Here is a 110,179-nt window from a genome sequence, read left to right as displayed (position 1 = left end):
GCGCCGCGCCTTGGCTGTTTGAATATCCACGCCTCGCTTTTGCCGCGCTGGCGCGGGGCGGCCCCCATTCAACGCGCGATCATGGCGGGCGATGCGCAAACCGGCATTTGCATCATGCAGATGGAAGCAGGGCTGGATACCGGCCCGGTTCTGGCCCGCGCCACGTTTGAGATTGCACCGCATCACACTTCGGGCGATTTGCACGCGGCCTTGGCCGCGCTGGGCAGTGAAGAAATCGTCAAGGTCCTGACGCATATAGAAACGCTCACCCCGCAACCGCAACCTGCCAAGGGCGTGACCTATGCCGCCAAAATCGACAAGGCCGAGGCGCGTATCAACTGGAACGCCCCCGCGCCCGAGGTTTTGCACCAAATCCACGGGCTGTCACCCTTTCCCGGCGCCTGGTTCGAACTGCTGGGCGAGCGCATAAAGGTGCTGCGCGCCGAACTGGCAAGCGGGCAGGGCGCGGCGGGCAGGCGGCTGGATGACGGGCTGACGATTGCCTGCGCAACCGGCGCGATCCGCCTGACCGAGCTTCAGCGCGCCGGGCGCGGGGCTATGGCGGCTGATGACTTTCTGCGCGGCTTTCCCGCAGCCCGCCTGTAGTATTTGCCGCAAAGCGCGCCTATCTTGGTGGGAAGGGGGCGCGAATGGTTCTTGTCTATCTTGTGATAATTGGTGCCGGGGTCGGGTTTATGGCCACGCGCCTGCTCGACCTCAAACTCGGCGTGCCGCAGACCATTGCGCTTGGGGTGGTCGGTGCGCTCATTGGCGGCGTTCTTCTGCGCATTCTGCTGGTGGGGCTTGGCATTGCCAGCGGGCTGCTTGGGGCCTTCATCGGTGCGGTGATCGTGGCGCTGATCATCAAGGCGCTGATGCGTTAGCCGCCTCGGGCTTGAACGGGGCCATGCCCTCGCGCGCAAGCTCGTCGGCGCGCTCGTTCTCGGGGTGGCCCGCATGGCCCTTCACCCATTCCCAAAGCACCGTGTGGCGGGACTGGGCCTCATCCAGCGCCTGCCATAAATCGACATTCTTGACCGGCTTTTTCGCGGCGGTTTTCCAGCCGTTCTTCTTCCAGCCGAAAATCCACTTGCTGACCCCGTCCTTCACATAAACGCTGTCGGTGACGATGGTGATTTTGCTGGGTCTTGCCAGTGCGCCAAGCGCCGCAATCGCGGCCTGAAGCTCCATGCGGTTATTGGTTGTATGCGCTTCGCCGCCCGAAAGCGCGCGTTCCTTCAGCAGCCTGGCACCGTCTTTGGCTTGCAGAACCACACCCCAGCCACCGGGGCCGGGGTTGCCCGAACAGGCACCATCGGTATAGGCGACAAGCTCAGACATAGCGCCCGATCAGCAAACAGCTTATGGCGATGAGCGACAGAATCATGTTGCTGCGCGCCCAACCGGCGGGTGCGTTCAGCAAAAGCATGGTGATTGCGCCAACCGCTGTGCCAAGCGCGAGCATCGGCAGCACATCGGGCGAGACCTGCGCACCAATCGCCCAGAAGACCAGCACCAACCCCGCCAGATTGGCCAGCACATTATTGCCACTGCCCGCCAGCATGATGCCCCCCATCGCCGCCAGCCAGGCCGCGCCGGAAAGCGGCAGGATGACCGCCGGGTCAGGCCAGAACTTGGACCCGGACACCAGACCAAGCCGGCCCGCCGCACCATAGAGCAGCGGCACAAGCAGGAAAGTCGTTAACAGACGGCTGAACCTGTTCATGCGCTGGCCTCTCTGAACACGCGCGGAACCTTGAATTCGACGTTTTCGGTGGCGGTTTGCACCTGTTTGACGGTTACATTGTAACGGCAAGCAAAGGCGTCCAGCACCTCGTTAACCAAAACTTCCGGTGCCGATGCGCCTGCGGTAATGCCAATCGCCCGCGCGCCCTGCAGCGCGCGCCAGTCAATATCGGTGGCGCGCTGCACAAGCTGGGCATAGGCGCAGCCAGCCTTTTGGCCGACCTCGACCAGGCGGCGCGAATTGCTGGAATTGGGCGCGCCAATGACCAAAAGCGCATCGATCTCTGGCGCCATCGCCTTTACAGCCGCCTGCCGGTTGGTGGTCGCATAGCAGATATCTTCCTTATGCGGGCCGATGATGGCCGGAAAACGCGCCTGCAAGGCGGCCACGATCCCCGCCGTATCATCCACGGAAAGCGTGGTTTGCGTGATGAAGGCAAGGCGGGATTCATCGCGCGGGGCAAGGGTGGCGACATCGGCTTCGGTTTCCACCAAAAGCACCTCGCCCGGCGGCAACTGCCCCATTGTGCCCACGGTTTCGGGGTGGCCGGCATGGCCGATCATTACCAGTTGCAACCCGGCCTCGAAATGGCGCTCGGCCTCGATATGCACCTTGGAGACAAGCGGGCAGGTGGCGTCGACATAGATCATTTCGCGCGCCCGGGCGGCTTCGGGCACCGATTTAGGCACACCGTGAGCCGAAAAGATGACAGGCCGGTCGGGCGGGCATTCGTCAAGCTCTTCAACGAACACGGCACCTTTGGCGCGCAGGGCATCGACGACGAATTTGTTATGCACGATCTCGTGGCGCACAAAGACAGGCGCGCCCCATTTTTCAAGCGCCATTTCAACGATCCTGATGGCCCGATCCACGCCCGCGCAAAAGCCGCGCGGTGCGGCAAGATACAAGGTAAGATCGGCTGTGTCAGGCATTGCAGGCTCCAATGGTTGGCCCCTTAAAAGCGCGAAAACGCGCCGGGGTCAACGCCTGTAAGCCGACGATGTGCCTACTCTTCCTCGGCCATCGAATCCATGCGCGCCATTTCGGGGCGCGGCGGGCGGCCGATGACATCGCGCAGCTCGTCCAGCTCGATGAAATTATCGCATTGGCGGCGCAGCTCATCGGCGATCATCGGCGGGTTGGAGCGAATGGTCGAAACCACCGAAACCCGCACACCCTGGCGCTGCAGGCTTTCCACCAGCGGGCGAAAATCGCCATCGCCCGAGAAGATCACGATATGGTCAACATGGGGGGCAAGCTCCATCGCGTCGACGGCAAGCTCGATATCCATATTGCCCTTCACCTTGCGCCGGCCCATCGAATCGGTGAATTCCTTGGCGGGTTTGGTGACCATGTTGAAGCCGTTGTAATTCAGCCAGTCGACCAGCGGGCGGATGGGTGAATATTCTTCGTTTTCCAACAGCGCGGTGTAGTAAAAAGCGCGCAAAAGCTTGCCGCGGCGCATGAATTCGCTGCGCAGAAGCTTGTAATCAATGTCAAAACCCAAGGCTTTGGCGGCGGCATAAAGGTTCGAGCCGTCAATGAAAAGGGCAAGGCGTTCATCACGATAAAACATGAGATCTCCTAAAAATTCCTGGTGCCGAGTGGCGGCTAATAAACTATCAGTCTGGCATACGGCGTTCGCCGCATACATATAGGCTTTAAGCGCAGCAACAAGGGCACAAACCCCTCGTGACCCAACGTTATTCTCATATTGCAATTGGTGCAAACATGAATTCGGCACATGGCGGGCGACGCGCGACGCTTGAAACTGCGCTTGCGCTGTTTTCTGCCGAAAATATGAAAATTGTCGCGCAATCTTCCTGGTATGAAACCCCGGCATTTCCAGCGGGCAACGGGCCGGATTATGTGAATGCGGTTGTTGCGGTTGAAACCACGCTTGCGCCTGCCGCGCAGCTGGCGGCCCTGCACCGGATCGAGGCGGAAATGGGCCGCGCGCGGTTGAAACGCTGGGGCGCGCGCCTGTGTGATCTGGACATGCTGGCGGTGGATGATGCGGTTTTGCCCGATGTGGCGACCTGGCGCCGCTGGGCAGACTTGCCGCTGGAGGCGCAATTGCGCTTGGCACCCGAGCAGTTGATTCTTCCGCATCCGCGCCTGCAAGACCGGGCCTTTGTGCTGGTGCCCTTTGCAGAAATTGCGCCCGACTGGCAGCACCCTGTCCTGCACAAAAGCGCAAGCGCGCTGCGCGATGCGCGGCCATTGGCCGAGATTGCGCAAATTCGCGTTATTTTCTAGGGCGGGGCGGTCGCAGCCCTTGCCAATCGGGCAAATACGGGCTAACACGCCTTTTCTTTCATCCAAGACTGCACAGGAGCCCGCGCATGGCCCGCGTTACCGTAGAAGACTGCATCGACAAAGTTCCCAACCGGTTCGAGCTTGTGATGCTTGCCGCCCATCGTGCGCGCAAACTCTCTTCGGGTGCCGCGCCCGAGGTTGACCGCGACAATGACAAGAACCCGGTTGTTGCGCTGCGCGAAATTGCCGACGAGGCGCTTGGCGCCAGCGAATTGCGCGAATCTGCCATTCAGGCGCTGCAACACCAGATTGAGGTGGACGAGCCGGAAGAAGACCAGATGGCGCAACGCATGGGTGCCGAAACCCCGGATGCACCGCAAAGCGATGATATGACCGAGGAAAACCTGCTGCGCGCTTTGATGGATGCGCAACCCCGGAGCTAAGCGCCGGGCTGGGGCGCGTAATGATTGACGTTGAATCGCTTGTCGAACTCGTTCGCCGCTATAATCCGCACTCAAATGCTGATCTGATTCGTGATGCCTATGCCTATGGCGCGGCCTGCCACAAGGGGCAGTTCCGCCGTTCGGGTGAGGCGTATTTCGTGCATCCGGTTGAAGTGGCCGCCGTGCTGACCGAAGTGCGGCTGGATGATGCGACAATCATCACCGCGTTGCTGCATGACACAATCGAAGATACCCGCGCCACCTATGACGATGTTGCCGCACGGTTTGGCGACGAGGTGGCGCAGCTTGTCGATGGTGTCACCAAGCTGACCAATCTTGAGCTTTCATCGGTTGAAACCGAGCAGGCCGAGAATTTCCGCAAACTGCTGATGGCCATGTCAAAAGACCTGCGGGTGCTTTTGGTGAAGCTGGCCGACCGGCTGCACAATATGCGCACGATCAAGGCGCTGGACCCGGCCAAGCAGCAGAAAAAAGCCCGCGAAACGATGGATATCTATGCGCCCTTGGCGGGGCGTATGGGGATGCAATATATCCGCGACGAGCTGGAGGATCTGAGCTTTCAGGTGCTGAACCCGGAAGCCCGCCTGTCGATCTTGCGGCGCTTTGCGCGGTTGCGCAGCGAAAACGGCGACCTGATCCCGCGCATCACCGATGATATCGGCATCGCGCTCGATGCCGCCGGGGTCGATGCCTATGTGAGCGGTCGCGAAAAGCGCCCCTATTCCGTTTGGCGCAAGATGGAAGAGAAAAAGCAGGGCTTCAACCAGCTTTCCGATGTCTATGGCTTTCGCATCATCTGCCGCGACGAGCGCGATGTATATATCGCGCTGGGGGCCGTGCATCAGCGATGGCAGGCCGTGCCGGGGCGGTTCAAGGATTATATCAGCCAGCCAAAATCCAACGGCTATCGGTCTATCCACACAACGGTGTCGGGGCGCGATGGCAAGCGGGTCGAGGTGCAGATTCGCACGCGCGAAATGCATGTTGTGGCCGAAACCGGTGTTGCGGCGCATTGGTCGTATAAAGACGGCGAGAAGGTTACAAACCGCTTTGCGGTTGACCCGTTCCACTGGCTGCGCGGCATTACCGAACGGCTGGAAGGCCCGGAAAACCCCGACGAGTTTCTTGAGAATTTCAAGCTCGAAATGTTTCAGGACAAGGTGTTTTGCTTTTCACCCAAGGGCGAGGTCATCAAACTGCCCAAGGGCGCCACGCCGATCGATTTCGCCTATGCCATCCATACGCGGCTGGGCAATTCCTGTGTGGGTGCGCGCATTGACGGGCGGCGAATGCCGCTTTGGACACGGTTGCGCAACGGCCAGCAGGTTGAAATTTTGCGCAGCGAAGGGCAAACCCCGCAGGCAAGCTGGGAAGATATGGTCGTGACCGGGCGCGCCAAATCGGCCATACGCCGGGCGCTGCGCGACGAGCATCGCGGCTCGCATATCAAGCTGGGGCGCGAAATTGCCCGCGTGGCGCTGGAACGGCTTGGCAAGAAGGCCACCGAAAAGGCGCTTGATACGGCCGCGCGCCAGCTTTTGCTGTCATCCGCCGATGACTTGCTGGTGCGGCTGGGCAATGGTGAAACCAGCTCGACCGACCTTGTTGGCGTGCTTTACCCCGAATTGCTGAAAGACGTGCCAAAGCCCGATGGCAGCGAGGCCAGCGGCCGGCTGATCGGCCTTCAGCCGGGGCAGTCTGCCCATAACGCGCCCTGCTGCGGCCCGGTGCCGGGTGAACGGATTGTCGGCATCATGGTGCCGGGCAAAAGCGTGGTCATCCATGCGATTGACTGCGCCAAGCTGGCCGAGTTTGACGACCTTACCGAAGAATGGCTGGATTTGCGCTGGCCGGCCGACTCACCCAAGCCGATCTATCCAACCCGCCTTGTGCTGACGATGGCCAATGATGCGGGTGTGCTTGGGCGCATCTGCACACTGATAGGTGAACATCACGCCAATATCGTTGACCTTGAATTTTCAGACCGCAAGGCCGACTTCTATCGTATCATGGTCGAGATTATGGTGCGTGACATCGAACATCTGCTGAATATCCAGACAGCGATTGAAGCCGATAGCGATATTGCCGAAGTCACGCGCTATCGCGATTCGACCAGCTGGCGCAGCAATGGCCAGGGCAAGCCCATCGCCAGCCCGCCGAGGCCCTGATGGTCTTCAAGCGCCGCAATCCGCTGTCATTTCTTCGCAAGATGAAGAATATGATCATGCCGCAATCCGGCTGGCGGCGGGCGGCCAACTATCTGGGCCACCGCGTGCGTCGTTTGCCGGATTCACCGCACCGCATTGCGCTGGGCATTGCGTGCGGGGTGTTCGTGTCCTTCAGCCCGCTTTTCGGCCTGCACTTCTTTTATGCCGCATTTTTGGCCTATATCCTGCGCGGCAATGTCATTGCGGCGCTTATCGGCACGGCAATGGGCAACCCGTTCACCTTTCCGGCCATCGCCGGCTCAGCACTTTGGGTGGGGGGGCGCATCGTTGGCGGGCGGGGCGAAGACCTTGGCTTCATGCGAATGCAACATGCGTTTGTCAACGCGTTTTCCGGGCTCTGGAACTCGTTCAAAAGCATTTTCGGCTATGGCCAGAACGAGCTTTACCGCATGGGCGGGTTTTTCCAGGAAGTGTTCTTGCCCTATATCGTGGGCGGCGCAATTGTCGGCGGGTTTGTGGCCACACTCAGCTATTTCATTGCGCTGCCGATCATTCGCAAATACCAATTACGTCGGCGTGAACGGCTGATGGAGCGCGCCCGTGCCCGCCGCGCAGCCCGCCTGAACGAGAGCAAAGCCAAGCAAGACCAGAACTAAGCCCGGAGGCCGAAGGTGATGTCGCAAAAGACTGAAAGCAGATTGCGCCTTGGCGTGAATATCGACCATGTGGCCACAGTGCGTAATGCCCGCGGCGGCGCCTATCCCGACCCGTTGCGCGCCGCACTCATGGCCCAGGAGGCCGGCGCCGACGGCATTACCGCGCATTTGCGCGAAGACCGGCGCCACATAACCGATAGCGACATAGATGCGCTGATGGCCGGTTTGCGCGTGCCGCTGAATTTTGAGATGGCCGCAACGGCAGAAATGCAGGCCATTGCGCTGCGCCACAAGCCCCATGCGGTGTGCCTGGTGCCGGAACGCCGCGAAGAGCGCACAACCGAAGGCGGGCTGGAGGTGGCGCGCGAAGAGAATCGGCTTGCCCATTTCATTGCGCCCTTGCGTGATGCGGGGTGCCGCGTGTCGATCTTCATTGCCGCGGATGCGCGGCAAATCGAGGCAGCGGCACGAATTGGCGCACCGGTTGTGGAGCTTCATACCGGCGCCTATTGCGATTTTCATGCCGAGGGCGATTTTGCGGCGCGCGACGCTGAACTGGCCAGGCTGGTGGATATGGCTGCGCTGGCGCAAAGCCTGGGGCTGGAGGTTCATGCAGGCCACGGCCTGACCTATGACACCGTGGCCCCCATTGCGCAAATTCCACAGGTGATCGAGCTGAATATCGGCCATTTCCTGATGGGCGAAGCAATTTTTGTGGGGCTGACACCGGCAATCGCCGAGATGCGCCAGCGCATGGATGCGGCAAGGGCCGCAGCGCAATGATTTTGGGCATAGGTTCGGATCTTGCAAATATTGAGCGGATTGAAGCCACAATTGCGCGGTTCGGAGATCGTTTTCTGCAAAGAGTCTTTGCCGAGGTCGAGCGCGACAAGGCCGATTCCCGGCGCGAGCGCGTGGCCACCTATGCCAAACGCTGGGCAGCGAAAGAGGCTTGCTCCAAAGCGCTGGGCACGGGCTTGCGGATGGGGATTGCCTGGAATGAAATGGTTGTGCGCAATCTGCGCAGCGGCCAGCCCACAATGCAGGTTTTTGGCGGCGCGGCAGATCGGCTGGCGCGGATGACGCCGGCGGGTCACGAGGCGCTTATCCATGTCACCCTGACCGATGACCACCCCTGGGCGCAGGCTTTTGTGGTGATCGAGGCGCGCTTGAAGGGCGATACGCACGCATCTTGACTAATCGGCGCGCAGTTGCGACACAGCGCCATGAATTTGGGGAAGAATATGGCAGCGACGACAGGCAAGAAACGCGGTTTCATCAGCGAATGGGTCCGCACCATCATTTATGCGCTGGCATTGGCAGGGCTGATCCGCACGCTGATCTTTCAGCCCTTCTACATCCCCTCCGGTTCAATGAAAGACACGTTGCTGATTGGCGACTTTCTGTTCGTGAACAAATTCGCCTATGGGTATTCCTATGCCTCCTGCCCGCGCATGTTTGGCGTGGAATTTTGCGGCTTTGCCCAGGGCAGCAACGAACGCATCTGGGGCGAAGAGCCCAAGCGCGGCGATGTCGTGGTCTTTCGCCACCCGCAAAACGGGGCGGATTTTGTAAAACGTCTAATCGGTATGCCGGGTGACCGTGTGCGCATGGCAAATGGTGTGCTGTTTATCAACGATGTGGCCGCCGAACAGGTGCCGGATGGCGTTTTTGTCGAAGAATACGGGCCGCAAGGCCCGGAAGGCAACCGCCCGATCTGTTCCAACGGTTTGCAGGGCGAAGGCGGCATCTGTGAGAAAGAGCGGTTCATAGAAACCCTGCCGGGCGGTGTTTCGCACCCTGTTCTAAACGTCACCGATAATGGCAGCCTTGACAATACGGCCGAGTTTCTGGTGCCCGAGGGGCAATATTTCTTCATGGGCGACAATCGTGACAACTCCACCGATAGCCGCGTTGCCGCTGCCGCGCGTGGCGTTGGTTTCGTGCCCTATGAAAACATTGTCGGCCGTGCTGATCGTGTGATCTTTTCTTCGGCCGGCCGCTCGCTTCTGGCCTTTTGGACATGGCGTGCCGACCGTTTCCTGACGGCAGTGAATTGAGTGAGGCGGCCGAAACTACGGCATTTGCCGAACGTCTTGGCCATAAATTCGCGCGCCCAGAGCTGCTGATACGCGCGCTGACCCACGGTTCGCGTGCCTCAAACGGGCTGGCCGACTATCAGCGGCTGGAATTTCTCGGTGACCGCGTTCTTGGCCTGGTCATCGCACAGGCGCTGTTTGAGGATGATCGCGGCGCGCGCGAAGGCCAGCTTGCGCCACGGCTCAACGCGCTGGTGCGCAAGGAAACCTGCGCCGAAATTGCCGAACGCATTGGCCTTGGCAGCGCATTGCGCCTGGGCCGGTCGGAAGCACTTTCGGGCGGGCGGCGCAAAACCGCCATTCTTGGCGATGCGATGGAGGCGGTGCTGGCCGCTATTTACCTTGATTCCGGGTTTGATGCCGCGCGCAAGGTGATATTGCAACACTGGGGCGGGCTGATCGCCGAGGTTGACAGCCGCGCCGCCGATGCCAAATCCGACCTGCAGGAATGGGCACAGGGGCGCGGCATGGCCTTGCCGCGCTATATTGATGTTTCCCGCAAGGGCCCCGACCATGCCCCGGTGTTTACCGTGCGCGTCGAGCTTGAAAACAAACAGTTTTCCGAAGCCTCCGCCCCTTCAAAACGCGCCGCACAGCATTTGGCGGCACAACAGCTTCTTGGCGAATTGGACAAGTCATGACCGAAACACGTTGCGGATTTATTGCACTGATCGGCGAGCCGAATGCCGGAAAATCGACCCTGCTCAACCGGATGGTGGGCGCAAAGGTTTCTATCGTAACGCACAAGGTGCAAACGACGCGCGCGCGCATTCGTGGTGTTGCGCTTGAAGGGCCGGCGCAGCTGATATTTGTCGACACGCCGGGCCTGTTCGCACCGCGCCGCCGGCTCGACCGGGCGATGGTCAGCGCGGCCTGGTCCGGGGCCGCCGATGCCGAGATCATCGTGCTGATGATCGAGGCGCATCGCGGGCTGACCGATGGTGTGCAGGTGATCATCGATGCGCTGAAAGAGCGTATGGACCCGGGCCAGAAACTTGTGCTGGCGATCAATAAAATTGACCGAGTGAAAGCCGAAATATTGCTGGCACTATCAGAAAAGTTAAATGCTGAACTGGTTTTCGCCGCGACCTTCATGATCTCGGCCGAGCGCGGGCATGGGGTTGACGATTTGCGCAGCTATCTGGCGGACGAATTGCCAATCGGCCCCTGGCTTTACCCCGAAGACCAGATCGCCGATTTGCCGATGCGGATGATCGCCGCCGAGATGACGCGCGAAAAGCTGACATTGCGGCTGCACGAGGAATTGCCTTACCAGCTGACCGTTGAAACCGAAAGCTGGGAAGAAAAGCCCGATGGTTCGGTGCGGATTGGGCAACTCATTTACGTCATGCGCGACGGGCACAAGGGCATTGTGCTTGGCGCGAAGGGCGCAACAATCAAAGCAATTTCGACAGCAGCGCGCCAGGAAATGGCCACGTTTCTGGGCCGGCCCGTCCATCTGTTTTTGCAAATCAAAGTGCGCCCCAACTGGCTGGACGAGCCGGAGCGTTACACGGAAATGGGGCTCGATTTCAACGAGGGCAATTAGTGGCACGGCTTGCATCCTCGTTTTGGGTGCAGGCCTATCTGGCGCGCCTGGGCTTTGCAAATATCCCCGCCTATGTGGTGGCGCATGGCGATGATACGGCGGGCGCTGTTCTGGTCAAGCTCAACCTGTTGAACGGTGAAGCGCAGTGTTTTCAACGGGTTAACAGGGCCGACGGTGCGCGTATCTGGGCCGAGCTTGCGCGTGGAGACGAGGCCGAGGTTGATGCCGCAATTGCCCGCCAGCGCCGTTTTGACAGCGATATCTGGGTGATCGAGGTGGAAGACCGTGCCGGGCGACATTTGCTGGACGAGCCGGGGCTGGATCATTAGGCGCATTGGCAGTTACGGCGCGCAAGCGTAGACTGCGGCGATGGAATGGCGGGATAGCGGAATTTTACTGACCTCGCGGCGGCATGGTGAAGCGGCGGCCATCATCGAGGTATTCACCCAGGACCACGGCCGCCATGCCGGGGTGGTGCAGGGTGGCGGAGCGCGGCGCATGGCGCCGATCTTGCAGCCGGGCGCGCAGCTCGCTGTCAGCTGGCGCGCGCGGCTGGAAGACCATATTGGAACGTTCAGCGTTGAACCAATACAATCGCGCGCGGCCGGGCTTATGGCAGATGCGCTGACACTCGCCGCCTTTGGCACAGTTACGGCCCTGCTTTCGCAAGGCCTGCCAGAGCGGGAGGCCCATCCGCAGCTTTACGCGCATACAATTACATTGGCAAACAGCCTTGCCCTGGGTAGCGACTGGCTGGCCGAATATGTGCGCTGGGAGCTGCTTTTGCTGCGTGAGCTTGGATATGGTTTAGATCTTGACCAATGCGCCGTCACGGCACAGCGGAATGATCTGGCCTATGTGTCCCCCAAAACCGGCCGCGCGGTCAGCCGCGCGGCGGCGGGTGAATGGGCCGACAAGCTGCTTCCGCTGCCCGATATCATGCTCGGCGGCGTTGTCTCCAGCCCTGAAAATGTGGTTCAGGCCTTAACCACCACCGGATATTTTCTGGAGCATCGGGCCTTTCCCGCGCTTGGCCACAGGCAATTGCCAGCCGCGCGCGCCCGGCTGATCGCGGCGTTACAGCGTCGTTTCAACTAGGCGGCGGGCGATGACCTGCGCCTGAATTTCGGCCGCGCCCTCAAAGATGTTCAGAATCCGCGCATCACACAGAACGCGGCTGATTTCATATTCGGCAGCAAATCCGTTTCCACCGTGAATTTGCAACGCATTGTCCGCCGCCGCCCAGGCAACGCGCGCCCCAAGCAATTTGGCCATGCCTGCTTCAAGATCGCAGCGCGCAGCTTCATCCTTTATGCGCGCGGCATGATAGGTAAGCTGGCGGGTGAGCATGATCTCGACAACCATCATGGCGAGCTTGCCGGAAATGCGCTGGAAATTTGCAAGTGGCACGCCAAATTGCTGGCGCGATTGTGCATAGCCAAGCCCCAGGTCGAGCGCATTTTGCGCCACGCCGATTGCGCGCGCGGCGGTTTGAATGCGGGCAGATTCAAATGTGCGCATAAGCTGGCGAAACCCCTGTCCGGCAACGCCGCCCAGCAGGTTTTCGGCCGGCACTTCAAACCCGTCAAAGCCAAGCTCGTATTCCTTCATCCCGCGATAGCCGATAACCGGAATTTCGCCACCGCTCATCCCCTCAGCAGGAAAATCGCTTTCGGCCGTGCCGCGCGGCTTTGGGGCAAGCAACATGCTCAGCTCCGAATGGTCATCGGTGTCAGGGTCTGTGCGCACGAGCATGGTCATCAGATCGGCACGGGCGGCATGGGTGATCCAGGTTTTATTGCCTGTCACCTTGTAAACGTCACCCTCAGGCACCGCGCGACAGCGCAGCGCACCAAGGTCCGAGCCGGTGTTGGGTTCGGTAAAAACCGCTGTGGGCAGAAGTTCGCCGCTGGCAATGCGGGGCAGGAATTCTGCTTTTTGCGCATCGGTGCCGCTGCCAAGGATCAGTTCCGAGGCAATTTCAGCCCGCGTGCCAAGCGAGCCAACACCGATATAGCCGCGGCTGAGTTCTTCGGACACCACGCACATGGCGGTTTTGCCAAGCCCCGCGCCGCCGAATTCTTCGGGAACCGTGAGTCCAAATACCCCGAGCGCGCCCATATCCGCGATCAATGCAAGCGGGATAAGCGTGTCGTTCAAGTGCCAGCCATGCGCAAAGGGACGGACCTGTTCATCGGCAAAGCGGCGGAACTGGTCGCGGATCATCTCGATCTCGTCATCCAAACCCGTGGCCCCATAGGTGCTGGCACCCTCGGCGCCGATGACCAGTTCAAGCAGGCGCGCGCGTGCCGCCGCTGTATTGCCGTTCTGTATAAGCGCCTGCGCAGCCTCATTCGGCGCGCCCAGCTCGAACCGCGCAAATTCACCTTGCGCCATCGGAATGCCGCCGCGGATTTGCGCCAGATATTCGCCAAAGCCAATTTGCAGGATAAGCTGTTCCAGCGGGCCGAAGCGGCCCGCTTCGGCCAACCCAACCGCCCAGGCATGGGCCTGGTGCAAGGTTTCCACATATGTGGCCAGCCAGGCAAGGCTATGGGCGTCGTGCTGGTGGGTATCAAGCGCGTGTTTGTCGATACGGCCCGCAACAACAATTTGCGCCGCCAGTTTCTGGCGCTGCGCGGCCAGTGCAATGTCGGCCCAGGCGAGCGCCGCGCGGCACTGGTCGCTCAGATTGGCAAGGATCGGGCTGTCGGGCTGGGTCATCTGGTTCATGGCGCTCTGCTGCAATGCGAAAATATTTGTGCGGTTGCGAAGACGTTAGGCGGATTCGCGCGGGGCGTCAATTCATTGCGCAACAATATGTGTGGGAATGTTCACTGAAAGAAATATAATTAGCATTGCGTGCGCCGATTGCGGGTGACATAGGGGCACATGGACCAAATTCTTGCCGATTTCGGGCTTGTGCCTTTGCTTGTTGCCCTTGCCATTATGGTGTTTGCGGGGCTGGTGAAGGGCACGCTTGGCTTTGGCCTGCCAATGATTGCGATCAGCGGGCTTGGCTCCATCTATGCTGCCGAAATTGCCATCGCGGCGCTGATCATTCCGACTTTGGTGACAAATCTGTGGCAGGGGCTGCGCAATGGGCCGGCGGCGGCATTGGGCAGTCTGCGCGATTACTGGCGGCTGAATCTGGTGATGCTGGTCATGATCTGGGCATCGGCACAGCTGGTTACACGAATTCCCGGCAATATGTTGCTGCTGTTGCTGGGTGCCGTTGTAACCATGTTCGGGCTGATTCAGGTGCTTGGCTGGCGGCCTCGGGTTGCCGCGCGCCACAGCAAGTGGATGCAATATTGCGTGGGCCTCGTCTCGGGGTTTTTTGGCGGGCTATCGGGTGTCTGGGGGCCGCCGATTTTGCTGTTCTTGCTTAGCCTGAACACGCCAAAGGTAGAATTGGTGCGCGTGCAAGGCCTGTGCTTTCTCACCGGCTCGGTGGTGCTTGGGGCGGCGCATTTGCAATCGGGTGTGCTGAATGCCAGCACGATCCCGTTCTCGGCACTGCTGCTTTTGCCAACGCTTGGCGGCATGTTGATCGGCTTCAAGGTGCAGGACAGGCTCAACCAGGAACGGTTCCGCAAGATCACGCTGATTGTGCTGGTATTGGCGGGTGCGAACCTGCTGCGCCGGGGCCTGGGCATGTAGGGGCGCCGCAGCGCCCCTGTTCCTAGGCGGCGTTGACCGCGATGGCCATGACATCATCGCCCACATGTTCGGCATATTGCGCGAAGTTTTCGGCGAACATGGCCACAAGCTTGGCGGCCTGCCGGTCATAGGCTTCGGGGTCGGCCCATGTGGCGCGCGGTGTCAGCAGCTTTGCCTCAACCCCCGCAACCTCGCGCGGCACGTCAAAACCGAAATTCGCATCGGTGCGGAATGCGCCCTTGGCCAAATCGCCCGAAAGTGCCGCGCTGAGCAAGGCGCGCGTGGCACGAATGGGCATACGGCTGCCACCCTTGCCTGCGGCCCCGCCTGTCCAGCCGGTATTGACCAGCCAGCATTGAACATCGTTTGCGGCGATCTTGTCGCGCAGCAGTGCGCCATAAACCTCGGGGCGGCGCGGCATGAAGGGCGCACCAAAGCAGGTTGAGAATGTCGGCTGCGGCTCGGTCACGCCACCTTCGGTGCCCGGCACCTTGGAGGTGAAGCCCGACAGGAAATGATACATGGCCTGTGCGGGGGTCAGCCGCGCAATCGGGGGCAGCACGCCGAACGCATCGCAGGTGAGCATGATCACATGGCGCGGCACACCGCCCCGTGCGGTTCTGGAGGCATTGGAAATATAGTGCAGCGGATAGGCGCAGCGCATATTGGGGGTAATGCTGTCATCCTCGAAATCCAGCTCCAGCGTATCGGGGTCATAGACCATATTCTCGATCACGGTGCCGAATTTATGCGTGGTGGCATGAATTTCCGGCTCGGCCTCGGCCGAAAGGTTGATGGTTTTGGCATAGCAGCCACCCTCAAAGTTGAAGGTGCCCGTATCGGCCCAGCCATGCTCGTCATCGCCGATCAGCACGCGCGCCGGGTCGGCTGACAGCGTGGTTTTGCCGGTGCCGGACAGGCCGAAAAACACTGCCGCATCGTCGGGTGCGCCGGGGGCGTGGTTGGCGGAACAGTGCATGGGCATGACGCCCTGTTCGGGCAGCAGGTAGTTCAGCAGGCCAAAAACCGATTTCTTGTTCTCGCCCGCATAGGCCGTGCCACCGATGAGGATGAGCTTTTGCTCGAAACTGACGGCGATCACGGTATCGCTGCGGCAGCCGTGGCGCGCCGGGTCGGCCTTGAAGCTGGGGCAGTTGATGATGGTGAAACCCGGCACAAAGCCCTCAAGCTCGGCGCGTTCAGGGCGGCGCAGCAGGTGGCGAATGAACAGCCCGTGCCAGGCAAGCTCGGTCACAACGCGCACATTCAATCGGTATGCCGGATCGGCGCCGCCAAACAGGTCTTGCACATAAAGCGTGGCGTCATTCGTATGGGCAAGCATATCGTCGCGCAGCCGGTTGAAGGCAGCTTCATCCATCGGCTGGTTGTTTTCCCACCAGATGGCGTGTTCGACCGAAGCCTCGCGCACGACATATTTGTCTTTGGGCGAACGGCCCGTATGCTTGCCGGTGGTGGCCAGAAACGCCCCGCCAAGGCCAAGCTTGCCCTCGCCATTGCGAATGGCCGCCTCGATCAGCGCGGGCTCGTTCAGATTGTAATGAATATGTTTGGCATTGGTAATGCCGGTCTTCGCCAATGTATGTGACGGATTGACCTTGCCAGTTTGCATACTGAGCAGACTCCGATTGTTGAAAGCCGCATTCGGCGGCCTTCTGTCCCCAAGAATGCCGCATTGCCACACCAAAAGGGCCGTTCTGATGGGGAATCACATTCCCGAAAGCAATAGCGACATGCCAAGCCTAGCCGTGCTGCAGTGCAAAATCTACCACCTAAGCGGCGCCAAATCCGCGCAGGGGGGTTGCGCGGCATGGGTTGCAACCTTCGGCAGTTTGCACGAAGCTATATTCGGGCGGCACTACGATAGGAATACACATGGCTACCATCGCGCTGGTTGACGATGATCGCAACATCCTCACCTCGGTTTCAATGGCACTTCGCGCCGAAGGCTTTGAAGTGCGCACCTATAATGACGGGGCTGCGGCCTTGTTCGCGCTGATCGACGAGCCACCCGATCTTGCGGTATTCGATGTGAAAATGCCGCGTATGGACGGGCTGGAACTTTTGCGCCGGCTGCGCGCCAAATCAAAACTGCCGGTGATTTTTCTGACCTCGCGCGATGATGAGCTGGACGAGGTCCTGGGCCTGCAACTTGGTGCCGATGATTATGTGCGCAAGCCGTTTTCACAGCGCCTGTTGATAGAGCGCATCCGCGCGGTTTTGCGGCGCAACAACATCGCCGAAAACGATGCGGCGGAAGCGCCAGAGCTTGAAGTGCTGCAACGCGGCAGCCTGACAATGGACCAGACCCGCCATCAGGTGATGTGGAAGGGCACACCGGTCAGCCTGACGGTGACCGAGTTTATTCTGCTGCTCACGCTCGCCAACCGCCCCGGCGTTGTAAAATCGCGCGACCAGCTCATGGATGCCGCCTATACCGACCAGGTTTATGTCGATGACCGCACAATCGACAGCCACATCAAGCGGTTACGCAAAAAATTCCGGGCGCATGACCCGGATTTCGCCTCAATTGAAACACTATATGGCGTTGGGTATCGGTATAACGAGGTATGAGTATGGCCGAGGGGGTCACGCCGGAACATTCAATGCTCGATCGTCAGCGCGCGCAATCCTGGCGCGGCTGGATGCGGCGCAACCGTTCGCCTTTGGCGCGCAAGATCATTATTTTCAATGTATTCGGGCTGTTGGTGCTGGTGTTTGGCATCCTTTACCTCAACCAGAACGACAATACAGCGGTTGAGCAAAGCCGCAAACTGCTCAATAGCGAGGCGCGGGTCATTGCGCTGGCGCTGGAGCCGTTTGAGGGCGATGCGGTTGCACCGCGTTTTGCCGAGCTTGCCGCAGAATCCGAGGCCAATGCCGTGCTTTATGGCCCCGGTGGCGAAATTATCCGCTATGTCGCCGTGCCGAATGACGCCGATGCCGAGCTGGACCCGACAGGCGGTTCGGCGCTGATGCGCGGGCTGCAATCGGTTTGGGGCGCTTTGGCGGCCATTGGTCTGGAGTCATCCGATAGCGACCGTGGCAACCCGCTGTCCAGGTTTTCAGAACTTGCGACGCGCGCCATGCAAGGCGGCGTGGCGATGCAGGAAACGCTGGTCGATACCGACGGGCAGATTTACGTGGTTGTTGCAGCCCCGGTCGATGGCCGCTTTGCCGTGGTGCTTGCCACGCGGCGCGGCGAGATCGATGCGCGCATTCGTGCGGCGCGCGAACGCATTCTGGAAATGTTCGTGCTGGCCATTCTTTGCTCGATCATCCTGTCGGTGCTGCTGGCCAATTCCATCGCCCGGCCTTTGCGCCAACTGGTCAATGCAACCGATGTCGGCTCGGGCCGGATCAACCCGGCGCGCATTCGCATTCCGGACATGTCCTCACGCCCCGATGAGGTGGGCGATCTGTCGCGCGCCCTGCAATCCATGACCGGCGCGCTGTATCAGCGGATCGAGGAAAACAAGCTTTTTGCCGCCGATGTGGCGCATGAGTTGAAAAACCCGCTTACCTCGCTGCGTTCGGCGGTCGAAACGCTGGATTATGTGAAATCCGATGCCGACCGGTCTGAATTGCTCGACATCATCCGCGTTGATATCGACCGGATGAACCGGCTTGTAACCGATATTTCCAATGCGTCGCGGCTTGAGGCGGAACTGGTGCGCGACACCTGGGCCGAGGTGAAGCTCGATGAGATGCTTGCCAACCTGCTGCGCCATCACGAATTGCAGGCAGAGGCGGCGGGGGTGACGCTGGAAATGCACAGCAAGGGCCAGGATATGGCCATTCGCGGGCTGGAAAGCCGGCTGGCGCAGGTGTTTGCCAATGTCATCGGCAATGCACTGAGCTTCGTGCCGCGCGGCGGGCGGATCGACATTGCCATCAACGGTGAAGGTGAAGACCGCGTCACCGTGCTGATCGCCGATACCGGGCCGGGCATTCCAGTTGAAAACCTCAACGATATTTTCAGCCGCTTCTATTCATCGCGCCCGGATGAAACCTTTGGCGACCATTCCGGCCTTGGTCTGGCCATATCGCGGCAAATCGTCGAGGCGCATGGCGGCACGATCACCGCGTCCAACCGCACCGATGGGCAAACCGGCGCGGTTTTCACCATCGTCCTCAGCCGATGAGCCAGATGCTTCATGCCAGTTGTGCGGCGCGCGCTGGCCGCGGCGTGCTGATCATCGGCAAAAGCGGGTCGGGCAAGTCGAGCCTGCTTTTGCAGCTGATGGCCTTTGGTGCCGACCTGGTGGCCGATGACGGCGTCATGCTCAACCTTCAGGGCGATGTGCTTGTCGCGCAGCCCGCCCCCAGTATTGCGGGCATGGTTGAAGCGCGCGGCGTCGGGCTTCTGGCGGCACCGCATCTGCCATCATGTCGCCTGGATCTGGTGGTAGACCTTGACCAGCCCGAACCCGAGCGTCTGCCGCCGCGCCGTGTGCATCACGGTTTCGGCACAGAACTTGATTTGCTGCTTGGCAAGGGCAATGTAGCATTGGCGCCGGCAATATGGCTTTTGCTTCAAGGCGCGCGCGTGGCATGAATGGGTGAGATGACGGATACTGTGCAACCTCAACATGTTGTTCTTGTGACCGGGCCTTCGGGGGCCGGGCGCTCGACCGCGCTGCATGGTCTTGAAGATCTGGGCTTTGAGATTATCGACAATCTCCCGCTTGGCCTGTTGCCGCGGCTGCTCTCCGGCCCGCCCATGCCGCGCCCGATGGCCATAGGGGTGGATGCGCGCACGCGCGGGTTTTCAGCCGCAGCGTTGCGCAAAGCCGTGAAGGCCGCCGCCGCCCACCCCGAAATGCTGGTGCAACTGCTCTATCTGGATTGCGCGCGCGATGTGCTGTTTCGCCGTTTCAGCGAAACCCGCCGCCGCCATCCGCTTACCGCCAAAGGCTCGCTGCAAAGCGCGATTGACGAGGAATACGGCCTGCTGAGCGGGCTGCGCGAACATGCCGATATTCTGATCGACACGTCAGACCTGAGCCTGCATGATTTGCGCGCCGAACTCGCCCGCTGGTTTGACGAGGCGCGCACCACGGTGCTTTCGGTTTCGGTGCAGTCCTTTTCCTACAAGCGCGGCCTGCCGCATGGGGCGGATATGGTGCTTGACTGCCGTTTCCTGCGCAACCCGCATTGGGACAAGGATTTGCGCGCCGAAGATGGCCGCAACCCCGATGTGGCCGCCTATGTGAAGAAAGACGCCAATTACGAACCCTTCGTTGCCGGGCTGATCCGTATGTGCGATTTGCTGTTGCCCGCCTATCGCGCCGAAGGAAAATCCTATTTCTCAATCGCGCTGGGCTGCACGGGCGGGCAACACCGCTCGGTTGTAATTGCCGAGGATGTGCATAATCGGCTTGCAGAAGCGGGCTGGCATGTGTCAATTCGCCATCGAGAGCTTGATGCAAAGGGATCGTCGGGTTTATGACCATCGCAACCACAGCCCAGATTGGTATTGTCATCGTCGCGCATGGCGGTTTGGCAGTGGAATACCGTGCGGCAATGGAACATGTTGTTGGCCCGCAAAACGGCGTGGCCACCGTGGCCATTGGCCCGCATGATGCCCGCGCCGACAAGCAAGATGAAATTTGCGCCGCAATCGCCACGGTTGATGCGGGGGTTGGGGTGGTGATCGTCACCGATATGTTCGGCGGCACCCCCTCGAACCTTGCGCTGGCCGCCTGTGAAAGCGATGCGCGCCGCGTCATTTATGGCGCCAACCTGCCCTTGCTGGTGAAGCTGGCCAAGGCGCGGCGCAAACCGCTGGCCGTTGCGGTCGATTTCGCGCTGACCGCCGGGCGCAAGTATATCGACTGCTGCACACCCGCCACGAACGCGCCCGCGCTCAAGGCGGTGGCGGGCAAATGATTCTGCATATTCAGAATGAAAAAGGCCTGCACGCGCGCGCCTCGGCCAAGTTTGTGGCCGTGGTCGAAGATTACGATGCCGAGGCGATTGTGCGCCGCGACGGGATGCACGCGGCTGGCGATTCGATTATGGGCCTGCTGATGCTGGCCGCCTCCAAGGGCACGTCGATCGAGGTTGAATGCACAGGGCCAGAGGCTGAACCCCTGGCCGAAGCTCTTGAAAAACTGGTGAATGATCTGTTTGGCGAGGGCCGCTAGCGCGTTGGCACCGGCACATCGCCGCGATAATCATAAAACCCGCGTTTGGTTTTGCGGCCCAGCCAGCCGGCTTCCACATATTTCACCAGCAAGGGGCAGGGGCGATATTTGGTGTCGGCCAGCCCTTCGTGCAGCACGTTCATAATGGCAAGGCAGGTATCCAGCCCAATGAAATCGGCCAGTTCCAGTGGCCCCATCGGGTGGTTCGCCCCGAGCTTGAGCGAGTTATCAATGCTCGACACCGTGCCAACGCCCTCATAAAGCGTATAAACCGCCTCGTTGATCATCGGCATCAGAATGCGGTTCACGATGAAGGCGGGGAAATCTTCGGCGCTGGTTGCGGTTTTGCCGAGCCGTTCCACAACGGCGGCCAGCGTTTCATAGGTTTCCTGATCGGTGGCGATGCCGCGAATAAGCTCGACCAGTTGCATGATCGGCACGGGGTTCATGAAGTGGAACCCCATGAAGCGTTCGGGCCTATCGGTGGCCGCAGCCAGCCGTGTGATGGAAATCGACGAGGTGTTGGAGGTCAGGATCGTATCTTTGCCCAGATGCGGTGCAAGGCTTGCAAAAATCTGCTGCTTGATCGTCTCTTTCTCGGTCGCGGCCTCGATGATCAGATCACAGGCGCCAATCGCGGCAATTTCCGCCGTGGGGTGGATATTGGCCAGGGTCGCGGCCTTTGTCGCCGCATCGGCCTTGCCCTTGGCGATCTGACGGTCGAAATTATCGCCGATCTGCGCAATCGCACGTTCGACCGCGCCGGGGGCGACATCGTGCAGGCGCACCTCGTATCCGGCTTGCGCCATGACATGGGCAATGCCACTGCCCATCTGGCCTGCGCCAATAACCCCAACCGATTTGATGTCCATGCCAGTTTCCTATTCGTTTGGCCAAGAATATGCGCAGCCGCACAGGCGCTGCAACCGCTATTCGCCAAAAGAAAAGCCCCACCAGCGGCGGGGCTTTCCAAGTGCTGTATCTGCGCTTAGCTCAGTGCCGCGTCAAGCTCCGGCACGGCGGTGAACAGGTCGGCCACCAGCCCGTAATCGGCCACCTGAAAGATCGGCGCTTCCTCGTCCTTGTTGATGGCGACGATCACCTTGCTGTCTTTCATACCCGCAAGGTGCTGGATGGCACCGGAAATGCCGATGGCGATGTAAAGCTCGGGCGCGACAACCTTGCCGGTCTGGCCAACCTGCCAGTCATTCGGGGCATAGCCGCTGTCAACCGCAGCACGGCTGGCACCAACGGCGGCACCAAGCTTGTCGGCCAGCTTTTCGATGATCTCGAAGTTTTCCTTGCTGCCAACACCGCGACCGCCCGACACAACCACCTTGGCCGAGGTCAGTTCGGGCCGGTCGGAAGATTGGACGCGGTCTTCAACCCAGGCCGAAAGGCCGGGGTCTGCGGCCGCCGCCGCCGCATCAACCGAAGCAGCACCACCTTCGCCGGCCGCATCAAACCCGGCGGTGCGGATCGACATGACCTTTTTGGCATCGGTGGATTTCACGGTCTGAATGGCGTTGCCCGCATAAATCGGGCGCTCGAACGTGTCGGCATCGACAATGCCGGTCACATCGGAAATGACCATCACATCCAGCAACGCAGCCACGCGGGGCAGCACGTTCTTGCCAATGGCGGTGGCCGGGGCGGCAATATGGCTGAAATCACCCGCAAGCCCAACGATAAGTGCGGCCAGCGGCTCGGCCATGCCGTGGCCATATAGCGCATCATCGGCGCAAAGAACGCGGGCAACACCGGCCAGTGACGCGGCGGATTTTGCAGCATCGCCGCAGCCTTCACCCGCGACCAGCACGGTGACATCCCCCAAACTCTGCACGGCGCTCAGCGCCTTGGCGGTTTGGTCCATCGAAATTTCGGCGCCGTTAACCTCGGCAAGTAGCAAAACAGCCATCAGATCACCCCCGCATCTTTGAGTTTGCCCACAAGTTCCGCAACCGAGGCAACTTTCACACCCGCCGCACGCGCCGCCGGTTCACTGGTTGAAACGATGCTCAGCCGTGCGGTGGTATCCACGCCGTAATCTTCGGGCGTTTTGGTATCCAGCGGCTTTTTCTTGGCTTTCATGATATTGGGCAGCGAGGCATAGCGCGGCTCGTTCAGGCGCAAATCCACGCTCACAATCGCGGGCATGTTCACCTTGATCACCTGCAAACCGCCATCAACCTCGCGGGTTACCGTGGCGCTATCGCCATCAATATCGAGCTTTGAGATGAAGGTCGCCTGCGACCAGCCCAGCAAGGCAGCCAGCATCTGGCCGGTGGCATTCATGTCATTGTCAATCGCCTGCTTGCCGCACAGAACAAGGCCGGGGTTTTCTTCCTTCACCACAGCGGCGAGCAGCTTGGCCACGGCCAGCGGCTCGATATCGGTATGCACATTGTCGGTGGCTTCGATCAGAATGGCGCGATCGGCCCCCATTGCCAAAGCGGTGCGCAGCGTTTCCTGGCTTTGCTTCACGCCGATGGACACCACGACGATTTCTTCTGCCTTGCCCGCTTCGCGCAGACGAATGGCTTCTTCCACAGCGATTTCGTCAAACGGATTCATCGACATTTTGACATTCGCAAGATCGACCCCGCTGCCATCCGCTTTGACACGAACTTTCACGTTATAGTCGATCACGCGTTTAACAGGCACCAGCACCTTCATTGCGTATCTCCAGTATCAACGCCCCTTCGGGGCAAGTTATCGGCCCAAGCTCTAGCGGATTTTCCTGCCCCGCGCCGTGAAAAAACGACACAAAATTTCAGAATCCGCCACATATGGAACCAGCCAAGACTGGCGCAACAAATCATTTGCTGCGCTGCAACGCAAGCAAGACATCGCGGCAACCCGGCTGCGTGGTGCCGCAACGCAGCAATTGAGGATTGTTCCAAATCTGCGTGGCAGGTCAACCATGATCAAAAAACAACGTGGAATTGGCGCCGTTGGCCGCTATCGAAAGGCAAAGGGCAGGGCGCGGTTGATCAAAAAACCACCTGGCCGCTTCAAGCCCACAGTGCAGATGCTTGCCCAAAGCTAACGATTGGCGCCCGGCGCCCAAAGCACATCATCGGCGCCATTGTTATTGGCAATGCGCGCGGCCACAAAAAACCAGTCCGACAGGCGGTTGAGATAGCGCAGCGCGGCGGGGTTGACTGTTTCGGCTATGGCGAGTTCCGTCGCCAGCCGTTCGGCCCGGCGCGACACCGTGCGGCACAGGTGCAAATGTGCTGCAAGCGCCGCGCCGCCGGGCAGGATAAAGCTGCGCAGCGGGGTCAGATCGGCATTCATTGCGTCTATCTCTGCTTCAAGCCGGTCTACCTGTGCATCATTCACGCGCAGCGGCGGGTATTCGGCACTGGCGTCTTTTTCCATATCGGGGCGGCAAAGATCGGCCCCCAGATCGAACAGATCGTTCTGGATACGGGCGAGAGCCTCATCCGCTGCACCGCTGGCATGGAGCCGCGCCAGCCCGACGGTGGCGTTGGTTTCATCAACCGTGCCATAGGCGGCAACGCGGGCATCGTGCTTGGCCACGCGCGCACCATTGCCAAGGGCTGTGTCACCCCTGTCGCCCGTGCGGGTGTAAATGCGGTTCAAGACAACCATCAGCTTGACGAGCGCAGATAGAGAAACAGCATGAACAGCGCCACGGCCACAAATTGCAGCGCAATGCGCAGCCGCATGATCTTGTTGGCATATTTGCGGTTGAATTCGCCGCCCCGGGCAAAGCCGATAACGCCGGTCATCAGCACCACGAACACCGCAAGGCAGGCGAGAATGACCAGTATGAAAAGTGGGTCTTGAAGCATGGCAGTATCCTTTCACACCCAGTATAACGCGGCGCCCTTGTCAGCGCCATTGCCTTACTGGCGGCGAAATATCGCATCTGCCCAGCTATCGGGCAAAAACCGCTTGGCATAGCGGGCAAAATAGGTGGGTGTTGTGACATAGTAGCGCGCGCGCGGTGTGCGGCTTTCCAGCGCATGTATAAGCTTCGCAGTCACCGCGCTTGGTGGCAATTCGAACCTGTCTTTCTTGGTCGCCGGTTCATACAGGCGCGGGCGCAAGGTTTTTTCATACACCCGGCGCAAGGCCGAGGCTTCCCAATCTATCCAGCGTTCAAAATGCGGGATGGCGTTTTCGCGAATCCGCGTGGCAATGGGCCCCGGCGCGATCAGGCTGAAATGCACCGGGCTTTGGTGGTTTTCGTAGCGCAGCGCATCACTCATCCCCTCCATTGCGAATTTCGTGCCAATATAGGCGCCGCGCATTCGCAAGGCCGCAAACCCCAGCACCGAAGAGCAGTTGATGATCCGCCCGCTTCCCTGCGCCTTCATGGCGGGCAGAACCTGGCGGATCAGGTCGAACTGGCCGAAAAGATTGACCTCGAATATCGCGCGCAACGCATCGCGCGGCAAATCTTCCACCGCGCCGGGAATGGCATAGGCGCCATTGTTGAACAGCGCATCGAGCCGCCCGCCGGTGCGCGCAAAAATCTCGGCCAGCGCAGCCTTCATCCCCGCCTCGTTTGCATAATCAAGCGCCAGCGCCTCAAGCCCCTCATTCACCAGCCGGTCGGCGTCTTTCTGCTGGCGGCAGGTGGCAAACACCCGCCAGCCGCGCGCCGCCAGCGTATGCGCCGCATCATAGCCAATGCCCGACGAGCAGCCGGTGATGAGAATGGTTTTCATAGGCCCGTTATCCGAATTTCCGTTGCGCATGGCGACGCTGTCACACCTGCCCATGCGCCGCAACGCAGCTATGGCAGAATTGTGCTGGACCACACAAGCCCCCCGATATAGACGATATCTATGTCTGATTTGCTTGATGACCCCAATATGCGCGATGGCTCGGCCACCTCGAATGAAACCCTGCGCCGGGCGCTTGGCGATCGCTATTTGCAATATGCGCTGACCACCATCATGCACCGCGCCTTGCCCGATGCGCGCGACGGGCTGAAGCCTGTGCATCGGCGGATTCTTTACGCCATGCGCGAATTGAAGCTCGATTCGACCGGCGCGTTTCGCAAATGCGCAAAAATCGTCGGCGATGTGATGGGCAACTTTCATCCGCATGGCGACAGCGCGATTTACGATGCGATGGCGCGGCTTGCGCAAGATTTCAACGTGCGCTACCCGCTGGTCGATGGCCAGGGCAATTTTGGCAATATCGACGGCGACAACCCCGCCGCCCAGCGCTATACCGAGGCCCGCCTGACCCGCGCCGCCGAGGCGATGATGGACGGGCTGGCCGAAGACGCGGTTGATTTTCGTGAAAACTATGATGGCACCGATCGTGAGCCGGTCGTGCTGCCTTCGGCCTTTCCCAACCTGCTGGCCAATGGCTCCAGCGGCATTGCCGTGGGCATGGCCACCAACATTCCGCCGCATAATATTGGCGAGCTGTGCGATGCCTGCCTGCACCTGATCAAGGCGCCGAACGCGCATATCGAAACCCTGCTCGAACATATGCCGGGGCCGGATTTCCCCACAGGTGGCATTCTGGTTGAGCCGCGCGACAATATCCGCACGGCTTACGAGACCGGGCGCGGCTCGTTTAGGCTGCGCGCGCGCTGGGCGGTTGAAGATCTGGGCCGGGGCACATGGCAGATTGTCGTTACCGAAATCCCCTATCAGGTGCAGAAATCCAAGCTGGTCGAGAAAATCGCCGAGCTGATCAACGCCAAGAAAATCCCGATTCTGGGCGATGTGCGCGATGAAAGCGCCGAAGACATTCGCCTTGTGCTGGAACCCAAAAGCCGCACGGTTGACCCGGCCGTGCTGATGGAGACTCTGTTCCGCCAGTCCGACCTTGAAACACGGTTCAGCATGAATATGAACGTGCTGATAGATGGCCGCACGCCCGTTGTGGCCGATTTGCGGCAGGTTCTGCGCGCCTTTCTCGACCACCGTCGCGATGTGCTTTTGCGCCGCAGCCAGCACCGTCTGGCCAAGATCGATGCCCGCCTTGAAGTGCTTGAAGGCTATATCATCGCCTTTCTGAACCTCGACCGGGTGATCGCCATCATCCGCCACGAAGACGAGCCCAGGCCCGTGCTGATGGCCGAATTCGAACTGTCCGACGTGCAGGCCGAGGCGATTTTGAACATGCGCCTGCGCAGCCTGCGCAGGCTTGAAGAAATGGAGCTTCGGCGCGAACATGATGCGCTGCTGATCGAGCGGGCCGAGTTGCAAGACCTGCTGGCCGATGAGGGCCTGCAATGGGCGCGGATCAAGGAGCAGCTTCAGGAAACCCGCAAAAGCTTTGGCCGCGCGGCCAAGGGCGGCGAGCGGCGCACCGAACTGGCCGAAGCGCCCGAAATCGAGGATGTGCCGCTGGAGGCAATGATCGAGCGCGAGCCGATCACGGTGGTCTGCTCGGCTATGGGCTGGATCCGTGCCATGAAGGGCCATATCGCGCCCGATACCGAGTTGAAGTTCAAAGATGGCGACGGCCCGCGCTTCCTGATCCATGCCGAAACCACCGACAAGCTGCTGCTGTTCGGCAGCAACGGGCGGTTTTATACCTTGCCCGGCTCCAGCCTGCCCGGCGGGCGCGGCATGGGCGAGCCTGTGCGCCTGATCGTTGATTTGCCGAACGAGGCGGAAACGCTGGCGCTGTTCATCCACAAACCCGAGGGCAAGCTGCTGGTCGCCTCGACCGCCGGCGATGGCTTTGTTGTGGCCGAGGCAGATTGCCTGGCCCAAACCCGCAGCGGCAAGCAGGTGCTGAACACAAAAGAGGGTGTGAAGGCCGCAATCTGCCGCCCGGTGCAGGGCGACAGCATTGCCGTTGTTGGTGAAAACCGCAAACTTCTGGTCTTTCCGCTGGCCGAACTGCCTGAAATGGCGCGTGGCAAGGGCGTGCGCCTGCAGGCCTATAAAGATGGTGGCCTGTCCGACGCGATCACCTTCACACGTGCAGATGGCTTGAGCTGGAAAGACCCGGCCGGCCGCACCCGCACCGAAACCGACCTGGAGGAATGGAGCGCGCCGCGCGCCAAATCGGGCCGCATGGCACCGCGCGGCTTCCCGCGCAACAATCGCTTTGACGACGCGCATCAGGCATCTTGACAAACCCTTGCGCCGCTGCAAAATCCGCCGCGTTGGGGCCGTAGCTCAGTTGGTAGAGCGCGTCGTTCGCAATGACGAGGTCAGGGGTTCGATTCCCCTCGGCTCCACCAAACCGCCTCAGGCAGGCTGCGCGCCATTTGGTGTGTCAAGCTCCGGCTGATGCTCGGTCGGCAGCTTTTCAACCAGATCTTCCACCACCCATGACACAAGCTGCTGGCGCGTGGACATGTTGGATTTCTTGAAGATCGAGGTGAGTTGCGATTTGATGGTCGATTCACTCGTGCCGCGCAAATCGGCAATCTCGTGGTTGGAAAACCCCTTGATCACCAGCGTCGCCACGGTCTTTTCGGTCGGCGTCAGGTTCCAGGCATTGAACTGCGCCTGAATATAGTTGTGAAAATCGCCCGAGGCGGCGCGCACACGCTCTTCAACCTGCGTGCTGCGCTTTTCCATCAGCGAGATCAGCCAGAAGCTGGTGAAAACGCCGATCAACATGCCAAAGGTCGACAGGATCTCAACACTTTCAAGCGCGCTCCAGGGCACAAAGAACAACGGAATGGCGAAGAGATCTGCAATCACCTTGAACAGGAACAGCGACGTGCAGACCACCTGAAAAATCAGAACCCCGCGTATGATCTTGCGGAATTTGATGGGGCGCTTTTTGATCATGGCATTGTCCTGGTTAATAAACGCGTCAAAATTTTGGTGCTAACGGGCATAAGCCACGTCACGCAATATCTGCCCGGTCGATTGGGAAATAACGATTTCGCGGCGAATCTGGTCATTCACGGCAATAATGCGGATGCGGTTCAACCAGGTGCGGTTGATCTGCTCGATCAAAAACCCGGAATCCCCAAGCGATTCAATGATTTCAAGATAGGGCTCGTTCGGCATTGCCGCACCAAGCTCGATTGCAACCGGGCTGCGATTCGTTTGTGCGGCCAATGCGGCAGGGTTGAGGGAAAGAACGCCTGACAACGTATAGGCGAGTAGTATGAAAGCGAAGGCATACCGGCTGCGCTGTGCCGTGGGCATAGCGTATCCAGGCCAGATTTTCATGCGCTTCACCCTCCTTCCGATTGCAAAAAATTCTCTAGAGTTGAACCAAGCTAAGCCGTTTTTCTCCTGTGATAGAAGGGAAAACGGCCTTGGGTTTGATTTTATTAAGTTAACACAACTTTAACGCGCGGCTTCACACTTTGGCCCTAATATTCATGCGTAATACCTTAGGACTATAACACAATCTTACCGCCCGGTGCTAGCCTTCACCCATAGGACGAATAGGCAACTGATCGAGGCGATCCAGCCCAGATACGGGCCGCTTCGCAAACACATGAAAGGAATATCAAATGGCACATACTAAAGTAATGAGCGCTCCAATCTTCGGTCGCAGCCTGCTGCAAGGTGCATACCTGCTTGCGTGTGTTTCCCTGCTGGGCACAGCGGCCCAGGCGCAGTCGCTCGGGGTGAACCTCAATCTTGGCGGCAGCGGCGGTGTCAATGTCGGCGTGAACCTTGGTGGCTCGGGTGATGACGGCGGTGACGGCGGTTCGGGTGGCGATGGCGGCTCAGGTGGCGGTCTTGATGTCGGCGTGAATATCGGCGGCTCAGGCGGCAGTGGCGGCACCGGCGGTGACGGTGGCATTGGCGTCAATCTTGGCGTTGGCAGCGGCGGCGTGACCGGGGGCGTCAGCACGGGCGGCGGCACGGGCGGCGGTGACGGCACGTCGGGTGGCGGCACCCAGGTTGGCGTTGACATTGGCACAGGCACGGGTGGTGGCGGCGCCACAATCCCTGCAAGCACGGCCACCGGCTATGCCCATGGCGACAATGGCGCAGGCTGCAACCTGATCGGCAACACCACGGCCTTTGAAGGCCAGCGTGCGGTTGACCAGAACGGCGTTGTGATCGGCGATATTCTCGGCGTGATGGTCGACACGACCCTGACAATCCGCACCGTGCGCTTCATGACAGCGGGCGATCTGTTCGGCGGCCGTCGTTGCCTTGATGTCAGCGGCGAAAATATCTGGGCCGATGCCCGCGGTGTTCACCTGCCGATCTCGCAAGCGGCGCTGATTGCGCAGCTGGCCAGCAACTAAGCTTCGAATCTCCCTCCACGGTCGAAGCGGGGCGCGTCAGAAATGGCGCGCCCATTTCATGTTTGTGCATGAAAAAAGAGCGGGCAATGCCCGCTCTCTATCGCCCAGAGGCGTGTTCGTTTATGCCAGCGCCAGGTTGGTCGCCGACTGGCGGCCATCGCGACCCGACTCAAGGTCGAAGGTCACTTTCTGGCCATCGGGCAGGCCCGACAGGCCGGCGCGCTCAACCGCCGAAATATGAACGAATACGTCTTTGCTTCCGCCGTCTGGCTGGATGAACCCAAAACCTTTGGTGGCGTTAAACCATTTCACGGTGCCTGTGGCCATCGTGTGTCTCCTCTTAACGCTGCCCGCAACATGCGGCAGCTCGGCTCAGTCAGTGCAAGATCGAAAGACTGCGCCGAAAAGGTGACAGCGGGTCGATAGAGATAACGTAGCGAGGAATCCATACACAGGTTTCTGCCTAAAAAGCAAGCATTATTGCATTTTGGCGCGACGCGGCGCCGCTATGCTGGACTTGAGAATTTTTGATGCCTAAGCAAGCACAGCAGGATCGGGGCCGATATGGATGTAAGCAAGCCGGATATTTTGGTGGTTGGTGCGGGTCCGGCCGGGCTTATGGCGGCAGAGGCCGCGGCCGGATCGGGGCGTAAAGTTCTATTGGTAGATGCCATGCCAAGCTTTGGCCGCAAGCTGTTGATGGCGGGCAAGTCCGGGCTGAACCTGACAATGGCGCAGCCGGAACGCGACTTCATGCAAGCCTATACGCCGCCCGCATTTCTAGCGCCCATGTTGCAGGCCTTCGGGGCGCAGCATGTGCAAGACTGGGCGCGTGGCCTTGGCGTTGATCTGTTCATCGGCAGCACGGGGCGGGTGTTTCCGACTGCGATGAAAGCCTCGCCCTTGCTGCGCGCCTGGCTTGCGCGACTCGCGGCACTGGGGGTTGAGTCGCGTGCGCGCTGGCAATGGATTGGGCTGGATGCCGGGGCATTTGCCTTTGAAACGCCACAGGGCGCGCGGGCGGTTCACCCCCGCGCCACGGTGCTGGCGCTGGGCGGGGCAAGCTGGCCAAGGCTTGGCTCCAATGGCCATTGGGCAGATATTCTGGCCAATTCGGGTGTAGAGATCATGCCGTTCCAGCCATCGAATATGGGGTTTCTTCGGGCGTGGAGCCGCTTTATGGCGCCGCATTTCGGCGCACCCATCAAGCCTGTCGGTCTGCGGGCTGGCAATGTGCAGGGGCGCGGCGAATTTGTGATCTCGCGGCTGGGCATTGAAGGCGGCGGGATTTATCCGCTGGCGGCGGCCTTGCGCGCGGGCGCAACGCTGGAACTTGACCTTGTGCCGGACCTGCCGCTTGCGCGCGTCATCGATAAACTGGCGCAGCGCCGCAAGGCCGACAGCCTGGCCAACAGCTTGCGCAAATCGCTCAACCTAAGCGCAGCAAAACTGGCGCTTTTGCAAGAATGCGCCCGCCCGCTGCCACATGAGCCGGCCGCGCTTGCGCAACTGCTCAAATCGCTTCTGCTTGCGCTTGCCGGCCCATATCCGATGGCCCAGGCGATCTCGACAACCGGCGGCATTGCCTGCGCGGCCGTCGATGAAACCCTGCAACTGCGCGCCTTGCCGGGGGTTTTTGCGGCTGGTGAAATGCTCGACTGGGATGCCCCGACCGGCGGCTACCTGCTCACCGGATGCCTGGCAAGCGGGCGCTGGGCGGGGCAGGCGGCGGCGCAATATGGCCGATCGGCCGTGTAGCCAGCCTGCGCAACGCATTGCGGTAACTTCATGGCACCACGCGAAGCCCTGGCAGTATCCGCGGGCAGAAAAAGCTTTCTGGAAACGAAATGCGTTGCTATTGGTGCCTATACGCCGCCGCTGTTTTGACTCAAATGCACATCACTGTGCCTGTTTCGGGGTAAATAGTGTTCTTCTTGAAGCTGTTGGCACATGTAATTCTGAAGCTGACATTGATCTTCTCGCTGATGATCAGCGGGTTGAGCATTTACCGGTTCAGCCAGATCCCGCTTGGTGCGCGGCTGATCGATCTTGGAGCATCGGAAATTCAGGCAACGATGAATGCGGCCATTGCCCGTGAATATACGCAACCAGAGATCGAAGCGCATCTGATGGCGCTGCTCGAAAGCGAACCGCGGAACTGGGTTGTAATTCAATCGGTTGTCGATGTGATGGCGGAAAACGGATTTGGGATAACCGATGAGGGCCGCGCAAGGCTGCGCGCGGCTGATGCCGAGGATTCCGGCATATTGGCGGCAAGCTGGGCCTGTGTATCATGCGCTTGGGACAGTTCGTCATGCGAGCTGTCTGTCGCACTTCTGTGCCGCCTGCCGATAGATCTTACGCCAGTGGGCGACATTTCCACGCTCATCTTCGAAAGCTCGAATTATGTGCTTGGCTATGAAGTTGATCAGTTTGACCTTGTTCTGGCACTGGTTGGCGTAAGCGCGGTTGTCATTATCCCGATAACGGGCGGCACATCGGCGACACTCAAAGCCGGAACGTCAATATTGAAACTGGCCAAGAGCCTTGGCCGGATAACGCCGGGCCTGATGCGAATGATACGCGGCGCGTTTTCGCGTGCGGTCGATTGGTCGGTTCTTGCCAAAACCTCCGTGACAAGGTTCCTGGATGATGTCCCTCGCGCCATTCGGCGCAATGAAATTCAACCGATTGCGCGGTTGGTGGATAATATGAGCAAAGTAAGTGACCGCGTCGGGATACCGCAAACGCTACATCTTGTTGGCTATGTCGACGATGTTTCGGATTCAGCCCGGCTTGCATCGCTAACCGGGGCGGTTGCCAACAAATCGAGCGGGTATTTGTCGCTACTGGGTAAAAACCGGGTATTTCGGGCAATCGTGCGCTGGTCTGACGAGGTTGCGGAACTGGTCTTTGCCGTTCTCGGGCTCATTTACGCATTCTTCGCGATCGTGCTGAACTTCATCATCAGCCGCAGCTTGCGCAAATTACGGCGGCTGGCACGCGCAACGCCCAGCCGCCCGAAGCCTAACGCGTGAATTTCTTGTATTTCACCCGCTGCGGTTTGATGGAATCCGGCCCCAAGCGGCGCACTTTATCGGCCTCATAATCCTCGAAGTTGCCCTCGAACCATTCCACATGGCTATTCCCCTCAAAGGCCAGAATATGCGTGCAAAGCCGGTCGAGGAAGAAACGGTCATGGCTGATGATCACCGCGCAGCCGGCAAAATCGGAAATCGCATCTTCCAATGCGCGCAGGGTCTCAACATCCAGATCATTGGTCGGCTCGTCAAGCAGCAGCACATTGCCGCCCGATTTCAGCAGCTTGGCCAGATGCACGCGGTTCCGCTCGCCGCCAGATAAAAGCGAAACCTTTTTCTGCTGGTCGCCACCCTTGAAGTTGAAGGCGCCGGTATAGGCGCGGCTGTTCACTTCGGCATCACCAAGTTTCACCACATCCAGCCCGTCGGAAATTTCCTCCCAAACGGTCTTTTTGCCATCAAGACTATCGCGCGACTGGTCGACATAGGAAAGTTGCACCGAATTGCCGATTTCGACCGTGCCGCTATCGGGCTTGTCCTTGCCGATGAGCATCTGGAACAGTGTTGATTTACCCGCGCCGTTCGGCCCGATCACGCCGACAATGCCACCGGGCGGCAGCGAGAAAGACAGGTTGTCGATCAGCACCTTGTCGCCAAAGGCCTTGGACAGGTTTTCAACCTCGATGACCTTGCCACCAAGGCGCGGGCCATTGGGAATGACGATTTGCGCGCCGGTAATGCGCTCGCGTTCCGAGGCGTCGGCCAACTCGTTATAGGCGTTGATACGCGCCTTGGATTTCGCCTGACGGGCCTTGGCGCCCTGCCGCATCCATGCCAATTCGCGCTCCAGCGTTTTCTGGCGCGATTTGTCCTCGCGGGCTTCCTGCTCCAGCCGCTTGGCCTTCTGGTCCACCCAGGCCGAATAGTTGCCCTCGTAAGGAATGCCACGGCCACGGTCGAGTTCCAGAATCCAGCCGGTGATCTGGTCAAGGAAGTAGCGGTCATGGGTCACAATCAGGATTGTGCCTTTGTAATCAATCAGATGCTGTTGCAGCCATGCAATGGTTTCGGCGTCCAGATGGTTGGTCGGCTCGTCAAGCAGCAGCATGTCGGGCGCTTCAAGCAGCAAACGGCACAGGGCCACGCGGCGACGCTCGCCGCCCGAAAGCGTTGCGACATTCGCCTCGTCCGGCGGGCAGCGCAGCGCCTCCAGGGCCACGTCGATCTGGCTGTCCAGATCCCACAGGTTCTGCGCGTCGATCTCGTCTTGCAGCTTGGCCATTTCTTCGGCGGTTTCATCGGAATAATTCATCGCCAATTCGTTGTAGCGCGCCAGCAGGTTGACCTTCGGGGCCACGCCTTCCATCACGTTCTCGCGCACGGTCTTGCTGTCATCCAGATGCGGCTCTTGCGAAAGATAGCCCACGCGGATGCCTTCTGCCGCCCAGGCTTCGCCCTGAAAATCCGTGTCCATGCCGGCCATGATCCGCATGAGCGTGGATTTACCCGAGCCGTTCACCCCGACCACACCGATCTTGACGCCGGGCAGAAACGACAGCTTGATGTTTTCAAAGCATTTTTTGCCACCCGGATAGGTTTTGGACACCCCATCCATGTGATAGACATATTGATATGCGGCCATGATCGTCTTTCCGTTTATGCAGGTTTGCGCCCCATGTAGCCTGTTCAGCGCGATGAGGGAAGGGGGCGCGGTCTGGCGCGCGGTTTGGCCGGGGGCCGAACGTGCAGTCTTTCAAGCCTGAGTTTCACCCAGAGTTGCCAGCCCTGCGCGTTCGGCCGCAAATCGCCACTGGCGCGCTTTTGCTGCGGGCCGGGCAAATTGGCGCCAGATCTCGGGCGTTCTGTGGTTGCAATCGGGCAATCTTGTGCCAATCTGCGCGAAATCGCAACACGAGGTCCCCCATGAAACTATTCGTCGCCCCCGCATCGCCCTTTGTGCGCAAGGTCATCGTGGCCTTGCATGAAACCGGCCAGATCGGCGCGGTAGAGCTTGTGCCGGTCACTGTCAGCCCTGTTGCACCGGGTGATACCGTGCCGGACCATAACCCGCTTGGCAAAATTCCGGCACTGGCGCTGGATGATGGGCGCAGCTTGTTTGATAGCCGCACCATTACCCGCTATATCGACAGCCTGGCCCCCGGCACGCTTTACCCCCAGGCCCCGGCCTTGTGGGATGCCTTGGTGCTGGAATCGCTCGCTGATGGAATTATGGATGCGGCGGTATCTATGGCCTATGAAGGGCGCTTGCGCCCGGAAAACATGCGCTATGAACCCTGGCTCGCGGCGCAGTGGCTGAAAATCGACCGTGCGCTTGGCGCGCTTGAAACCCGCCATATGGACCAGTTGAATGCAACCGCCGATATGGCCGTTCTGGCCGTGGCCATTGCGCTGGAATATGTCGATTTTCGCCATGATGCCCGCAACTGGCGCGCAAACCACGCCACTTTGGCGGCATGGCACAAGGGCATTGCCGGCCGCGCAAGCCTGGTGGCGAGTCAGCCAAAGGCCTAGGCGGCAACCAGTTCCGGCGCGGCCTGGGCAAGTTCGGCAATGCTGGACAGGATGAATTCGACCGTTTCATCCTGCATCAGCACCGAAAAGTTCAGCCGGATAAAGCCGGGTTTGTTGCGCAGGTCTCCGGCAAGAATTTCGCGGCGCATTTGCGCGGATGCCGCATCGGATATTGCCAGAAGCCTGTGCGCATAAGGCCCGGCGCAGGCGCAGCCACCGCGCGCCTGAATGCCGAAACGCTCGCTTAACATTCGGGTGGCAGGTTCAGGCTTGATCCAGCCGCCCGCACCATCGGCAATGCGAAACGCAAAAATCGGCAGGCGGGTTTCATGTGTCGGGGCCAGAACGGCCACGCCGGGCATGGCCTTGAAGGCGGCAAAGGCGCGCGCGGCCAGCTCGGCATTGCGCACCTGCATATGCGCACCAATCGCCGCTTTCACCAAAAACACCAATGCGGCGCGGATGTCTCCCAAAGTGTTCGGGGTGCCCGCCTCTTCGCGTGCAATCGGGCAGGGCAGATAATCATGCGTTGTGGCATTCACATAGCGCACGGTGCCCCCGCCCGGCGCGGTCGGGCGGCTCATGGCAATGGCGTCGCGGCGGATGATCATCACGCCCGACGCCCCTGGCCCGCCGATGAATTTATGCGCCGAGGTCACGATGAGATCAATTTCGGCACCCGCCGCCGGGTGCATCGCAATGGGCAGATAGGGGCCGGCGCCCGCATAATCCCACACCACCAGCGCGCCAGATGCCTTCAACTGCCGCGTAACCGCAACCACATCGCTGCAAATGCCGGTAATGTTGGAGGCGGCTGAAAATGCCCCGATGATCAGCGCACCCTTGGCGGCGTTCAGCGCGCGCGCAAGGTCGTCAAGGTCAATGCCGCCGCCTTCCGCCTCGGCGATTTCCACCATCTCGGCACCGCTTTCGCGCCAGGGCAGCAGGTTTGAATGATGCTCATAGGGGCCGACCAGCACCACCACGCGCCGCCCTGCCGCCAGCGCCGCGGGCACGCCCAGCAGCGCAACCGCCTTGTTCAGGCCCGCCGTTGCCCCCGCGCCGCTGAAGATAACCGCATGGTCATCGGATGCGCCGCAACATGCGGCAATCACGCCGCGCGCATCTTCGCGCAGCTGCGTCATCGCGCGGCCACAGCAGCTATCTTCGGTATGGGCATTGGCGTAATAGGGCAGAACCTGATCAAGCATCGCATGTTCGATTTGCTTCAGCGCACGGCCCGAGGCGACGTAATCGGCATAGACCATCTTCTTGCGGCCATAGGCGGTGTCAATCTGTAGCCCGGCGCCGACAAGCCCGTCGCGCAGATGCGCCAACAGGTCGTCGCGGTTCAGCGATTTTGCGAAATCGTCAAAAAAATCTGCAAGCGGTGATCGGGTCATTTCGGGCCTTTAGGTTGGTTTGGGGTAATCTATTGTGAATGTCTGCAAAAGACATTACCTTTAACTGCGGTAAAGTCGCAAATTTTGGGTCATATGAACGAGCAAACATTCAAAATCGATATGATTGATCGGCGCATACTTGCCTGCCTGCAGCGCGATGGCAGCATGGCGCAGCGCGAGGTGGCCGAATATGTCGGCCTGTCGCAAAACGCCTGTTGGCGGCGGCTGCAACGGCTGCGCGCGGCGGGGGTGATCAAGGGCAGCCATACCCGGCTCGATCTGGCGGCCTTGGGGCTTGATCTGTCGGTGTTTGTAATGATCAAGACCGCGCATCATTCCGATGACTGGATCGCGCGCTTTGCCAAACATGTGGCCGGCCTGCCGCAAGTGACCGATTTTCACCGCATCGGTGGCGAATGGGATTATCTGATCAAGGTCACTTGTGCGGGCATGGCTGGCTATGATGCCTTCTACCGCGCACTGATTACCGGCTTCGACCTTGCCAATGTCACCGGCTATTTCTCTATGGAGGCAATGCTCGATTCACGGCCGGTCGGCTTGTCACGCTGATCCATGTTGCGGAAATTGACATCGCGCTGCGGGAAGGGGATTTCGATATTGGCGGCTTTGAGCGCGTCCCAAAGCTCCAGATACACATCGCCGCGAATATTGGTCAGCCCGCCGATCGGGTCGCGGATCCAGAAGCGCAGAATGTAATCGACCGAGCTATCGCCAAAGCCGGTAATATGGCATTGCGGCGGCGGGTCATGCACCACGCGACCGGCCTTCACCGCAGCTTCGCGCGCCAGTTTGCGCACCTCATGCGGGTCGCTGTCATACGAGGTGCCGAACTCCACATCCAGGCGCACAAGGTCGTTGGAATGGCTCCAGTTCACCACCTGCCCGGTGATCATGTCCTCGTTGGGCACAAGGTATTCGCGCCCGTCGCGGGTTTTGACCGAGACGTAGCGCGCCGACAGGTCGGTGATCCAGCCGAACGTATTGTCGATGGTGATCACATCGCCGGGTTTGATGGATTTATCGACCAGCAGGATGACCCCCGCCACAAGGTTGGACACGACCTTTTGCAAGCCAAAGCCAATGCCAAGCCCGATGGCGCCGGACAGCACGGTCAGCGAGGTCAGGTCGAACCCAACCGTTTGCAGCCCGATCACAATCGCCAGCCCGTAAAGCGCCAGCCGCAGCCCTTTTTCCGAAAGCATCCGCATCGAGGGCGACAGGCCTTCGACATTCTGCAAGCGTTTGCGCGCGGCGTTGTTCACCAGCCCGACGAAGAAGAACAGCACCGCCAGCGTGGCCATTGCCTGCACCACCATCAGCGCCGACAGGCGCAGCCCGCCAAGGTTTATGGCCGCTGAATCCAGTGCGCTCATGGCGTCATCGGTCATGTTCAGCAGGCGCAGGGCGATGTATATCCACACCGCAAAGCGGGTGACATTGCGCAAAAGCGGGTTGCGGATAAGCCGCGCCGACAGCGCCACGATTACCCAGGCCAGCGCAAGGCTCGCGCCAAGGGCAACGATATAGCTGCGGCTGGGAAACACGGTGAACGAGCGCAGGATGAACACCGCCAGCCAGCAATAAAGCGCCAGAAGGATGGATTTGCTGCGCCGGGCAACGGCGATCATGATGCGCAATTGCCGCGTGCTTAGCCCCTTGCGGTCGCGCATCCAGGCATCAATCGGCGGGTCGATCAGCCGCGCGGTCAGCAGGGCCGCCGCCAGACACACCAGCAAAATGACATATTGCCAAACCCGATAGGGCAGGAACATGCCACCCATCCAGTTGACAATCGCTGTCCAAATCGTGTCGATCTGTGCCAGTAAACTGTCCAAATCCATCCTTTCGATATTTACACCATTATGGTCTGGCCTTGTCCTCAGGTCTAACGCTAACTGCACGCATGACACTGGCCTGGTATGACTTTTTCGAGGTTTGGGCGTTGATCGGGCTTAACATCCTGTCACCGGGGCCGAATGTGTTGAATACGATCAGCATTTCTATGGGCTCCGGGCGGCGGTCTGGGCTGGCCTGTTCGGGTGCTGTGGGTATCGGGGTTGCCCTTTGGGCCGGTGGCGCGGTGCTGGGCGTGGCGGCGCTGTTTGCGCTGGCCCCTTGGCTGGAACCGGCGCTCGAACTTTTGGGCGCGGGCCTGCTCATCTGGTTTGCCAAACGCTTTTTGCACCGCGCGCTGGGCGGGCGCGGGCAGGTGCGCGCGCGAAACAACATCACCCCGTGGCGGGCCTTCTCCGCTTCACTTGCCATTCTGGCCACCAACCCGAAGGCGCTGACCACCTGGCTGACCGTGCTGGCCATCTTTCCGGTGAAATCCGCCGCGCCCGCCGACCTTGCCGTGCTGATTTTTGGCGCAATCCTGCTGGCAATGGGCCTTCACGCCGGCTATGCGCTGCTGTTTTCTACCAAAATCGCGGCCCATGCCTATATGCGCGCGGCCCCTTACATAGATTGTGCGGTTGCGGCCTTCTTTGTGCTTATCGCCGCCGGGTTGTTGCGCAATGTCGTGCTGCAATGGGTGTAATGGCGTAATAAAGCGCGCGCCTGTCGGTTTGGTTTTCCAAATTGCGCGCGAACGTGGTTAAACTTCGCCAACAGCGCATGATATAGGCGGGCATATGAGCGACAAAATCACCTTCACCCTCGATGGCCAGCAGGTCGAAGCCGCTGCGGGCGAGTCGATCTGGGAGGTCGCCAAGCGGCAGGGCACCACCATTCCGCATCTGTGCCATTCCGGCAAAAAGGGCTATCGCGCCGATGGCAATTGCCGCGCCTGTATGGTGGAAATTGATGGCGAGCGTGTGTTGGCCGCCTCCTGCATACGTGAACCCAGCGAAGGCATGGTTGTCAAATCCGCCTCGGCCCGCGCGGTTTCCGCCCGCAAAATGGTTATGGAAATGCTGGTGGCCGACCAGCCCGCGCGCGACACCGCGCATGATAAATCGAGCCATCTGTGGGATATGGCCGATATGCAGGGCGTGGCCACCAGCCGCCTGCCCAGGCTTGAAGCCACCCGTATCCCGCTGCTCGATGACAGCCATGTCGCCATGCGCGTGAACCTTGATGCCTGCATCCATTGCAACCTCTGTGTGCGGGCCTGCCGCGAGGTGCAGGTGAATGACGTGATCGGCATGGCCGGGCGCGGGCATGATGCGCAGATCGTCTTTGACATGGATGACCCGATGGGCAATTCAACTTGCGTGGCCTGCGGTGAATGCGTGCAGGCCTGCCCGACCGGCGCGCTGACCCCGGCCACGATGCTCGATGATGCCCAGCAGGGCGATCGTGCCGATTATGACCGCGAGGTGAAATCGGTCTGCCCCTATTGCGGCGTTGGCTGCCAGCTTTCCTTCAAGATCAAGGATGATAAAATCGCATGGGTCGACGGGGCCGATGGCCCGGCCAATGAAAACCGGCTTTGTGTGAAGGGCCGTTTCGGGTTTGATTACATTACCCACCCGCACCGCCTGACCAAACCGCTGATCCGCCGTGATGATGCGCCCGCCAAGGGGCTGAATGTTGACCCCGCGAAGCTGATGACCCATTTTCGCGAGGCGACATGGGACGAGGCGCTGGATGTGGCTGCCAATGGGCTTGCGCATCTGCGTGAAACGCGCGGGGGCGAATCTGTCGCCGGTTTCGGGTCTGCCAAATGTTCGAATGAGGAAGCCTATCTCTTCCAAAAACTCATCCGCACCGCCTTTGGCCACAATAATGTTGACCATTGCACGCGGCTCTGCCATGCCTCATCGGTGGCCGCGCTTATGGAAAATGTCGGCTCTGGCGCTGTGACCGCCACCTTCAACGAGATTGAAAACGCCGATGTGGCGATTGTGATCGGCGCCAATCCGGTTGAAAACCACCCCGTTGCCGCCACCTATTTCAAGCAGTTCACCAAACGCGGCGGCAAGCTGATCGTGATGGACCCGCGCGGCGTGGGCCTGCGGCGCTTTTCATCCCATATGCTGCAATTCCGCCCCGGCGGCGATGTGTCCATGCTCAACGCAATCATGAATGTGATTGTGAGCGAAAAGCTGTTCAACCCCGCCTATATCGACCGGTTCACCGAAGGGTGGGATAATTTCTGCGCCCATATCGCCGCCTTTACCCCCGAAAAGATGTCGCCCATCTGCGGGATTGCCCCCGATGTGCTGCGCGATGTCGCCCGCACCTTCGCCAATGCCAAGGCGGCGATGATCTTTTGGGGCATGGGCATATCCCAGCATATTCACGGCACCGACAATTCGCGCTGCCTGATCAGCCTTGCCCTGATGTGCGGCCATGTCGGCCGCCCCGGCGCGGGCCTGCACCCGCTGCGCGGCCAGAACAACGTGCAGGGCGCGTCCGATGCCGGCATGATCCCGATGTTCCTGCCCGATTATCAGCCCGTGGGCGATGATGGCGTGCGCTCGGCCTTTACCGAGATTTGGGGCACGCCGGATTTTTCATCGCAAAAGGGGCTGACCGTGGTGGAAATCATGGATGCCATCCATGACGATAAAATCGCCGGTATGTATATTCTGGGTGAAAACCCGGCAATGTCCGACCCCGATGTCGAACACGCGCGCGACGCGCTCGCCAAGCTCGACCACCTTGTCGTGCAGGATATTTTCCTGACCGAAACCGCGAATTACGCCGATGTTGTGCTGCCTGCCGCCGCCTGGGCCGAAAAATCCGGCACGGTCACCAATACCAACCGTCAGGTGCAAATGGGCCGCCCCGCCGTGCCAAGCCCGGGCGAGGCGAAGCCCGATTGGTGGATTACGGTCGAGCTGGCGCGGCGTTTGGGCCAGAACTGGCCCTATAAAGACCCGTCCGAGGTGTTTGCCGAAATGAAGCTAGGCATGAAAAGCCTGAACAATATCACATGGGAGCGGTTGGAGACCGAAGGCGCGATCACCTATCCCAGCCTGACGCCAACCGACCCCGGCCAATCCATTGTGTTTGCCGATGGCTTTCCGCGCGCCGATGGCCGTGCCAAATTCACCCCCGCCACGGTTATCTCGCCCAACGAGGTGCCCGATGCCGAATACCCGATGGTGCTGATCACCGGGCGCCAGCTTGAGCATTGGCATACCGGCTCGATGACACGGCGCGCCAGGGTGCTGGACGCGGTCGAGCCCGAGGCGAATTGCTCGCTCAACCCCGCCACCTTGGCGCGGCTGGGGGTCGAGCCCGGCGGTATGGTCCGGCTGTCAACCCGGCGTGGCAGCATCACCGTCATGGCGCGGGCCGACCGTGCGGTAGCCCCCGATAACGTGTTCCTGCCCTTTGCCTATGTCGAGGCGGCGGCGAATATCCTGACAAATCCGGCGCTGGACCCTTACGGCAAAATCCCGGAATTCAAGTTTGCAGCGGTGCGGGCCGAGGCCGCAAATGACACGGTTGCCGCAGAATAGTGTCATTTTTGTTGCCAAAATCATGAGGATGCGGCACAAAAGACCATTGTTGACCCAATTGCACAGGAGCGTTTTATGCGTTTTGCACTTACTGCACTTTCCACCATTCTTGCCGCCGGCTCCGCTTTTGCGGGCGCGGCTGTTTATGTTGCCCCCGCGGTTGTCGAGGTTGAAGAGCCGATGCGCGCAGGATCGGGCGCCTGGCTCATCCCGCTGGCGATCATCGCCATTCTGGCGCTGACCCTGACCGGGGATGACGAGCCGAGCTAACCCTTCGATAGCTCAGCTTCGGCACCAAAACTGGGCCAGCCCTGTGAACCGGGCTGGCTTTTCATGTCTGGGCATCATCGGGGCCACTGCTATGGGCTATGCTGTTTTCGCTACAAGGCCACCGACACGCAGCCGACACGCAGCCGACACGCAATTGTAACCAATTGGCAACAGGTTCACATAGAGTTGTGCCAATGGGGCCGCATATTTCAAAATCCGTTGATTCACCGCGAGAAATCCAACAGATTCTCAAAAGATTAACTATTTAGGAGATCGATGTGAAAACAGCTCTTACCGCCCTGCTGGGCACCGTTGCAAGCGTTGGCGCCGCACTTGCCGGCACCCCGGTTTATGTTCCGCCCGCAGTGACCGTTGTTGATGAACCCATGCGTTCGGGTTCGGGCGCCTGGCTCATCCCGCTGGCGATCATCGCCATTCTTGCACTGACCCTGACCGGCGACGACGAAAATCAGTAACAACCCCGAAACGGGTCTGACCTCGTATAAACGATAACACTCTAATGGAGAAAAAGATGAAAAGCATTCTTGCCGGCCTGATGGCCACCCTTGCCACCGCTGGCGCCGCACTTGCCGGCACCCCGGTTTATGTTCCGCCCGCAGTGACCGTTGTTGATGAACCCATGCGTTCGGGTTCGGGCGCATGGCTCATCCCGCTGGCGATCATCGCCATTCTGGCGCTGACCCTGACCGGCGATGACAGCAACGAAGGCTAAGGCCGGCATCGGCCTTGCCTGTGATCATCACGACGTGAAAGAGGCCCGCCGGGCCTCTTTTCTGTTTTGAGATTGGCTGATTTTTATCTACAAATCGTCAACAGCCCTTCCGGAGGCCGCTTATGCCCTATCTTATTGCGCTGATCGGCGTGGTTTCGGCCATAACCTTCTGGTATTTCCGCCTGCGCGATACCGGTGCCGATGTGCTGGACATGGCCAATGATGTGCGCCTTGCCGCGCGCCGTTTCGGCTTTACCCGCAAGCTCAACGCCAATCCGGTGGACTCTATTGAAGATGCGCGGCTGGCGGCTGCGGGAATTTTGGTGATTGCCGCCGAAAGCGACGGGGCGATTTCCGAGTCCGAGAAAAAGATGTTCTTGCGGCAATGCCAGTCGGTGTTTTCCTGCACCGCCGATGAGGCGGGGGAGTTTCTGATTTTTGGCCGCTGGCTGGCCAATACCTCGCCCATCCGCGATGAAACTCTGCGCCGCCTGGTGCGCAAAACCCTGCAACTGGGCGGGGCCGAAGCCTTGGCCGACCTTGGCGGCATGGTGCGCGCAGTGGGCGAGGCCGATAACGGCACCGCCGATGAATATGTCGAAGATATCCTCGAACGGCTGAAACGCGCGAGCAACTGAATGCGCTAGTGTTTATGCCCGCAGCCGCATTCAGAATTGGCGTATTTCAGGCGCCATGTGATCATCGACAGCAAGCAGGCTTGGCCCGGGTCTTGCGCGTCGCGGATGCGGCCCATCATCGTGGCCCAGTCTTCTTCGGGTGCGCGGTTCGAGAAATCGACCACGGCCATGCGCGCATAGCTTTCAGGGTCCATATCCTCGGCCGCGGCAACCTTGCCAAGCTCGGCCCAGATTGCGGGCTCGGCCGGGGCGAGCCACTTTTCAAGCCCGGCACCGGAATTGCGCGCGGCTGTCAGAATTTCGCCTAGCATCATGATAATCGCTCCTTGAATGCAGAAGTGATGATTGACTCTCGAACACCATGCAGTGCCGGGCCTGCACCAACAGGCCCGGCCTGGCCGGTTAAACGCTCATGCAGATGTATTTCATCTCCAGATAATCCTCGATACCGTGGCTGCTGCCCTCGCGGCCCTGGCCGGATTGCTTGACGCCGCCAAACGGGGCCACTTCGGTGGAAATCAGGCCGGTATTCACGCCGACCATGCCATATTCCAGCGCCTCGGCCACGCGCCAGACGCGGCTCAGGTCATTGGCGTAGAAATAGCTGGCAAGGCCGAAGATCGTGTCATTGGCCTGTGCGATCACATCCGCCTCGTCCTCAAACCTGAACAGCGGGGCGACGGGGCCGAAGGTTTCGTCAGACGACACGGCCATCGCCTTGGTCACGCCTGTCAGGATCGTCGGCTCAAAGAAGGTGCCGCCAAGGGCGTGGCGCTTGCCACCGGCAATGATCTTTGCACCCTTGCCCACCGCATCGGCGATATGCTCTTCGACCTTGGCAACCGCATCGGGGGTGATCAGCGGGCCGGTTGTTACACCCTCGCCAAAGCCGTCGCCGATTTTCATCTTGCCAACGGCGGCGGCCAGCTTTTCGGCAAAGGCATCATACACGCCTGCCTGCACATAAATGCGGTTGGCGCAAACACAGGTCTGGCCATTATTGCGGTATTTGGAGATCATCGCGCCTTCAACGGCTTTGTCGAGGTCAGCATCATCAAACACGATGAAGGGCGCGTTGCCGCCAAGCTCCATGCTCATCTTCATGATCTGCTCGGCCCCCTGGCGCAGCAGGATGCGGCCCACTTCGGTGGAGCCGGTAAAGGTTAGCTTGCGCACTTTCGGGTTGTCGCAGAATTCCTTGCCGATTTTGGAGCTGGAGCGCGATGTGATGACCGAAAACACGCCCTTGGGCACGCCCGCGCGTTCGGCCAGCAGCGCCATTGCAAGGGCGGAAAGCGGGGTTTCGCCTGCCGGTTTGGCCACAAATGTGCAGCCAACGGCCAGCGCCGGGCCAACCTTGCGCGCGATCATCGCATTGGGGAAGTTCCACGGCGTGATGGAGGAGACCACGCCCACCGGCTGTTTCAGCACCATGATGCGTTTGTCGGGCTGGTGGCCGGGAATGGTTTCGCCATAAACGCGCTTGGCCTCTTCGGCGAACCACTCGATGAAGCTGGCGCCATACAGCACCTCGCCCTTGGCCTCGGCAAAGGGTTTGCCCATTTCGGCAGTCAGGATCGTGCCGAGGTCATCGGCATTTGCGACCATCAGCTCGAACCATTTGTGCAAAATGGCGGCGCGGTCCTTGCCGGTGCGCGCAGCCCAGGGCTTTTGCGCGGCATAGGCGGCATCAATCGCGCGGCGGGTTTCCTCCACGCCCATATCGGGCACGGTGCAGATGACATCGCCGCGCGCGGGGTTGGTCACGTCAAAGCTTTTGCCGCTATCGGCACCACACCATTCTCCCGCCACATAGGCGGTGTCCAGCAGCAGGCTCGGGTCTTTCAGCATTGATTTCAGGTCTGTTACGTCCAGCATTTCGTCCTCGAAGGCCAAATGAAAATTGGCGGCAGGTGAACATATTGCCGGGCAAGCCGCAAGGGGTTGCCGCCGCCGTGGCCGTAACCTATTGCCCCTAGTAGTAGGGCGAATAGCTGAACATCATCGGGTTGCGCGGCCCACCAAGTGCAATGGTTACGCCCGCCGAGATGAGCGAGCCGTTATAGCTGTCCGGGTCGCCAAAATTGTTGGTCATGAAGCCATAATCGGCGTAAAGCGCAATTTTTTGCGTTACATTGTAACTTAAACCCAGCGAGGCAACGGTGTAAAAGCCCAGCCCGTCATCGTAATTCACATTGTGCAAGGCGGCGCGCAGGTCGAGCGCGGGCGTGGCGCTGTAGCTGAGCATAAGGTCAACAAGGGTTGCGGGCTCGAATGCGGAATCAAACCGCCCGACGCGGCCTTCAATGCGCAAATCGCCGGCAATATGCACGGCCTCCAGCGCATAGAGATAGTCGCCATCATTGTATGTATCATAGGCCACAAGGGCGGCCACGCGCGTGGTTGGGGCAATGTCGTAATAGGTGTGCAGCGCGATCAGGTTGGTGCTGCGAAACTCCAACCCAGGGTCGGATGAAGCGACATCCTGCGCATGGCCAAGGGTGATCTGCACACCAAAATTTGGGCTGATTCCGTAGCTGGCATGGGCAATCGCTTCGGCCTGATCAATGGTGAAGCCCTCACCATCATTATAGATCTGATACTGGAAATCGAGATACGCGCCTTCAAAGCCCTGTGCGGCAAGCGGTGCGGCCAACAGGCTGAATGCGGTGGCCAGATGATACGGTTTGAACATGATACTCCCCTACGCTTAAAGCCCCAGCATAAGGGAGTGAGAAGTCATGTCACGAATTTTTCGCCCGTGCGACCATGCCAAACAGGTCGCGCGGGTCATCCGGGTCGGCCAGCATGTCAAGCTGCTGGTGGAAGGGGTGGGCTTTGAGCTGGTCGCGCACATAGCGCAGGGCCGAGAAATCTTCGATGGCGAAGCCGACGGAATCAAACAGGGTAATCGCCTCGGCGCTGGTGCGGCCCTTGGCGGTGCCGGTCATCACCTGCCATAGCTCGGTGACGGGGTGGTCATCGTCAAGTTGTTGAATTTCGCCTTCGATGCGGGTTTGCGGCGGGTATTCCACAAATATTGCGCTGCGCATCAGAATATCGCGGTGCAGTTCCGTCTTGCCGGGGCAATCGCCGCCCACGGCGTTGATATGCACCGATCCGCCGACCATATTGTCGGTGAGAATGGTGGCATATTGCTTGTCGGCGGTGACAGTCGTGATGATGTCGACCCCCTCCACCGCATCTTGTGCGGTTTTGCATTTCACAATCTTCAGCCCGTGGCCGGCAAGGTTGGCGGCGCATTTTTCGGTGGCGGCAGTGTCGATGTCGTAAAGCCGGATATCGGTTATGCCGCAGACCGCCTTGAAGGCCAGCGCCTGAAATTCCGACTGCGCGCCATTGCCGATAATCGCCATGCTTTTGCTGCCCTTTGGCGCCAGAAACCTGGCAGCAACGGCTGACATGGCGGCGGTGCGCAGCGCGGTCAGAATGGTCATTTCGCTCAGCAGCACCGGGTAGCCGGTTGCCACATCGGCCAGCAGGCCAAAGGCGGTGACGGTTTGCAAACCGGCCTTGGTGTTGGAAGGGTGGCCGTTGACATATTTGAAACCGTAAACCTCGCCATCCGATGTTGGCATCAGCTCGATCACCCCTTCGGCGGAATGGGCGGCCACGCGCGGGGTTTTGTCAAACAACTCCCAGCGGCGGAAATCGGCCTCGATATACTCGGCCAGTTCGGCCATGAAGCGCTCCAGCCCGATTGCATGGACAAGCTTCATCATGTTCTCGACAGAAACAAAGGGGATATAGGCCAGTTTTGAAGGGGCGGTCATGATGCTCTCTTACTTGTGCGAACGTGTCGGGCGGTCAAGCACGGTGCGGCCCATCAGGCTGGCCACAAGGTCAACCAGCAGGTTGGCGGTTTTGCCGCGCTCATCCAGAAACGGGTTCAGCTCGACAAGGTCGAGGCTGGTGACAAGGCCACTGTCATGCAGCATTTCCATGATCAGATGCGCCTCGCGGAAGGTGGCGCCACCGGGCACGGTTGTGCCAACGGCCGGGGCGATTGCGGGGTCGAGAAAGTCGACATCAAGGCTGACATGCAGCCGCCCGCCCGCCTCTTTCACCTTTGCCAGAAACGGCGACAGCAGCGCCGCCATGCCGGTTTCATCCACCCGGCGCATATCATGCGTGGTTATGCCCGCCGCCTTCAGCCCCGTGCGCTCGGCCCCATCAACGCTGCGCAGCCCGATCATGCACACGCGCGTCGGGTCGACCGCGCGGGGCAGGGGCGGGAAATAGCCTTCAAACCCCGGCTGGCCGGTGAAATAGGCAACAGGCGTGCCATGCAGATTGCCGCTTTCGGTGGTCGAGAGCAGGTGAAAATCGGGATGGGCATCGAGCCAAAGCACGAAAAGCGGCTTGTCGGACGGGGCCAGCGCCATGCCCGATACCGAGCCCGCCGAAATGGAATGATCGCCGCCCATGAAAATGGGGAATACATCTGCCGGTGTGGCCGCGGCGGTGGCTTGAATCGATTCGGTCCAGGCGGCGATGATCGGCAGGGAATGCACCGCCGGGTTCGGATGCGTCAGCTCTGGCAGCGGGCCGGGGGCGATATTGCCCTTGTCGGCGACACTATGGCCAAGGCTGACCAGGGTTTCGGCAAGCTGGGCCGTGCGCAGCGCCGATGGCCCCATTTCGCAGCCCTTGCGATAGGTGCCATCTTGCAGCGGCACGCCGTGAAGGTGAATTTTGCGGGGCATGGGCCGTCTCCAATTCTGTCTGATCTGGTGATCGGCCATGCAAGTGGCAAAACCAATCTATCATTTTGCTAGAATGGCCGATATAATTGCACAAAATGGCAAAGAGACATAGCATTATGGCGCTTGAACCCCTTGATGAACGCATTCTTGCCGCCCTGCGCCGCGATGCCCGCCAGCCCATGTCGAGCCTTGCAGCCACGCTGGGCATTGCGCGCGCCACTTTGCGCGCGCGTATCCAGAAGCTGGAGGCCAGTGGCCAGATTCTGGGTTATCAGGCCGTTTTGCCGGCTGATTTGCCGCAATCCGCCGTGCGCGGGCTGGTGATGGTCGATGTCGAGGGCCGTGCCGCCGACCGCGTTATGGCCGGGCTTCTGGCGCTGGCTTCGGTTGGGCATGTGCATACCACAAATGGCCGATTTGACATGATTGCCGAGATTTCCAGCGAGTCTTTGGCCGCGTTTGACAAAATTTTACACCGGATTCGGCAGATTCCGGGTATTGGCAGCACCGAAACCCATCTATTGTTGCAAAGCCGGACAGCCCGGCGATTGCCCGCCTGATGGTGCGGGCGCGACAAAAAGCGCAGCCCGGGGCGGTTGATTTTTGCACGATCAGCCCCCCTGCGTCGCAAAGTCCGCTGGACCCATGCGCGAGGGCGGTGTATTCGGGCAAGGCAAAGCCCCGTTCGACGGGCTTGAACTTATTGCTGCCCGCCCATGCGGGTGAGGTTTGTATAAAGGGGGACTGAGACTTGTCTCACGCAGAAGACACAGGTAATCGCCGCGACTTTCTTTATGTCGCAACAGCTTCGGCGGGTGCGGTTGTCACCGGTGCCGCCATTTGGCCATTGATTGACCAGATGAATGCCAGCGCCGATGTGGCCGCCCAAGCCTCCAAAGAGGTGCCGGTCGGCGACGTTCAGGTCGGCACGCAGCTTACGGTAAAATGGCTGGGCAAGCCGGTTTTCATCCGCCGCCGCTCGGCTGACGAAATCGCGGCGGCCCGCGCTGTCGCCCTGAGCGACCTGGTGGATCCGGATGCCCGCAACCGAAATGCTGTCAACGGGGCCGATGCCGAAGACATCAACCGCACGCTGGATGAAGCCGGTGAATGGCTGGTGATGATCGGTGTCTGCACCCATCTTGGCTGTGTGCCGCTTGGCAACGGTGCCGGCGATTTCGGCGGCTGGTTCTGCCCCTGCCACGGCAGCCACTATGATACCGCCGGGCGTATTCGCAAAGGTCCAGCGCCTGAAAACCTTCTCGTTCCGGTTGCGGCTTTCGTTTCCGATACCGTAATCAAACTGGGCTAAGGGAGAAAGCAATGAGCGGTATTCCACATGACGAATATGAGCCGAAATCTGGCTTTGCCAAATGGCTCGAATCCCGTCTGCCTATCGGTGGGCTGATCTATAACACGCTGATGATCCCGACCCCGAAAAACCTCAACTGGTGGTGGATCTGGGGCATTGTTCTGGCCTTCTGTCTGGCGCTGCAAATCGTCACCGGTGTCATTCTGGCAATGCATTACATTCCGCAAGTCGACCTGGCCTTTGCCAGCGTCGAGAAGATCATGCGCGATGTGCGCGGCGGCCATATCATCCGCTATGTGCACTCCAACGGCGCGTCGCTGTTCTTCATTGCCGTCTATATCCATATTTTCCGCGGCCTGTTCTACGGTTCCTACAAGGCCCCGCGTGAAATTACCTGGATCATCGGAATGCTCATCTATCTTGCGATGATGGCCACCGGCTTTCTGGGCTATGTGCTGCCCTGGGGGCAAATGTCGTTCTGGGGTGCCACGGTTATTTCCGGCTTTGCGGGCGCCATTCCTGGCGTTGGCGAAAGCATTCAGGCCTGGCTTTTGGGCGGGCCGGCGGTTGACCAGCCCACCTTGAACCGGTTCTTCAGCCTGCACTACCTGCTGCCCTTTGTGATTGCCGGTTTGGTGATCGTGCATATCTGGGCCTTCCACACCACGGGCAACAACAACCCGGCCGGCGTTGAAGTGCGGCGCGACTCCAAGGAGACGGTCAAGAAAGACACGGTGCCCTTCTGGCCGTATTTCGTTATCAAGGATCTGTTCGCGCTGGTTGTCATTCTGGCGATCTTCGCGCTGGTGATCTGGACGACGCCGAACTATCTGGGCCATCCCGATAACTATATGGAGGCGAACCCGCTGGTCACGCCGGCGGAAATTGTGCCGGAATGGTATTACCTGCCGTTCTACGCAATCCTGCGCGCCTTTGATAGTGAGGTCTGGGCCGTGCAACTGGCCAGCTTCCTGACCGGTGGCATCATCACGGCGAAGTTCTTTGGTGTTCTGGCCATGTTCGGTGCGATTTTCGTGATGGCGCTGGCCCCCTGGCTGGATACAAGCCGGACCCGTTCGGGCAAGTATCGGCCGGCCTTTCGTTGGTGGTTCTACCTGCTGATGATTGACTTCATGGTGCTGCTCTGGTGCGGAAGCCGACCGGCCGAGGGTGCGATTCCGATCATCTCGCTGATTGGCGCAGCCTATTGGTTTGCCTACTTCCTTGTGATCCTGCCGCTGCTGGGTGTGTTTGAAAAACCACTCACCCCGCCCGCGACAATCGAGGAAGATTTCGATGCGCATTATCCGCCGAAACCGGCCGAATAAGCGATAGAGAAGGATAGAAAAGATGATGAAACGCACAATCCTTTCCGCGCTTGTTACCCTTGGCATGGCTGCACCCGCAGCCTTTGCCGCCGGGGTCGAGGCCGAGATTGAAGACACGGATTTCAGCTTTGAAGGCCCGTTTGGAAGCTATGACACGCAGCAGTTGCAGCGTGGATTGCAGGTGTTCACCGAGGTTTGCGCAAGCTGCCACGGGCTGACCTATGTTGCCTATCGCACCCTGGCCGATGAGGGTGGTCCGCAATTGCCCGAAGACCAGGTCAAGGCCTATGCGGCGCAGTTTGAAACCCCCAATACCGCCAATGACGATGGCGAATTGGGCGAGCTGCGCACAGCTGTCCCGAATGATCATTTCGGCCCCAGCAATTTTGAGGGCGCCCCCGATCTTTCGCTTATGGCAAAGGCCCGTGCAGGCTTTAGCGGCCCCGGTGGTCTGGGGATCAACCAGTTGCTCTATGGTATGGGCGGTCCGGAATATATCGTGGCCATTCTGACAAGCTATACCGGCGAAACCAAAACCGAGGCGGGCATAACGCTTTACGAAAACACCGCCTTTCCCGGCGGCTATATTTCCATGCCCCCGCCGATTGTCGACGGTATGGTTGAATATGCCGATGGCGCCCCGAACGGTGCGCGCTATCTTTCCGCCGACGTTGCCGCCTTTTTGATGTGGACAGCCGAGCCGCATTTGAACGCGCGCAAGAAGGCAGGCTTCACGGCCTTCATCATGCTGGTGCTGCTCAGCGTGCTGCTCTATCTGACCAACAAGTCGATCTGGGCGAAGGTAAAGCGCAAGGCCTGAGCGGGTTTCATGCAAAAAATCCAAAGGGCGGGGTTTTCTCCGCCCTTTATTTTTGCCCTAGATAGGCGGCAAGCGCGGGTGGCGGGTTGCCCAAAAGGCTGCGCGTGTCTTGCGGGGCAGACAGCCTGCCGGCATCAACCAGCGCCGTTTGTGCGGCAATGCGCGCCGCATCGTCGGGCTGGTGGGTGACAAGCAGCGTGGTCAGCCCGCGTTCGGCTGAAATTTCGGCCACAAGGTCCAGCATCGCATAGCGCAGCCCGGGGCCGAGCGCGGCAAATGGCTCATCCAGCAGCAGCACCGGCCTGTCGCGCAGCAGCGCACGGGCAAGGGCTGCACGGCTGCGTTCGCCGCCGGAAAGCTGGCCGGGCAGGGCATTGGCGCGTTCTGCCAGCCCCACCCGGGCCAGAGCCTGCGCGACCGCTGCGCGCTTTTCGGCGCGGGCTGGCCCTTTCAGGCGCGGATCGGCCCCAAGGCCAAGGGCGACATTGGCTTCAACGGTCATATGTTCAAACAGGTTATGGTCTTGAAACACCAGGGAAACCGGGCGCATGGCGGGTGCAATCCCCGCCATGTTCCGCCCGCCCAGCAGCAATCGGCCCTGCGCAACATCGGCAAAACCCGCAATCGCCCCCAGCAGGGTTGATTTGCCCGCCCCTGAAGGCCCGATCAGCGCGGTGATCTGGCCGCCCGGCAAGGTGGCATCGGCAAGAATCGAAAACCCGCCCGACTGAATTTCAGCCGCATCAAATACGATGTCCATAGCGTGCCCCCAACCTGTCAAACACATAAAACAGCGCCAGCGTGGCGCTGACCAGCACCAGCCCCGCCCCGGCCGCGGCATTGCCACGATAAGCGCCCATCAGTCGCTGCATCACCATCGGCAGCGTGCCGGAATCGGGTGCTGCAAACAGCGTGATCACCCCAAGATCGCCCATTGAAAGCGCCACGGCCAACCCCATGCCAAGCCCCAGCGGGCGGGCGAGCAGCGGCAGGGTGACATGGCGCAGACGGGCAGCGCCTGTCAGCCCGCACATCGCGCTCAGCCGCCCGTAATCGGCGGCAATCTGCGCCAGGGCCGGGATGAACAGGCGCAGCAATATCGGCAGAATCAGAACGGCGTTGATCAGCCCGGTCAGCAGCAAGGCAAGGCGCGCGGGCGCGATAACGGGGTTGAGCAGAATGAACAGCCCGGTGCCCAGCACAAAGGGCGATGCGGCAAGGCTGAGCATGACGCCGGCCTCGACCCCGCGGGCCGTGCGGCTATGCAGCCGCAGCAGAAGAGCGGCCAATGCCACTGCGGCGCATAGGGCCAGGGCGCCCGAGCCAAGCGCAACACCAAGGCTGCGCGCCAGCGCCGCCCAGACAGCGGCAGGCATATCGGGCAGCCCGGCAAGCCCGTTCAGCACAATGGCCAGCAAGGGCAGCATCAGAAAGGCGGCGGCCAGCACCAGTATGGCGCGGTCGCCCCAAACCAGCCAGCGCGCGCGGGGCAGGGATATGTCGGCCAGCGCCAGCCCGGCCCCAAAGCCAACCGGGCGTGCAAAGCGCAGCGCCAATATCCCAACCACAAGGCATATGGCCAGTTGCAATAAAGCCAGCCGCGCCGCGCCACCCAGGTTGAACTCCAGCCGCAGGGCCTGATAAATCGCCAGCTCCACGGTTGTGGCACCGGGCCCGCCACCAAGGATAAGCGCCGCTGCGAAACTCGTAACGCTGAACAGGAACACCACGAGCAGCGCGCCGGGCAGGCTGGCGCGCAGCAAGGGCGCGCCAAGCACCCGCCATTGCCCGCGCCAACCCAGACCAAGCTGCGCGCACAGGCGCAAATGTTCGGGCGGCACCAGTGCCCAGCCCTGCAATATCAGCCGTGTGGCCAGCGGCAGGTTGAAAAACACATGCACCAAAAGCAGGCCCGGCAGCCCGTATATATCTATCGGCAGTCCAAGCAGCGACGCGACCCAGCCCGAGCGGCCCCAAACCGCCAGAACCCCGAACACCGCCACCACCACCGGCAGCAGGAACGGCGCGCCCAGCAAGGCCAGCAGCACCTGTTTGCCCGCAAAGCGCCGATGCACCAGCGCCGCGGAAAGTGGAATGGCCAGCCCCACGCTGATAAGCGCAGACAGTGCCGCCTGCCACAAAGTGAAGCGCAGCACCCCCAGCGCATAGGATTGCGGCCATTGGCCCGGCTGGGCCAGCAGGGCGGCCAGCGGCGCAAGGCTGATCAGCCCCACAGCCGCCAGCGCAACCCAGCCTGCTAGCGCGCCAGCGCGGCCAGCCATTCGTCAACCGCCGCCTGACGGTTTTCGGCAATCCATTCGGTGGGGTAGTTCAACGCACGCTCTGGCGCTTGCGCAAACCCTTCGGGCAGTGGGGCGGATTGCGCCGCCGGATACATCCAGTTGGTTGTGGGAATGACATCTTGCACCGCCGGGCTGAGCAGATGCGCCATGAAGGCGGCGGCCAGTTCCGGCTGGTCGCTGCTGGCCAGTTGCGCGGCAAGCTCGATCTGCATGTAATGCCCTTCGGCGAAGGTCGCGGCGGCTTTGGTCTCATCGCCCTCGACTATCGCATGATAGGCGGGCGAGGTTGTGTAGCTCAGCACCATATCCGCCTCGCCCGCGATGAACAGGCCATATGCCTCTGACCAGCCGGGGGTGACGGTGACAATCTGGTCGGCCAGCCCGTCCCACAGCGCGCCGGACCGGTCGCCAAAGGCCGCCTTGATCCAGAGCAGCAGGCCAAGCCCGGGGGTAGAGGAGCGCGGGTCTTGTAAGATGATGCTGTAATTTAGCGCATCGAGCATCACAAAGCTGGTGGGCGGGGTTTCAACGCGCGTGGTGTCATAGACAAAGGCGAAATAGCCCCAATCAAAGGGCAGATAGGTGGCATCATCCCAGTCAATCGGCAGGGTGAGCGCGGCCATATCCTGCCCATGCGGTGCAAACAGGCCGGAGTCATTGGCCATCGGGATCAGGCTGCTATCCAGCCCGACCACGACATCGGCCGGGCTGCGGCTGCCCTCAAGGCGCAAACGGCTCAGCACCTCGGCCCCGTCGCCCGCGGCCACAAAGGTCAGCGTGCAGGCGCAGCTCGCTTCAAAGCTGGCCTTTATGGCCGGGCCGGGGCCCCATTCCGAGGCGAAGCTGTCATAGGTATAAACCACCAGTTCGGGCGTGGTGGTCTGGGCGCTGGCAGCACCTGTTGCAACAACAAGGGCCGCAGCAAGGGTTAGGCGATTGTTCATCGGTTTCTCCATAAGCTGCGACGCAAGGCAGATGGAGAGAATTCCCACACCTTCCCTACGCCGGTATCATCCGGTTCAGGTTCGACGGGTCCGCGCAAGCGCATCTCAGGCCAAAAGGCCCCCCCGAGGTGAGGCAAAGCATAGCGGCGTGTGGGGGATGTGCAAGGGGGGGTAGCGATAGTTGAAATTCGCATTCCCCCTTGCTCTCCACCACCCAATGCCTAGGGTGTTGCAAAACCGCGCTTCAGGACCATTCGCTATGAACACTACGCAAAATCTTGGCCGGGGCGTTGGCCTTGCAATCCTCGGCTTTGCGCTGTTTTCGGGGCATGATGCGATTATCAAAACGCTCGGCAGTGCCTATGCGCCGTTTCAGGTGATCCTGTTTTCCACGCTGTTTGCCTTTGTGCCGGTCAGCATGTCGATTGTCAGCGACCGTGCGGTCGACACGTTCCGCCCGCGCCATCCGTGGCTCATCCTCATCCGCACGCTGTGTATGCTTATCGGCGGGGCGGGCGGGTTTTATGCGTTTTCCGTGCTGCCGATGACCGAGGTCTACGCGCTGCTGTTTGCCGCCCCGCTGCTGGTGACCGTGCTGGCCGTGCCGTTTCTGGGCGAGGTCATTCGCCTGCGCCGTGGCCTTGCGGTGGTGGTCGGCTTTATCGGTGTCATGGTCGTGCTGCGCCCCGGTGCGGCCGAGTTTACGCTTGGCCATCTGGCCGCGCTTGGGGCGGCCACGGCCAGCGCGTTTTCCAACATCATCGTGCGCAAGATTTCGGGCGAAGAGCGTTCGGCCGTGATGATCCTCATTCCGATGATCGTTACAATCATGGTTATGGGCGCGCTCATGCCGTGGGTTTATGTGCCTGTGCAGGGGCTGGACCTTGGGGCCTTTGCGGCCATCGGGGTGATCGGGGTGATCGCGCAATCGCTGATCATTGCCGCCTATCGTGCAGCCCCCGCCGTGCTGATCGCCCCGCTGCAATATTCGCAAATTCTGTGGGCCGTGGCGTTTGGTGCGCTGTTTTTCAACGAGCTGCCCGATATCTGGGTCGGGGTGGGCGCTGGCATCATCATTGCATCGGGCGTGTTCATTGTCTGGCGCGAAAGCCGCAGCAATGTGTCGGCGCAGGCACCGGTTTCGGGCGCTGCCAATCCGCGCCCCGATAGCGGCCCCGCCATGCGGCGTGATCGGCAAAAGTAGCTTTTGCGCTGGGCGCGCGGCGCACATTGGGCTATTTGCGGGGGTGAAAGCGGCAAAAGGGGGCTGTTGCCATGTCGATGAATACATTCGGACATATGTTTCGTGTCACCACTTGGGGTGAAAGCCACGGCCCGGCCCTTGGCGCCACGGTCGATGGCTGCCCGCCGGGGCTTGTGCTGAGCGAGGCCGATATTCAGCCCTTTATGGATGCGCGCAAACCGGGCCAGAACAAATACACCACCCAGCGGCGCGAGGCGGATGTGGTGCGCATTCTGTCGGGGGTTTACGAGGGGCGCACCACCGGCACGCCCATCCAGCTGATGATCGAGAACACCGACCAGCGCAGCAAGGATTATTCCGAGATTGCACAGAAATTCCGCCCCGGCCATGCCGATTACACCTATTTCACCAAATATGGCATCCGCGACCCGCGCGGCGGCGGGCGTTCGTCGGCGCGCGAAACCGCGGCGCGGGTGGCGGCTGGGGCTGTGGCGCGGGCGGCTTTGGCCGCGCTGCTGCCGGGGCTGAAAATTACCGGCTATATGGTGCAGATGGGCGTGCATGAGATTGACCGCAGCCGCTTTGACCTTGGCCAGATATCCGAAAACCCCTTCTGGTGCCCCGATGCGGAAATGGCCGAAACTTGGGCAACATATCTTGATGATCTGCGCAAGGCGGGCTCGTCCATTGGTGCGGTCGTCGAGGTTACGGCCAGCGGCGTGCCGGCCGGTCTTGGCGCGCCGATCTATGCCAAGCTCGACACCGATATCGCCGCCGCGATGATGTCGATCAACGCGGTCAAGGGCGTTGAAATTGGGGCCGGCATGGGCGCGGCCCGCCTGAGCGGCGAAGAAAATGCCGATGAAATGACGATGGGGCCGAACGGGCCGGAATTTTCGGCCAATAACGCGGGCGGCATTCTGGGGGGTATTTCCAGCGGGCAGGATGTGGTGTGCCGCTTCGCGGTCAAGCCGACCTCCTCCATCCTGACCCCGCGCGACACGATCACCAAATCGGGCGAGGCGACGCGCATTGTCACCAAGGGCCGCCACGACCCTTGTGTCGGCATCCGCGCCGTGCCGGTGGGCGAAGCGATGATGGCCTGCACGCTTTTGGACCATGTTTTGCTGCATCGCGGCCAGACGGGCGGAAATCAGGGCCAAATTGGGTAAGCCCGTGCCTGCCGCCGCCCCTGTGCGCGGCCCGCTGCTGATGGTGCTGGCGATGGCGGGCTTTGCGCTTGAGGATACATTCATCAAAAAGCTGACCGTGTCGCTGCCGGTCGGGCAGGTGCTGATTCTGTTCGGGCTTGGCGGAATGCTGGCCTTTGCCCTGATCGGCCGCGCGCAGGGCCAAACGCTGCGCCACCCGGCAGCCACCTCCACCCCGATGCTGCTGCGCGGGGTTTGCGAGGTGACGGGGCGGCTTGGCTATACCCTTGCCATTGCGCTGACCCCGCTTTCATCGGCCTCTGCGATTTTGCAGGCCACGCCGCTGGTGGTTGCGGCGGGTGCCGTGGTGTTCTTTGGTGAATATGTTGGCCCGCGCCGCTGGCTGGCAATAGGCGCGGGCTTTCTGGGTGTGTTGCTAATTCTGCGGCCGGGGCTCGATGGCTTCACCCCCGCTTCGCTTTTCGCGGTCATCGGCACGCTGGGGTTTGCCGGGCGCGATCTGGCCACACGTGCGGCACCCGTTTCCATGACAAATGCACAGTTGGGCCTTTACGGGTTTTTGATGATGGTGATTGCCGGTATTATCGCGCTGGCTTTCAGCGGTGGTGCGGCGCTGCCTAGTCTTGGGCAAATGGGGTTTCTGGCGCTGGCGGTGCTGTTTGGCGTGGTCGGTTACAATTCGCTGACCCGCGCCATGCGCAGCGGCGATATCGCGCTTGTTGCGCCGTTTCGTTATACGCGGCTCATTTTTGCAATGGTCATTGGCATGACCGTTTTTGCCGAGCGCCCCGACACATTAACCCTGATCGGCAGCGCGATTATCGTGGCCAGCGGGCTTTACACGCTGTTTCGCAGCCACAGGCGCGCTAGCGGGTAAACTGGGCGGCAAGCTCGACATGGCCGCTCCAGCGGAACTGGTCGACCACCTGCACCCAATCCAGTGTAAATCCGGCATCACACAGGGTTTTGGCATCGCGCGCAAAGGTGACGGGGCTGCAAGACACCGCCGCAACCCTGCCGATGGAGGAAAGCGCAAGCGCGGCCATTTGCGCAGCAGCACCGGCGCGGGGCGGGTCGATGATGACGGCATCATAGGTCTTGAACTCGGCGGGCAGAAGCGGGCGGCGGAACAAATCACGCGCGACGGCCTCAACCCGGTGCAGGCCCCTGGCCTCGCGCCAGCCACGGTCAAGTGCTGCAACCATCGGCGCATCGCCTTCAACGGCCAGCACTTCGGCAGTTTCCGCCACGGGCAGTGAAAACGTGCCGCAACCGGCGAACAGATCCACCACGCGCCGGGCCGGGCCAAGGGCCACTCGCAGGGCGGCAAGCAGCGCGGCCTCACCTTCAGCCGTGGCTTGCAGGAACGCGCCGGGCGGCGGGGCGACGCGGGCCGCCCCAAACGGCTGCACGGGGCGGCGGCGCAGGGCGATCTGGTCGTCATCCCATGTCAGGCGGGCAATGTCATTGGCCTCGGCAATCGCGGCCAGCGTGGCGCGCAGGGTAATGTCGAGCGGCTTGCCCCCGCTCACCAGAATATCCAACCCTTCAAGCGACTCTGTCACCGTCAGCTTCAACACACCGTTGCGGCTGCCACCGGCGCGGGTAATGGCGGCCAGCGTGGGGCGGGCGGCCATGAGCGCGGGGCGCAGAATGTGGCATTCCGCCAGATCCACCAGCAGCTCGCTGCCCGCCTCGAAAAACCCGATCTGCACGGTTTTGCGCGTGCGCCGCGCGGTGAATGTCGCGCGTCTGCGGCTATGGCTGGGCGAGGTCTGCACGGAGCGAAACGCGGTTTCCAGCCCCTGAGCGGCAAGCGCGCGCTGCACGATCTCCTGCTTCCAGGCGGCCAGAAAATCATCATGGCCATGTTGCAGGCTGCACCCGCCGCAGCGCCCGAAATGCGGGCAGGGGGCGGCAACGCGCGTCGGCGCGGGGCTTTGCAGTTGAACATCGAAAAGCCGCGCGCCCTCAAGCCTGCCGCGCACCACTTCGCCGGGCAGGGTGAAGGGGGCGTAAACTGCGCCGTTTGGTGTGGCGGCAATGCCATCACCCTCATGGCCAAGCCGGTCGATTGTGTAACTATCCATGCCGCCTGATAGCGCGCCACCCCGCCACTGACCAGCATGATTCGAAATAGATCGTTTCCAGGTTGCCCCCTGGCGTTGCGCTCTGCGCCCATTATATTCCTGACAGAAACAATGAGGGTAATCATGTCACATAACTCACCCATTGCCGCGGGCACACGCATTGGCCATGTGCATCTGAAAGTCGCCGATCTGGAGCGCGCGCTTGGTTTTTATTGCGGTGTGCTGGGCTTTGAGCTTGTGCAGCGTTACGGCAGCGGCGCTGCCTTTATCTCGGCTGGCGGCTACCACCACCATATCGGGCTGAACACCTGGGAAAGCCTTGGCGGCACGCCACCGCCGCCGGGCCATACCGGCCTGTATCATACGGCAATTCTTTACCCGACCCGCGCCGACCTGGCCAATGCGTTCAAACGCGTGCTTGATGCCGGCCTGCAGCTTACCGGCGCGGCCGATCACGGTGTTTCCGAGGCGCTGTATCTGGATGATCCGGATGGCAACGGGGTCGAGCTTTATTGGGACCGCGCCAAGGAAGACTGGCCGCGCGACGCCAGCGGTGCGCTGAAGATGAACAACAGCCGCATAGATCTGGAGGCGCTTTTGGCGCTTGCCTAGTCGTTCATCGCTTGCACGGCGCGGCTGTTGCGGGTTATCAACGGGGCATCAGACGGTGCCCCGCCCGGGGCTGAAAGCGCGTTTCGCGGTGGGCTGACCCAATCAGGGGGCCAAGGCGAAAACTGTCATATGGGGCCGCTAGCGCCCCGTGCTTTTCTTTCGGGCGCCACCAGCCATGAAAGGACAGATTGATGAAAAAGCTCGCCACCCTGCTGACCCTCACCGCCACGGCCGCATCGGCGCATCCCGGCCACGGCACGTTGCTGGGCCAAAATGCCGAACACGCCTTTGGCATTGGCCTTGTTGTTGCGGTCATCATTTCCGCCGTGGTTATCGCGCGCCGTCACGGCCGCCGCTGATGGCCAGGTTTGGCGTCATGGTCTGCGGGCACGGATCGCGCTCGCAGGAAGCGGTTGATGAATTTCGGGTGCTGGCCGACCGGCTCGCCCCGCATTTTCCCGAATGGCCGGTCGATTACGGCTATCTGGAATTTGCCAACCCTGTAATGCGCGACGGGCTTGATGCGCTGCGCGCCAGGGGATGCGACCATATCCTTGCCGTGCCGGGCATGTTGTTTGCCGCCATGCACGCCAAAAACGACATTCCCACCGTGCTGAACACCTATGCCGCCAGGCATGGCATCAAAATTTCCTATGGCCGCGAGTTGGGAGTGGACCCGAAGATGATCGCCGCCGCCGCCGCGCGCGTGACCGAGGCGCTGGATGCCGCCAATGCCAAAAACCCCGTGGCTTTGGAAGATACCTGTCTTGTGGTCATCGGGCGCGGCGCGTCCGACCCGGATGCCAATGCCAATGTCTCCAAGGTTGCGCGGCTGTTGCAGGAAGGCATGGGCTTTGGCTGGGTCGAGGTCGGCTATTCCGGCGTGACCTTCCCGCTGGTCGAGCCGACGCTGAACCATGCCGTGAAGCTCGGCTATAAGCGCATTGTCGTCTTCCCCTATTTCCTGTTTGCGGGTGTGCTGATCGACCGGATTTACGGCTTCACCGACGAGGCTGCCGCCGCCAATCCCGCCATCGAAATCATCAAGGCTCCCTATCTGAACGACCACCCTAAGGTCATTGAAACCTTTGCAGAACGCGTGCGCGAAATTCTGGAGGGCGAAAACCTGATGAACTGCGCCATGTGCAAATACCGCGCGCAGGTGCTGGGGTTTGAGGCCGAGGTCGGCATGGTGCAGGAAAGCCACCACCACCATGTTGAGGGCCAGGGCGCATCGGCCCCCGGCGCAACGGTGGATAACTGCGATCTGTGCGACACGTTCTGCACAGGCGCCTGCCGTCTGGACATGGACCACCATCATCATCACGACCATGAACATGATCACGCGCATGGCCACAGCCACGATCATGATCACGACCATGATCACGACCACAATCACGACCACCACCATCATCATCATGGCCACGACCATGATCATGTGCATCCGCCCTATCCGCAGGCTAAGCACCCGCATGGGCCGGAAAGCGTGCGCAAGCGATTGAAATGATGGATTATATCCGCGACCCCGCCGCGATTTATGAGGCCAGTTTTGCCACCGTGCGGGCCGAGGCGGACCTGTCGGCCCTGCCCGCCGACCTTGCCGATGTCGCCGTGCGCCTCATCCATGCGTGCGGCATGACAGACCTGCCGGCCGATTTGCGCGCCAGCCCCGAACTGGCGGCAGCAGGGCAGGCGGCATTGCGCGCGGGCGCGCCGATATTATGCGATTGTGAAATGGTCGCCAGCGGCATTATCCGCCGCAATTTGCAGGGCAGTCAGGTTGTCTGCACGCTCAACGCCCCCGAAACGCCCATTCTTGCCGCGCATCTGTCCACCACGCGCAGCGCGGCGGCGGTGGAACTGTGGCAAGACCAGCTTGCAGGCGCGATCGTGGTCATCGGCAATGCCCCGACCACGCTGTTCCACCTGCTTGAAAAGCTCGACGAAGGCTGGTCGAAGCCCGCCGCCATCCTTGGCTTTCCCGTCGGATTTGTCGGCGCCGCCGAAAGCAAGGCCGAACTGGCGGCCAATGCGCGCGGTGTGCCGTTCATCACGCTATTGGGCCGTCGCGGTGGCTCGGCCATTGCCGCTGCCGCGCTCAACGCGCTGGCCATTGGGGCAAAACCATGACCCCCTGGCTGCATATTGTCGGCATCGGCGAAGATGGACTCTCCGGCCTCACCCCCGCTGCCCGTGCCGTGGTCGATGCCGCCGAGGTTATTGTTGGCGGCGACCGGCACCACAGCCTGACGCCCGACAATACCGCCGAACGCATCGCCTGGCCTTCGCCGTTCAACGCGCTCATCGACCAGCTTGTTGCGCTCAGATCCCGCCGCGTGGTGATACTTGTGACCGGCGATCCGCTCTGGTTCTCGGTAGGCGCGCGTATTGGCCGCGCCATTCCTCCGGCGGAAATCGTCTATTACCCGCAGGTCTCGGCCTTCCAGCTTGCCGCCGCGCGCATGGGCTGGTCGATGGCCGATCTTGAAACCCTTACCGTGCATGGCCGCCCGGTTGCCCAGATGATTGCCTTCATCCAGCCCGATGCGCGGCTGCTGATCCTGACCACCGGCGCCGAAACCCCCGGCCAGATTGCCGAATTTCTGCTCGCGCGCGGTTATGGCGCCAGCCGGATGACCGTGCTGGCGGCAATGGGCGGGCCGGACGAGCAGCGATTTGACGGCACAGCCGAGGGTTGGAACCATATCGTGCCCGCCTTCAACACGCTGGCGGTGGAGTGCATTGCCGCCCCCGGTGCAGCACTTATGCCCCGCGTGCCGGGCCTGGCCGATGATCTGTTCCGCTCCGATGGCACGATGACCAAGCGCGAGTTGCGCGCCGTGACCCTGGCCAAGCTCATGCCCATGCGCGGCGCGCTGCTATGGGATATCGGCTGCGGCTCTGGTTCTGTAGCCATTGAATGGATGCGCGCCGCCCGCTACGCCCGCGCCATTGGCATAGAGCCGCGCGCCGACCGCCGCGCGATGGCGGCAGACAATGCACAAGCCCTTGGCGCGCCGGGTTTGCAACTGATCGAGGGCGAGGCGCCGGATGCGCTTGCCGACCTGCCCGCACCCGATGCGGTGTTTATCGGCGGAGGCCTGAGTCCGGCGGCCTTTGCTGCGGCCTGGGGGGCATTGCGCCCGCTTGGCCGGCTTGTCATCAATGCCGTCACGCTGGACTCCGAACGCCAGTTGCTCGACCTTTACAAGGCTCAGGGCGGCGAGCTGGTGCGCATTTCGGTTGACCGCGCCTCCCCGCTTGGCGGGCTGACCGGCATGAAGCCGCAAATGCCCGTCACCCAATGGAGCCTGATCAAAAGATGAGCGGCAAGCTATATGGCGTGGGCCTTGGCCCGGGCGATCCGGATCTGATGACGCTGCGCGCCGCCAGGCTGGTGGCCGGTGCGCGCGTGCTGGCCTATCCGGTGCTGGAAGGTGGTGCCAGTTTTGCCCGCGCCATTGCCGCCCGGCATATCGCGCCCGATGCGGTTGAAATTCCCATCAACATCCCCATGAGCGTGGCGCGTGCCCCCGCCCAGGCCGCCTATGACGTGGGCGCCGCCGCCATTGCCGCCGCCCTTGAAGCGGGTGACGATGTGGTGTGCCTTTGCGAGGGCGACCCGTTCTTCTACGGCTCGTTCATGTATCTTTTCGCTCGCCTGAGCGCGCATTTTGAAGTCGAGGTTGTGCCCGGCGTCACCTCGATCACCGCAGGGGCGGCGCGGGCGGGCCGCCCGCTTGTGGCGCGCAACGAGCGCCTTACCGTGCTGCCCGGCCCGTTGCCCGAAGCCGAGCTTGCCACGCGGATCGAGGGCGCGGAATCGGTGGTCATCATGAAGGTTGGCCGCCATTTGGGCAAAATCCGTGGCGTGATCGAACGGCTTGGCCTGCTGGACCAGGCTTGCTACGTTGCCCATGCGACCCTGCCGAATGAACTGGTCGTATCATTGGTCGACGCGCCGGACAAGGCGCCGTATTTTTCCATGATCCTCATCACGAAAGGGGCCGATCCTTGGCTGTAACACCCGTTATTCTGGCGCTTGGGCCGTCTGGCATGGCCACCGCTGCCCGCATTGCCAAACATCTGGGTGCCCAGATCCACGGCCGTGCGGGCCGCGTTGACCAGGCCGATGCCTTCTTTGACAATGCGCTTGACCATACGCGCGACCTGTTTGCCGCCGGCATTCCGGTCATTGGCGTCTGCGCCAGCGGTATTCTTATTCGCGCCGTTGCGCCGCTTTTGGCCGACAAACGCGCCGAGCCTGCCGTTGTCTCTGTGTCCGATGATGGCGCGGTGGTTGTGCCGCTGCTTGGCGGGCATCATGGTGCAAACCGTCTGGCGCGCGACATTTCCGAACTGCTGGGCGGGGTGGCGGCAGTTACCACGGCGGGCGATGTCACGCTTGGCCTGGGGCTGGATGAACCCCCCGCAGGCTGGGCGCTGGCCAACCCCGAACTGGCAAAAGAGGCCACAGCGCGCCTGCTGGCCGGGGCAGGTGTGGCGCTGACGGGGCAAGACCCTTGGGCCGGGGCCGGGCCCGGGTTTTCTGGTTTGGCCTTGCCAAACCACGGCGGGCAAGCCGCCGTGACGCCGCGCGCGGCGTCAGAAAACCCTGTGCGCATCGTCACGGGCCTTGCGCCTGTGGCCGATGCTGAAACGCTTGCCTATCATCCGTTGCAAATTACCCTTGGCGTGGGCTGCGCGCGCAATTGCCCGCCAGAAGAGCTGGCGGCACTGGTTGACAGCGCATTGGCCGAGGCCAATATCGCGCGCGCCGCCATCGCCGGTGTCTTCTCGCTCGACCTGAAGGCCGATGAGCCGGCGATGAACCTGCTCACCCATGCGCTTGGCCGCCCGTTCAGGCTGTTCACGGCACAACAGCTCGAGGCCGAAACCCCCCGGCTTCAAACCCCGTCGGATGTGGTTTTTGCCGAAGTCGGCTGCCACGGCGTCGCCGAAGCCGCAGCACTCGCCGCCGCTGGCCCGGAAGCAAAGCTATTAATTGCAAAACGCAAGACGGCCAATGCCACCTGTGCGCTCGCCCTTGCCCCCGCACCGCTGACCCGTCTGCCGGGCCGCGCGCGCGGGCGGCTTTCGGTCGTGGGCATCGGCCCCGGCCAGGCCGCCTGGCGCACGCCCGAGGTCAGCCGCCTTGTGGCCGAGGCGGAGGAACTTGTCGGCTACGGTCTCTATATCGACCTGCTCGGCCCGCTTGCCGCGGGCAAGAAACGCGCCGACTTTCCGCTGGGTGGCGAGGAGGATCGCTGCCGCCACGCGCTGGAACGCGCGGGCGAAGGGCATAATGTGGCGCTTGTCTGTTCGGGCGATGCCGGTATTTATGCAATGGCCGCACTGGTGTTCGAACTGCTCGACCGTGGCGTTGATGCGCAGGGTGTCTCTGACGCCGCCAAACGCGCCGAAGTCATCTGTTCGCCCGGAATTTCCGCCCTGCAAGGTGCTGCGGCCCGCGCCGGCGCGCCGCTCGGCCATGATTTCTGCACGATCTCCCTGTCCGATCTGCTCACCCCGCGCGCCGATATCATCCGCCGCCTGAAAGCCGCCGCAGAGGGTGATTTCGTGATTGCATTTTACAACCCCGTCTCCAGAACCCGCCGCACCTTGCTGGCCGAGGCACGCGAAATTCTGCTGCAACACCGCCCTGCCGATACGCCGGTCATGCTGGCCAGCAACCTTGGCCGCCCAAGCGAGCATGTGCGGTATCGCAGGCTGGATGCGCTAAAGGTCGACGAGGTCGACATGCTTACCGTGGTGCTGGTCGGCTCGTCCAACACCCGGCTGGCGCAGCTTGGGCAAGGGCCGCGCATGTTTACACCGCGTGGCTATGCGCGCAAGATTGACGGCGATCTGGCCACCAGACAGGAGGCACGCGCATGACCGTCCATTTCATCGGCGCCGGGCCGGGAGACCCGGAACTGCTCACGCTCAAGGCCGCGCGGCTGATCAGATCCTGCCCCGTTTGCCTTTATGCTGGCTCGCTTGTGCCTGCCGAGGTGGTGGCGATTGCGCCAAAAGGCGCGCGCGTGCTTGATACCGCGCCAATGACGCTGGATGACACCCATGCCGAGATTGTCGCCGCCCATGCGCGCGGGCAGGATGTGGCGCGTGTGCATTCCGGCGACCCGTCGCTTTACGGCGCGATTGCCGAGCAAATCCGCCGCTTGCGGGCCGATGGCATTCCTTACGACATCACCCCCGGCGTGCCCGCCTATGCCGCAGCCGCGGCGGCTTTGGGGCAGGAGCTGACCATCCCCGAAATCGCGCAATCCATCGTGCTGACGCGGGTGTCGATGAAATCGACCGATATGCCGCCGGGTGAAACGCTGGAGAATTTCGGCCGCACGGGTGCCACGCTGGCCATTCACCTTGGGGTGCGCGCGCTGCGTGATATCGAACGACGCCTGTCGCCTTTTTACGGGGAAGATTGCGCGGTGGTTGTGGCTTATCGCGTCGGCTGGCCCGATGAGATGATCATTCGTGGCACATTGTCTGACATCCATGCCAAGGTGCGGGCTGAAAAGATCACCCGCACGGCGCTGATTTTTGTGGGTCCGGCGCTGGGTGGCATCACCGATTTCAGGGAATCCGCGCTTTACGACCCTGCCATCCCGCATGTGCTGCGCCCCAAGGTGCGCGCATGAGCGCGCTGTCCGACATTGCATCGGGCGCAGAGTTCCCGGCGTTTCAGCCGGGAAGCGTTTGGCTTGTCGGGGCCGGTCCGGGTGATCCGGGACTGCTGACGCTCCACGCCCTGCACGCGCTCAAATCGGCCGATGTGGTGGTTTATGATGCGCTGGTTTCACCGCAGATTCTGGCCTGGGCCAACCCGGCAGCCGAGCAGATTTATGCGGGAAAACGCGGCGGCAAACCCTCGCCCAAACAGGGCGATATTTCCCTGCGGCTGATTGCGCTGGCCAGGGATGGCAAGCGGGTGCTGCGGCTGAAAGGGGGCGATCCGTTCGTGTTTGGCCGTGGCGGGGAAGAGGCGCTGGCGCTGGTGGCTGCGGGCATCAGGTTCCGTATCGTGCCGGGTATTACGGCGGGCATTGGCGGGCTGGCCTATGCGGGCATTCCGGTGACGCATCGCGACATCACCCATTCGGTGACATTCCTTACCGGGCATGACCAATCGGGCGCCACGCCCAGCCAGATCGACTGGCCCGCCATTGCCCGTGCCTGCCCGGTGCTGGTGCTGTATATGGCCATCAAGCATATTGGCGAGATTGCCGGGCATTTGTTGGGCAACGGGCGCAGCGCGGATGAGCCGGTGGCCGTGGTGGTGAACGCAACCCTGCCGGAAATGCAGGTGCTGGAGACCACGCTTGGCCGGGTGGCGGATGATATTGTGGCGCATGATATTCAGCCGCCCGCCATCATCTGCATCGGGCAGAATGCCAGCCTGCGCCTGGCGCTGGAATGGCAAAGCGGCAACGGGCCGCGCAAGCTGAACCCGCTGGCAGAATGAGCCGCGGGCTGGTCATTGCCGCCCCGGCTTCCGGCGCCGGTAAAACCATGATTGTTGCCGGATTGCTGGCCGCCTTTCGGGCGCGCGGGCTGGACATGCGTGCCGCCAAAAGCGGGCCGGATTACATTGACCCGGCCTTTCATGCCGCCGCGAGCGGGCGGGAATGTGTCAACCTCGATGCCTGGGCGATGCCGCCCGCGCAACTGCGCGGACTGGCTGCTGCGCAAGGCGGGGACGTGCTGCTTGTCGAAGGGGCGATGGGCCTGTTTGACGGCGCGCCGGATGTGAACACCCCGATGGGGCGCGGCGCGGTTGCCGAGCTTGCGAGTGTTTTGAACCTGCCGGTGGTGCTGGTCGTCGATGCCAGCCGGGCGGCGCAGACGGTTGCACCGGCGCTGCATGGGCTGAGGTTGGCGCTTGCCGGGCGGGCAGGTGCCTCCGGCGGGGATATTTATGAGCAAAAGATGGCCGGGGTGATTCTCAACCGGGTAGGCTCGGCGCGGCACGAGGCGATGTTGCGCGCGGCTTTGGGGCATTACGGGCTGGCGGTGCTGGGGGCTGTGCCGCGTGATGCGGTGATGGCGCAGGAGTCCCGCCATTTGGGGCTGGTGCAGGCGGGCGAGGATGCGGGCTTACCCGCGCGGCTGGCGGCTATGGCGGCGCATGTGGCGGCGCATGTCGATCTGGATGCGCTGCGTGCAGTGGCCGCCCCGGTCGCGCCCGCGCCACTGCCCGTTGGTCTGCCGCCGCCGGGCCAGCGCATTGCCGTGGCGCGCGACGTGGCTTTCGCCTTCGCCTATCCGCATATGCTGGAGGGGTGGCGCCGCGCGGGGGCGCAGGTGATGCCATTCTCGCCGCTCGCCGATGAAGGGCCAGCGGCGGAGGCTGATGCGGTGTTTCTGCCGGGGGGCTATCCGGAACTACATGCAGGCCAGATAGCACAGGCCGGCCGGTTTCGTGCCGGTATGGTGGCAGCGGTTGCGCGCGGTGCAACGGTATATGGGGAATGCGGCGGCTATATGGTGCTGGGGGCGGGGCTGGTTGATGGTGACGGTATGCGCCACGAGATGCTTGGCCTGCTGCCCGTGGAAACCAGCTTTGCGCAGCGCAAGCTTACGCTCGGCTACCGGCACCTCAGCCCGCTGGGCGGCCCGTTTGGCGATGCGCCCCGGCGCGGGCACGAATTTCATTATGCAACGATTGCCAAAGAAGACCCTGAAAGCCCGCTCTGGCGGGCGGCGGATTCACTTGGCGTCGAGCTTGGCACGGTCGGTCAGCGGCGTGGCCGGGTTTGCGGCGCCTTTGCGCATCTGATCGCGTAGCTGGCGTTCGCGCCAGAAGGCATAGAGCCCCGCCGCAACGATGATTGCCGCACCCGACAGCATGTAAACCGAGGGGATTTCGGCGAAGAACACCAGCCCCAGCACAATCGCCCAGACCAGCCCAGTATAGCGGAACGGGGCAACAAAGCCGATATCGCCAGTGCGGGTGGCGGCGACCACCGTCAGATAGCCCGCCGACAGGAAGATCGCCGAGCCCATGAGCGGCAGGATGGCGCCCCATGTCACAGGCTCCCAGGCTGCAAAAGGCAACAGCACAATGCCAAGTGCTGTGACCGCAAGCGCGGTGATATGCGCAATGAGTGCCGAGGACATGCGCCCGGCAATGCGCCGTGTCGACAGGTCGCGCAGCGTGATGAACACCACCGCCAATAATGCAAGCAGCGCATAGGGGCTGAAGGTGGACCCGCCGGGCTGCACGATCAGCAGCACGCCGCTAAAGCCCATCAGAATGGCCGACCAGCGCCGCCAGCCCACGGTTTCGCGCAAAAATACAGCCGCCGCGAGTGTAACAAACAGCGGCAGGGCCTGCAAAATCGCCGTCAGATCGGCCAGGGGCATATGCGACAGCGCCACCATGAAGCAGCCCGTGCCGCCAATCTCACCAATGGTGCGCAACCCGATGGCGCGCCGCTCGCTGCGGTTTGGGCGGCTGGCAAATCCGCCGCCATGCCAGGTGATCAGGGCGGTGAACAGGCTGGCCGCCAGCCCCCGCAAGAACAGCGACTGGCCAAGCGGCAGCTGTGTCAAAGCCTCTTTCATGAAGGCGTCATTTATGGTGAAGGCGCCCATTGCGACCATCATCAAAACTGCGCCACGGCGGTTGTCTGTATCACTTGTCATTTATTGGTCCGCCTCAACGCGCTTGATCTAAATCATTTGCCAGCACGCTGCCTGTTGTTAGAGTGAGTTTCAACACCTGTCGGCAAGGAGTGTGCAGAATGTTCACAACGAATCTTGGATCGCGCGACCGCATTGCGCGGCTGGTCATCGGCGGCGTGCTGGTTGTGCTGGCATTTGTCGTTACGCTTGGCATATGGAAATGGGTGGCGATACTTGTCGGGGCCGTGCTGATTGCCACGGCTTTCATGAAGTTTTGCCCGATTTACGCTGCTTTGCGCATTCGCACAGATACATAGCAAAGCCGGGTTTTGCGCGAAAAAAAGGCCGGGCAAAGCCCGGCCCAAGTCCAACAGGGAGGTTGAAACCACTGGCGGCATGGCCGCCGGCTTCGCGATGGATATAGGTAAGCCCGGCACCCGGTTCAAGAAAAATACAACACTTTCCGCGCATACCCGCTATCGCATAAACGCATAGCTAGCAGAGCGGCTTTGAAAAATGGTTAACGCCGCCGCTAGGTTTTGAGCGATTTGCGATAGGCGATTACCTCGTCTATGACAAAATCGCGGAACACCGCCACACGTTTGGAATGGCGCAGTTCTTCGGGATAGGCCAGATAGACCGGCACCACGCCGCTGCCCTCTTCGGGCAATACGTTTATCAGCTCGGGGGAATCGGCGGTCAGGTAGTCGGGCAATGCGCCCACGCCCAGGCCAGAGCGCACCGCCTGCAAAATGCCGAAATAGTTGTTCACCGTCAGCAGCGAGGTTTCGTTGGCGGCCAAATAGGGCGCCATCCAGCCGGCGCCCGCGCTGACCTGCGGCGCGGTCGGGCTTTGGCAGATCAGCCGGTGTTTGGCCAGTTCAGCCGGTGTTTGCGGCATCCCGTGCTTGGCCAGATATTCGGGCGAGGCATAGAGGCGGATATTCACATCCATCAGCCGGCGGCGGATCAAATCGGCCTGGCTGGGCTCTTTCATGCGAATGGCGATATCGGCTTCGCGCATCGGCAAATCCAGCACGCGTTCTTCCAGCATCAGATCTATCTTCAGGTTCGGGTAGTGGCGGTAAAGCTGGCCCATGCGCGGCGCCAGCCACAAAGTGCCAAAGCCGATTGTGGTGGTGACGCGTAGCTCGCCAAACACCTCGTCCTCACTATCCTTGATGCGCGCCGCCGCCGTATCCAGCCGCCGGGTCATTGCCTTGGTCGCGTCAAACAGCAATTCGCCCTGCTCGGTCAGAATCAGCCCGCGCGCATGGCGGTGGAACAGGGTGACATTCAGGCTTTCCTCCAGCCCGCGGATCTGGCGGCTGACCGCCGACTGGCTCAGATGCAGCGCATCGCCGGCATGGGTCAGGCTGCCCGCATCGGCCACCGCGTGAAATATTCTTAGCTTGTCCCAGTCCATTTCGCGCAGCCTCCCCCCGGAAGTTATTTTGTTTTGTAATTTTCTGTTTGCGGCGCACCCTATGCTGCGCGCCGATTCTTTCCAAGCCCTTCAGGTGGGGCACCAAAAATATACCCTATTTTGGTCAGAGATTATGACGTATAATGGGCGCAAACCTATCGCGAGACCAATTCGCAACCCAGGAGGCCCAGCATGACATTGCGCGACGTATCCTTACACGACCGTTTCGACCTTTCCAAACAGCATGTGCTGCTGTCGGGCACACAGGCGCTTGTGCGCCTGCCGCTCATGCAAAAGGCCCGCGATGCGGCGGCGGGCCATAACACGGCGGGCTATGTCACGGGCTATCGCGGCTCGCCGCTTGGGGCGGTTGACCAGCAATATCAGCGCGCGGCAAAAGATTTGCAGGCCGCCGATATCACCTTCAACCCCGGCCTGAACGAAGACCTTGCCGCCACCGCCATGTGGGGCACGCAGCAGGCCGAGCTGCGCGGCGAGGGGCGCTTTGATGGCGTGTTCGGCCTGTGGTATGGCAAGGGGCCGGGGGTGGATCGTTGCGGCGATGTCTTCCGCCACGCCAATTTTGCCGGCACATCGGCGCTGGGGGGCGTGCTGGTGGCAATGGGCGATGACCATACCGCCGAAAGCTCGACCACGCTGCACCAGTCCGAATTCGCGCTCGTCGATGTGATGATGCCCATTCTCGCCCCCGCCGGTGTGCAGGAATTGCTCGATTACGGCATCTATGGCTGGGCCTTGTCGCGCTATACCGGCTGCTGGGTTGGCATCAAATGCCTCAAGGATACGGTTGAAGCGACCGGCGTGGTCGATGGCACGCCCGAGCGTGTAACCGTAAAACTGCCGACAGATTTCGAGTTGCCCGCCGATGGGCTGAACATCCGCCTCAACGACACGCCCGCCGAGCAAGAGGCGCGCCTGCACGATTACAAGCGTTTTGCCGCCGAAGCCTTTGGCCGCGCCAACAGGCTCGACCATCCGGTGCTGCCCGCCAAGGGCGCGAAAATCGGCATCGTCTCATCCGGCAAATCATGGCTCGATACCATTCAGGCGCTCCAGCTTCTGGGCATCGATGAAGCAATGGCCAAAAAGCTGGGCATTTCCACCTACAAGGTTGGCATGGTCTGGCCGCTCGATATGCAGAGCTTCCGCGACTGGTCGGAACATCTCGACCTGATCATCGTGGTGGAAGAAAAGCGCAAGCTGGTCGAGGTGCAGATCAAGGAAGCCATTTTCAACGACCGTCATGGCCGCCGTGTCATCGGCTGGAAGCATGAAAACGGCGAAACGCTGTTCTCGGTGAAAAAGGCGCTCGACCCGGTTGGCATTGCCCGTGGCCTTGCCCGCGTGCTGCGCGAAGAAGGCGCGTGGGATAGCAAGCTCGACCCCGCCGCCGCTGCGATTGATGCCGCCGCCGTGGCCGATAATACCCCCTCTATCGCCAAGCGCTTGCCGTATTTCTGCGCCGGTTGCCCGCATAACTCCTCAACCAAACTGCCCGAAGGTGCCCGCGCCTATGCGGGCATCGGCTGCCACTGGATGGTGCAGTGGATGGACCGTGAAACCACCGGCTTCACCCATATGGGCGGCGAGGGGGCCAATTGGGTGGGCGAGGCGCCCTTCTCGTCACGCGACCATATTTTCCAGAATCTTGGCGATGGCACCTACAACCATTCCGGCTCGCTCGCCATTCGCGCGGCCTTGGCCGCCGGGGTGAACATCACCTATAAAATCCTGTTCAATGATGCTGTTGCCATGACGGGCGGGCAGGCCAATGAAGGCGGGCTGACCGCCCAGCAAATCGCCCATGAAGTGGTGGCGATGGGCGTTGAAAAACTGATCGTCGTTTATGATGACAAGGAAGATGTCGACCCGGCGCAATTCCCGCGCGGGGTGGACATGACCGAGCGCGCGAACCTGATGGATGCGCAGACCCGCCTGTCCAAAATCAAGGGCGTCACCGCGCTGCTCTATATCCAGACCTGCGCCGCCGAAAAGCGCCGCCGCCGCAAGAAAAAGCAGTTCCCCGACCCCGATAAGCGCATTTTCATCAACCCCGATGTGTGCGAAGGCTGCGGCGATTGCGGGGTCAAATCCAACTGCGTGGCGATTCTGCCGCTGGAAACCGAGCTTGGCCGCAAGCGCCAGATCGACCAATCGGCCTGCAACAAGGATTTTAGCTGCGTGAACGGCTTTTGCCCCAGTTTCGTAACCCTTACCGGGGCCAAGGTGAAAAAACCAAAGGCTGAATCGGTGAACATTCCCGACCTGCCCGCACCCGCCTTGCCCGCCATCAACGGCACGTTCAACATTGTCGCCACCGGCGTTGGCGGCACGGGTATTGTGACCGTGGGCGCCTTGCTGGCAATGGCCGCGCATCTGGAAGGCAAGGGTGCTGGCATGATGGAAATGGCCGGCCTTGCGCAAAAAGGCGGCGCCGTCACCGTGCATTGCCGCATTGCCAACACGCCCGAAGATATTTCAGCCGTGCGCGTTGCCAATGGCGAAATGGATGCGCTGATCGGCGGCGATATCGTCACCTCGTCGGGCACACCCAACCTTGGCCTCATGTCGCGCGGGCGCACGCGCGCCATTTGCAACAGCCATGAAATCATCACCGGGGCCTTCACCAAGGATACCGAATTCTCATTGCCCGGCGATCAGATGGAAACCGCCCTGCGCGGGCGCATCGGCGCGGATGCGCTGACCATGATCGAAGCCACCCGCATGGCCGAGCGTTATCTGGGCGATGCGATTTACGCCAATGTGCTGCTGCTGGGCGCGGCCTGGCAGGCCGGGCTTGTGCCACTGGGGCTGGAGGCGCTTGAACGCGCGATCGAGCTGAACGGCGCGGGCGTTGCGGGCAACAAGCTGGCGCTGAAGGTCGGGCGCTGGGCCATCGCCTTTCCCGAACAGGCCCATGCTTCGGATGCCCCAAAAGCACCGCTGGACCTGGAGGCCACAATCGCCTTTCGTGCCGACCATCTGGCGAAGTTCCAGAACGCCAAACTGGCCGCGCGCTACAAGGCCCGCATTGCTGGCGCGCGCGAAATCGATGCCGATTTTGCGATGGCCCTGGCCAAGGGCTACCACAAGCTGCTGGCCTACAAGGATGAATATGAGGTCGCCCGCCTGCACCGAGAAACGCTGGAAAAGGCCGTGGCCGCCCAGTTTGAGGATGTGCGGAACATGCGCTTCCACATGGCCCCGCCCATCTTTGGCCGCAAGGATAAGTCGGGCAACCCGGTGAAGTCTGAATTCGGCCCCTGGATGATGCGCGCCTTTGGCCTGCTGGCGCGCCTGAAAGGCCTGCGCGGCACATGGGCCGACCCGTTTGGCCGCAGCGCCGAGCGCAAGATGGAGCGCGCGCTGATCACCCAATACGAGGGCGATATGGACAGGGTTTCGGCCCGTTTCACGCCTGAAACGGCGGAAACCTGCATCGCGCTGGCCGAACTCCCGCTCAAGATCCGCGGTTTTGGCCATGTGAAACTGGCCGCCGTCGGCCGGTTTGAAAAAGACCGCGCCGCCCTGCTGGCCGCGCTCGATTCACCGCAGAAAATGGCCGCCCAATAGGGCGGTCAGCTCACCCTTTGCGAATCAGGTAGGCGCGCAGCCTGCCTGAAACCACTTCACTGCCCAGCAATTCATGCCCGGCCTCCGTGCAGAAATGCGGCACGTCGATCACCGCGGCCGGGTCATCGGCCAGCAGGCGCAAAACCTGCCCCGGTGCCAATGCCAACAGCCGTTTTCGTGCCTTCAGCACCGGCAGCGGGCATAGCAGCCCCTGCGCATCTAGCTCGTGATCAACCCTCATGCAGCATTGCTAATTCGGCGGTGCAGGCCTGTCCACGGGAATGTGACAATTCATCCCGTGACGCCAGCAGGATTGCGCGCTAACAAGGGCGCATGTTTGGAATAGATGTCTTCACGGCAGCGCTGCTGCCCTCCGTGCTGGTGGCGCTTGTTGGCGGTTTTATCAGTTTCATTTCCCCCTGCGTCTTGCCGGTCGTGCCCGCCTATCTGTCTTACATGACGGGCGCATCGCTCGATGATATGGGCGCGCGCCGCGGGCGCGCCTTGCTCACCGCCATATTCTTTGTGCTGGGCCTGTCTACCGTGTTCCTGCTGCTGGCCATTGGCGCAACCGCGCTGGCAGGCAGCATTGCCGGTTTCAGGCAATGGTTTCCCACCATTTCGGGCATCGTGGTCATGCTGTTCGGCCTGCATTTTCTGGGCATCGTCCGCATCGGCATCATGAATCGCGAAGCACGGTTCAAAACGGGCGACCGTGGGGGCACCCCGTTCGGGGCATATGTGCTTGGCGTCGCCTTTTCGCTGGGCTGGGCGCCCTGCATCGGCCCGATTCTCTCCACGGTTCTGGCCATTGTCGCGCAAGAGCAATCCATGTCCCGTGGCATGGTGCTGATGGGCGCCTATGCCTTCGGGCTTGGCATTCCCTTCTTGCTTTTCGCCCTCTTCTTCGGGGCGTCACGCAAGCTGATGACCGTGCTTTTGCGCCATATGGACAAGATCGAGCGGATCTCGGGCCTGCTGCTCTGGACCATCGGGCTGATGCTGCTGACCGGCCAGTTCACCCGCATTTCCTTTTGGCTGCTCGAAATGTTTCCGTCGCTTCAAAATATCGGCTGATCTTGCCAAGCGACGGGCGCACCCTATGCTGGGCGCATGAGCGCCGCCGCCACCTTGCAAAAGCCAGAAACCATCCGCCGCCGCGCGGTATTCGTGCTGCCCGGATATGACCCGGCCCCGCCGCGCCGCTACCGCGAGATTTACCGCAGCGAGGCGGCAAAACAGGGCGAAATCACCGGCCAGAGCATTGGCCTTTCACCCGCCAGCCGCCCCGCCCCGTTTTATGGCTGGCAGGTCAGCGCGCAGCAGGCGGGCAGATCAACCCACAGCGCGCATTGGATATTGCCGTGGAATGACCTTGTGCGCAGTTCCATGAAGGCGGGGATTTTCGGCATTTACCCGCTGGCCCTGCGCACGGGCTGGACCTATCTGAAGGGTGGCGCGCTCTGGGCGCTGCTGCGCCTGCGCTGGCAGCCGATGCTGGCGGTTTTCTACCCGCTGGCGGTGCTGATGGGGCAGGTGCTGGTCGCCACTGCCGGTGCTGCATTGGGCTGGCAGCTTGCCGGCTGGGCGGGGCTGGCGCTGGGCCTTGGCGCAAGCCTTGCCGGCGCCGAATATCTGCGCCGGCAGGACAATCGCACCTATATTTACTATCTGCTGCATCTTTATGCCTTTGCGGCGCGCAACATGGCCCGGCCCAACCCCGACCTTGCGCGGCGCATGAATGCGCTTGCCGACCAGGTGCAGGCCGCGCTGGATGATGGCGTCGACGAGGTGCTGGTCGTCGGCCATTCGCTTGGCGCGCAGCTTGCGACCGATCTGCTGGGCGATATGCTGCGCGACGGGCGGCTGAACGGGCCGGGCCATGTTGCGCTGCTCACGCTTGGCCAGGTCATCCCGATGATGTCGTTTTTGCCTGCCGCGCAGCGCCTGCGCCAGAACCTGCGCGCTGTTGCCGCCAGCAGCCGTATTTTCTGGCTCGATGTCTCATCCCAGGCCGATGGCGGCTGTTTTGCACTTGCCGATGCGGCTGCGGTCAGCGGGGTGGCGCCACAGGGGGCGCAAAACCCGCTGGTTATTTCAGCCGCCTTCGCCGACACCGTGGAAGGTGCTGAAACACAACGCTTTTTCGCCCGTCATTTCCAATATTACCGCGCCTTCGCCAGGCCGGAAAACTATGACTATTTTGCCATAACCGCCGGGCCTTTGCCTTTGGCGGCGCGTTATGCCGGGCGCAAGAATTCGCCGCAATGCATCTTAAAACCCTTTGTCAGGGTTCAGGATGGGCCAGATGGATGAGTTGCCCGCCCGCCCGAAAACCTACCCCAGGGGCCGCAGCCTGCGCCGCCAGATCCGCGATTTTCGCGGTGATCTGTTTGCCGCCCTGCCCGAGCGGCTTTACCGCGCCTGGATGGCCGAGCGGCGCAACCTGATCTATCGCAGCTACATCATCAACCAGCCGGACCTTGTGAAAACCGTGCTGCAGGACCGGCCCGATGATTTTCCGAAATCGCCCATTATCCATGATACTTTGCGCGGGCTTCTGGGCAATTCGGTGTTTGTGACCAATGGCGCAACCTGGCGCGCGCAGCGGCGCATCATCGACCCGGCATTCGCGCGCGGCAATCTGCGCAGCACCTTTCCGGCCATGCAGGCAGCAGGGCGTGCCGCGCTGGCGCGGCTGGCGGCGGGCAGGGTGGAGATGGAGTTTGAAACCGCGCATCTGGCTGCCGATGTCATCTTCCGCACATTGTTCTCAACCCCGATTGACAGCGATGACGCGAGCCGCGTTTTCACCGAATTTCGCAACTACCAGCGCGCGCAGCCGCTCTGGAACCTTCCGGGCCTTCTGCGCCTGCCGCGCTGGGTGCCGCGCTTTCATTCCCGCGCTTCGCGCCGCGCGGCGGCCGAGATTCGCCGCATCCTGCTGACATTCGTCAACGCCCATGCGGCGCGCATTGCGGCGGGCGATATTCCGGTGGATCTGGCCGGCAAGATCATGACCACGCCCGACCCTGAAACCGGCCGACTGTTCAGCGCCCAGGACATGGTCGATCAGGTGGCGATATTCTTTCTGGCAGGGCATGAAACCTCGGCCTCGGCCCTGTCCTGGGCCTTGTATTTGCTGGCGAAATTTCCCGAGGCCCAGGCGCGCGTGGCAAGCGAGGCCAGCCTGTGCGACCCGGCGACGATGGCGTTTTCCGACCTGTCGAAACTGGCCTTCACCCGCGATGTGTTCCGCGAAACCCTGCGCCTGTATCCACCCGTGCCGATGATGCCCCGCCAGACCGTGAAAGCCGAGCCGATGCGCGACCGCGTGCTGCCAAAAGGCGCGCTGGCCATCCTGTCGCCCTGGCATTTGCACCGGCACGAACGGCTATGGGACAACCCGCACGGCTTTGACCCGGATCGTTGGCAAACCGAGAATGGCAAGGCCTGCGCGCGCGATGCCTATATCCCGTTTTCCGCCGGGCCGCGTGTTTGCACCGGCGCGGGGTTTGCAATGGTTGAAGGGGTTTTGCTGCTGGCGATGCTGGTGTCACGCTGGGAATTTGCGCTGTTCGAGGGGCAGGAGCCCCGCCCGCTGGCGCATCTGACGGTGCGCGCGGCGGACGGGGTCTGGCTGGAACTGAGGCCGCGCGCGGTTGCGGCGGCAGATGCCTCCGGCGGGGATATTTAAGAGCAAAAGATGTCAGGTGCGTTTGGCCTCGATCGCCTCCCACATTTTTTCGGCGGCGTTGATTTTGCTAAATCTTTCAAGCTCCTGGATGCCGGTGGGTGAGGTGACATTGATCTCGGTCAACCAGTCGCCGATCACGTCGATGCCCACGAAAACCTGCCCCTTTTCGCGCAGAAGCGGGCCGATGCGGGCGCAGATTTCGAGGTCGCGCGCGGTCATGTCCACCTGTTCCGGGCGGCCGCCGACATGCATGTTCGAGCGGGTTTCGCCGGGGGCGGGCACGCGGTTGATGGCGCCGACCGGCTCGCCGTTGATGAGGATCACGCGCTTGTCGCCTTTGGACACGGCGGGCAGAAATTTTTGCGCGATGAGCGGTTCGCGGTTGATGCCGGAGAAGAGTTCATGCAGCGAATTGAGGTTGCGGTCATCGGGGCCGAGGCGGAAAACGCCCGCGCCGCCATTGCCGTAGAGCGGTTTGAGGATGATGTCCAGGTGCTTGGCCTTGAAGGCTTTCAGCATGTCGAGATCGCGTGCGATCATCGTCGGCGGGGTCAGGTCGGGGAAGGTCAGGACCAGCAGTTTTTCGGGGTAGTTGCGCACCCAGAACGGGTCATTCACCACCAATGTTTTGGGGTGGAGCATGTCGAGGATATGGGTTGAGGTGATGTAGGACATATCGAAGGGCGGGTCCTGACGCAGCCAGATGACATCCATCGAGGACAGGTCCAGAACCTCTTGTTTTTCAAGGGTATAGTGGTTTCCCTTTTCGCGGCGCACGGTCAGGGTATGGCCGCTTGCGGTGATTTTACCCTCGTCGAATGTGAGCTTGTCGGGGGTGTAGTAAAACAGCCTGTGGCCGCGCGCCTGTGCTTCGAGCGCGATGCGGAAGGTGCTGTCGGCATCAATGTTGATCGGGCCGATCGGGTCCATCTGGAAGGCGACGCGCAAACTCATATTGGGCTCCATTTTGTTCCGGGGCAGAATTGGCCGTTTGTTAACGCAGATGCAAGAGGCGGCGTTTTATTGTTACAATGTAACCGCGTTTTCGTGCATTTTTGCGCATTTTGCGTGCATTTCTGGCCAGTCAAGCACCCTTAAATCCTTAACGGATAGTGAATTAACCATTTTTCGCGCGGCCGAGCAGATCGCGCGCGATGGTGTTGAAAATCGCGACTCCGGTCGGGATGAGATCGTCGGGGAAATCGTAATCGGGGTTGTGGAGCGCGGCATGGTTTTCGCCGGGGCCAAGGCAGAGCATGGCGGCTTTTGCACCCCAGCCGAAGACGCCAAAATCTTCCGAGGCGCGCATGGGCAGATTGTCTTCGCCATGTTTGATGCCGAGCGTATCCATCGCGCGGCGGGCGATTTCGGTGGCCTCGGGATTGTTGATGGAGGCGGCGAAATTGTCGTGGATTTCGAAGGCGGCGGTAAGGCCGGATTGCGCGGCGGCGGCTTCGGCCAAAGCCCGGGCTTCGGTGAGCAGGGCGTCCATCGCGGCGTCGTGTGTTGTGCGCAGCGTGGCGAAGAGTTTGCCAGTGCCGGGGGCGATGCCGAAACTTGGCTCGCCAAGCGCGGCATGGGTGATGGTGACAAGGCGGAACGCGTCATCCAATTCGCCGCCAGTGCCAAGCGCGCCAAGCGCGGGGATGAGGCTGGCGATGGCCAGAGCGGGCGAGCGCCCGTCTTCGGGGTTGGCGGCATGGGCGGTTTTGCCGCTGAGCGTAATGGCCAGCCCGAGCGAGGCGCAGTTGATGAGGCCGGGGCGGGTGGAGACATAGCCGAAAGGGCGGCCCGGCTCGTTATGGATGGCGAAGGCGTAATCAGGCGCGATGGCGGCGAAGGCGGGGTCGGCAACCACGGCGCGCGCGCCGGAGCCGTCTTCCTCGGCCGGTTGGAACATCAGCACCACGCGGCCCGTGGCGATGGGGCTGCGGGCAAGCAGGCGGCCGAGGCCGAGCAGCATGGTCATATGCCCGTCATGCCCGCATAAATGCCCCTTGCCTTCGATTTGCGAGCGCCACGGGGCGGTGGAGATTTCGGGAATTGGCAGCGCATCAAGCTCGGCGCGGAACAGCACGGTGGGGCCGGCTGCGCCGCTGTCAAACACCGCAGCAACGCCGTGGCCGCCAAGACCGGTGAGGATTTTACTTGGGTGAAGCGGGCCAAGGGCTGCGGTGATGCGCTTGGCGGTTTCAGCCTCTTGCCCCGAAATTTCGGGGAATTTGTGCAACGCGCGGCGAAAGGCGGTGAGGTCGGCAATATCGGAATTTGTGAGCATTCTAGCCTGCATTCATGGCGCGGTGGCGACCCAGCCGCGAAAGGTGAAGCCCTGATAGAATTGGGCAATTTCGGTGAAGCCGGCTTCGGTTAGCGCGGCCATTTCGTCTTCGGGTGACAGGATGGGCAGCTTTTGCGCGATGGCCTGCGCGCCTGCGCGGGCTTTGGCGGGGTCGGCACCATCGGGCGTGGCAAAATCGGCATAGCGGTTGAGCCAGCTTTCGGCCTGACCGGCGGGAAAGCTGTGATGCGCGATGATCAGCGGCGCGCCGGATTTGAGGCGGCGGCGCAGTTCGGCAAGGGTGTTGACGCGTTCAGCGCGCGGCACGAAATGCAGGGTGAGGATGCAGGTTGCGCCATCGAACGGGCCGGGGGGCGCGGTGTCGATATAGCCCTTAACCAGCGTGGCGCGCGCGGCCAGCGGGCCAAGGGTTTGGCGGGCGAGGGCAAGCATTTCGGCCGAAGGGTCAACGCCCGTGAAGCGCCAGTTCGGGTGGCGCTGGGCGAAAGCCCTGAGTTCAAGCCCGCCACCGGCACCAAGCACGAGGATTTCGGCATTGTCAGGCGCGCGTTCGGCCAGCAGAATCGCGGCCATGCGCTGAAGGTCGTGAAAGCCGGGCACCTGCTGGGCGGGGCGGCTGGCATAATTCGCAACGGCTTGGGCATCGGTGAAGCTGGACATGATGCAAGGCTAGGGGCTGGCGCGGTTTATTGAAAGCAGTTTTGCAGGATTTCGAGCGCGCCCGTGCGGTTGACGAGCGCAAGGTCGAAGCGGGCATTCTGGTTGGCCGGGCATTGGGTTGCGAGATAGATTTCGGCAGCGGCCAGCAGGCGGGCGGCCTGTTTGGGGGCCAGCGCCGCGGCGGCGGCATCATGGCTGCGGCGGGCCTTGACCTCGACGAACAGCACGGTTTCGCCATGCCGGAAGATCAGGTCGATCTCGCCAGCTTTGCTGCGCCAGCGGCTGGCCAGCAGGGTGGCGCCCAAGGCGGTGTAATGGCGCGTGGCGATGTCTTCGGCGGCAAGGCCGTTCTGGTAGTTGCGCCCGCTCATTTGGCAAGGTCGAGCGCGCGGGCATAGACCTGTTTGCGCGGCAGGTCGAGTGCCTCGGCCACGGCGGCCACGGCATCTTTGAGCGAGTGGTTCGCCAAGGCGCTGGTCAGGGCCGAATCCAACGTCTCGGCAGAGCGTTGAATGGCGACAGGCGGGCCAAGAACGATGACGACTTCGCCGCGCGGGGCCGGTTCGGCGGCATATTCAGCGGCCAGGGTGCCAAGCGCGCCCCGGCGCACCTGCTCGAATTTTTTCGTCAGCTCGCGGCACACCGAAGCCGGGCGCGCATCGCCATAGGCCGTGGCCATGCCGGCAAGGCAATCGGCCAGGCGGCGGGGTGATTCGTAAAACACCAGCGTGGCGGGCACGGCGGCCAGATCGGCCAGAAAGCGGGCGCGCGCCGCCGCCTTGGGGGGCGGAAAGCCTGCAAACATGAACCGGTCGGTCGGCTGGCCGGCCACGGCCAGGGCGGCAAGCAGGGCCGAGGCACCGGGGGCGGCATAAACCGGCAGGCCCTGGGCGATCATCCCTTGGGCGAGCGCATAGCCGGGGTCGGCCACCATAGGGGTGCCGGCATCGGAAACATAGGCCAGGCTTCGCCCTTCGGCCACGGCAGCCAGCAGGCGCGGGCGCTGCTGTGCGCCGTTATGGTCATGATAAGGCAGGATTTTGCGGCCATTGAGCGCGATGCCGTGAATCTCCATCAGGTGGCGGGTGTTGCGGGTATCTTCCGCCGCAAGCATATCGGCGCTGGCCAGAATATCGAGCGCGCGCAGGGTAATGTCGCGCGCCGCCCCGATGGGCGTGGCCACCAGATACAGACCGGGGGCAAGGCTGGGGGCGCTGGGCATATGAAAATTCCGGTCGTTTACATGTGGCGGCTCACGCCTTACCTTTTCGCATCGGACGTTTTACAATACAACCGTTCCAAACGCCGCCCGCATTGATGGGCGCCAAAATGAGGATTGGCCATGTTCGCGCCGTTTAAGAGATTTTTCAAGCCGCTGGCCCTTGTATTGGCCTTTTCGGGCCTTGCCGCCTGTGAATCCCTGCCCGCCGCCACCCGCGCGGTGGACCCGAATGAACCGGTGATCGTGGCGCTGCTGGTGCCGCTCGGCTCGGGCAATGAGGTAACCGACCAATTGGCGCAATCGCTGATCAACGCCGCCCGCATGGCGCAAAGCGATATTCGTGGCGCGGTGGTCGATGTGCGGGTCTATGAAACCGCGGGCACGGCTGAAATGGCGACAAGTGCCGCCACACGCGCGGTTGCGGAAGGTGCGCAAATTATCGTCGGGCCATTGTTTTCGCCCGCCACAACCGCGGCGGCGAGCGTGGCGCGCAGCGCGGGTTTGAACGTGCTGAGCTTTTCAAACAATACCAGCGTGGCGGGGGGCAATGTATTTCTGATGGGCGTGACCTTTGAGTCGGTCGCCGACCGGCTGGTCAGCTATTCGGTCAGCCAGGGAATGAACCGCTTTGCCATTGTCCACCAGGACGGGCTGGAGGGTGAGGCCGGGCGCGCAGCGGTTGCGGGCGCGATTGGCCGCAATGGCGGCAACCTTGTCACCACGCTGAACTACGCGCGCAACATTCAGGAAATGAGCGACCGTGCCGATGAAATTGCCCCCGCGCTGAAAGGCAGCGGCGCCAATGCGGTGTTTTTCACCGACAGCCCGCTTGGCGGCGTTGGCTATATGGCCGCAAGCCTGGCCACGCGCAACTATCGCGGCGGGCGCGATGCGCAGTTCATGGGGCTGACCCGCTGGGACACCAGCCCGGAAATGCTGGATGCGCCCAGCCTTGAGGGTGGCTGGTTTGCCGTGCCCGACCCCGACCTGACCGCGCAGTTCGAGGCGCGCTATCTGGCGGCCTATGGGGCTGAGCCGCACAACCTTTCGGGCCTGGCCTATGACGCGATTGCCGCCGTGGGCGCGATGATTGCCAGCGCCCGCGCCGAAGGGGCCAGCAGCGCGTTTTCGGCCGCACGCCTGACCAGCCCCGAGGGGTTTGCCGGTGTGAACGGTGTCTTCCGCTTCAATGCCAATGGCACCAACCAGCGCGGCCTTGCCGTGATGGAAGTGGGCGTGGGTGTGGCAACGATCGTCTCGCCCGCGCCGCGCAGCTTTGGGGCCTCTGGCAGCTAGATTTGGGCAAAACGCATATGGATATGATGATGGGCGGGCTGATCGGCTCGCCCAACGCGATTCTGGACGGCAAGGCGCTGGAGCGCGCGCTTGCGGCCGCCACTCAGGATGGCACGGATCTGGCCGATTTGCGCGCCCGCGCCGTGCCGGTGCTGGCCACGGCCCTGCAGGAGGGGCGCGCGGTGATTGCCGCTGCCTTGGAGGCGGACCCGTTCGCCGCGCGCAGCGCCACCCGCGCCTATAGCTGGCTGACCGACCAGATTGTGCGCGCGGTGCTGGATTTCGCACAAACCCGCCTGCACCCCAACCCGATGCCCACCGCCAGCCAGCGGCTAAGCGTGCTGGGTGTGGGCGGCTATGGGCGCGGGGAAATGGCACCGTTTTCCGATGTCGATCTGCTGTTCCTGACGCCCTATAAACAAACCGCCTGGGGCGAGAGCGTGATTGAGAGCGTGCTGTATACCCTGTGGGATTTGAAGATGAAGGTCGGGCACGCCACCCGCACGATTGACGATTGTCTGCGTCTGGCGGCCGAGGATATTACCATTCGCACGGCATTGCTGGAGCATCGGCGCATTTGTGGCGATGCGGCCTTGGCGCGGTTGCTGACCCAGAAGCTGTGGCGCAACCTGTTTCGCAATACGGGGCCGGAATTCATTGAACAAAAGCTGGAAGAACGCGCCCAGCGCCACAGCCGCAATGGCGGCGCGCGCTATGTGGTGGAGCCGAATGTCAAAGAGGGCAAGGGCGGGTTGCGCGACCTGCAAACCCTGTATTGGATTGCCAAATACCTGAACAATGTCGAGGGCGGGGCGGCAATGGTCAAGGCCGGCGTGCTGCGCGATGACGAGTTCGAGGTGCTGGACCAGGCCGAAAGCTTTTTGTGGACGGTGCGCTGCCAGTTGCACCTGCTCAACGGGCGCGCGACCGAGCAACTGACCTTCAACAACCAGGTCGATGTCGCCGCCCGGCTTGGCTTTATCGACCATGACGGGATGCGCGGTGTCGAATGGTTCATGCAAAGCTATTTCCTTCATGCCAAGGATGTGGGCGAGTTGACGCGCGTATTCCTGAGCGGGCTGGAGGCCCAGCATGTGAAAAAGCGCGCCAGCCTTGGCACGACGCTGCGCAACGCCTTTACCTTTGGGCGCGGCGGCCTGCCGGAAGGTTTCAATCTGACGCATGGGCGGCTGAATGTGGATGACAAGAAGGTGTTTGCCTCTGATCCGCGCAACTTCATGGAGCTGTTTGAAGAGGCGCTGAAAACCGAAACGCTGATCCACCCCGATGCCATGCGCGTGGTGGCCCGCAACCTTGACATGATTGATGAAAATTTCATTCACGACCCGCGGGCCAATGAAATTTTCATGGAATTGCTGCTGGATCACAACAACCCCGAACGCGCGCTGCGCCGCATGAACGAGCTTGGCTTTCTGGGGGCGTTCATGCCGGAATTCGGCCGGATCGTGGCGATGATGCAGTTCAATATGTATCACGCCTACACAGTCGATGAACACACGATCCAGTGCATTTCGGTGCTGGCGCAGCTTGAGGCGGGCGCGCTGGTGGAAGACCTGCCCGTGGCCAGCGGGATTTTGAAGCGCGGCGTGAACCGGCGGGTGATGTATGTGGCGCTGATGCTGCATGACATTGGCAAGGGTCTGCCCGGCGATCATGCGCTTGCGGGCGCAGAAATTGCCCGCAAGGTGGCCCCGCGCCTGGGGCTGGAGCCGGGCGAGGTGGATACCGTTGTCTGGCTGGTGGAAAACCATTTGCTGATGTCGGATGTGGCGCAAAAGCGCGACCTGTCGGACCCGCGCACGGCGCAGGATTTTGCCCGGCAGGTGAAATCGGTCACGCGGCTGAACCTGCTGACCGTGCTGACGGTCTGCGATATTCGCGGCGTGGGGCCGACGACATGGAACAACTGGAAGGCCATGCTGCTGCGCGATTTGCACGCCCAGGCGCTGGATTGCCTGACCGATGGCAGCCAGACTGCCAGCGCCAAAGAGCGCGAGGCCGAGGCCAAGGCCGCTTTGCGCGCCGCCCTGCAGGGCTGGGACGCGGCGGCGCTGGATGCCGAATGCGCGCGGCATTATCCGCCCTATTGGCTGGGTTTTGATGGCGAAACCCATCAGATTTTTGCCGAGATGAGCCTGAGCCAGACCGAGGGTGCAAGCTCGTCCATAACACAAGACCCGGCGCGCGATGCGACGCGGGCCTGTTTCATGATGGCGGACCACCCTGGTATTTTTGCGCGGCTGGCCGGCGCGCTGGCGCTGGTGGGGGCCAATGTGGTCGATGCGCGCACCTATACAAGCAGCGACGGAGTGGCCACGGCGGCCTTCTGGATTCAGGATGCCGAGGGGCACCCGTTTGAAGTGTCGCGCCTGACCCGGTTGCGCCGGATGATCGACAAGATCTTGAAGGGCGAGGTGATTGCCCGCGACGAGCTGCAAAGCCGTGGCAAGCTGAAAAAGCGCGAGCAGGAATTCCGCGTGCCCACGACCATCAGCTTTGATAACGAGGGCAGCGAGATTTACACGATCATCGAGGTGGATACGCGCGACCGGCTTGGCTTGCTGCACGATCTGGCGCGCACGCTGACGGCCTGCAATGTGTCCATATCCTCGGCCATTATCGCCACGTTTGGCGCGCAGGCGGTCGATAGTTTCTATGTGAAAGACCTGTTCGGGCACAAGCTGCATTCCGAAAGCCGCCGCAAACAGGTTGAAATGCGGCTGCGCGAAGCGATTGATGCCGGGCGCGAGGCGATAACGTGAAGCCGATCAGAATGCTTGGTGCCTTCGTCACCGTGGGCGGCTGGACCTTGCTGAGCCGCCTGCTCGGGTTCATCCGCGATGTGATGATCGCCGCATTCCTGGGTGCAGGGCCGGTGGCCGAGGCGTTTCTGATAGCCTTTGCCCTGCCCAACATGTTCCGCCGCTTTTTTGCCGAAGGGGCGTTCAACACCGCCTTTGTGCCGATGTTCGCCAAGCGCATCGAAACGGGGGAGGATGCGCAGAGCTTTGCCAATTCCGCAGCCGGCGTGCTGGGGCTGTTGCTGATTGCGCTGTGCCTGCTGGCGCTGGTCTTCATGCCCTGGCTGGTCTGGGCAATGGCCAGCGGGTTCGAGGGTGATGAACGTTTCAGCCTTGCGGTGGGCATGGGGCGGATCGTGTTTGTCTATATCCTGTTCATTTCGCTGGCGGCTTTGGCGTCGGGGGTGCTGAACGCGCTGGGGCGGTTTGCGGCGGCGGCAGCCGCGCCGGTTTTGCTGAATGTCATCCTTGTCGCCTTCATGCTGCTGGCCCCGTATCTGGGGCTGGCGGTGGGCGATGCCCTGGCCTGGGGCGTGCCGGTGGCGGGGGTTGCGCAGCTGGGCATGGTCTGGTTTGCAGCAAGGCGCGCAGGGTTCACGATTGTGCCGCGATTGCGCTTTTCGCCCGCGCTGAAGCGGCTGGCGATTGTTGCGGCCCCGGCGGCCCTGGCGGGCGGGGTGGTGCAGGTGAACCTGCTGGTGGGCCGTCAGGTGGCGAGCTTTACCGATGGGGCGATTGCCTGGCTTTCCTATGCCGACCGTTTGTATCAACTGCCGCTTGGCGTGGTGGGAATCGCGATTGGCGTGGTGCTGCTGCCCGAATTGTCGCGCCGCCTGGCGGCGGGCGACGGGCCGGCCGGGCAGGCGGCGCTGAACCGCGCCGCCGAATTTGCGCTGCTGCTGGCCCTGCCTGCCGGCATGGCGCTGCTGGTGGTGCCGCATTTGCTGGTGTCTGTGCTGTTCGAACGCGGGGCGTTCATGGCCAGCGATACCTCGGCCACCGCCTTGGCGGTGGCGATTTACGGGCTGGGCCTGCCGGCCTTCGTTCTGCAAAAAGTGGCCGCACCGCTGTTTTTTGCCCGCGAAGACACGCGCCGCCCGTTCTACTATGCGCTATGCTCGATGCTGGTCAATCTGGTGCTGGCCGTGGGGCTGATGCCGTGGCTGGGCTATCTGGCCGCGCCGGTGGCCACGGGCGTTGCAGGCTGGGCCATGCTGGGCCTGCTGCTTTGGGGCGCGCGCGGCTATGGCGTGGCGGCACAAATGGATGCGCGCCTGCGCCGCCGCGTGCCGCGCCAAATGGCGGCGGCGCTGGTCATGGGCTTGGGTGTCTGGCTGCTTGGCCAGGCGCTTGCCCCCTGGCTTGATGGCGGGAGCGGCGCGCGGTTTGCCGCCCTTGGCCTGGTCGTGCTGACGGGCGCGGTTGTTTATGGCGGCGTGCTTGTGGCGATTGGTGGTGCAAAACTGTCCGATTTGCGCCAGCCGCGCCGCCAGCCGCGCGCTTAGCCGCCGCGCAGCCGCTCTATAATGCGCCGCGCCGCGCCGGGGGCCAGCATATAGGACAGGCCGAAACCCGTGGCAAAGGCGGCAAGCTGGCCAACCCAATAGTCGTTCGGTTGCAGGAACAGATAGGCGACCAGGTTGAAGATCGCCAGGAATATCAGGATACGGAAGGCAGGCCAGACCGGCTCTCCCTGAAATTTGCGGAAACGGTATTCTGTCCAGCAATAGCCGCCGATCAGCGCGCAGCTCGGCTCGAACAGCCCGATCATCGGCTGGCCGGAGCTTGAGACGAGCCCATAGGCGAGACCGGCCACAAGAATGCCCGCCCCAAACAGCGCCAGCGTTGCCCAGATGGAAAAGCGCAGCGAGACCATGCGCCCGAAGGCCAGAAAGATCGCCGCCCCGATCAGCGCATCCGGAATGCTCCAATGCAGGAACGGGTAGGTGATGAAGCTGAGCGCCAGTTTCGGCTGGCTGAGGAACGCCTCCAACCCATTGGTGCGGAAATGCTCGAACACGCCATCAAAAAACCCGAAATTCTGGATGGCTTCCAGCCGCCATGCCAGCGCGCCATCGCCGCCTATGATGCCCCTGTCAGTGAGCTGGAACAGGGCTTCCAGCAGAAGGGCCGCCCCCGCGATGACCAGCAGAATCGGCGCAATCGGGTTCAGCACCGAGTTGCTGTCATAGGCGATGGGTTTTTGAACTGGTTTGAGGTTTGTCATGTCGGCTCCGCTTCAGGGCTGCATCTAGCGCAAAAATTGCACCTCTGTCTATTGCCCGCATCAACATGCGGGCGGTTGACGGGGCGCAAGGCTGGGGCCATAAACCGCAAACAGAACGCGCAGGAGAGCGATGATGACAGAGCAAACCCACACAAAACGGGTGTTTTCGGGGATCAAACCGAGCGGCGGGCTGACGCTGGGCAACTACCTTGGCGCCATCAAACGTTTTGTTGATACGCAGGATAGCGGCGTTGAAACCCTTTACTGCGTTGTGGATTTGCACGCCATCACCGTGTGGCAAGACCCCGCGCAACTGCGTTACGCGACACGCGAGCTTGTGGCCGCCTATGTTGCGGCGGGGCTGGACCCGGCAAAATCCATCCTGTTCAACCAAAGCCAGGTTTCGGCCCATGCCGAGCTTGGCTGGCTGTTCAACTGCGTGGCGCGCATGGGCTGGATGAACCGCATGACCCAGTTCAAGGACAAGGCGGGCAAGAATGCTGAGAAGGTCAGCCTTGGGCTTTACGCTTATCCAAGCCTGATGGCGGCCGATATTCTGGTTTACCACGCCACCCATGTGCCGGTGGGCGAGGACCAGAAGCAGCATGTGGAGCTGACGCGCGATATTGCAGCCAAATTCAACAATGATTTTGGCGTTCCGGGCTTCTTCCCCATGCCCGAGCCAGTGATTGAGGGGCCAGCCACGCGGGTGATGAACCTGCGCGATGCGACCAAGAAAATGTCGAAATCGGGCGAAAGCGATATGGAGCGCATCAACATGACAGATGATGCCGAGACCATCGCCAAGAAGTTCAAGAAAGCGCGGACCGATCCGGACGGGATTCCGGGCGAGGTGAAGGGGCTGGATGGCCGCCCCGAGGCGCGCAACTTGGTGGATATTTATGCAGCGTTGAGCGCGCAGAGCGTGGAGGCCGTGGTGGCTGAATATGCGGGCGCGGGCTGGGGTGCGTTCAAACCGGCCTTGGCGGAGCTTGCCGTGGCCAAGCTTGCACCGATTTCAACCGAAATGGCGCGGCTGATGCAGGCACCGGATGAGTTGGACCGGATTTTGGGGCAGGGTGCGGAACGGGCGGCGGCAATTGCGACGCCGAATTTGCACAAAGCCTATGATATTGTGGGCTTTGTGCGGTCGCGATGAGCGCGCTTTCCCCCGACATCGCCGCGAAAATTCGTGCGAGTTTTGCGCGGCAAGGGCTGATGGCGAGCTTCGGGGCGACGCTGGCGCGCATGGAGGCGGGGCGGGTGGATATTGCCGCCGATGTTGCACCCGCCTTTTCCCAGCAGCAGGGCTTTGCCCATGCGGGCATGGTGTTTGCGCTGGGCGATAGTGCGGCGGGCTATGCGGCGCTGAGCGTGATGCCGCTTGAGGCCGAGGTGCTGACCGTTGAAATGAAGATCAACCTGATGGCACCCGCCGCCGGGCGGCTGCTGGCCGCGGGGCGCGTGCTGAAAGCCGGGCGACGGCTGGTTATCGTGGCGGCGGATGTCTGGTCTGAAGGCGGCGATGGTGCGCGCAAGCAGGTGGCCGCATTACAGGGCACGATGATTCCGGTTGCCGCTTAGGACCGCGCGATCAGCATTCCCGGCTTTTTGAGCAGGGTTTTCCAGGTGCGGCCTGTCGCCTCCATCACCCCGCGCAGCCCGGCCATGTTGGATTTTTCATCGGCCAAAAGTAGCGTGCCGCCAATGGCGAGATGGGCGAGAAGCGATGCGAAAGCGGCGTGGCGTTCGTCTGCATCGAGCAGCATATGCAGCGTGCGGTCGATGAGCAGAATATCGAACAGCCCGTCGGGCTGGTAGCTGCGGATATCGGCAACAGCGCCTTGAATAGACAGGTTTTCAGCCTTGGCGGCGGCGAGCATATCTGCGATTCCGGCCTCGGCCAGATCAACGCCGGTTACCGCATGGCCCAACCGCGCGATGAACAAGGCATCGCGCCCTTGGCCGCAGCCGATATCCAGCACGCGCAGCTTCCCAGAGCCTGACCCTTCAAAGAATTGAACAAATTCGGCAAAAGGTGCGCCCAAGGCATTGGGGTTTTCGCGGTAAAGGGTGTTGTAATCATACGCCATAGGCCAAAGCCTAGCGCGGAGAATTCGGCTTGGCCAAGTGATTTTCGGATTAACTGAACGATGGTTCAATTTAATCCTTGCCCGATGAATGAATCTTGCTAAGCTACACCCGTTCGCGCCAGATAATTCTGGTCTCAAACGCCGGGATGAGCGTTGCGGATACCCGAAGGGGGCTGGGCAACCGGCTGGGAGGAGATACGCATGGTGACCAACGTTCTGGCCAGCGGGCTTGAGACGTTTCCGAAGCTGTTGGCGCGCAATGCGGCCGAGCGCGGAAACCGTGCCGCTTATCGCGAAAAAGAATACGGAATCTGGCAAAGCTGGACATGGGCCGAGGCCGCCGAAGAGGTGGAGGCGCTGGCGCTTGGCATGATGGCGCTGGGGTTGAACACGGGCGATTATGTGGCCGTGATCGGCCGCAACCGCCCGGCGCTTTACTGGGCAATGCTGGCCGCACAGGCGGCGGGCGCTATTCCCGTGCCGCTGTATCAAGACGCGAATGCCGAAGAAATGGCCTATGTGCTGGAGCATTGCGGCGCGCGGTTTGTGGTGGCGGGTGATCAGGAACAGGTCGACAAGGTTCTGGAAATTGCCGAACAGGTGCAAGCGGTGAAAGAGATGATCTATCTCGACCCGCGGGGTTTACGCAAATACGACCACGTCCATTTGCACGCCTATGCGGGTGTGCAGGAAAAGGGCCGTGCGGCCAAGGCGAAACTGGGTGCGGAACTGGCCGCGCGCAAGGCGGCGCTTGCGCCAGGCTCGACCTGCGTGATGCTCTATACCTCTGGCACCACGGGCAAACCCAAGGGCGTGGTTCTGTCCAACACCAACATCATTTCCACCGCGCAGGCGAGTTCGGAATTCGACCATTTGCACGCGGGCGATATTGTGCTGGCCTACCTGCCAATGGCCTGGGTGGGCGATTTCATTTTTTCAATGGGCCAGGCTTTGTGGAGCGGGTTCTGCGTGGCCTGCCCCGAAAGCCCCGACACGATGCAAAGTGATCTGCGGGAGATCGGGCCGAGTTATTTTTTCGCCCCGCCACGGTTTTTTGAGGGGCTGCTGACCAATGTGATGATCCGCATTCAGGATGCCAGCAAGATCAAGCAGCGCATGTTCCGCCACTTCATGGCCCATGCCAAAAAGGTGGGGCCAGCCTTGCTGGATGGCAAGCCGGTGGGGTTGGGTGCGCGGCTGAAATATGCCTTGGGCAATATTCTGGTTTATGCGCCGCTGAAAAACACGCTCGGCCTAAGCCGCGTGCGCGTGGGCTATACGGCGGGCGAGGCGATTGGCCCGGAGATTTTTGAATTCTACCGTAGTTTAGGGATAAACCTTAAACAGCTTTACGGGCAGACCGAGGCGAGCGTGTTCATCACCCAGCAGCCCGACGGGCAGGTGCGGGCCGACACGGTTGGCGTGGCCAGCCCGGGGGTGGAGCTGAAGATTGCCGAGAATGGCGAGGTATTCTACCGCAGCCCCGGCGTGTTCGTCGAATATTACAAAAACCCTGAAAGCACCGCCGATACCAAGGATGCCGAGGGTTGGGTGGCCACGGGCGATGCCGGCTTCATCGAGGAAGGCTCGGGGCATTTGCGGATTATCGACCGCGCCAAGGATGTGGGCAAAATGGCCGATGGGCGGCTGTTTGCGCCGAAATACGTTGAAAACAAGCTGAAATTCTTCCCCGAGATTCTGGAAGCCGTGCTGTTCGGCAACGGGCGGGATTTTTGCACGGCCTTCATCAATATCGACCTGGGCGCCGTGGGCAACTGGGCCGAGCGCAACAACATCGCCTATGCGAGCTATCAGGAACTGGCGGGGCATCCGCGGGTGTATGAAATGGTCGCAGCGCATGTGGCGGCGGTGAATGAGAGCGTGGCGCAGGATGATATGCTGGCCGGCTGTCAGGTGCATAGGTTCATGATTTTGCACAAGGAACTGGACGCGGATGACGGCGAAATGACCCGCACCCGCAAGGTGCGCCGCAAGATTGTGGAAGCGAAATTCGATGATCTGATCGGCGCGCTTTATGGCGGGAAAAGCGAAATTTATACCGAAACCGAAGTGACCTATGAGGATGGCCGCAAGGGCAAGATCAAGGCCACATTGCGGATTGAGGATGCCAAGGTTGCCGCAGAAAAGGCGGTGGCGGCGTGAGCGCGGCAGCAGAATCATACACCACCCCCGATGGCCGCACGATTGGCGGCACCTTGATGGAGATGAAAAACATCACGCTGCGCTTTGGCGGGGTGGTGGCGATCAAGGATATTTCCTTTGATATTCGCGAAGGCGAGATTCGCGCGATTATCGGGCCGAACGGGGCGGGGAAATCATCCATGCTCAACGTCATCAACGGATTTTACCACCCGCAAGAGGGCGAGATCTGGTTTGAAGGCAGGCGGCGCGGGCCGATGAAGCCCTATCAGATTGCCCGGCAGGGCATTGCGCGGACCTTCCAGAACATCGCCCTGTTCAAGGGGATGTCGACGCTCGACAATATCATGACCGGGCGTTTCACGCAGATGAAAACCGGACTTCTGAAACAGGCCATCTGGTATGGCGCGGCGGCGCGCGAAGAGGAGGAGAACCGCGCGATTGTCGAGCGGGTGATCGATTTTCTTGAAATTCAGGCCATTCGCAAAACCCCGGTGGGCAGCCTGCCATACGGGCTGCAAAAGCGCGTGGAACTGGGCCGCGCGCTGGCCGCACAGCCGCGACTGCTGCTTCTGGACGAGCCGATGGCCGGGATGAATGTTGAAGAAAAGGAAGATATGAGCCGCTTCATCCTTGATGTGAATGATGAATTTGGCACAACAATTGCACTTATCGAACATGACATGGGTGTGGTGATGGATATTTCCGACCGGGTTGTCGTGCTGGATTACGGGCAGAAAATTGGCGACGGCTCGCCAGATGATATTCGCAACAATCAGGCGGTGATCGATGCCTATCTGGGGGTTGCGCATGATTAGAGCCGCCCTTGCGCTGGGTTTTGCACTGGGCCTTGCCCAGCCCGCGCTGGCGGTAAACCCGCAATTGCGCAGCGATGTGGTTGAAGGTGTGCAACCGCTGCTGGCGATGGGGGCAAACCTGTGCGTTGGCGCGATGCGCATGGGCAATGCCCTGCCGCTGCGCGTGCTGGACAATCTGGGCGAAGATGCGACGCTTGGCATGGAAAACCGGCTTTATAGCGACCGCGACCGGCTGGTCGATGTCATTCTGGCCGGCACCAGCCCCGGCCAGCGCGAACTTCCCGCAGTGTTTTGCCTGACCCAGCCGCGCCAGCCAATGGCTGAGGCCGACAAGGCGGCGTTGCGCGACTGGGCTGTCGCCGAATTCGCGCGCCTCGCTGAAATTGACGGCGTAACACCGGTTGCTTTGCCCGAGGCGCAGTTTTTCGGGCGCATGGTATCTTGGTGCGACAGCCGGGGCGAGCGGGTTGTGCTGGCCGCCTCGCAAGCCCGCGACGATGCTGAATTGCGCATTGGCGTGGCCCGCAACCTGCCCGATGGCAGCGCGCCGGATTGCGCGGAGGCCCGCGAATGACCTTGAACCAGGAGCCAAAGGATGAGCGCTGATTTCTATTACACCATCGAGGTTATTCTCAATGGGTTGATGGCGGGCGTGATGTATGCGCTGGTCGCGCTCGGCTTTGTGCTGATCTACAAGGCCAGCGGAATTTTCAATTATGCCCAGGGGGTTATGGCGCTTTTTGCGGCGCTGACGCTTGTGGGGCTGCAAAGCGGGCAGGTGCCGTTTTCCTATCTGATCAACGCGATTTTCGGCACAGAGCTTAGCGGCTTTGGCTGGACGCTTCCGGCGGCGGTTGCGATCATCCTAACGCTGGCGGTCATGGTGCTGATGGCGATACTGGTCGAGCGGTATTTGCTGAAACATCTGGTGAACCAGGAGCCGATCATCCTGTTCATGGCAACCATCGGGCTGGCCTATTTCCTTGAGGGGATTGGCGATTTGATGTGGGGCTCGGAGATCAAGACCATCGATATCGGTCTGGTGCAGGGCGGCAACCAGTGGATTGAGCGGTCAACCGAAGGCTGGGCCGAAGGGTTTTATGGCTTCTACCTTGATAACCTGGCGATAACCGCGGCGATTGTGGCGATCGTTCTGGTGACCGCGCTGACGCTGATGTTTCAATATACCAAAACGGGACGCGCGCTGCGCGCCGTGGCCGATGACCACCAGGCCGCACTTTCGGTGGGGATCAGCCTGCGGCTGATCTGGGTGATCGTCTGGTCGATTGCCGGGGCCGTGGCGCTGGTGGCGGGTGCGATGTGGGGTGCAAAATCGGGGGTGAGCTTCTCGCTCAGCCTGATCGCGCTCAAGGCGCTGCCGGTGCTGATGCTGGGCGGATTCACCTCGATCCCCGGTGCAATCGTTGGCGGGCTGATCATTGGGGTTGGTGAAAAACTGTTCGAATACAGCATCGGCCCGATGATTGGCGGGGCCACGGAAAACTGGTTCGCCTATCTGCTGGCTCTGGTCTTTCTGGTCGTGCGCCCACAGGGGCTGTTTGGTGAAAAGATTATCGAGAGGGTATGATGGCGATACAGGGCACCTGGGATGATGTGTTTGGAAAAAGCCCCCCGAAGGTGGCGGCGCTGGCGAGCGCTTTGGCCGCGTTGCTGCGGGCGCTGAACCCGGCCTGTGTTGAAGTTGCGCGGCCCGGTGACAAGGCGGTGAGCTTTGGCTGGGGCGCGGCGAAAATGTCGCAAGCCTATGCCTATCTGATGCCGCAAAAAGACCGCGTGAATTTGGGGTTCTATCAGGGCGCGAATTTACCAGACCCTGCGGGTTTGCTGGAAGGCACAGGCAAATCCATGCGGCATGTGAAAGTTCATGACGAGGCTTTGGCGCAATCTGCACCGCTACGGGCGCTGGTTTTGGCAGCGATGGAAAAGAGCCGCGCAAACGGAGGGCTGGAGTGATGCAAAGATGGCTGAAACCTCTGGGGCGGTTCGTGCCGTTCATTCTGGTCGTTGAATCGGCGGTTCTTCTGTCGCTGGCCGCGGTGGCGCTGATCGGCTGGCTAGCGGTGCAAAGCGGCGTTCCGGACATGCGCGCCCCACTTGATAATCATGGGATGTCAACGCTTATCAATATCGCGATGATCATGCTGATCTGGTCGGTTTCAACCTATGGCGCTGCGTGTATCTGGCAGCATGAGGAGATCGTTTAATGCTTTACCGCGAGGCTGGCGATTTCAAGGCGCGCTATCGGGATGACAACCAGACCTTCCCTATAAGGTTCGACCGCTGGGCCTATTACGGGCTGATGGTGGTGGCCTTTCTGGTTGTGCCCTTCGTGCTGGATGCCTATTGGGCGACCGCCGTGATCGTGCCGTTCCTGATATGGTCAATCGCCGCCTTGGGGCTGAATATTCTTACCGGCTATTGCGGGCAGGTCAGCCTTGGCACGGGCGGGTTCATGGCTGTGGGCGCCTATGCAAGCTACAAGCTGCTCACCGCCTTCCCCGACCTCAACATCGTGTTCGCGGTGCTGATTTCGGGCGCGATAACGGCGATGGTGGGCGTGGTCTTTGGCCTGCCGAGCCTGCGAATAAAGGGGTTTTACCTTGCCGTGGCCACTTTGGCGGCGCAGTTCTTTCTGGTCTGGCTGTTCAACAAGGTGGGGTGGTTTTACAACTATTCCTCGTCGGGCCAGATTTCGGTGCCGCAACGCTCGATCTTTGGAATTGTGGTGACGGGGGCCGAAACCGCAGCCTGGGCGAAATACATGGTCTGCCTTGTGTTTGCGGTGGGGCTGGCCTGGCTGGCGCGCAACCTGACGCGCGGCCGCATCGGGCGCAGCTGGATGGCGATACGCGATATGGATATTGCCGCCGAGATTATCGGCGTGAACCCGTTGACCACGAAACTGACGGCCTTTGCCATCAGCTCGTTCTTCATTGGCGTGGCGGGCGCGCTGTTCTTTACCATCTATCTTGGCGCGGTCGAGGTGGGCGAGGCTTTCGGCATCAACAAATCTTTCCTGGTGCTGTTCATGGTCATCATTGGCGGGCTTGGCAGCATCATGGGCAGCTTTGCGGGCGCGGCCTTCATGGTGCTGATGCCGGTGTTGCTGAAGAACATCATGGTAGGGCAGCTTGGCTGGCCGCCGGAACTGGCCACCTATATGGAATTTGTCATTGTCGGCGCGCTGATCATGATTTTCCTGATCGTCGAGCCGCACGGGCTGGCGCGCCTTTGGGCGATGACCAAGCAGAAACTGAGACTCTGGCCCTTTCCGCATTAGCGGCGGGCCCAAACGCCACCGGAAAACGGGGCATTCATATGTTCACCAAAAGGGAGACTGACATGAATTTCAAGAAACTGGCGGTAATGACCGCCCTGGTCGCGGGTGTTGGCGCACCTGCAATGGCGGAGCTGGTATTTCCATCGCTGTCCTACCGCACCGGGCCTTATGGTGCGAATGGCACCGAATGGGCCGATGGCTACATGGATTATTTCACGCTGATCAACGAGCGCGATGGCGGCATTGGCGGCGAGCTTGTGCGCATGATCGAATGCGAAACCGCCTATAACACTGAAAAAGGCGTGGAATGCTATGAAGCCACGCGCGGCGAAGGCAGCTTGCTGTATCAACCGCTGTCGACCGGGATCACCTATCAGATCATTCCGCGCACCGAAACAGACCAGATTCCGATGCTGACATCGGGTTATGGCCGCACCTCGGCGGCCGATGGGGCAACCTTCCCCTGGGTCTTCAACTATCCGGCCAATTACTGGAACGGCGCCTCGGCTGCGGTGAACCATGCGCGGGATATGGAAGGCGGCTCGCTAGAGGGTAAAACCATTGCGCTGGTCTATCACAACTCGGCCTATGGCAAGGAGCCGATCCGCACGCTGGAGGTTCTGGCCGAGCAGCAAGGCTTCAACCTGACGCTGATTCCCGTCGACCACCCCGGCCAGGAGCAGGCCAGCCAGTGGCTGCAAATCCGCCGCGAGCGCCCTGACTTTGTGATCATGTATGGCTGGGGTGTGATGAGCGCGGTTGCCATTCAGGAAGCCGCCAATATCGGCTTTCCGATGGACCGTTTCATCGGCATCTGGTGGTCGGGTTCGGAAAATGACGTAACCCCGGTTGGTGCCGGCGCCGATGGCTACAAGGCGCTGACATATCATGCCGTGGGGTCGGATTTTCCGGTGTTCGACGATATCCAGACCTATGTTGTGGACCGTGGCCTGGCTGCCGGTGCCGGCGACAAGATTGGCCGTGCGCTGTATAACCGGGGCATGTATGCGGCATTTCTGGCTGTCGAGGCCGCGCGCACCGCACAGGCCATTCATGGCGTGACGGAGCTGACCGGCGCACAAATGCGCGACGGGCTGGAAGCCCTGGTCATCACCGACGAGGTGATGGAAGCGGCAGGCATGGGCGGCTTTGGCCCGGAATTTGCCGCAAGCTGCGAAAACCACGGTGGCCCCGGCCTTGTGGCCGTGCAGCAATGGGATGCCGAAAGCCAGACCTGGTCGCTGATCACAGATTTCGAGGCGACCGATACCGAAGTGATCAACGCCTTGATTGCGGAAGATGCGGCGGCCTATGCGGCTGAAGCCGGTGTGACACCAGGCTGCAACTGAACCAACCCAGCCCCCCGGCCCCGCGCCGGGGGGTGTTTGCAGAAGTGGATGGCCCATGCTGGACGCAGCGAAAACCGACGATGTTTTGCTTGATGTGAATAACATCGAGGTGATTTACAACCATGTCATTCTGGTGCTGAAGGGCGTAAGCCTGAATGTGCGCAAAGGCGGGATTACCGCGCTTTTGGGCGGCAACGGCGCGGGCAAGACAACCACGCTGAAGGCAATTTCAAGCCTGCTGCGCAGCGAGCGCGGCGAGGTGACGAAGGGCAGCATTACCTATCGTGGTGCCTCTATTCTGGACAGGAACCCCGCCGATATGGTGAAGGCGGGCGTTATTCAGGTGATGGAGGGCCGCCATTGTTTTGAACATTTGACGGTGGAAGAAAACCTGATGACCGGTGCCTATACACGGCGCGATGGCAAGGGCGCGATCAATGCCGACCTTGAAATGGTGTATACCTATTTTCCGCGCCTGCGTGAGCGGCGCAAAAGCCAGGCGGGCTATACCAGCGGCGGCGAGCAGCAGATGGTGGCCATCGGCCGCGCCCTGATGAGCCGCCCGGAGACGATTTTGCTGGATGAACCAAGCATGGGTCTGGCCCCGCAGCTGGTGGAGCAGATCTTCCAGATCGTGAAATCGGTCAACGAGAACGAGGGCGTGAGCTTTCTGCTGGCCGAACAGAATACCAATGTGGCGCTGCGGTTCGCGCATTATGGCTATATTCTGGAAAGCGGGCGCGTGGTGATGGACGGGCCCGCGGCGGAATTGCGCGAAAACCCCGACGTGAAGGAGTTTTACCTTGGCATGTCGGACAAGGGGCGCAAATCTTTCCGCGATGTGCGCAGCTACAGGCGGCGCAAGCGGTGGCTGGCATGATCGAGAAAGTAGGGCTGCGCACGCCCAATGATGGCGGCAAGAGCATAACGAATATTCCGAAATGGAAGTTCGACGTTGTGCGCGCCGCGATATTGGAGCAGTTGGCAGAAGGCCCGTGCAAAATGAAAGACCTGACCGAGGCGATCCGCCCGCGGATAGACCCGGCGGCGCTGGAAAAGCTTGGCAAGCTCGGCTGGCACATGATGGGCGTGAAGCTGGAGCTTGAAATGCGCGGCGAAATCCGCCGCCAGGACGGTGTGAAGCCACAGATGATGGAGCTTGCCAGGTGACGAATTATGACGCTTTGGAAACCCGCGATGCGGCGGCGCGTGCGGCAGGGCAGCTTGGCTTGCTCAACCGGGTTATTGAAAAGGTGGCGGCGGCACCCGGGGCCCGCCGGATTGCGGGGGCGGCTTTGGCCGATCTTGCCGATCTGGCGGGCCTGCCTGTTTTGCGCAAATCCGACCTTGCGGCCTGGCAGCGCGAAACCCCGCCCTTTGGGGGCATTCCCGCCAGCAATATCAGCCATTATTTCCAAAGCCCCGGCCCGATTTATGAGCCCGGCGGCCGCGCCCCGGATTTCTGGCGGCTTGGCCGCTTTGCCCATGCGGGCGGGGTGGGGCAGGGTGATATTGTGCAAAACTGCTTTGCCTATCATCTGACACCGGCGGGGATGATGTTTGAATCGGCTGCGGCGGCGGTGGGGGCGGCGGTTATTCCGGCGGGCACCGGGCAGACGGAACTGCAAGCGCAAGCCGCCGCGCATATCGGGGCCACGGCCTATGCGGGCACGCCGGATTATTTGAAAGTGATTCTGGAAAAGGCCGACGCGCTGGGCTTGCGCCTGAAAATTAACAAGGCGCTGGTTTCGGGGGGCGCGCTTTTTGCGAGCCTGCGGCAATATTATGCCGCGCGGGGCATTGCCTGCATACAAGCCTATGCCACCGCCGATGTCGGGCTGATCGCCTATGAATCCCCCGGGCATGAGGGGCTGATCGTGGATGAGGGCGTGATCGTGGAAATCGTGCGCCCCGGCACCGGCGATGTTGTGCCCGATGGCGAGGTGGGCGAGGTGGTTGTGACCAGCCTGAACCCCGATTATCCGCTGATCCGCTTTGCCACGGGGGATCTGAGCGCCGTGATGGCGGGCAGATCGCCCTGCGGGCGCAGCAATATGCGCATCAAAGGCTGGATGGGGCGGGCTGACCAGACCGCCAAGGCCAAGGGCATGTTCATCCGCCCCGAACAGGTGGCCGAACTTGCCGCCCGCTTCCCCGCACTGGGGCGGATGCGCGTGGTGATCGCGCGGGAAGGCGAGGCGGATGTGCTGAGCCTGCTGGTTGAAACCGGCGGAAACCTGCCAGAAAGCCTTGCGCAAAGCGCGCAAGACGTGCTGAAACTGCACCCGAAATTGGTGGCGGTTGCCCCGGAATCGCTGGAAAACAACGGTTTGGTGATCGAGGATCGGCGGAAATATGACTAAAGCCAGCCGTTAACGGCTGGGTGACTGGCACGGGGGCTGCTTTGGCCCGCGCGCACTGGTAGCCTTTGATCAAATAGTCAAAGGAGTGTAAACATGACTCGACTAAACCTGATACGACCCGGCCTCATGGCGGCGGCGCTGTTCAGCGCGGCCCCGGTTTGGGCCGATAGCGTGGCCCTGCTCGTGGCCAATGGCGATTATGAAAACGGCCGCGATGAGCGCGCGATCACGCGCGATTATGATGCGGTGCTGCGCGCCTACCAGCAAGCGGGCTATGAGGTATATGGCGGCACGAACCTGGATCGGGCCGAGCTTGCCCGCCAGATGGAGGCGTTTGAAGACGCGCTTGACGATGCCGATATCGCTGTCGTGCATCTGACGGGCCAGACAATGGCGGCGGGCGATCACGGCTGGTTCCTGCCGGTCGATATCGACCCGGACAGCGCCACCGATTTCGAGTTTGGCGCGCTGTCGCTTAGTGCCATTGCCCAGATGCTGGCCCCGCTGGACGGGCGCGCGGCGCTGTTTATCGGCACATCCATGCGCGGCTTGCGCGATGTGGACGGGGTTGCGCCGGGCATTGGCGCGATCAACGCACCGCTTGGGCTGCTTGTGGCCAGCGGGCCGGCTTCCGATGTGAACCGTGGGGTGACCAACGAGTTTCTGCGCCGCGATGCGCGCGTATCGGACGCGATTGCGCGGATCGGGACGCGGCTGACCTATGAGGGCTTCATCTCGTCGCGGCTGGTGCTGGCGCCACGCAACTCCAGTGCGATTGTTACGGTGCGCCCGCCCCAGCCGCTGCCCCCCGCAGTGGTGCGCACACCCCAAACCATTGAAGCAAGCCTGAATCTCAGCCGCGATCAGCGCCGCCGTGTGCAGGAAAACCTGACCATGTTGGGCTTTGATACGCGCGGGATTGATGGCATATTCGGCCGCGGCTCGCGCAGCGCCATAGAAAACTGGCAGCGCGATGAAGGTCTGGACGCCACCGGCTTTCTGACCGCGCCGCAAATTGCCCGGCTGGAGCGGCTTGGAAATGCCGCACGGCGCGAAGCCGAAGCCGCGGATGAAGCCTATTGGACTCGCACTGGCGCCCTGGGCACGCGGGCCGAACTGAACCGCTATCTGGAACGCTACCCAAATGGCGCCCATGCACAGGAGGCACGTCGCGCGTTGCAAGAGCTTGGCAGTGAGGCCGATCAGGCGGCCTGGGACCTGGCGCGCGACCGCGATACCGTGCGCGCCTACGAGCGGTATTTGCGTGACTATCCGGATGGGCTGTATAACCGGCCCGCCCGGGCGCGTATCCGCGAGTTGGACGGTTCGGCAGACCGCGACAATGAGGGCACCAATGCGGCGCGCGCCGCCGAACGTGCCCTGGGGCTGGATAACGGCACGCGCCTGCTGATCGAGCTGCGCCTTGTGGCGCTGGGCTATCGCCCCGGTGCGACCGATGGCAATTTCGATGCCGCGACCCGTCAGGCGATTGCCGCCTTCCAGCGCGACCGGAACATGCCGGAGACCGGCTATATCAGCGCGCCGGTAATATCGGCCCTGCTGCGGGGCCGGTGATTTGCGGTGACAGCCAGACAAGCAAAAGGCCGCGCAATGCGCGGCCTTTTGTTTGGAATGTGCGGTTGCTTAGCCCTGGCGAGCTTTGAAACGGCGCTGGGTCTTGTTGATCACATAAACCCGGCCCTTGCGGCGAACGACACGGCAATCGCGGTGGCGCTGCTTCAGGGAGCGAAGTGAATTGCGAACTTTCATAGCCACTCTCCTTATCTGCGGCGCGCAGCAATTGTTTGCGCCAGTTAATCTTCATGCCCGAACGGGCCTGTTCTTACGGCCATGCTTTGGGCATGGTGGGCGTAACTGGGATTGAACCAGTGACCCCTTCGATGTCAACGAAGTGCTCTCCCGCTGAGCTATACGCCCGAAAGAACAGCGGCGCGGCCCTGGAACCCAAGCTGGCCCCTGCGGCAACGCCTCGTGCGTGGTTCTATAGAAGGAGTCGGCGCGGGGTTCAAGACCTTTTCAGACGCGATTGCATGGCGCATACTGCGCGCCATGCCGCAGCCGCAAAATGGCCCAGCCCGATGCCAGCCCGATGATCGAACGCGCCTTCAGATTGGTTCTGCCCCGCAAGCGCAGCTCTTGCGCGGTGTTCTCCTCTCCCCATAGCGGGCGGCGCTATCCGCCCTCGTTCATGGCGCGGGTGGTGCTGGATGAATTGCGCCTGCGCTCATCGGAAGATGCCTATGTCGACAGGCTGATCGAAGCCGCGCCGCGATTTGGCGCACCGCTTCTGGCGGCCACCTATTCGCGCGCCTTTGTGGATTTGAACCGCGCGGCCAGCGAGATGGACCCGGCCGTGGTGCATGGCGCCCCGAAACAGCCGACAAATGCACGGATTTGTGCAGGTCTGGGGGTGATTCCCCGCGTGGTGGGCGAGGGGCGCGAAATCATGTCGGGCAAGATCACGCTGTTCGAGGCGGAATCGCGGCTGGCGCGCGGCTACCGGCCCTATCATAACTGCCTTGCCCGCCTGCTGACCGACAGCCGCGACAGGTTTGGCGAGGCGATCTTGTTCGACTGCCATTCGATGCCAAGCGAGGCGCGCCGCGCTGCCCCGCGCATGGCCGCTGGCCCGCCCGATATTGTGCTGGGCGACCGCTATGGCGCGGCTTGCGCGCCCTGGGTCTTTGAGGCGGCACATGCGGCTTTTGTGGATGCGGGCTTTCGCGTGGCCCGCAATGCGCCCTTTGCGGGCGGGCATATCACGCAATATTACGGGCGCCCGTCGCAAAACACCCATGCGCTGCAAATTGAAATTGACCGCGCGATTTACATGGATGAGGCGAATATCACGCCGAACCCCGGTTTTGATGCGATTCGGGACAGGCTGTCTGGCGTGCTTGACGCGCTGAGCCGACTGCGCAATCCAGGCCAGGCAATGGCCGCAGAATAGGCGCAATGCCCTACTGAAAAAAAGAAAGCCGCACAATTTGCACGGCTCAAGTTCAGGGAGGAGTGCCCGAAACCGGGCGACGATCAAGATGACCGTTAAGGACACTATGCCGTTGTGCGGCGCATATAGTAAATTGTGCAACCGCGAAGAAGGCCGCAATTTGCGCCCCTTGTTGTGAAAATGTCACAGCTAGCGCAGGGCGCGACCCTTTTTGATGGCATCCTTGCCGAATTTCGCACGAATCTTGTCGCTCGCCGCCTCGGCGGCATGGCGCCGGGCGGCCTGTGGGTCGAGCAGATCACCCACGGTCGCGGTTGCACCGGCTACGGCAAGGTCGCCAAGCCCGACACCGACCAGCCGGAACGGGCCTTCGGGCAGGCAGGGGGCGAGCATTTCGGCCGCGACGCGATAAATGTCATCGGCCAGATTGGTGGGCGCGCGCAGGGTCCGGCGGCGGGTGAGGGTGCGGAACCGGGCGGTTTTGAGCTTCAGGGTTACGGTTTGCCCTTCGATATTGCGCGCCTTGGCCCGGTCGGAGGCTTTGAGCGCCAGGCGCCAGATATGACCGTCGAGCAAGTCGGCATCGGATGTATCCTCAAAGAACGTCGTTTCATTGGAGATGGATTTGACGGTTTCGCGCGCCGATACACGCCGCGCGTCGCGCCCGCGCGCCAGGGCATGAAGATGCAGGCCGAAACTGCCGAATTTTCTGGCGAGATCGGCTTCGCTATAGCGCAGGATATCGCCGATTTTGCGAATGCCGTCGCGCTCCAGCCGCGCCTGTGTGACCGGGCCGGCCCCCCAGATTTTGCTGATGGGAAGCGTGGCGAGGAACGATTCGGTTTCCGCGGCCCCGATCAGCGCCATCCCGCGGGGTTTATCAAGGTCAGAGGCGATTTTGGCGAGGAACTTGTTATGGCTCAGCCCGACCGAGAGTGTGACGCCGATTTCGGTTTCAACCGCGCGGGCAAGGCGGGCGAGCATGACCGCGGGCGGGGCATGGTGCAGGCGCTGGGTGCCGCGCAAATCGAGAAAGGCCTCGTCCAGCGAAAGCGGCTCGACCACGGGGGTGAGCGCATCCATCAGCGCGCGAATCTGGCGGCTGACCTCGACATAGACCGCCATGCGGGGCGGCACGATCGTGGCTTCGGGGCAGAGTTTGCGCGCCTGAAACATGGGCATCGCCGAGCGCACGCCCTTGATGCGCGCAAGATAGCAGGCGGTGGTGACGACACCGCGCTGGCCGCCGCCAACGATAAGCGGCACCGGGCGAAGCGCGGGATTGTCGCGTTTCTCAACGCTGGCGTAAAAGGCGTCGCAATCGACATGGGCGATGTCGAGCGTGGTGAGTTCGGGATGCGAAAGGACGCGCGGCGAGCGGCAATGCGGGCAGCGTTCGAGCGCATCGGCAAGCAGGGTGCAACAATCGCGGCAGAGTGATTCGGGCATGATTGCAGTTTAGGGCGCCCGGCTGAACGAGGGTAGGGTGCGCATTCATTGCGCACCATTGGAGGCACCCAAAGTGGGCGCATTGCGCCTGATGCCACAGGCCGGGGGTTTCACACCCCCGGACCCCCGTGGGATATTTATGAGCAAAAGATGGGGTCAGGGGCGCGAATTGGTCTGGTGGGCGCGCAAAAGCTCGGCCTGGATAGCTTCGGCGGCGGCGCGGGGGTCTTCGGCTTGCCAGACGGGGCGGCCGATGACGACATGATCGGCCCCTTCGGCAATGGCCTGGGCGGGGGTGGCGATGCGCTTCTGATCACCCTTGTCGCCGCCAAGCGGGCGCACACCGGGGGTGACGATGAGTTTGCCTTTTGCCGCGGGCAGGGCGCGGATGATGGCGGCTTCGTGCGGAGAGGCGATGACGCCATCGGCCCCGGCGGCAAAGGCCAGCCGGGCGCGTTCGGCCACGATTTCGGCCATGCTGCCGGATTTGATGAGGTTGAGGTCGAGATCGGACCGGTCGAGCGAGGTGAGAACGGTGACGGCCAGAATGCGGGTGGGTTTGTCGCCCCGCCCGGCGACGGCGGCGCGCACGACATGTGGGTCGCCCTGCACGGTCAGGAAATCCGGTTCATACTGGGCAAGGCCGCGCACGGCATGTTCGATTGTGGCGGTGATGTCGAACAGCTTCAGATCGAGAAACACGCGCTTGCCGAGATTCTTGACCTCATCGGCCAGGGCCAGCCCGCCGCCGGTCAGCATTCCCAGGCCGATCTTGTAAAAGCTGACCGTGTCACCCAGGGTTTCGACCAGGCGCAGCCCTTCCAGCGCATTGGGCACATCGAGTGCGACGATGAGGCGGTCTTTCGGGTGCATGGCGGGCTCCTGTGCTGCGTTACTGGCATATAGGGGCAAGCAGGGCAGCGCGGCAAGCGGGCAGGATATTCTGCCGCAGGGCGGGCTGGCGGCTTGCAACCGGCGCAGAGGGAACCCATTTTGAGGGTGAGGCCCTTGCCGTGTGCCAGAACTGGGTGCGGCCGGGGTGCTGGATAAAGGAGAAAGCTATGAACTTTGAGAAGTTCACCGAACGGGCGCGTGGCTTTGTGCAGGCCGCCCAGGGCATTGCGCAGCGTGAAAGCCACCAGCGGTTTCTGCCCGAACATATTTTGAAAGCCCTGCTGGATGACAGCGAGGGGCTGGCGGCGAACCTGATCAACGCCGCCGGTGGCGATGCGCGGATGGCTGCGGCGGGCAATGATGCGGCGCTGGCCAAACAGCCAAAGGTGCAGGGGCAGGACCAGCTCTATCTGGACAGTGTGACCGGCAAGGTTCTGGCCGAGGCCGAGACGCTGGCCAAAAAGGCGGGCGACAGTTTTGTGCCTGCCGAGCGGTTACTGACCGCGCTGGCGATTGTGAAATCGGGTGCGGCGGATGCGCTGAAGGCGGCGGGGGTTTCGGCGCAGAAGCTGAATGCAGCCATCAATGATGTGCGCAAGGGCCGCACGGCGGATAGTGTCAGTGCGGAGAACACTTATGACGCACTGAAGAAATATGCGCGCGACCTGACCGAAGCCGCCGAACAGGGCAAGATTGACCCGATCATCGGCCGCGACGAGGAAATTCGCCGCACGATGCAGGTGCTGACCCGGCGCACCAAGAACAACCCGGTGCTGATTGGCGACCCCGGTGTGGGCAAGACCGCGATTGCCGAGGGGCTGGCCTTGCGCATTGTCAACGGCGATGTGCCGGATTCGATTGCCGGCAAGAAGCTGCTGGCGCTGGATATGGGTGCGCTGATTGCGGGCGCGAAGTATCGTGGGGAATTCGAGGAGCGGCTGAAGGCGGTTCTGGGCGAAGTGACCCATGCGAATGGCGAGATCATTCTGTTCATCGACGAGATGCACACGCTGGTGGGGGCGGGCAAATCGGACGGGGCGATGGATGCGTCCAACCTGCTCAAGCCTGCACTGGCGCGGGGCGAGCTGCATTGTATTGGCGCGACCACGCTTGATGAATATCGCAAATATGTCGAGAAAGACGCCGCCCTTGCCCGGCGTTTCCAGCCGGTGCTGATTGATGAGCCGACAGTGCAGGATACGATTTCGATTCTGCGCGGCATCAAGGACAAATACGAAATGCACCACGGCATTCGCATTGCCGATGCGGCACTTGTGGCGGCGGCAACCCTGTCCAACCGCTATATCACCGACCGGTTTTTGCCCGACAAGGCGATTGACCTGATGGACGAGGCGGCGAGCCGTTTGCGCATGGAGGTCGACAGCAAGCCCGAAGAGCTGGATGCGCTGGACCGTGACATACTGCAAAAGCAGATCGAGGCGGAGGCGTTGAAAAAGGAAAAGGACGCGGCCTCGGTTGACCGGCTTGAAAAGCTGGAGCGTGAACTGGCCGAGTTGAAGGGCAAATCGGCCGAGCTGACCGCGCGCTGGCAGGCCGAGCGTGACAAGCTGGCCGGTGCGCGTGATGTGAAAGAGCAGTTGGACCATGCGCGCGCGCAGCTTGATAGCGCAAAGCGCGAAGGCAATCTCGCCAAGGCGGGTGAGCTGGCCTATGGCGTGATCCCGAAGCTTGAAAAGCAACTGGCCGAGGCCGAAAGCGCCGAGCAGCCCGATGTGATGGTTGAGGAAGCGGTGACACCCGAGCATGTGGCCAGTGTCGTCGAGCGATGGACCGGCATTCCGGTGGACCGGATGCTGGAGGGCGAGCGCGACAAGCTTTTGCGCATGGAAGAGGCGCTGGGCCGCAGGGTGATCGGCCAGAACGAGGCCGTGGCCGCCGTGGCCAACGCCGTGCGCCGTTCGCGTGCCGGGCTGAGTGATCCGAACCGCCCGCAGGGCAGCTTTTTGTTCCTTGGGCCAACCGGCGTGGGCAAAACCGAGCTGACCAAGGCGCTGGCCGCGTTCTTGTTTGATGATGATCAGGCAATGGTGCGGGTCGATATGAGCGAGTTCATGGAAAAACACGCGGTCGCGCGGCTGATCGGGGCGCCCCCCGGTTACGTTGGCTATGACGAGGGCGGTGTGCTGACCGAGGCCGTGCGGCGCAAGCCCTATCAGGTGGTGCTGTTTGACGAGGTGGAAAAGGCGCATCCCGATGTGTTCAACGTGCTGTTGCAGGTGCTGGATGATGGCCGTCTGACCGACGGGCAGGGCCGCGTGGTGGATTTCAAGAACACGCTGATCATTCTGACCAGCAACCTTGGCAGCCAGGCTTTGAGCCATCTGGAGGACGGCGCGGATACCGATACGGCCCGCGCACAGGTGATGGAGGCGGTGAAAGCGCATTTCCGCCCCGAATTCCTGAACCGGCTCGATGAGATCGTGCTGTTCGAGCGGTTGAGCCGCGCGAATATGGGCGGGATTGTCGATATCCAGCTTGCCCATCTGGCCAAACGGCTGGAAGGGCGCAAGATTGTGCTGGAGCTGGATGATGACGCCCGCACATGGCTTGCCAATCAGGGCTATGACCCTGTCTATGGTGCAAGGCCGCTGAAACGGGTGATCCAGCGCGCGCTGCAAAACCCGCTGGCGGAACTGATGCTGGGCGGCAAGCTGCTTGACGGCACCAGCGTGCCGGTCAGCGCAGGGCCAGACGGGCTGATCATTGCGGGCTATGCGCCGGCCGAAAAGAAACCCGCCACCGTGCATTGAGCAACGACCGGCGCAACACACATGGGGTGCGCATTCATTGCGCACCCTGCATTGTGTTCCGGTCTGCGTGGTGCGATAGCGTTTGCGGTGCAATGATTTGGGACATCGGCTGTGTTGATCTGGCTGCTTCGCTTTGCAATTGGCTTATGCATCCGGCTGGCCATTATGGCCTGGCCGCTGGTGCTGATTGCGGGCCTGTATTTCTACTATCGCTAGGCGCGCCTACGCGCCGGCCAGATCAAAGGCAATGACGGCGAAATCGCCCCTCGTTCATCCGACTCATTGGCGGGCCAGCCAGTGCAAGGCCGAAAATTCAGAGCAAAACAATGCAGATCATGCGCGCAAATATCGGCGCCGCCTTTCGGTTTTGCCATATTCAGCACTGATTTTGCACCAATAGAGCCATGAATTCGGCGCAAAGGCGGAAAAGTGAAAAAACTTTCACAAATCAGTAAAAAACCGCTTGCACGACTCGGAACAACACCCTAGATAACGCTTCACCGGACGGCGACCTACACTGCCATGCCGGTAAAGAAAAAACATTGAGGCTGATAAGCGGGTAGACGCTAGGAATAGCGTTCCGGTTTATTGTTGTCTCA

The 110,179-nt window shown here is 61.4% G+C and carries 114 protein-coding genes, 2 tRNA genes and 1 riboswitch (1 of these 117 cut by a window edge); of the genes, 75 read left to right on the top strand and 41 right to left on the bottom strand.

Going from position 1 to position 110,179, the window contains the following annotated elements:
• Both fmt and LGT41_RS00575 read left to right on the top strand, forming a co-directional pair.
• On the top strand, positions 1-606 hold the 3' portion of the coding sequence (fmt, locus tag LGT41_RS00580; protein WP_274129613.1) for a methionyl-tRNA formyltransferase. The gene continues 291 nt to the left of window position 1, outside the view; only the last 606 of its 897 coding nucleotides appear in the window; its start codon lies off the left edge, out of view; it ends in the stop codon at positions 604-606.
• Positions 607-650: 44 nt separating this feature from the next.
• Positions 651-884, top strand: a complete 234-nt coding sequence (locus LGT41_RS00575) for a GlsB/YeaQ/YmgE family stress response membrane protein (RefSeq protein ID WP_274128054.1) — start codon at positions 651-653, stop codon at positions 882-884.
• Here LGT41_RS00575 and rnhA read toward each other — a convergent pair.
• The 4 genes from rnhA to LGT41_RS00555 all read right to left on the bottom strand — a co-directional run bounded on the left by rnhA (position 865) and on the right by LGT41_RS00555 (position 3,323).
• Entirely contained in the window at positions 865-1,341 is a 477-nt protein-coding gene (gene rnhA, locus LGT41_RS00570; protein WP_274128053.1) for a ribonuclease HI, read from the bottom strand. The two genes, LGT41_RS00575 and rnhA, sit on opposite strands and share 20 nt — an antisense overlap.
• On the bottom strand, positions 1,334-1,726 hold the full coding sequence (locus LGT41_RS00565; protein WP_274128052.1) for a hypothetical protein: 393 nt from the start codon (positions 1,724-1,726) through the stop codon (positions 1,334-1,336). The genes rnhA and LGT41_RS00565 overlap by 8 nt, the downstream gene beginning before the upstream one ends.
• Positions 1,723-2,679, bottom strand: a complete 957-nt coding sequence (ispH, locus tag LGT41_RS00560; RefSeq protein WP_274128051.1) for a 4-hydroxy-3-methylbut-2-enyl diphosphate reductase — start codon at positions 2,677-2,679, stop codon at positions 1,723-1,725. The genes LGT41_RS00565 and ispH overlap by 4 nt, the downstream gene beginning before the upstream one ends.
• Positions 2,680-2,753: 74 nt before the next feature.
• Positions 2,754-3,323 (bottom strand): LabA-like NYN domain-containing protein, encoded by a 570-nt coding sequence (locus LGT41_RS00555; RefSeq protein ID WP_274128050.1) that lies wholly within the window; start codon positions 3,321-3,323, stop codon positions 2,754-2,756.
• Between the two features lie 116 nt (positions 3,324-3,439).
• Here LGT41_RS00555 and folK point away from each other — a divergent pair, with 116 nt between their 5' ends.
• The 11 genes from folK (at position 3,440) to recO (ending at position 12,040) form a co-directional block, all read left to right on the top strand.
• Positions 3,440-4,006 carry a 2-amino-4-hydroxy-6-hydroxymethyldihydropteridine diphosphokinase gene (folK, locus tag LGT41_RS00550; RefSeq protein WP_274128049.1) on the top strand — a complete coding sequence of 189 codons (567 nt, stop codon included), beginning with the start codon at positions 3,440-3,442 and terminating at the stop codon, positions 4,004-4,006.
• An 86-nt stretch (positions 4,007-4,092) separates the two neighbouring features.
• The gene (gene rpoZ / locus LGT41_RS00545) at positions 4,093-4,449 is read left to right on the top strand and encodes a DNA-directed RNA polymerase subunit omega (RefSeq protein WP_274128048.1); all 357 of its coding nucleotides are present in this window, start codon (positions 4,093-4,095) and stop codon (positions 4,447-4,449) included.
• Positions 4,450-4,469: 20 nt separating this feature from the next.
• On the top strand, positions 4,470-6,638 hold the full coding sequence (locus LGT41_RS00540; RefSeq protein WP_274128047.1) for a RelA/SpoT family protein: 2,169 nt from the start codon (positions 4,470-4,472) through the stop codon (positions 6,636-6,638).
• A 50-nt stretch (positions 6,639-6,688) separates the two neighbouring features.
• Positions 6,689-7,294: a DUF2062 domain-containing protein gene (locus LGT41_RS00535; protein WP_274128046.1), complete on the top strand. Its 606-nt coding sequence runs from the start codon at positions 6,689-6,691 to the stop codon at positions 7,292-7,294.
• Between the two features lie 18 nt (positions 7,295-7,312).
• Positions 7,313-8,077: a pyridoxine 5'-phosphate synthase gene (locus LGT41_RS00530; RefSeq protein WP_274128044.1), complete on the top strand. Its 765-nt coding sequence runs from the start codon at positions 7,313-7,315 to the stop codon at positions 8,075-8,077.
• The gene (acpS, locus tag LGT41_RS00525; RefSeq protein ID WP_274128043.1) at positions 8,074-8,490 is read left to right on the top strand and encodes a holo-ACP synthase; all 417 of its coding nucleotides are present in this window, start codon (positions 8,074-8,076) and stop codon (positions 8,488-8,490) included. Before LGT41_RS00530 ends, acpS begins: the two co-directional genes overlap by 4 nt.
• A gap of 48 nt (positions 8,491-8,538) precedes the next feature.
• The gene (lepB, locus tag LGT41_RS00520) at positions 8,539-9,354 is read left to right on the top strand and encodes a signal peptidase I (RefSeq protein WP_274128042.1); all 816 of its coding nucleotides are present in this window, start codon (positions 8,539-8,541) and stop codon (positions 9,352-9,354) included.
• Positions 9,351-10,034, top strand: coding sequence for a ribonuclease III (rnc, locus tag LGT41_RS00515; RefSeq protein WP_274128041.1), 684 nt, complete (start codon positions 9,351-9,353; stop codon positions 10,032-10,034). The genes lepB and rnc overlap by 4 nt, the downstream gene beginning before the upstream one ends.
• Entirely contained in the window at positions 10,031-10,942 is a 912-nt protein-coding gene (gene era, locus LGT41_RS00510; protein ID WP_274128040.1) for a GTPase Era, read from the top strand. Before rnc ends, era begins: the two co-directional genes overlap by 4 nt.
• Positions 10,942-11,271, top strand: coding sequence for a DUF1491 family protein (locus LGT41_RS00505; RefSeq protein ID WP_274128039.1), 330 nt, complete (start codon positions 10,942-10,944; stop codon positions 11,269-11,271). The genes era and LGT41_RS00505 overlap by 1 nt, the downstream gene beginning before the upstream one ends.
• Before the next feature lie 40 nt (positions 11,272-11,311).
• Complete coding sequence (recO, locus tag LGT41_RS00500) at positions 11,312-12,040, top strand: DNA repair protein RecO (RefSeq protein ID WP_274128038.1); 729 nt, start codon at positions 11,312-11,314, stop codon at positions 12,038-12,040.
• Here recO and LGT41_RS00495 read toward each other — a convergent pair.
• Positions 12,020-13,675, bottom strand: coding sequence for an acyl-CoA dehydrogenase family protein (locus LGT41_RS00495; protein ID WP_420720193.1), 1,656 nt, complete (start codon positions 13,673-13,675; stop codon positions 12,020-12,022). The two genes, recO and LGT41_RS00495, sit on opposite strands and share 21 nt — an antisense overlap.
• Before the next feature lie 159 nt (positions 13,676-13,834).
• Here LGT41_RS00495 and LGT41_RS00490 point away from each other — a divergent pair, with 159 nt between their 5' ends.
• Positions 13,835-14,605, top strand: coding sequence for a sulfite exporter TauE/SafE family protein (locus LGT41_RS00490; RefSeq protein ID WP_274128037.1), 771 nt, complete (start codon positions 13,835-13,837; stop codon positions 14,603-14,605).
• A gap of 22 nt (positions 14,606-14,627) precedes the next feature.
• On the opposite strand, the gene LGT41_RS00485 is transcribed toward LGT41_RS00490, so the two are convergent.
• Positions 14,628-16,235 carry a phosphoenolpyruvate carboxykinase gene (locus LGT41_RS00485; RefSeq protein ID WP_274128036.1) on the bottom strand — a complete coding sequence of 536 codons (1,608 nt, stop codon included), beginning with the start codon at positions 16,233-16,235 and terminating at the stop codon, positions 14,628-14,630.
• A gap of 263 nt (positions 16,236-16,498) precedes the next feature.
• Here LGT41_RS00485 and LGT41_RS00480 point away from each other — a divergent pair, with 263 nt between their 5' ends.
• The 6 genes from LGT41_RS00480 to LGT41_RS00455 are packed head-to-tail and all read left to right on the top strand — an operon-like array spanning position 16,499 to position 20,772.
• Positions 16,499-17,197 carry a response regulator transcription factor gene (locus LGT41_RS00480; RefSeq protein ID WP_274128035.1) on the top strand — a complete coding sequence of 233 codons (699 nt, stop codon included), beginning with the start codon at positions 16,499-16,501 and terminating at the stop codon, positions 17,195-17,197.
• A 32-nt stretch (positions 17,198-17,229) separates the two neighbouring features.
• Positions 17,230-18,768, top strand: coding sequence for an ATP-binding protein (locus LGT41_RS00475; RefSeq protein ID WP_274128034.1), 1,539 nt, complete (start codon positions 17,230-17,232; stop codon positions 18,766-18,768).
• A gap of 5 nt (positions 18,769-18,773) precedes the next feature.
• Entirely contained in the window at positions 18,774-19,181 is a 408-nt protein-coding gene (locus LGT41_RS00470; protein ID WP_274128033.1) for an HPr kinase/phosphorylase, read from the top strand.
• Complete coding sequence (rapZ, locus tag LGT41_RS00465) at positions 19,182-20,075, top strand: RNase adapter RapZ (protein ID WP_274128032.1); 894 nt, start codon at positions 19,182-19,184, stop codon at positions 20,073-20,075.
• Positions 20,072-20,515, top strand: coding sequence for a PTS sugar transporter subunit IIA (locus LGT41_RS00460; RefSeq protein ID WP_274128031.1), 444 nt, complete (start codon positions 20,072-20,074; stop codon positions 20,513-20,515). The genes rapZ and LGT41_RS00460 overlap by 4 nt, the downstream gene beginning before the upstream one ends.
• Entirely contained in the window at positions 20,512-20,772 is a 261-nt protein-coding gene (locus tag LGT41_RS00455; protein ID WP_274128030.1) for an HPr family phosphocarrier protein, read from the top strand. Before LGT41_RS00460 ends, LGT41_RS00455 begins: the two co-directional genes overlap by 4 nt.
• Here LGT41_RS00455 and LGT41_RS00450 read toward each other — a convergent pair.
• From LGT41_RS00450 to LGT41_RS00440, 3 genes are all read right to left on the bottom strand, one after another.
• The gene (locus LGT41_RS00450) at positions 20,769-21,644 is read right to left on the bottom strand and encodes a 3-hydroxybutyryl-CoA dehydrogenase (RefSeq protein WP_274128029.1); all 876 of its coding nucleotides are present in this window, start codon (positions 21,642-21,644) and stop codon (positions 20,769-20,771) included. The two genes, LGT41_RS00455 and LGT41_RS00450, sit on opposite strands and share 4 nt — an antisense overlap.
• 116 nt (positions 21,645-21,760) lie before the next feature.
• Positions 21,761-22,690, bottom strand: a complete 930-nt coding sequence (locus tag LGT41_RS00445; protein WP_274128028.1) for an electron transfer flavoprotein subunit alpha/FixB family protein — start codon at positions 22,688-22,690, stop codon at positions 21,761-21,763.
• A complete protein-coding gene (locus LGT41_RS00440; RefSeq protein WP_274128027.1) occupies positions 22,690-23,448 on the bottom strand; it encodes an electron transfer flavoprotein subunit beta/FixA family protein in 759 nt (252 codons plus the stop codon). Before LGT41_RS00440 ends, LGT41_RS00445 begins: the two co-directional genes overlap by 1 nt.
• Positions 23,449-23,524: 76 nt before the next feature.
• On the opposite strand from LGT41_RS00440, the gene LGT41_RS00435 reads away from it, so the two are divergent.
• Positions 23,525-23,821: a hypothetical protein gene (locus LGT41_RS00435; RefSeq protein ID WP_274128026.1), complete on the top strand. Its 297-nt coding sequence runs from the start codon at positions 23,525-23,527 to the stop codon at positions 23,819-23,821.
• On the opposite strand, the gene LGT41_RS00430 is transcribed toward LGT41_RS00435, so the two are convergent.
• Genes LGT41_RS00430 through LGT41_RS00420 form a run of 3 tightly spaced genes read right to left on the bottom strand, consistent with a single transcriptional unit; the run spans position 23,818 to position 25,475 of the window.
• Positions 23,818-24,390 (bottom strand): cob(I)yrinic acid a,c-diamide adenosyltransferase, encoded by a 573-nt coding sequence (locus tag LGT41_RS00430; protein ID WP_274128025.1) that lies wholly within the window; start codon positions 24,388-24,390, stop codon positions 23,818-23,820. The genes LGT41_RS00435 and LGT41_RS00430 overlap by 4 nt on opposite strands.
• Entirely contained in the window at positions 24,390-24,593 is a 204-nt protein-coding gene (locus LGT41_RS00425) for a twin transmembrane helix small protein (RefSeq protein WP_274128024.1), read from the bottom strand. The genes LGT41_RS00430 and LGT41_RS00425 overlap by 1 nt, the downstream gene beginning before the upstream one ends.
• 54 nt (positions 24,594-24,647) lie before the next feature.
• On the bottom strand, positions 24,648-25,475 hold the full coding sequence (locus LGT41_RS00420) for an SDR family NAD(P)-dependent oxidoreductase (RefSeq protein ID WP_274128023.1): 828 nt from the start codon (positions 25,473-25,475) through the stop codon (positions 24,648-24,650).
• Between the two features lie 120 nt (positions 25,476-25,595).
• Here LGT41_RS00420 and parC point away from each other — a divergent pair, with 120 nt between their 5' ends.
• On the top strand, positions 25,596-27,857 hold the full coding sequence (gene parC / locus LGT41_RS00415) for a DNA topoisomerase IV subunit A (protein ID WP_274128022.1): 2,262 nt from the start codon (positions 25,596-25,598) through the stop codon (positions 27,855-27,857).
• Positions 27,858-27,891: 34 nt separating this feature from the next.
• A tRNA-Ala gene (locus LGT41_RS00410) sits at positions 27,892-27,967 on the top strand.
• Positions 27,968-27,974: 7 nt separating this feature from the next.
• On the opposite strand, the gene LGT41_RS00405 is transcribed toward LGT41_RS00410, so the two are convergent.
• The gene (locus LGT41_RS00405; RefSeq protein WP_274128021.1) at positions 27,975-28,526 is read right to left on the bottom strand and encodes a helix-turn-helix transcriptional regulator; all 552 of its coding nucleotides are present in this window, start codon (positions 28,524-28,526) and stop codon (positions 27,975-27,977) included.
• 39 nt (positions 28,527-28,565) lie between these two features.
• Positions 28,566-28,892, bottom strand: a complete 327-nt coding sequence (locus LGT41_RS00400; RefSeq protein WP_274128020.1) for a hypothetical protein — start codon at positions 28,890-28,892, stop codon at positions 28,566-28,568.
• A gap of 332 nt (positions 28,893-29,224) precedes the next feature.
• Between LGT41_RS00400 and LGT41_RS00395 the strand changes: the two genes are divergently transcribed.
• Entirely contained in the window at positions 29,225-29,956 is a 732-nt protein-coding gene (locus tag LGT41_RS00395) for a hypothetical protein (RefSeq protein ID WP_274128019.1), read from the top strand.
• Between the two features lie 120 nt (positions 29,957-30,076).
• On the opposite strand, the gene LGT41_RS00390 is transcribed toward LGT41_RS00395, so the two are convergent.
• Positions 30,077-30,283: a cold-shock protein gene (locus LGT41_RS00390; protein ID WP_274128018.1), complete on the bottom strand. Its 207-nt coding sequence runs from the start codon at positions 30,281-30,283 to the stop codon at positions 30,077-30,079.
• 237 nt (positions 30,284-30,520) lie between these two features.
• On the opposite strand from LGT41_RS00390, the gene LGT41_RS00385 reads away from it, so the two are divergent.
• Positions 30,521-31,714, top strand: coding sequence for a TIGR03862 family flavoprotein (locus tag LGT41_RS00385; RefSeq protein ID WP_274128017.1), 1,194 nt, complete (start codon positions 30,521-30,523; stop codon positions 31,712-31,714).
• 185 nt (positions 31,715-31,899) lie between these two features.
• Positions 31,900-32,994 carry a hypothetical protein gene (locus tag LGT41_RS00380; RefSeq protein ID WP_274128015.1) on the top strand — a complete coding sequence of 365 codons (1,095 nt, stop codon included), beginning with the start codon at positions 31,900-31,902 and terminating at the stop codon, positions 32,992-32,994.
• On the opposite strand, the gene ettA is transcribed toward LGT41_RS00380, so the two are convergent.
• On the bottom strand, positions 32,984-34,639 hold the full coding sequence (gene ettA, locus LGT41_RS00375; protein ID WP_274128013.1) for an energy-dependent translational throttle protein EttA: 1,656 nt from the start codon (positions 34,637-34,639) through the stop codon (positions 32,984-32,986). The two genes, LGT41_RS00380 and ettA, sit on opposite strands and share 11 nt — an antisense overlap.
• 281 nt (positions 34,640-34,920) lie before the next feature.
• Here ettA and LGT41_RS00370 point away from each other — a divergent pair, with 281 nt between their 5' ends.
• On the top strand, positions 34,921-35,529 hold the full coding sequence (locus LGT41_RS00370) for a glutathione S-transferase (protein ID WP_274128011.1): 609 nt from the start codon (positions 34,921-34,923) through the stop codon (positions 35,527-35,529).
• Here LGT41_RS00370 and LGT41_RS00365 read toward each other — a convergent pair.
• Positions 35,526-36,932, bottom strand: coding sequence for an aminotransferase class V-fold PLP-dependent enzyme (locus tag LGT41_RS00365; RefSeq protein WP_274128009.1), 1,407 nt, complete (start codon positions 36,930-36,932; stop codon positions 35,526-35,528). The two genes, LGT41_RS00370 and LGT41_RS00365, sit on opposite strands and share 4 nt — an antisense overlap.
• A gap of 93 nt (positions 36,933-37,025) precedes the next feature.
• Here LGT41_RS00365 and LGT41_RS00360 point away from each other — a divergent pair, with 93 nt between their 5' ends.
• Positions 37,026-37,502 (top strand): Lrp/AsnC family transcriptional regulator, encoded by a 477-nt coding sequence (locus LGT41_RS00360; RefSeq protein WP_274128008.1) that lies wholly within the window; start codon positions 37,026-37,028, stop codon positions 37,500-37,502.
• Here the strand turns inward: LGT41_RS00360 and LGT41_RS00355 are convergent.
• Positions 37,448-38,794 carry a mechanosensitive ion channel family protein gene (locus LGT41_RS00355; RefSeq protein ID WP_274128006.1) on the bottom strand — a complete coding sequence of 449 codons (1,347 nt, stop codon included), beginning with the start codon at positions 38,792-38,794 and terminating at the stop codon, positions 37,448-37,450. The genes LGT41_RS00360 and LGT41_RS00355 overlap by 55 nt on opposite strands.
• A 62-nt stretch (positions 38,795-38,856) precedes the next feature.
• Here LGT41_RS00355 and LGT41_RS00350 point away from each other — a divergent pair, with 62 nt between their 5' ends.
• From LGT41_RS00350 to LGT41_RS00325, 6 genes are all read left to right on the top strand, one after another.
• A complete protein-coding gene (locus tag LGT41_RS00350; RefSeq protein ID WP_274128005.1) occupies positions 38,857-39,492 on the top strand; it encodes a LysE family translocator in 636 nt (211 codons plus the stop codon).
• 94 nt (positions 39,493-39,586) lie between these two features.
• Positions 39,587-42,367 (top strand): formate dehydrogenase subunit alpha, encoded by a 2,781-nt coding sequence (fdhF, locus tag LGT41_RS00345; RefSeq protein ID WP_274128004.1) that lies wholly within the window; start codon positions 39,587-39,589, stop codon positions 42,365-42,367.
• Positions 42,368-42,442: 75 nt separating this feature from the next.
• Complete coding sequence (locus LGT41_RS00340; protein WP_274128002.1) at positions 42,443-42,637, top strand: hypothetical protein; 195 nt, start codon at positions 42,443-42,445, stop codon at positions 42,635-42,637.
• A gap of 278 nt (positions 42,638-42,915) precedes the next feature.
• Complete coding sequence (locus LGT41_RS00335; protein WP_274128000.1) at positions 42,916-43,113, top strand: hypothetical protein; 198 nt, start codon at positions 42,916-42,918, stop codon at positions 43,111-43,113.
• A gap of 56 nt (positions 43,114-43,169) precedes the next feature.
• Complete coding sequence (locus tag LGT41_RS00330; RefSeq protein WP_274127999.1) at positions 43,170-43,370, top strand: hypothetical protein; 201 nt, start codon at positions 43,170-43,172, stop codon at positions 43,368-43,370.
• Between the two features lie 122 nt (positions 43,371-43,492).
• Positions 43,493-44,008 carry a hypothetical protein gene (locus LGT41_RS00325; RefSeq protein ID WP_274127998.1) on the top strand — a complete coding sequence of 172 codons (516 nt, stop codon included), beginning with the start codon at positions 43,493-43,495 and terminating at the stop codon, positions 44,006-44,008.
• 5 nt (positions 44,009-44,013) lie between these two features.
• On the opposite strand, the gene LGT41_RS00320 is transcribed toward LGT41_RS00325, so the two are convergent.
• From LGT41_RS00320 to rocF, 5 genes are all read right to left on the bottom strand, one after another.
• A complete protein-coding gene (locus tag LGT41_RS00320; RefSeq protein ID WP_274127997.1) occupies positions 44,014-44,322 on the bottom strand; it encodes a hypothetical protein in 309 nt (102 codons plus the stop codon).
• An 88-nt stretch (positions 44,323-44,410) separates the two neighbouring features.
• Complete coding sequence (locus LGT41_RS00315) at positions 44,411-45,886, bottom strand: NAD-dependent succinate-semialdehyde dehydrogenase (RefSeq protein ID WP_274127996.1); 1,476 nt, start codon at positions 45,884-45,886, stop codon at positions 44,411-44,413.
• 97 nt (positions 45,887-45,983) lie between these two features.
• Entirely contained in the window at positions 45,984-46,703 is a 720-nt protein-coding gene (locus tag LGT41_RS00310; RefSeq protein ID WP_274127995.1) for a hypothetical protein, read from the bottom strand.
• 49 nt (positions 46,704-46,752) lie between these two features.
• On the bottom strand, positions 46,753-47,802 hold the full coding sequence (locus LGT41_RS00305) for an ornithine cyclodeaminase (protein ID WP_274127993.1): 1,050 nt from the start codon (positions 47,800-47,802) through the stop codon (positions 46,753-46,755).
• A gap of 9 nt (positions 47,803-47,811) precedes the next feature.
• Positions 47,812-48,735 carry an arginase gene (gene rocF / locus LGT41_RS00300; RefSeq protein WP_274127992.1) on the bottom strand — a complete coding sequence of 308 codons (924 nt, stop codon included), beginning with the start codon at positions 48,733-48,735 and terminating at the stop codon, positions 47,812-47,814.
• A gap of 116 nt (positions 48,736-48,851) precedes the next feature.
• Between rocF and LGT41_RS00295 the strand changes: the two genes are divergently transcribed.
• The 4 genes from LGT41_RS00295 (at position 48,852) to LGT41_RS00280 (ending at position 52,195) form a co-directional block, all read left to right on the top strand.
• A complete protein-coding gene (locus LGT41_RS00295) occupies positions 48,852-49,295 on the top strand; it encodes an Lrp/AsnC family transcriptional regulator (protein WP_274127991.1) in 444 nt (147 codons plus the stop codon).
• Positions 49,296-49,486: 191 nt separating this feature from the next.
• Positions 49,487-50,047 (top strand): ubiquinol-cytochrome c reductase iron-sulfur subunit, encoded by a 561-nt coding sequence (gene petA / locus LGT41_RS00290; RefSeq protein WP_274127990.1) that lies wholly within the window; start codon positions 49,487-49,489, stop codon positions 50,045-50,047.
• An 11-nt stretch (positions 50,048-50,058) separates the two neighbouring features.
• Positions 50,059-51,375 (top strand): cytochrome b, encoded by a 1,317-nt coding sequence (locus LGT41_RS00285; RefSeq protein WP_274127989.1) that lies wholly within the window; start codon positions 50,059-50,061, stop codon positions 51,373-51,375.
• Positions 51,376-51,397: 22 nt separating this feature from the next.
• Entirely contained in the window at positions 51,398-52,195 is a 798-nt protein-coding gene (locus LGT41_RS00280; RefSeq protein WP_274127988.1) for a cytochrome c1, read from the top strand.
• Positions 52,196-52,241: 46 nt separating this feature from the next.
• Here LGT41_RS00280 and LGT41_RS00275 read toward each other — a convergent pair whose 3' ends face one another.
• The 3 genes from LGT41_RS00275 to thiB are packed head-to-tail and all read right to left on the bottom strand — an operon-like array spanning position 52,242 to position 55,442.
• The gene (locus LGT41_RS00275; protein ID WP_274127987.1) at positions 52,242-52,955 is read right to left on the bottom strand and encodes a thiamine ABC transporter ATP-binding protein; all 714 of its coding nucleotides are present in this window, start codon (positions 52,953-52,955) and stop codon (positions 52,242-52,244) included.
• Positions 52,939-54,477: an ABC transporter permease family protein gene (locus LGT41_RS00270; RefSeq protein ID WP_274127986.1), complete on the bottom strand. Its 1,539-nt coding sequence runs from the start codon at positions 54,475-54,477 to the stop codon at positions 52,939-52,941. Before LGT41_RS00270 ends, LGT41_RS00275 begins: the two co-directional genes overlap by 17 nt.
• Positions 54,453-55,442, bottom strand: coding sequence for a thiamine ABC transporter substrate binding subunit (gene thiB / locus LGT41_RS00265; protein WP_274127985.1), 990 nt, complete (start codon positions 55,440-55,442; stop codon positions 54,453-54,455). The genes LGT41_RS00270 and thiB overlap by 25 nt, the downstream gene beginning before the upstream one ends.
• 35 nt (positions 55,443-55,477) lie before the next feature.
• Positions 55,478-55,578: riboswitch (TPP riboswitch) on the bottom strand.
• A gap of 123 nt (positions 55,579-55,701) precedes the next feature.
• Between thiB and LGT41_RS00260 the strand changes: the two genes are divergently transcribed.
• The 3 genes from LGT41_RS00260 to LGT41_RS00250 all read left to right on the top strand — a co-directional run bounded on the left by LGT41_RS00260 (position 55,702) and on the right by LGT41_RS00250 (position 58,695).
• Positions 55,702-56,646, top strand: coding sequence for a DMT family transporter (locus LGT41_RS00260; RefSeq protein WP_274127984.1), 945 nt, complete (start codon positions 55,702-55,704; stop codon positions 56,644-56,646).
• A 71-nt stretch (positions 56,647-56,717) separates the two neighbouring features.
• A complete protein-coding gene (aroC, locus tag LGT41_RS00255) occupies positions 56,718-57,818 on the top strand; it encodes a chorismate synthase (protein ID WP_274127983.1) in 1,101 nt (366 codons plus the stop codon).
• Between the two features lie 40 nt (positions 57,819-57,858).
• Positions 57,859-58,695 carry an EamA family transporter gene (locus tag LGT41_RS00250; protein WP_476366408.1) on the top strand — a complete coding sequence of 279 codons (837 nt, stop codon included), beginning with the start codon at positions 57,859-57,861 and terminating at the stop codon, positions 58,693-58,695.
• Here LGT41_RS00250 and LGT41_RS00245 read toward each other — a convergent pair.
• Complete coding sequence (locus LGT41_RS00245) at positions 58,685-59,908, bottom strand: class I SAM-dependent RNA methyltransferase (protein WP_274127981.1); 1,224 nt, start codon at positions 59,906-59,908, stop codon at positions 58,685-58,687. The genes LGT41_RS00250 and LGT41_RS00245 overlap by 11 nt on opposite strands.
• A 123-nt stretch (positions 59,909-60,031) precedes the next feature.
• Here LGT41_RS00245 and LGT41_RS00240 point away from each other — a divergent pair, with 123 nt between their 5' ends.
• The 10 genes from LGT41_RS00240 to LGT41_RS00195 all read left to right on the top strand — a co-directional run bounded on the left by LGT41_RS00240 (position 60,032) and on the right by LGT41_RS00195 (position 69,328).
• On the top strand, positions 60,032-60,520 hold the full coding sequence (locus tag LGT41_RS00240; protein WP_274127980.1) for a VOC family protein: 489 nt from the start codon (positions 60,032-60,034) through the stop codon (positions 60,518-60,520).
• Positions 60,521-60,711: 191 nt separating this feature from the next.
• Positions 60,712-60,879: a hypothetical protein gene (locus tag LGT41_RS00235; RefSeq protein WP_274127979.1), complete on the top strand. Its 168-nt coding sequence runs from the start codon at positions 60,712-60,714 to the stop codon at positions 60,877-60,879.
• Positions 60,879-62,027, top strand: coding sequence for a sirohydrochlorin chelatase (locus LGT41_RS00230; RefSeq protein WP_274127978.1), 1,149 nt, complete (start codon positions 60,879-60,881; stop codon positions 62,025-62,027). Before LGT41_RS00235 ends, LGT41_RS00230 begins: the two co-directional genes overlap by 1 nt.
• On the top strand, positions 62,024-62,650 hold the full coding sequence (locus LGT41_RS00225) for a precorrin-8X methylmutase (protein WP_274127977.1): 627 nt from the start codon (positions 62,024-62,026) through the stop codon (positions 62,648-62,650). Before LGT41_RS00230 ends, LGT41_RS00225 begins: the two co-directional genes overlap by 4 nt.
• Entirely contained in the window at positions 62,647-63,846 is a 1,200-nt protein-coding gene (cbiE, locus tag LGT41_RS00220; protein WP_274127976.1) for a precorrin-6y C5,15-methyltransferase (decarboxylating) subunit CbiE, read from the top strand. The genes LGT41_RS00225 and cbiE overlap by 4 nt, the downstream gene beginning before the upstream one ends.
• Entirely contained in the window at positions 63,843-64,544 is a 702-nt protein-coding gene (cobI, locus tag LGT41_RS00215) for a precorrin-2 C(20)-methyltransferase (protein ID WP_274127975.1), read from the top strand. Before cbiE ends, cobI begins: the two co-directional genes overlap by 4 nt.
• Positions 64,535-66,418: a precorrin-3B C(17)-methyltransferase gene (gene cobJ, locus LGT41_RS00210; protein WP_274127974.1), complete on the top strand. Its 1,884-nt coding sequence runs from the start codon at positions 64,535-64,537 to the stop codon at positions 66,416-66,418. Before cobI ends, cobJ begins: the two co-directional genes overlap by 10 nt.
• Positions 66,415-67,182, top strand: a complete 768-nt coding sequence (gene cobM / locus LGT41_RS00205) for a precorrin-4 C(11)-methyltransferase (protein ID WP_274127973.1) — start codon at positions 66,415-66,417, stop codon at positions 67,180-67,182. The genes cobJ and cobM overlap by 4 nt, the downstream gene beginning before the upstream one ends.
• Positions 67,179-68,006: a uroporphyrinogen-III C-methyltransferase gene (cobA, locus tag LGT41_RS00200; protein ID WP_274127972.1), complete on the top strand. Its 828-nt coding sequence runs from the start codon at positions 67,179-67,181 to the stop codon at positions 68,004-68,006. The genes cobM and cobA overlap by 4 nt, the downstream gene beginning before the upstream one ends.
• On the top strand, positions 68,003-69,328 hold the full coding sequence (locus LGT41_RS00195) for a cobyrinic acid a,c-diamide synthase CobB (protein WP_274127971.1): 1,326 nt from the start codon (positions 68,003-68,005) through the stop codon (positions 69,326-69,328). Before cobA ends, LGT41_RS00195 begins: the two co-directional genes overlap by 4 nt.
• On the opposite strand, the gene LGT41_RS00190 is transcribed toward LGT41_RS00195, so the two are convergent.
• Positions 69,251-70,189 carry a DMT family transporter gene (locus tag LGT41_RS00190; RefSeq protein WP_274127970.1) on the bottom strand — a complete coding sequence of 313 codons (939 nt, stop codon included), beginning with the start codon at positions 70,187-70,189 and terminating at the stop codon, positions 69,251-69,253. The two genes, LGT41_RS00195 and LGT41_RS00190, sit on opposite strands and share 78 nt — an antisense overlap.
• Positions 70,190-70,287: 98 nt before the next feature.
• Between LGT41_RS00190 and LGT41_RS00185 the strand changes: the two genes are divergently transcribed.
• Positions 70,288-70,485, top strand: a complete 198-nt coding sequence (locus tag LGT41_RS00185; RefSeq protein ID WP_274127969.1) for a YgaP family membrane protein — start codon at positions 70,288-70,290, stop codon at positions 70,483-70,485.
• A 215-nt stretch (positions 70,486-70,700) separates the two neighbouring features.
• On the opposite strand, the gene LGT41_RS00180 is transcribed toward LGT41_RS00185, so the two are convergent.
• A complete protein-coding gene (locus LGT41_RS00180) occupies positions 70,701-71,594 on the bottom strand; it encodes a LysR family transcriptional regulator (RefSeq protein ID WP_274127968.1) in 894 nt (297 codons plus the stop codon).
• A 192-nt stretch (positions 71,595-71,786) separates the two neighbouring features.
• Here LGT41_RS00180 and LGT41_RS00175 point away from each other — a divergent pair, with 192 nt between their 5' ends.
• On the top strand, positions 71,787-75,188 hold the full coding sequence (locus LGT41_RS00175; protein ID WP_274127967.1) for an indolepyruvate ferredoxin oxidoreductase family protein: 3,402 nt from the start codon (positions 71,787-71,789) through the stop codon (positions 75,186-75,188).
• Between the two features lie 10 nt (positions 75,189-75,198).
• Here LGT41_RS00175 and LGT41_RS00170 read toward each other — a convergent pair whose 3' ends face one another.
• A complete protein-coding gene (locus LGT41_RS00170; RefSeq protein WP_274127966.1) occupies positions 75,199-75,429 on the bottom strand; it encodes a sulfurtransferase TusA family protein in 231 nt (76 codons plus the stop codon).
• A 92-nt stretch (positions 75,430-75,521) separates the two neighbouring features.
• Between LGT41_RS00170 and LGT41_RS00165 the strand changes: the two genes are divergently transcribed.
• Genes LGT41_RS00165 through LGT41_RS00155 form a run of 3 tightly spaced genes read left to right on the top strand, consistent with a single transcriptional unit; the run spans position 75,522 to position 78,885 of the window.
• Entirely contained in the window at positions 75,522-76,265 is a 744-nt protein-coding gene (locus tag LGT41_RS00165; protein WP_274127965.1) for a cytochrome c biogenesis CcdA family protein, read from the top strand.
• Positions 76,266-76,301: 36 nt separating this feature from the next.
• Positions 76,302-77,504, top strand: a complete 1,203-nt coding sequence (locus LGT41_RS00160) for an alpha/beta hydrolase (RefSeq protein WP_274127964.1) — start codon at positions 76,302-76,304, stop codon at positions 77,502-77,504.
• Complete coding sequence (locus tag LGT41_RS00155; protein ID WP_274127963.1) at positions 77,497-78,885, top strand: cytochrome P450; 1,389 nt, start codon at positions 77,497-77,499, stop codon at positions 78,883-78,885. Before LGT41_RS00160 ends, LGT41_RS00155 begins: the two co-directional genes overlap by 8 nt.
• Before the next feature lie 12 nt (positions 78,886-78,897).
• On the opposite strand, the gene gshB is transcribed toward LGT41_RS00155, so the two are convergent.
• The 5 genes from gshB to rsmI all read right to left on the bottom strand — a co-directional run bounded on the left by gshB (position 78,898) and on the right by rsmI (position 83,066).
• Positions 78,898-79,839 carry a glutathione synthase gene (gshB, locus tag LGT41_RS00150; RefSeq protein WP_274127962.1) on the bottom strand — a complete coding sequence of 314 codons (942 nt, stop codon included), beginning with the start codon at positions 79,837-79,839 and terminating at the stop codon, positions 78,898-78,900.
• A gap of 163 nt (positions 79,840-80,002) precedes the next feature.
• On the bottom strand, positions 80,003-81,163 hold the full coding sequence (locus LGT41_RS00145; protein WP_274127961.1) for an amidohydrolase: 1,161 nt from the start codon (positions 81,161-81,163) through the stop codon (positions 80,003-80,005).
• Between the two features lie 12 nt (positions 81,164-81,175).
• The gene (locus LGT41_RS00140; RefSeq protein ID WP_274127960.1) at positions 81,176-81,844 is read right to left on the bottom strand and encodes a class I SAM-dependent methyltransferase; all 669 of its coding nucleotides are present in this window, start codon (positions 81,842-81,844) and stop codon (positions 81,176-81,178) included.
• A gap of 26 nt (positions 81,845-81,870) precedes the next feature.
• Complete coding sequence (locus tag LGT41_RS00135) at positions 81,871-82,215, bottom strand: YraN family protein (protein ID WP_274127959.1); 345 nt, start codon at positions 82,213-82,215, stop codon at positions 81,871-81,873.
• Entirely contained in the window at positions 82,212-83,066 is an 855-nt protein-coding gene (gene rsmI, locus LGT41_RS00130; RefSeq protein ID WP_274127958.1) for a 16S rRNA (cytidine(1402)-2'-O)-methyltransferase, read from the bottom strand. The genes LGT41_RS00135 and rsmI overlap by 4 nt, the downstream gene beginning before the upstream one ends.
• Positions 83,067-83,186: 120 nt before the next feature.
• Here rsmI and LGT41_RS00125 point away from each other — a divergent pair, with 120 nt between their 5' ends.
• The 3 genes from LGT41_RS00125 to murJ are packed head-to-tail and all read left to right on the top strand — an operon-like array spanning position 83,187 to position 88,689.
• Positions 83,187-84,362, top strand: a complete 1,176-nt coding sequence (locus LGT41_RS00125) for a penicillin-binding protein activator (protein ID WP_274127957.1) — start codon at positions 83,187-83,189, stop codon at positions 84,360-84,362.
• Between the two features lie 17 nt (positions 84,363-84,379).
• Positions 84,380-87,145, top strand: a complete 2,766-nt coding sequence (locus LGT41_RS00120) for a [protein-PII] uridylyltransferase (RefSeq protein ID WP_274127956.1) — start codon at positions 84,380-84,382, stop codon at positions 87,143-87,145.
• Positions 87,142-88,689: a murein biosynthesis integral membrane protein MurJ gene (gene murJ / locus LGT41_RS00115; protein ID WP_274127955.1), complete on the top strand. Its 1,548-nt coding sequence runs from the start codon at positions 87,142-87,144 to the stop codon at positions 88,687-88,689. Before LGT41_RS00120 ends, murJ begins: the two co-directional genes overlap by 4 nt.
• Here the strand turns inward: murJ and LGT41_RS00110 are convergent.
• On the bottom strand, positions 88,686-89,411 hold the full coding sequence (locus LGT41_RS00110; RefSeq protein WP_274127954.1) for a rhomboid family intramembrane serine protease: 726 nt from the start codon (positions 89,409-89,411) through the stop codon (positions 88,686-88,688). The genes murJ and LGT41_RS00110 overlap by 4 nt on opposite strands.
• A 133-nt stretch (positions 89,412-89,544) precedes the next feature.
• Here LGT41_RS00110 and trpS point away from each other — a divergent pair, with 133 nt between their 5' ends.
• On the top strand, positions 89,545-90,570 hold the full coding sequence (trpS, locus tag LGT41_RS00105) for a tryptophan--tRNA ligase (RefSeq protein ID WP_274129750.1): 1,026 nt from the start codon (positions 89,545-89,547) through the stop codon (positions 90,568-90,570).
• Positions 90,567-90,995, top strand: a complete 429-nt coding sequence (locus tag LGT41_RS00100; RefSeq protein WP_274127953.1) for a PaaI family thioesterase — start codon at positions 90,567-90,569, stop codon at positions 90,993-90,995. The genes trpS and LGT41_RS00100 overlap by 4 nt, the downstream gene beginning before the upstream one ends.
• On the opposite strand, the gene LGT41_RS00095 is transcribed toward LGT41_RS00100, so the two are convergent.
• Entirely contained in the window at positions 90,992-91,504 is a 513-nt protein-coding gene (locus LGT41_RS00095; RefSeq protein ID WP_274127952.1) for a class I SAM-dependent methyltransferase, read from the bottom strand. The two genes, LGT41_RS00100 and LGT41_RS00095, sit on opposite strands and share 4 nt — an antisense overlap.
• A 201-nt stretch (positions 91,505-91,705) precedes the next feature.
• Between LGT41_RS00095 and LGT41_RS00090 the strand changes: the two genes are divergently transcribed.
• From LGT41_RS00090 to LGT41_RS00035, 12 genes are all read left to right on the top strand, one after another.
• Positions 91,706-93,667, top strand: a complete 1,962-nt coding sequence (locus LGT41_RS00090; RefSeq protein WP_274127951.1) for an AMP-binding protein — start codon at positions 91,706-91,708, stop codon at positions 93,665-93,667.
• Positions 93,664-94,482: an ABC transporter ATP-binding protein gene (locus LGT41_RS00085; RefSeq protein ID WP_274127950.1), complete on the top strand. Its 819-nt coding sequence runs from the start codon at positions 93,664-93,666 to the stop codon at positions 94,480-94,482. The genes LGT41_RS00090 and LGT41_RS00085 overlap by 4 nt, the downstream gene beginning before the upstream one ends.
• Positions 94,475-95,056: a hypothetical protein gene (locus tag LGT41_RS00080; protein ID WP_274127949.1), complete on the top strand. Its 582-nt coding sequence runs from the start codon at positions 94,475-94,477 to the stop codon at positions 95,054-95,056. Before LGT41_RS00085 ends, LGT41_RS00080 begins: the two co-directional genes overlap by 8 nt.
• Positions 95,057-95,077: 21 nt before the next feature.
• Positions 95,078-96,070 carry a branched-chain amino acid ABC transporter permease gene (locus LGT41_RS00075; protein ID WP_274127948.1) on the top strand — a complete coding sequence of 331 codons (993 nt, stop codon included), beginning with the start codon at positions 95,078-95,080 and terminating at the stop codon, positions 96,068-96,070.
• Positions 96,067-96,456 carry a DUF1801 domain-containing protein gene (locus LGT41_RS00070; protein ID WP_274127947.1) on the top strand — a complete coding sequence of 130 codons (390 nt, stop codon included), beginning with the start codon at positions 96,067-96,069 and terminating at the stop codon, positions 96,454-96,456. The genes LGT41_RS00075 and LGT41_RS00070 overlap by 4 nt, the downstream gene beginning before the upstream one ends.
• Entirely contained in the window at positions 96,456-96,707 is a 252-nt protein-coding gene (locus LGT41_RS00065) for a hypothetical protein (protein WP_274127946.1), read from the top strand. Before LGT41_RS00070 ends, LGT41_RS00065 begins: the two co-directional genes overlap by 1 nt.
• Positions 96,707-97,783 carry a branched-chain amino acid ABC transporter permease gene (locus tag LGT41_RS00060; protein ID WP_274127945.1) on the top strand — a complete coding sequence of 359 codons (1,077 nt, stop codon included), beginning with the start codon at positions 96,707-96,709 and terminating at the stop codon, positions 97,781-97,783. Before LGT41_RS00065 ends, LGT41_RS00060 begins: the two co-directional genes overlap by 1 nt.
• Positions 97,784-97,845: 62 nt before the next feature.
• Positions 97,846-99,132, top strand: a complete 1,287-nt coding sequence (locus LGT41_RS00055) for an ABC transporter substrate-binding protein (RefSeq protein ID WP_274127944.1) — start codon at positions 97,846-97,848, stop codon at positions 99,130-99,132.
• 55 nt (positions 99,133-99,187) lie between these two features.
• Positions 99,188-100,012 (top strand): ABC transporter ATP-binding protein, encoded by an 825-nt coding sequence (locus LGT41_RS00050; RefSeq protein WP_274127943.1) that lies wholly within the window; start codon positions 99,188-99,190, stop codon positions 100,010-100,012.
• Positions 100,009-100,302 carry a DUF6958 family protein gene (locus LGT41_RS00045; protein WP_274127942.1) on the top strand — a complete coding sequence of 98 codons (294 nt, stop codon included), beginning with the start codon at positions 100,009-100,011 and terminating at the stop codon, positions 100,300-100,302. The genes LGT41_RS00050 and LGT41_RS00045 overlap by 4 nt, the downstream gene beginning before the upstream one ends.
• A complete protein-coding gene (locus tag LGT41_RS00040; protein ID WP_274127941.1) occupies positions 100,299-101,495 on the top strand; it encodes a phenylacetate--CoA ligase family protein in 1,197 nt (398 codons plus the stop codon). Before LGT41_RS00045 ends, LGT41_RS00040 begins: the two co-directional genes overlap by 4 nt.
• Before the next feature lie 93 nt (positions 101,496-101,588).
• On the top strand, positions 101,589-103,070 hold the full coding sequence (locus LGT41_RS00035) for a peptidoglycan-binding protein (protein ID WP_274127940.1): 1,482 nt from the start codon (positions 101,589-101,591) through the stop codon (positions 103,068-103,070).
• 69 nt (positions 103,071-103,139) lie between these two features.
• On the opposite strand, the gene ykgO is transcribed toward LGT41_RS00035, so the two are convergent.
• Positions 103,140-103,265 carry a type B 50S ribosomal protein L36 gene (ykgO, locus tag LGT41_RS00030; protein ID WP_010141322.1) on the bottom strand — a complete coding sequence of 42 codons (126 nt, stop codon included), beginning with the start codon at positions 103,263-103,265 and terminating at the stop codon, positions 103,140-103,142.
• Between the two features lie 93 nt (positions 103,266-103,358).
• Positions 103,359-103,433: transfer RNA gene (locus LGT41_RS00025), tRNA-Val, on the bottom strand.
• Positions 103,434-103,581: 148 nt separating this feature from the next.
• On the opposite strand from LGT41_RS00025, the gene LGT41_RS00020 reads away from it, so the two are divergent.
• Complete coding sequence (locus LGT41_RS00020; RefSeq protein ID WP_274127939.1) at positions 103,582-104,466, top strand: N-formylglutamate amidohydrolase; 885 nt, start codon at positions 103,582-103,584, stop codon at positions 104,464-104,466.
• 189 nt (positions 104,467-104,655) lie between these two features.
• On the opposite strand, the gene LGT41_RS00015 is transcribed toward LGT41_RS00020, so the two are convergent.
• Together LGT41_RS00015 and pyrF are read right to left on the bottom strand one after the other, a co-directional pair.
• Entirely contained in the window at positions 104,656-105,915 is a 1,260-nt protein-coding gene (locus LGT41_RS00015; protein ID WP_274127937.1) for a DNA polymerase IV, read from the bottom strand.
• Between the two features lie 156 nt (positions 105,916-106,071).
• On the bottom strand, positions 106,072-106,788 hold the full coding sequence (gene pyrF / locus LGT41_RS00010; RefSeq protein ID WP_274127935.1) for an orotidine-5'-phosphate decarboxylase: 717 nt from the start codon (positions 106,786-106,788) through the stop codon (positions 106,072-106,074).
• 188 nt (positions 106,789-106,976) lie between these two features.
• On the opposite strand from pyrF, the gene clpB reads away from it, so the two are divergent.
• Positions 106,977-109,580: an ATP-dependent chaperone ClpB gene (clpB, locus tag LGT41_RS00005; RefSeq protein WP_274127934.1), complete on the top strand. Its 2,604-nt coding sequence runs from the start codon at positions 106,977-106,979 to the stop codon at positions 109,578-109,580.
• Positions 109,581-110,179 lie beyond the last annotated feature (599 nt).

It is taken from the genome of Abyssibius alkaniclasticus, assembly GCF_020447305.1.
In the GTDB taxonomy this organism is placed as follows: domain Bacteria; phylum Pseudomonadota; class Alphaproteobacteria; order Rhodobacterales; family Rhodobacteraceae; genus Abyssibius; species Abyssibius alkaniclasticus.
Note: the sequence above shows the minus strand (reverse complement) of the source record. Positions and strands in the feature narration are given on the sequence as shown.

Excerpts from the sequence above, each read along its gene's own strand:
- LGT41_RS00140 (WP_274127960.1), bottom strand. The coding sequence starts at position 81,844 with ATGTCCAGCTTCACCGATGCCCAAGCCGTTGCGAATTATGCCAGCCGC.
- LGT41_RS00370 (WP_274128011.1), top strand. The coding sequence starts at position 34,921 with ATGAAACTATTCGTCGCCCCCGCATCGCCCTTTGTGCGCAAGGTCATC.
- LGT41_RS00575 (WP_274128054.1), top strand. The coding sequence starts at position 651 with ATGGTTCTTGTCTATCTTGTGATAATTGGTGCCGGGGTCGGGTTTATG.
- LGT41_RS00565 (WP_274128052.1), bottom strand. The coding sequence starts at position 1,726 with ATGAACAGGTTCAGCCGTCTGTTAACGACTTTCCTGCTTGTGCCGCTG.
- LGT41_RS00020 (WP_274127939.1), top strand. The coding sequence starts at position 103,582 with ATGGCCCAGCCCGATGCCAGCCCGATGATCGAACGCGCCTTCAGATTG.
- LGT41_RS00400 (WP_274128020.1), bottom strand. The coding sequence starts at position 28,892 with ATGCCCACGGCACAGCGCAGCCGGTATGCCTTCGCTTTCATACTACTC.
- rapZ (WP_274128032.1), top strand. The coding sequence starts at position 19,182 with ATGGGTGAGATGACGGATACTGTGCAACCTCAACATGTTGTTCTTGTG.
- LGT41_RS00080 (WP_274127949.1), top strand. The coding sequence starts at position 94,475 with ATGATTAGAGCCGCCCTTGCGCTGGGTTTTGCACTGGGCCTTGCCCAG.
- era (WP_274128040.1), top strand. The coding sequence starts at position 10,031 with ATGACCGAAACACGTTGCGGATTTATTGCACTGATCGGCGAGCCGAAT.
- LGT41_RS00315 (WP_274127996.1), bottom strand. The coding sequence starts at position 45,886 with ATGCTGGACGTAACAGACCTGAAATCAATGCTGAAAGACCCGAGCCTG.
- cobM (WP_274127973.1), top strand. The coding sequence starts at position 66,415 with ATGACCGTCCATTTCATCGGCGCCGGGCCGGGAGACCCGGAACTGCTC.
- rsmI (WP_274127958.1), bottom strand. The coding sequence starts at position 83,066 with ATGCCCAGCGCCCCCAGCCTTGCCCCCGGTCTGTATCTGGTGGCCACG.
- LGT41_RS00455 (WP_274128030.1), top strand. The coding sequence starts at position 20,512 with ATGATTCTGCATATTCAGAATGAAAAAGGCCTGCACGCGCGCGCCTCG.
- LGT41_RS00270 (WP_274127986.1), bottom strand. The coding sequence starts at position 54,477 with ATGGCTGGCCGCGCTGGCGCGCTAGCAGGCTGGGTTGCGCTGGCGGCT.
- LGT41_RS00045 (WP_274127942.1), top strand. The coding sequence starts at position 100,009 with ATGATCGAGAAAGTAGGGCTGCGCACGCCCAATGATGGCGGCAAGAGC.
- recO (WP_274128038.1), top strand. The coding sequence starts at position 11,312 with ATGGAATGGCGGGATAGCGGAATTTTACTGACCTCGCGGCGGCATGGT.
- cobI (WP_274127975.1), top strand. The coding sequence starts at position 63,843 with ATGAGCGGCAAGCTATATGGCGTGGGCCTTGGCCCGGGCGATCCGGAT.
- LGT41_RS00190 (WP_274127970.1), bottom strand. The coding sequence starts at position 70,189 with ATGACAAGTGATACAGACAACCGCCGTGGCGCAGTTTTGATGATGGTC.
- LGT41_RS00035 (WP_274127940.1), top strand. The coding sequence starts at position 101,589 with ATGACTCGACTAAACCTGATACGACCCGGCCTCATGGCGGCGGCGCTG.
- LGT41_RS00095 (WP_274127952.1), bottom strand. The coding sequence starts at position 91,504 with ATGGCGTATGATTACAACACCCTTTACCGCGAAAACCCCAATGCCTTG.
- LGT41_RS00240 (WP_274127980.1), top strand. The coding sequence starts at position 60,032 with ATGTCACATAACTCACCCATTGCCGCGGGCACACGCATTGGCCATGTG.
- LGT41_RS00475 (WP_274128034.1), top strand. The coding sequence starts at position 17,230 with ATGCTCGATCGTCAGCGCGCGCAATCCTGGCGCGGCTGGATGCGGCGC.
- LGT41_RS00070 (WP_274127947.1), top strand. The coding sequence starts at position 96,067 with ATGATGGCGATACAGGGCACCTGGGATGATGTGTTTGGAAAAAGCCCC.
- LGT41_RS00225 (WP_274127977.1), top strand. The coding sequence starts at position 62,024 with ATGATGGATTATATCCGCGACCCCGCCGCGATTTATGAGGCCAGTTTT.
- LGT41_RS00485 (WP_274128036.1), bottom strand. The coding sequence starts at position 16,235 with ATGCAAACTGGCAAGGTCAATCCGTCACATACATTGGCGAAGACCGGC.
- LGT41_RS00325 (WP_274127998.1), top strand. The coding sequence starts at position 43,493 with ATGCCCTATCTTATTGCGCTGATCGGCGTGGTTTCGGCCATAACCTTC.
- LGT41_RS00060 (WP_274127945.1), top strand. The coding sequence starts at position 96,707 with ATGCTTTACCGCGAGGCTGGCGATTTCAAGGCGCGCTATCGGGATGAC.
- ettA (WP_274128013.1), bottom strand. The coding sequence starts at position 34,639 with ATGGCCGCATATCAATATGTCTATCACATGGATGGGGTGTCCAAAACC.
- clpB (WP_274127934.1), top strand. The coding sequence starts at position 106,977 with ATGAACTTTGAGAAGTTCACCGAACGGGCGCGTGGCTTTGTGCAGGCC.
- LGT41_RS00425 (WP_274128024.1), bottom strand. The coding sequence starts at position 24,593 with ATGCTTCAAGACCCACTTTTCATACTGGTCATTCTCGCCTGCCTTGCG.
- cobA (WP_274127972.1), top strand. The coding sequence starts at position 67,179 with ATGAGCGCGCTGTCCGACATTGCATCGGGCGCAGAGTTCCCGGCGTTT.
- aroC (WP_274127983.1), top strand. The coding sequence starts at position 56,718 with ATGTCGATGAATACATTCGGACATATGTTTCGTGTCACCACTTGGGGT.
- fdhF (WP_274128004.1), top strand. The coding sequence starts at position 39,587 with ATGAGCGACAAAATCACCTTCACCCTCGATGGCCAGCAGGTCGAAGCC.
- LGT41_RS00055 (WP_274127944.1), top strand. The coding sequence starts at position 97,846 with ATGAATTTCAAGAAACTGGCGGTAATGACCGCCCTGGTCGCGGGTGTT.
- LGT41_RS00090 (WP_274127951.1), top strand. The coding sequence starts at position 91,706 with ATGGTGACCAACGTTCTGGCCAGCGGGCTTGAGACGTTTCCGAAGCTG.
- LGT41_RS00490 (WP_274128037.1), top strand. The coding sequence starts at position 13,835 with ATGGACCAAATTCTTGCCGATTTCGGGCTTGTGCCTTTGCTTGTTGCC.
- LGT41_RS00470 (WP_274128033.1), top strand. The coding sequence starts at position 18,774 with ATGCTTCATGCCAGTTGTGCGGCGCGCGCTGGCCGCGGCGTGCTGATC.
- lepB (WP_274128042.1), top strand. The coding sequence starts at position 8,539 with ATGGCAGCGACGACAGGCAAGAAACGCGGTTTCATCAGCGAATGGGTC.
- LGT41_RS00440 (WP_274128027.1), bottom strand. The coding sequence starts at position 23,448 with ATGAAGGTGCTGGTGCCTGTTAAACGCGTGATCGACTATAACGTGAAA.
- LGT41_RS00395 (WP_274128019.1), top strand. The coding sequence starts at position 29,225 with ATGAGCGCTCCAATCTTCGGTCGCAGCCTGCTGCAAGGTGCATACCTG.
- LGT41_RS00555 (WP_274128050.1), bottom strand. The coding sequence starts at position 3,323 with ATGTTTTATCGTGATGAACGCCTTGCCCTTTTCATTGACGGCTCGAAC.
- LGT41_RS00125 (WP_274127957.1), top strand. The coding sequence starts at position 83,187 with ATGTTCGCGCCGTTTAAGAGATTTTTCAAGCCGCTGGCCCTTGTATTG.
- rpoZ (WP_274128048.1), top strand. The coding sequence starts at position 4,093 with ATGGCCCGCGTTACCGTAGAAGACTGCATCGACAAAGTTCCCAACCGG.
- LGT41_RS00460 (WP_274128031.1), top strand. The coding sequence starts at position 20,072 with ATGACCATCGCAACCACAGCCCAGATTGGTATTGTCATCGTCGCGCAT.
- LGT41_RS00445 (WP_274128028.1), bottom strand. The coding sequence starts at position 22,690 with ATGGCTGTTTTGCTACTTGCCGAGGTTAACGGCGCCGAAATTTCGATG.
- LGT41_RS00275 (WP_274127987.1), bottom strand. The coding sequence starts at position 52,955 with ATGGACATCGTATTTGATGCGGCTGAAATTCAGTCGGGCGGGTTTTCG.
- LGT41_RS00280 (WP_274127988.1), top strand. The coding sequence starts at position 51,398 with ATGATGAAACGCACAATCCTTTCCGCGCTTGTTACCCTTGGCATGGCT.
- LGT41_RS00355 (WP_274128006.1), bottom strand. The coding sequence starts at position 38,794 with ATGGATTTGGACAGTTTACTGGCACAGATCGACACGATTTGGACAGCG.
- LGT41_RS00110 (WP_274127954.1), bottom strand. The coding sequence starts at position 89,411 with ATGACAAACCTCAAACCAGTTCAAAAACCCATCGCCTATGACAGCAAC.
- thiB (WP_274127985.1), bottom strand. The coding sequence starts at position 55,442 with ATGAACAATCGCCTAACCCTTGCTGCGGCCCTTGTTGTTGCAACAGGT.
- LGT41_RS00175 (WP_274127967.1), top strand. The coding sequence starts at position 71,787 with ATGACATTGCGCGACGTATCCTTACACGACCGTTTCGACCTTTCCAAA.
- pyrF (WP_274127935.1), bottom strand. The coding sequence starts at position 106,788 with ATGCACCCGAAAGACCGCCTCATCGTCGCACTCGATGTGCCCAATGCG.
- LGT41_RS00155 (WP_274127963.1), top strand. The coding sequence starts at position 77,497 with ATGGATGAGTTGCCCGCCCGCCCGAAAACCTACCCCAGGGGCCGCAGC.
- LGT41_RS00310 (WP_274127995.1), bottom strand. The coding sequence starts at position 46,703 with ATGTTCAAACCGTATCATCTGGCCACCGCATTCAGCCTGTTGGCCGCA.
- LGT41_RS00170 (WP_274127966.1), bottom strand. The coding sequence starts at position 75,429 with ATGAGGGTTGATCACGAGCTAGATGCGCAGGGGCTGCTATGCCCGCTG.
- LGT41_RS00195 (WP_274127971.1), top strand. The coding sequence starts at position 68,003 with ATGAGCCGCGGGCTGGTCATTGCCGCCCCGGCTTCCGGCGCCGGTAAA.
- LGT41_RS00135 (WP_274127959.1), bottom strand. The coding sequence starts at position 82,215 with ATGAGCGGGCGCAACTACCAGAACGGCCTTGCCGCCGAAGACATCGCC.
- acpS (WP_274128043.1), top strand. The coding sequence starts at position 8,074 with ATGATTTTGGGCATAGGTTCGGATCTTGCAAATATTGAGCGGATTGAA.
- LGT41_RS00050 (WP_274127943.1), top strand. The coding sequence starts at position 99,188 with ATGCTGGACGCAGCGAAAACCGACGATGTTTTGCTTGATGTGAATAAC.
- LGT41_RS00480 (WP_274128035.1), top strand. The coding sequence starts at position 16,499 with ATGGCTACCATCGCGCTGGTTGACGATGATCGCAACATCCTCACCTCG.
- LGT41_RS00075 (WP_274127948.1), top strand. The coding sequence starts at position 95,078 with ATGAGCGCTGATTTCTATTACACCATCGAGGTTATTCTCAATGGGTTG.
- LGT41_RS00160 (WP_274127964.1), top strand. The coding sequence starts at position 76,302 with ATGAGCGCCGCCGCCACCTTGCAAAAGCCAGAAACCATCCGCCGCCGC.
- LGT41_RS00535 (WP_274128046.1), top strand. The coding sequence starts at position 6,689 with ATGATCATGCCGCAATCCGGCTGGCGGCGGGCGGCCAACTATCTGGGC.
- LGT41_RS00390 (WP_274128018.1), bottom strand. The coding sequence starts at position 30,283 with ATGGCCACAGGCACCGTGAAATGGTTTAACGCCACCAAAGGTTTTGGG.
- ispH (WP_274128051.1), bottom strand. The coding sequence starts at position 2,679 with ATGCCTGACACAGCCGATCTTACCTTGTATCTTGCCGCACCGCGCGGC.
- LGT41_RS00420 (WP_274128023.1), bottom strand. The coding sequence starts at position 25,475 with ATGAAAACCATTCTCATCACCGGCTGCTCGTCGGGCATTGGCTATGAT.
- LGT41_RS00185 (WP_274127969.1), top strand. The coding sequence starts at position 70,288 with ATGTTCACAACGAATCTTGGATCGCGCGACCGCATTGCGCGGCTGGTC.
- LGT41_RS00235 (WP_274127979.1), top strand. The coding sequence starts at position 60,712 with ATGAAAAAGCTCGCCACCCTGCTGACCCTCACCGCCACGGCCGCATCG.
- rocF (WP_274127992.1), bottom strand. The coding sequence starts at position 48,735 with ATGCCCCGCAAAATTCACCTTCACGGCGTGCCGCTGCAAGATGGCACC.
- LGT41_RS00180 (WP_274127968.1), bottom strand. The coding sequence starts at position 71,594 with ATGGACTGGGACAAGCTAAGAATATTTCACGCGGTGGCCGATGCGGGC.
- LGT41_RS00365 (WP_274128009.1), bottom strand. The coding sequence starts at position 36,932 with ATGACCCGATCACCGCTTGCAGATTTTTTTGACGATTTCGCAAAATCG.
- LGT41_RS00015 (WP_274127937.1), bottom strand. The coding sequence starts at position 105,915 with ATGCCCGAATCACTCTGCCGCGATTGTTGCACCCTGCTTGCCGATGCG.
- LGT41_RS00320 (WP_274127997.1), bottom strand. The coding sequence starts at position 44,322 with ATGATGCTAGGCGAAATTCTGACAGCCGCGCGCAATTCCGGTGCCGGG.
- LGT41_RS00305 (WP_274127993.1), bottom strand. The coding sequence starts at position 47,802 with ATGACCGCCCCTTCAAAACTGGCCTATATCCCCTTTGTTTCTGTCGAG.
- LGT41_RS00385 (WP_274128017.1), top strand. The coding sequence starts at position 30,521 with ATGGATGTAAGCAAGCCGGATATTTTGGTGGTTGGTGCGGGTCCGGCC.
- LGT41_RS00350 (WP_274128005.1), top strand. The coding sequence starts at position 38,857 with ATGACACTGGCCTGGTATGACTTTTTCGAGGTTTGGGCGTTGATCGGG.
- LGT41_RS00285 (WP_274127989.1), top strand. The coding sequence starts at position 50,059 with ATGAGCGGTATTCCACATGACGAATATGAGCCGAAATCTGGCTTTGCC.
- LGT41_RS00120 (WP_274127956.1), top strand. The coding sequence starts at position 84,380 with ATGGATATGATGATGGGCGGGCTGATCGGCTCGCCCAACGCGATTCTG.
- LGT41_RS00495 (WP_420720193.1), bottom strand. The coding sequence starts at position 13,675 with ATGAACCAGATGACCCAGCCCGACAGCCCGATCCTTGCCAATCTGAGC.
- ykgO (WP_010141322.1), bottom strand. The coding sequence starts at position 103,265 with ATGAAAGTTCGCAATTCACTTCGCTCCCTGAAGCAGCGCCACCGCGAT.
- LGT41_RS00230 (WP_274127978.1), top strand. The coding sequence starts at position 60,879 with ATGGCCAGGTTTGGCGTCATGGTCTGCGGGCACGGATCGCGCTCGCAG.
- LGT41_RS00530 (WP_274128044.1), top strand. The coding sequence starts at position 7,313 with ATGTCGCAAAAGACTGAAAGCAGATTGCGCCTTGGCGTGAATATCGAC.
- LGT41_RS00245 (WP_274127981.1), bottom strand. The coding sequence starts at position 59,908 with ATGGATAGTTACACAATCGACCGGCTTGGCCATGAGGGTGATGGCATT.
- LGT41_RS00360 (WP_274128008.1), top strand. The coding sequence starts at position 37,026 with ATGAACGAGCAAACATTCAAAATCGATATGATTGATCGGCGCATACTT.
- LGT41_RS00250 (WP_476366408.1), top strand. The coding sequence starts at position 57,859 with ATGGTGCTGGCGATGGCGGGCTTTGCGCTTGAGGATACATTCATCAAA.
- LGT41_RS00295 (WP_274127991.1), top strand. The coding sequence starts at position 48,852 with ATGGCGCTTGAACCCCTTGATGAACGCATTCTTGCCGCCCTGCGCCGC.
- LGT41_RS00450 (WP_274128029.1), bottom strand. The coding sequence starts at position 21,644 with ATGGACATCAAATCGGTTGGGGTTATTGGCGCAGGCCAGATGGGCAGT.
- LGT41_RS00100 (WP_274127953.1), top strand. The coding sequence starts at position 90,567 with ATGAGCGCGCTTTCCCCCGACATCGCCGCGAAAATTCGTGCGAGTTTT.
- LGT41_RS00430 (WP_274128025.1), bottom strand. The coding sequence starts at position 24,390 with ATGGTTGTCTTGAACCGCATTTACACCCGCACGGGCGACAGGGGTGAC.
- trpS (WP_274129750.1), top strand. The coding sequence starts at position 89,545 with ATGACAGAGCAAACCCACACAAAACGGGTGTTTTCGGGGATCAAACCG.
- LGT41_RS00165 (WP_274127965.1), top strand. The coding sequence starts at position 75,522 with ATGTTTGGAATAGATGTCTTCACGGCAGCGCTGCTGCCCTCCGTGCTG.
- parC (WP_274128022.1), top strand. The coding sequence starts at position 25,596 with ATGTCTGATTTGCTTGATGACCCCAATATGCGCGATGGCTCGGCCACC.
- LGT41_RS00540 (WP_274128047.1), top strand. The coding sequence starts at position 4,470 with ATGATTGACGTTGAATCGCTTGTCGAACTCGTTCGCCGCTATAATCCG.
- rnhA (WP_274128053.1), bottom strand. The coding sequence starts at position 1,341 with ATGTCTGAGCTTGTCGCCTATACCGATGGTGCCTGTTCGGGCAACCCC.
- LGT41_RS00405 (WP_274128021.1), bottom strand. The coding sequence starts at position 28,526 with ATGATCAAAAAGCGCCCCATCAAATTCCGCAAGATCATACGCGGGGTT.
- LGT41_RS00145 (WP_274127961.1), bottom strand. The coding sequence starts at position 81,163 with ATGCTCACAAATTCCGATATTGCCGACCTCACCGCCTTTCGCCGCGCG.
- LGT41_RS00340 (WP_274128002.1), top strand. The coding sequence starts at position 42,443 with ATGCGTTTTGCACTTACTGCACTTTCCACCATTCTTGCCGCCGGCTCC.
- cbiE (WP_274127976.1), top strand. The coding sequence starts at position 62,647 with ATGACCCCCTGGCTGCATATTGTCGGCATCGGCGAAGATGGACTCTCC.
- LGT41_RS00260 (WP_274127984.1), top strand. The coding sequence starts at position 55,702 with ATGAACACTACGCAAAATCTTGGCCGGGGCGTTGGCCTTGCAATCCTC.
- LGT41_RS00065 (WP_274127946.1), top strand. The coding sequence starts at position 96,456 with ATGCAAAGATGGCTGAAACCTCTGGGGCGGTTCGTGCCGTTCATTCTG.
- gshB (WP_274127962.1), bottom strand. The coding sequence starts at position 79,839 with ATGAGTTTGCGCGTCGCCTTCCAGATGGACCCGATCGGCCCGATCAAC.
- LGT41_RS00330 (WP_274127999.1), top strand. The coding sequence starts at position 43,170 with ATGAAAAGCATTCTTGCCGGCCTGATGGCCACCCTTGCCACCGCTGGC.